This window comes from Sphingobacterium tabacisoli (assembly GCF_017908035.1).
Classification (GTDB): Bacteria; Bacteroidota; Bacteroidia; order Sphingobacteriales; family Sphingobacteriaceae; genus Sphingobacterium; species Sphingobacterium tabacisoli.
The window spans coordinates 1-115,343 of record NZ_JAEQMU010000001.1 but is presented as its reverse complement, the minus strand read 5'-3'; the positions used below and the strand labels follow the sequence as shown (position 1 = coordinate 115,343).

At 39.8% G+C, this 115,343-nt stretch carries 81 protein-coding genes (1 of these 81 running past the window's edge); 26 read left to right on the top strand and 55 right to left on the bottom strand.

Annotation, left to right across the window (positions count from 1 at the left end):
• The 3 genes from JKG64_RS00405 to JKG64_RS00395 form a co-directional block, all read right to left on the bottom strand.
• A protein-coding gene (locus tag JKG64_RS00405) for a sensor histidine kinase (RefSeq protein WP_133584398.1) crosses the window boundary here: on the bottom strand, positions 1-204 show its 5' end (the start). The gene continues 837 nt to the left of window position 1, outside the view; 204 of the gene's 1,041 nt are visible here — the first part of the coding sequence; the start codon lies at positions 202-204; its stop codon lies beyond the left edge, outside the window.
• Positions 205-251: 47 nt separating this feature from the next.
• Positions 252-1,307 (bottom strand): lysophospholipid acyltransferase family protein, encoded by a 1,056-nt coding sequence (locus tag JKG64_RS00400; RefSeq protein ID WP_133584397.1) that lies wholly within the window; start codon positions 1,305-1,307, stop codon positions 252-254.
• A 78-nt stretch (positions 1,308-1,385) separates the two neighbouring features.
• A complete protein-coding gene (locus tag JKG64_RS00395) occupies positions 1,386-1,556 on the bottom strand; it encodes a hypothetical protein (RefSeq protein WP_210352367.1) in 171 nt (56 codons plus the stop codon).
• A 305-nt stretch (positions 1,557-1,861) separates the two neighbouring features.
• On the opposite strand from JKG64_RS00395, the gene JKG64_RS00390 reads away from it, so the two are divergent.
• Entirely contained in the window at positions 1,862-2,896 is a 1,035-nt protein-coding gene (locus JKG64_RS00390) for a helix-turn-helix domain-containing protein (protein WP_133584396.1), read from the top strand.
• A gap of 90 nt (positions 2,897-2,986) precedes the next feature.
• Positions 2,987-3,385: a hypothetical protein gene (locus JKG64_RS00385; protein ID WP_133584395.1), complete on the top strand. Its 399-nt coding sequence runs from the start codon at positions 2,987-2,989 to the stop codon at positions 3,383-3,385.
• 65 nt (positions 3,386-3,450) lie between these two features.
• Here the strand turns inward: JKG64_RS00385 and JKG64_RS00380 are convergent, their stop codons facing one another.
• The 3 genes from JKG64_RS00380 to JKG64_RS00370 are packed head-to-tail and all read right to left on the bottom strand — an operon-like array spanning position 3,451 to position 8,674.
• Positions 3,451-4,809, bottom strand: a complete 1,359-nt coding sequence (locus tag JKG64_RS00380; protein ID WP_133584394.1) for a RagB/SusD family nutrient uptake outer membrane protein — start codon at positions 4,807-4,809, stop codon at positions 3,451-3,453.
• Between the two features lie 11 nt (positions 4,810-4,820).
• Positions 4,821-8,027: a SusC/RagA family TonB-linked outer membrane protein gene (locus JKG64_RS00375; RefSeq protein ID WP_133584393.1), complete on the bottom strand. Its 3,207-nt coding sequence runs from the start codon at positions 8,025-8,027 to the stop codon at positions 4,821-4,823.
• A 2-nt stretch (positions 8,028-8,029) separates the two neighbouring features.
• Complete coding sequence (locus tag JKG64_RS00370; protein WP_133584392.1) at positions 8,030-8,674, bottom strand: TlpA family protein disulfide reductase; 645 nt, start codon at positions 8,672-8,674, stop codon at positions 8,030-8,032.
• 694 nt (positions 8,675-9,368) lie between these two features.
• On the opposite strand from JKG64_RS00370, the gene JKG64_RS00365 reads away from it, so the two are divergent.
• On the top strand, positions 9,369-9,572 hold the full coding sequence (locus JKG64_RS00365; RefSeq protein ID WP_210352366.1) for a hypothetical protein: 204 nt from the start codon (positions 9,369-9,371) through the stop codon (positions 9,570-9,572).
• 27 nt (positions 9,573-9,599) lie between these two features.
• Positions 9,600-11,339 carry a GNAT family N-acetyltransferase gene (locus JKG64_RS00360; RefSeq protein WP_133584391.1) on the top strand — a complete coding sequence of 580 codons (1,740 nt, stop codon included), beginning with the start codon at positions 9,600-9,602 and terminating at the stop codon, positions 11,337-11,339.
• Positions 11,340-11,521: 182 nt separating this feature from the next.
• Here the strand turns inward: JKG64_RS00360 and JKG64_RS00355 are convergent, their stop codons facing one another.
• The 6 genes from JKG64_RS00355 to JKG64_RS00330 all read right to left on the bottom strand — a co-directional run bounded on the left by JKG64_RS00355 (position 11,522) and on the right by JKG64_RS00330 (position 16,800).
• Positions 11,522-12,451 carry an RpnC/YadD family protein gene (locus tag JKG64_RS00355; RefSeq protein WP_133584390.1) on the bottom strand — a complete coding sequence of 310 codons (930 nt, stop codon included), beginning with the start codon at positions 12,449-12,451 and terminating at the stop codon, positions 11,522-11,524.
• Between the two features lie 702 nt (positions 12,452-13,153).
• A complete protein-coding gene (locus JKG64_RS00350; protein ID WP_133584389.1) occupies positions 13,154-13,852 on the bottom strand; it encodes a hypothetical protein in 699 nt (232 codons plus the stop codon).
• Positions 13,853-13,854: 2 nt separating this feature from the next.
• Complete coding sequence (locus JKG64_RS00345) at positions 13,855-14,871, bottom strand: CobW family GTP-binding protein (RefSeq protein ID WP_133584388.1); 1,017 nt, start codon at positions 14,869-14,871, stop codon at positions 13,855-13,857.
• A gap of 43 nt (positions 14,872-14,914) precedes the next feature.
• Positions 14,915-15,325 (bottom strand): Fur family transcriptional regulator, encoded by a 411-nt coding sequence (locus JKG64_RS00340; RefSeq protein ID WP_133584387.1) that lies wholly within the window; start codon positions 15,323-15,325, stop codon positions 14,915-14,917.
• Positions 15,326-15,357: 32 nt separating this feature from the next.
• Complete coding sequence (locus JKG64_RS00335; RefSeq protein WP_133584386.1) at positions 15,358-16,554, bottom strand: GTP-binding protein; 1,197 nt, start codon at positions 16,552-16,554, stop codon at positions 15,358-15,360.
• A 24-nt stretch (positions 16,555-16,578) separates the two neighbouring features.
• Positions 16,579-16,800, bottom strand: coding sequence for a hypothetical protein (locus tag JKG64_RS00330; RefSeq protein WP_210352365.1), 222 nt, complete (start codon positions 16,798-16,800; stop codon positions 16,579-16,581).
• Positions 16,801-16,960: 160 nt separating this feature from the next.
• Here JKG64_RS00330 and JKG64_RS00325 point away from each other — a divergent pair, with 160 nt between their 5' ends.
• Positions 16,961-17,350: a hypothetical protein gene (locus JKG64_RS00325; RefSeq protein WP_133584384.1), complete on the top strand. Its 390-nt coding sequence runs from the start codon at positions 16,961-16,963 to the stop codon at positions 17,348-17,350.
• Positions 17,351-17,442: 92 nt separating this feature from the next.
• Complete coding sequence (locus JKG64_RS00320; protein WP_133584383.1) at positions 17,443-17,736, top strand: STAS-like domain-containing protein; 294 nt, start codon at positions 17,443-17,445, stop codon at positions 17,734-17,736.
• A gap of 111 nt (positions 17,737-17,847) precedes the next feature.
• Here the strand turns inward: JKG64_RS00320 and JKG64_RS00315 are convergent, their stop codons facing one another.
• Together JKG64_RS00315 and JKG64_RS00310 are read right to left on the bottom strand one after the other, a co-directional pair.
• Complete coding sequence (locus tag JKG64_RS00315; protein WP_210352364.1) at positions 17,848-18,075, bottom strand: AAA family ATPase; 228 nt, start codon at positions 18,073-18,075, stop codon at positions 17,848-17,850.
• A 93-nt stretch (positions 18,076-18,168) separates the two neighbouring features.
• Positions 18,169-19,971 (bottom strand): hypothetical protein, encoded by a 1,803-nt coding sequence (locus JKG64_RS00310; RefSeq protein WP_210352363.1) that lies wholly within the window; start codon positions 19,969-19,971, stop codon positions 18,169-18,171.
• Positions 19,972-20,206: 235 nt separating this feature from the next.
• Here JKG64_RS00310 and JKG64_RS00305 point away from each other — a divergent pair, with 235 nt between their 5' ends.
• Genes JKG64_RS00305 through JKG64_RS00285 form a run of 5 tightly spaced genes read left to right on the top strand, consistent with a single transcriptional unit; the run spans position 20,207 to position 24,169 of the window.
• Positions 20,207-20,530: a DUF4870 domain-containing protein gene (locus JKG64_RS00305; protein ID WP_210352362.1), complete on the top strand. Its 324-nt coding sequence runs from the start codon at positions 20,207-20,209 to the stop codon at positions 20,528-20,530.
• Between the two features lie 37 nt (positions 20,531-20,567).
• Complete coding sequence (locus JKG64_RS00300; RefSeq protein WP_210352361.1) at positions 20,568-21,845, top strand: TPM domain-containing protein; 1,278 nt, start codon at positions 20,568-20,570, stop codon at positions 21,843-21,845.
• Positions 21,846-21,857: 12 nt separating this feature from the next.
• Complete coding sequence (locus JKG64_RS00295) at positions 21,858-22,541, top strand: hypothetical protein (protein WP_210352360.1); 684 nt, start codon at positions 21,858-21,860, stop codon at positions 22,539-22,541.
• 1 nt (position 22,542) lies between these two features.
• Positions 22,543-23,097 carry a hypothetical protein gene (locus JKG64_RS00290; protein ID WP_210352359.1) on the top strand — a complete coding sequence of 185 codons (555 nt, stop codon included), beginning with the start codon at positions 22,543-22,545 and terminating at the stop codon, positions 23,095-23,097.
• Positions 23,098-23,110: 13 nt separating this feature from the next.
• Positions 23,111-24,169, top strand: coding sequence for a hypothetical protein (locus JKG64_RS00285; RefSeq protein ID WP_210352358.1), 1,059 nt, complete (start codon positions 23,111-23,113; stop codon positions 24,167-24,169).
• A gap of 688 nt (positions 24,170-24,857) precedes the next feature.
• Here JKG64_RS00285 and JKG64_RS00280 read toward each other — a convergent pair.
• The gene (locus tag JKG64_RS00280) at positions 24,858-27,968 is read right to left on the bottom strand and encodes a tetratricopeptide repeat protein (protein WP_210352357.1); all 3,111 of its coding nucleotides are present in this window, start codon (positions 27,966-27,968) and stop codon (positions 24,858-24,860) included.
• A gap of 327 nt (positions 27,969-28,295) precedes the next feature.
• Here JKG64_RS00280 and JKG64_RS00275 point away from each other — a divergent pair, with 327 nt between their 5' ends.
• A complete protein-coding gene (locus JKG64_RS00275; RefSeq protein WP_210352356.1) occupies positions 28,296-28,451 on the top strand; it encodes a hypothetical protein in 156 nt (51 codons plus the stop codon).
• Positions 28,452-28,538: 87 nt separating this feature from the next.
• Positions 28,539-28,910, top strand: a complete 372-nt coding sequence (locus JKG64_RS00270; protein WP_210352355.1) for a hypothetical protein — start codon at positions 28,539-28,541, stop codon at positions 28,908-28,910.
• Between the two features lie 238 nt (positions 28,911-29,148).
• On the opposite strand, the gene JKG64_RS00265 is transcribed toward JKG64_RS00270, so the two are convergent.
• The 11 genes from JKG64_RS00265 to JKG64_RS00215 form a co-directional block, all read right to left on the bottom strand.
• Positions 29,149-29,811, bottom strand: coding sequence for a DedA family protein (locus tag JKG64_RS00265; protein ID WP_210352354.1), 663 nt, complete (start codon positions 29,809-29,811; stop codon positions 29,149-29,151).
• 118 nt (positions 29,812-29,929) lie between these two features.
• Positions 29,930-30,526, bottom strand: a complete 597-nt coding sequence (locus tag JKG64_RS00260) for a class I SAM-dependent methyltransferase (protein ID WP_210352353.1) — start codon at positions 30,524-30,526, stop codon at positions 29,930-29,932.
• Positions 30,527-30,583: 57 nt separating this feature from the next.
• Positions 30,584-30,760 carry a hypothetical protein gene (locus tag JKG64_RS00255; RefSeq protein WP_210352352.1) on the bottom strand — a complete coding sequence of 59 codons (177 nt, stop codon included), beginning with the start codon at positions 30,758-30,760 and terminating at the stop codon, positions 30,584-30,586.
• 711 nt (positions 30,761-31,471) lie between these two features.
• Positions 31,472-32,410 (bottom strand): ornithine cyclodeaminase family protein, encoded by a 939-nt coding sequence (locus JKG64_RS00250; RefSeq protein WP_210352351.1) that lies wholly within the window; start codon positions 32,408-32,410, stop codon positions 31,472-31,474.
• A gap of 111 nt (positions 32,411-32,521) precedes the next feature.
• On the bottom strand, positions 32,522-34,438 hold the full coding sequence (locus JKG64_RS00245) for a DUF294 nucleotidyltransferase-like domain-containing protein (RefSeq protein WP_210352350.1): 1,917 nt from the start codon (positions 34,436-34,438) through the stop codon (positions 32,522-32,524).
• Positions 34,439-34,478: 40 nt separating this feature from the next.
• Entirely contained in the window at positions 34,479-35,090 is a 612-nt protein-coding gene (locus tag JKG64_RS00240; protein WP_210352349.1) for a 3'-5' exonuclease, read from the bottom strand.
• 110 nt (positions 35,091-35,200) lie between these two features.
• Positions 35,201-36,346 (bottom strand): aldose epimerase family protein, encoded by a 1,146-nt coding sequence (locus JKG64_RS00235; RefSeq protein WP_210352348.1) that lies wholly within the window; start codon positions 36,344-36,346, stop codon positions 35,201-35,203.
• A 103-nt stretch (positions 36,347-36,449) separates the two neighbouring features.
• Entirely contained in the window at positions 36,450-38,147 is a 1,698-nt protein-coding gene (locus JKG64_RS00230) for a sodium:solute symporter family transporter (RefSeq protein ID WP_210352347.1), read from the bottom strand.
• A 19-nt stretch (positions 38,148-38,166) separates the two neighbouring features.
• Entirely contained in the window at positions 38,167-39,666 is a 1,500-nt protein-coding gene (gene araA, locus JKG64_RS00225; RefSeq protein ID WP_210352346.1) for an L-arabinose isomerase, read from the bottom strand.
• Positions 39,667-39,707: 41 nt separating this feature from the next.
• Complete coding sequence (locus JKG64_RS00220) at positions 39,708-40,400, bottom strand: L-ribulose-5-phosphate 4-epimerase (protein ID WP_210352345.1); 693 nt, start codon at positions 40,398-40,400, stop codon at positions 39,708-39,710.
• Between the two features lie 11 nt (positions 40,401-40,411).
• On the bottom strand, positions 40,412-42,046 hold the full coding sequence (locus JKG64_RS00215) for a ribulokinase (protein ID WP_210352344.1): 1,635 nt from the start codon (positions 42,044-42,046) through the stop codon (positions 40,412-40,414).
• Positions 42,047-42,302: 256 nt separating this feature from the next.
• Between JKG64_RS00215 and JKG64_RS00210 the strand changes: the two genes are divergently transcribed.
• On the top strand, positions 42,303-43,007 hold the full coding sequence (locus JKG64_RS00210) for an NUDIX hydrolase (RefSeq protein WP_210352343.1): 705 nt from the start codon (positions 42,303-42,305) through the stop codon (positions 43,005-43,007).
• 63 nt (positions 43,008-43,070) lie between these two features.
• Here JKG64_RS00210 and JKG64_RS00205 read toward each other — a convergent pair whose 3' ends face one another.
• The 18 genes from JKG64_RS00205 to JKG64_RS00120 all read right to left on the bottom strand — a co-directional run bounded on the left by JKG64_RS00205 (position 43,071) and on the right by JKG64_RS00120 (position 79,973).
• Positions 43,071-44,459, bottom strand: a complete 1,389-nt coding sequence (locus JKG64_RS00205; protein WP_210352342.1) for a DUF6055 domain-containing protein — start codon at positions 44,457-44,459, stop codon at positions 43,071-43,073.
• Between the two features lie 60 nt (positions 44,460-44,519).
• Complete coding sequence (locus JKG64_RS00200) at positions 44,520-46,406, bottom strand: RagB/SusD family nutrient uptake outer membrane protein (protein WP_210352341.1); 1,887 nt, start codon at positions 46,404-46,406, stop codon at positions 44,520-44,522.
• Positions 46,407-46,434: 28 nt separating this feature from the next.
• Entirely contained in the window at positions 46,435-49,446 is a 3,012-nt protein-coding gene (locus JKG64_RS00195; protein WP_210352340.1) for a SusC/RagA family TonB-linked outer membrane protein, read from the bottom strand.
• 593 nt (positions 49,447-50,039) lie between these two features.
• A complete protein-coding gene (locus tag JKG64_RS00190) occupies positions 50,040-53,462 on the bottom strand; it encodes a family 43 glycosylhydrolase (RefSeq protein WP_210352339.1) in 3,423 nt (1,140 codons plus the stop codon).
• 187 nt (positions 53,463-53,649) lie between these two features.
• Entirely contained in the window at positions 53,650-55,302 is a 1,653-nt protein-coding gene (locus JKG64_RS00185) for a RagB/SusD family nutrient uptake outer membrane protein (RefSeq protein ID WP_210352338.1), read from the bottom strand.
• Positions 55,303-55,343: 41 nt separating this feature from the next.
• Positions 55,344-58,409, bottom strand: a complete 3,066-nt coding sequence (locus JKG64_RS00180) for a SusC/RagA family TonB-linked outer membrane protein (RefSeq protein ID WP_210352337.1) — start codon at positions 58,407-58,409, stop codon at positions 55,344-55,346.
• A 460-nt stretch (positions 58,410-58,869) separates the two neighbouring features.
• Positions 58,870-60,327, bottom strand: coding sequence for a RagB/SusD family nutrient uptake outer membrane protein (locus JKG64_RS00175; RefSeq protein WP_210352336.1), 1,458 nt, complete (start codon positions 60,325-60,327; stop codon positions 58,870-58,872).
• 21 nt (positions 60,328-60,348) lie between these two features.
• Positions 60,349-63,510, bottom strand: a complete 3,162-nt coding sequence (locus JKG64_RS00170) for a SusC/RagA family TonB-linked outer membrane protein (protein WP_210352335.1) — start codon at positions 63,508-63,510, stop codon at positions 60,349-60,351.
• A gap of 320 nt (positions 63,511-63,830) precedes the next feature.
• Positions 63,831-66,884, bottom strand: a complete 3,054-nt coding sequence (locus JKG64_RS00165) for a beta-L-arabinofuranosidase domain-containing protein (protein ID WP_246512443.1) — start codon at positions 66,882-66,884, stop codon at positions 63,831-63,833.
• Between the two features lie 132 nt (positions 66,885-67,016).
• Positions 67,017-68,543 carry a M61 family metallopeptidase gene (locus tag JKG64_RS00160; protein ID WP_210352333.1) on the bottom strand — a complete coding sequence of 509 codons (1,527 nt, stop codon included), beginning with the start codon at positions 68,541-68,543 and terminating at the stop codon, positions 67,017-67,019.
• Between the two features lie 85 nt (positions 68,544-68,628).
• On the bottom strand, positions 68,629-70,869 hold the full coding sequence (locus tag JKG64_RS00155; protein ID WP_210352332.1) for a S9 family peptidase: 2,241 nt from the start codon (positions 70,867-70,869) through the stop codon (positions 68,629-68,631).
• A 126-nt stretch (positions 70,870-70,995) separates the two neighbouring features.
• Positions 70,996-72,417: an APC family permease gene (locus tag JKG64_RS00150; RefSeq protein WP_210352331.1), complete on the bottom strand. Its 1,422-nt coding sequence runs from the start codon at positions 72,415-72,417 to the stop codon at positions 70,996-70,998.
• Between the two features lie 17 nt (positions 72,418-72,434).
• Positions 72,435-74,147, bottom strand: a complete 1,713-nt coding sequence (locus JKG64_RS00145; RefSeq protein ID WP_210352330.1) for a DUF885 family protein — start codon at positions 74,145-74,147, stop codon at positions 72,435-72,437.
• A gap of 75 nt (positions 74,148-74,222) precedes the next feature.
• Positions 74,223-75,482 (bottom strand): NAD(P)/FAD-dependent oxidoreductase, encoded by a 1,260-nt coding sequence (locus JKG64_RS00140; RefSeq protein ID WP_210352329.1) that lies wholly within the window; start codon positions 75,480-75,482, stop codon positions 74,223-74,225.
• Between the two features lie 20 nt (positions 75,483-75,502).
• A complete protein-coding gene (locus tag JKG64_RS00135) occupies positions 75,503-76,501 on the bottom strand; it encodes a 4-hydroxyproline epimerase (protein ID WP_210352328.1) in 999 nt (332 codons plus the stop codon).
• Positions 76,502-76,526: 25 nt separating this feature from the next.
• On the bottom strand, positions 76,527-78,011 hold the full coding sequence (locus JKG64_RS00130; protein WP_210352327.1) for an aldehyde dehydrogenase (NADP(+)): 1,485 nt from the start codon (positions 78,009-78,011) through the stop codon (positions 76,527-76,529).
• An 86-nt stretch (positions 78,012-78,097) separates the two neighbouring features.
• Positions 78,098-79,000: a dihydrodipicolinate synthase family protein gene (locus JKG64_RS00125; protein WP_210352326.1), complete on the bottom strand. Its 903-nt coding sequence runs from the start codon at positions 78,998-79,000 to the stop codon at positions 78,098-78,100.
• A gap of 112 nt (positions 79,001-79,112) precedes the next feature.
• Complete coding sequence (locus JKG64_RS00120; RefSeq protein WP_210352325.1) at positions 79,113-79,973, bottom strand: AraC family transcriptional regulator; 861 nt, start codon at positions 79,971-79,973, stop codon at positions 79,113-79,115.
• Between the two features lie 201 nt (positions 79,974-80,174).
• On the opposite strand from JKG64_RS00120, the gene JKG64_RS00115 reads away from it, so the two are divergent.
• Complete coding sequence (locus JKG64_RS00115; protein WP_210352324.1) at positions 80,175-82,904, top strand: DUF5695 domain-containing protein; 2,730 nt, start codon at positions 80,175-80,177, stop codon at positions 82,902-82,904.
• Between the two features lie 368 nt (positions 82,905-83,272).
• Here JKG64_RS00115 and JKG64_RS00110 read toward each other — a convergent pair whose 3' ends face one another.
• The 9 genes from JKG64_RS00110 to JKG64_RS00070 form a co-directional block, all read right to left on the bottom strand.
• A complete protein-coding gene (locus JKG64_RS00110; RefSeq protein ID WP_210352323.1) occupies positions 83,273-83,488 on the bottom strand; it encodes a nitroreductase family protein in 216 nt (71 codons plus the stop codon).
• Between the two features lie 188 nt (positions 83,489-83,676).
• The gene (locus JKG64_RS00105; RefSeq protein WP_210352322.1) at positions 83,677-84,981 is read right to left on the bottom strand and encodes a redoxin family protein; all 1,305 of its coding nucleotides are present in this window, start codon (positions 84,979-84,981) and stop codon (positions 83,677-83,679) included.
• 19 nt (positions 84,982-85,000) lie between these two features.
• Positions 85,001-86,275 (bottom strand): thioredoxin family protein, encoded by a 1,275-nt coding sequence (locus JKG64_RS00100; protein ID WP_210352321.1) that lies wholly within the window; start codon positions 86,273-86,275, stop codon positions 85,001-85,003.
• A complete protein-coding gene (locus JKG64_RS00095; RefSeq protein ID WP_210352320.1) occupies positions 86,276-87,751 on the bottom strand; it encodes a PKD-like family lipoprotein in 1,476 nt (491 codons plus the stop codon).
• A 17-nt stretch (positions 87,752-87,768) separates the two neighbouring features.
• Positions 87,769-88,533, bottom strand: coding sequence for a DUF4843 domain-containing protein (locus tag JKG64_RS00090; protein WP_210352319.1), 765 nt, complete (start codon positions 88,531-88,533; stop codon positions 87,769-87,771).
• A gap of 32 nt (positions 88,534-88,565) precedes the next feature.
• Positions 88,566-90,017: a RagB/SusD family nutrient uptake outer membrane protein gene (locus JKG64_RS00085; RefSeq protein ID WP_210352318.1), complete on the bottom strand. Its 1,452-nt coding sequence runs from the start codon at positions 90,015-90,017 to the stop codon at positions 88,566-88,568.
• 11 nt (positions 90,018-90,028) lie between these two features.
• Positions 90,029-93,343: a SusC/RagA family TonB-linked outer membrane protein gene (locus tag JKG64_RS00080; RefSeq protein ID WP_210352317.1), complete on the bottom strand. Its 3,315-nt coding sequence runs from the start codon at positions 93,341-93,343 to the stop codon at positions 90,029-90,031.
• Between the two features lie 53 nt (positions 93,344-93,396).
• Positions 93,397-94,386: a FecR family protein gene (locus JKG64_RS00075; RefSeq protein ID WP_210352316.1), complete on the bottom strand. Its 990-nt coding sequence runs from the start codon at positions 94,384-94,386 to the stop codon at positions 93,397-93,399.
• A gap of 134 nt (positions 94,387-94,520) precedes the next feature.
• Positions 94,521-95,099, bottom strand: a complete 579-nt coding sequence (locus tag JKG64_RS00070; protein WP_210352315.1) for an RNA polymerase sigma-70 factor — start codon at positions 95,097-95,099, stop codon at positions 94,521-94,523.
• A gap of 180 nt (positions 95,100-95,279) precedes the next feature.
• Between JKG64_RS00070 and JKG64_RS00065 the strand changes: the two genes are divergently transcribed.
• The 6 genes from JKG64_RS00065 to JKG64_RS00040 all read left to right on the top strand — a co-directional run bounded on the left by JKG64_RS00065 (position 95,280) and on the right by JKG64_RS00040 (position 104,522).
• Entirely contained in the window at positions 95,280-95,873 is a 594-nt protein-coding gene (locus JKG64_RS00065; RefSeq protein WP_021070485.1) for an RNA polymerase sigma factor, read from the top strand.
• A gap of 131 nt (positions 95,874-96,004) precedes the next feature.
• Positions 96,005-97,129, top strand: a complete 1,125-nt coding sequence (locus JKG64_RS00060; protein WP_210352314.1) for a FecR family protein — start codon at positions 96,005-96,007, stop codon at positions 97,127-97,129.
• Between the two features lie 242 nt (positions 97,130-97,371).
• The gene (locus tag JKG64_RS00055) at positions 97,372-100,866 is read left to right on the top strand and encodes a SusC/RagA family TonB-linked outer membrane protein (RefSeq protein ID WP_210352313.1); all 3,495 of its coding nucleotides are present in this window, start codon (positions 97,372-97,374) and stop codon (positions 100,864-100,866) included.
• Between the two features lie 4 nt (positions 100,867-100,870).
• Entirely contained in the window at positions 100,871-102,289 is a 1,419-nt protein-coding gene (locus JKG64_RS00050) for a RagB/SusD family nutrient uptake outer membrane protein (RefSeq protein WP_210352312.1), read from the top strand.
• Between the two features lie 10 nt (positions 102,290-102,299).
• Positions 102,300-103,412 carry a TlpA family protein disulfide reductase gene (locus JKG64_RS00045; RefSeq protein WP_210352311.1) on the top strand — a complete coding sequence of 371 codons (1,113 nt, stop codon included), beginning with the start codon at positions 102,300-102,302 and terminating at the stop codon, positions 103,410-103,412.
• Between the two features lie 720 nt (positions 103,413-104,132).
• The gene (locus JKG64_RS00040; RefSeq protein ID WP_210352310.1) at positions 104,133-104,522 is read left to right on the top strand and encodes a hypothetical protein; all 390 of its coding nucleotides are present in this window, start codon (positions 104,133-104,135) and stop codon (positions 104,520-104,522) included.
• Positions 104,523-104,900: 378 nt separating this feature from the next.
• Here the strand turns inward: JKG64_RS00040 and JKG64_RS00035 are convergent, their stop codons facing one another.
• A complete protein-coding gene (locus JKG64_RS00035) occupies positions 104,901-105,836 on the bottom strand; it encodes an Rpn family recombination-promoting nuclease/putative transposase (protein WP_210352309.1) in 936 nt (311 codons plus the stop codon).
• A 499-nt stretch (positions 105,837-106,335) separates the two neighbouring features.
• The gene (locus tag JKG64_RS00030) at positions 106,336-107,214 is read right to left on the bottom strand and encodes a hypothetical protein (protein ID WP_210352308.1); all 879 of its coding nucleotides are present in this window, start codon (positions 107,212-107,214) and stop codon (positions 106,336-106,338) included.
• Between the two features lie 360 nt (positions 107,215-107,574).
• Between JKG64_RS00030 and JKG64_RS23295 the strand changes: the two genes are divergently transcribed.
• From JKG64_RS23295 to JKG64_RS00005, 5 genes are all read left to right on the top strand, one after another.
• Complete coding sequence (locus JKG64_RS23295; RefSeq protein ID WP_210354279.1) at positions 107,575-107,742, top strand: N-acetyltransferase; 168 nt, start codon at positions 107,575-107,577, stop codon at positions 107,740-107,742.
• Positions 107,743-107,932: 190 nt separating this feature from the next.
• A complete protein-coding gene (locus JKG64_RS00020) occupies positions 107,933-108,523 on the top strand; it encodes an RNA polymerase sigma factor (RefSeq protein WP_210352307.1) in 591 nt (196 codons plus the stop codon).
• A gap of 92 nt (positions 108,524-108,615) precedes the next feature.
• Entirely contained in the window at positions 108,616-109,794 is a 1,179-nt protein-coding gene (locus JKG64_RS00015; RefSeq protein ID WP_210352306.1) for a FecR family protein, read from the top strand.
• Between the two features lie 138 nt (positions 109,795-109,932).
• Positions 109,933-113,583, top strand: coding sequence for a SusC/RagA family TonB-linked outer membrane protein (locus tag JKG64_RS00010; protein WP_210352305.1), 3,651 nt, complete (start codon positions 109,933-109,935; stop codon positions 113,581-113,583).
• Between the two features lie 37 nt (positions 113,584-113,620).
• Positions 113,621-115,000 carry a RagB/SusD family nutrient uptake outer membrane protein gene (locus JKG64_RS00005; RefSeq protein WP_210352304.1) on the top strand — a complete coding sequence of 460 codons (1,380 nt, stop codon included), beginning with the start codon at positions 113,621-113,623 and terminating at the stop codon, positions 114,998-115,000.
• The last annotated feature ends 343 nt before the right edge of the window (positions 115,001-115,343 follow it).

Here is a 115,343-nt window from a genome sequence, read left to right as displayed (position 1 = left end):
GATCCATTTTTTCATCATGACCAAGTACAGAATTAAAATACATCCGTTGAACGCCAGAAAAAACAAGCCGCAGGCTACTAATTGGTCTATGAATGTTTTCTCGGGTCTTACATGATGATTGATCAAGAGTACTAGTAAAAAGTATATCGGCCAACCCCATAATTGTATTTTGGCGTTTTCTTCCAAGAAGATTTTACTTTGCATAGGTAGCAACTTAAGTTTATCTTCCCAAAATACAAATTAAGTTGCATTTATCGAATTACAGTATGATCCGTATACCATTGCTGCGCTAAAGTTTCAAATTCCGCTTTGCTTATCGAAAAACATTTCATGTCCTTTTTTCGCAACACATAACAGTAATCCCCCATTTTAAAAATACCATACTTCGCTGAATCTTTAAAAGAGTCTGATTCCTGTGTATACCATACGCCCAATGCTAATTTCTCGTCGCCTCGCAGTACATGAATATGGCTCCATAGTGTCCATTGCTCGGGCGATCGGATGACGAAAGTTGCAAACCAACCAAAGAGTTTATTGAGGACTGCTGTAGCAAAGATCCTCCGATCCGTATTGGCTATTGAAAACATGGTAGGCAAAGTCTCTAACTGCACGGATTTGTTCTTTCTATGCGCTATCATTGGATATATCGGTAGCTGCAAGGTATGTGCGAGCTGGGCCACTCCGCGACCTACTGCGATATTCTGACCTAGAAACGATATGCTTTCTAAGGATGGGCTATCCTTGCCGACCACAGTCTCGAGTCCATCGGCAAATATGAGGATTTGAAATCCTTGCTTCGGCAAGCTATATAACTGGCGTAGAGCGGCGGGGCTATTGGCATCGAGTAGTACAAAACGACCTTCGGCACGTGCCTCTTCGAGCGCTTCGAGAAGTACCGCGTTACGCGTGGTCCAATCGTCCTTGACCGTTGCGGCGACCAGCAGGGCAAACGGGATTTTGGCTTTGACCATTAGATAGCAGATCAGTTGATAAGCCCCAAAATGAAAGGAAGCAATGATACCGGGCTGCACTATGAGTCGCTTTCTAAAATCGTTCCATCCCTGAATACGCCAAGGATATGTGCCTGCAAACAGCGTTACGTCCATTGCATTGAGCCATTGCTGCGTGCGTGCCCGACTAAAAATTTTCTTCTGTGTATTCAACTTCAACATAGGTAGAAAATGGCTTAAATTGGCGCTCATGAAAGTAAAGGTGCTTATCGTGTCGATATCCCATTTTATATTGTCGGACTCTAAATTGGTCTGGATGCGCTGTAGCTCCGCCCAATAATGGTGTTGTGGATCCATAATTTTAAATAAAAAAGTAAGGTTTAAGCAAATGCCGTGGGCGTAAAGAACGCCCCCACGGCAAATGCCTTCTATCTGTTATAGCAAATCCAACCCAGGCAATATGACATCACAGGGACTAGGTCGCCTTCCATTCTGAAAAATAGGTGTATTAATACCGGGTACCGGGTGCGCTTTGCGTCGTAAAGCCGATGCCAATACTTTTTTTGCAGGTTGTGTCTGCACAGCAATTTTGAGTGTTGTGTTCATAATATTGTTGTTTAGTAAAACCATACAAGGGGGCGCCCTACTTGTCTATGTATATCCAAACGTAAGCAGGTCTCTTCACAAATAAGAAAAAAACGATAGATAGGCCCTGACCAGGGATGAACGCGTTGATTGTGGCGATGAAAATTATTGTCACCCCCTGTTACGCTTAAAATCCTTAGCTAAATGATGCTAACGAAAGCAATCTCAAAACCAGATTCTATGATGTCACCCCTGTCTCTTGACAGGTATGGTACAAACCCTTTCTTTAGCCGATTTATTAATGCCACTCGTAAACCAACCAATTGATGAAAAAGACATTACATTACGAATTATCGGATTACTTTGGTGCGGCGGTAGCATCCAAGGCACTAAACCATCCACGCCCCAGGCTTTCGATCCGGCATGCAGACTGCTCCTATTTTGTAAATGGTGAAGCCGAAGCTATCGAGCAGGAGTTTGACGGCCACTATGGCTATCTGTATAGTCATGACCTCTGGCTAGAAGAACCCGTTTCATTTACCATACAGGTCGATATGGCCGACCTGCATGTACTCTACCTCATGGACGGACAGGAGGAAATCTATCTACTGGATGCCTTACAACATCCTATCTGCACGATAGCACCGGGGCGTGCCCGCTATCTGTATCTACCCGAGGAACGTTATTACCTGTCGGTACCGGAGAGCTACACCCAGCTATTTGGATTTTACTTTGACGGGCAGCTGTTCCGACAGGGCAACGAGCGGCCGTTTCGATTTCTGCATGCACTGATTGAGGCCTACCGAAGGGAAGCGACCGAACCCCAGTACAGCATCGATTTTCGGGTCGGGCCGCGGACAAAAGCGCGGATCCAATATCTACTGACCCATCTGGAGAGTGGGCAGCTCAATACCGAGCGGTTTGTATTGGACGGGCTGACGGAGCTGCTGCTGATCTCCAGGGATAAAGTGCTGGAAGAATACGAGATGAGCAGTGCAGGCAAACTGGTTGCAGAGAAAGTGCAGAAACTCCTCCAGCAATATGTAGCGCAAGAGGGGCAGGAATTCAGACTGAGCCAACTTGGCGAAGATCTACAACTGAGCATGTCGTATATCAAGCGCGCCTTTCTTGCGCAGTACAAGCAGTCGCTAAGCAGTTACAAGAATGATCTCTTATTGGAAAAATCGAAGCTGTTGCTTGCGCTTGGGACAAGCATCAGCGCGGTAGCTTATGACTGTGGTTACAATTCGCTAGGGGCTTTCTGCCATTTTTTCAAAAAGCAAACGGGTATCACGGCACAAGCCTATATACAAGGATTAGATGCTGACGAGGGGCTAACTAATCCATCGGCAGGTAGCTAGCCAAGCCACTCCGTGAGCAATGCCTGGACTACCTTTGGTCTATAATCTTCAAGGTGAAGGTTAAAGGGAATTTATTTTATAACAGATGTTATGACAAAAAACAAAACAGTGAAGACATTACTATTCACTTTAATGATGACTTTCATTGCCGTCGGCACGATTGCAATTGCGAAAGAAGTAATGAAAAAGGAAACCGTTAAGATAGAGGCTCCGGCAGCTACCGAAACACTCTATTTTGTAGGGACAAATCCACTAAATCCGGATCATTACAGTCCAAATCCGGACCCGAACAAGCCTTGTGGATTACCTCAGCAGACGATCTGCCAGATCGAGGCACCCGTAGATGCACTGGGCAGACCTATCATGACTGCTCCTGCGGGAAGCTCTACTGTGGGAGAAGAGATCCAGGAATCTCTGGCTTCATTAACGGATCCAGAAGCAGAAGAGCCTATTCTAAACACTACGGTTAAGGATTTTAGGCCAAATTAAAAAAAATGGACTGCCCGTATTCTTTATACATAGTATGCTGGCAGTCCATTAAACAAACAAACGAACTACCGCGGATTTTGCTCGTAATGCCCCATCTCTGTCGCTAAGTAAGGAATTAAGAACACATACCTAAGGCTATTAGGTTCCAGGGTATAAACCTTTAATTCCCCATCTATTTCCATCTCTCTATGGATTGTTGTCTCTAGACTCTTCGTTCTATTCAGACGTCTCAAATCCTGCCATCTCAATCCCCTACAGACCAATTGCTTCCTCCGTTCTTCAAGTGTCCTACGCAACAGGATATCGCTATCCAATATGGTCAAACTGTTAAAATAATCGGAATTATAACGATGCTGCAAAAGGGTATTTAAATACCTTAGTCCAGTCGGGGTATCCTCACGTCTTGCTGCACATTCGGCCTTGATCAGGTACATTTCATCCATGCCAATCCCTCCAAAATAGTCAGCCAGCTTGCCATGGTAATAACCGCGAAACTTCATCCCCTCTGCCCCAGCTGTGTAGTATAGATTCTTCCGCAGGTCATGCTCTTCATATAGGCTATACAAAGCAGGGTCTATGTAGGTATTTGGATTGTATATAAATTCTCCGGTCGATGCTGCCCGACCATAATATATCAACTCTATATTATCCGCTAATACAAATGGGTATAATCCGACACCACTGACCGTGTTATAATCCCAAAGCTCATCTTTCCGTTTCAACAGCTTATCTACCATTTCTTCGGCGGCAACAAAATCTTCTACAGTCAGATATGCGCGCGCCAACGCTCCATAACAGGCCAATTTTGCGGGCCTCGTGATGTATTCGGATTCTTCGGGCAGCAGTTCCAATGCCCGGTTGAGGTCTCCGAAGATCTGCCTATACGTTTCTTTCAAACTTGAGCGCCCAATCTTCACTTCGGACGACGAATCCATGCGCAACACTATGCCTAAGCCTTCGCCGGTATCGTGTATCGAAAAATGTGGGCAATAGATCTGTGCCAGATGAAAGAACATCCATCCCCGTAAGAACAACGCCTCTCCTTCGAGTTGATTCCGTAAACGCTGGTCACCACCTTTGATACGCTCTAATGCTTCCAATACGACATTTGCCAGGCTGATGGCTTTATAAGATGTAGTCCAACCGGCATCTATCCCCTGATCTTCCCAAATATAAATATCCTGAATCCGTTGCGTCATCTGTGCATATCCCTTATAGGTCATATAAAACTCGTCTGATGCCATAGCCAGCGTACTGGGGTATACATCATTAACGGCATTTTCATTATCCAGAATAGCCCGCAAATCCTTCAGTGTACTGGGATGCGCAAGGGTATTATCAGGTTTGGCATCCAGAAAATTTGCACAACTATATAGCCATACAGACAACCCAAGAACGGGTATTAATTTTATTATACTCTTCATTTCACCAGCTTTTAAAGATTAATATTTAAACCGACAGAATACCGTCTAGCAGATGGCAAATCGTAATAATCAGGATCCAACCCAAATCGATTAGCTCTCCAAAGGATACCGAGATTGTTTGCCTTTATATAGAAATTCACCTGTACCTGCTGACGAAACAGCCGTGCTTTTGCGGTATAGTCCAGACCAATGTCCTGTAGTCGCAAGAGTGCCCCGTCTAGAATATGAGGAGATGAATTACTATAAAACAGATCGCGATTTGTGCTGATGGGATATTCTAATGATGGAACATCGGTATGAAGCTCATCGCCAGACTTCTGCCAGCGTCTACTGTAGTCCTGATGGCCGATCCACGAGTTGAAAAGATCTTGATAATTGATCGTACTTTTTTGAAAGTAGTGCCCAAATTTGTAGGAAAGTAAGAATGAAAATCTTATTTTTTTCCAACTGATCTCCTGCATGAATGATCCATAATAAGGCGGTAGTGCGGTACCATGATATGCTAGATTCTGAATACTATCTTTGATCAAACTGCTATACTGCTTTGTTACTTCCCCATTCAGGTATCCTTGAGGATCCCCATTGGTAGGGTCAAGACCTGCGAACTTGTAGGAGAATACCGGATATATTTCCTTATCCAGCACTGGGTTGATCGACCGTCCTGCACGCTGCACATAGTTCTGCCCGTTAAAATTTGTCCCATAGAACTTTTTGACGACTGTGCGGCTGTACGAAAAGTTGGCACTGCTTCTACCTGACACATTACCTAGTGTATAACTACTGGTGAGTTTAACATCTATTCCTCTTCCTCTTAGTTCGGCCACATTGCGGGTAATAGTTGAATACCCCGTAGTAATATCCATTCTGTCATTGGACAGAAGATCGGTAGATTTCTTATCATAGGCCTCTATAGAGCCATTCAGCACATTGTTCCAAAGGCCAAAGTCTATCCCCATATTGATCGTCCGGACATCCTCCCATCGCAGCGTAGGATTAGATAGCACTCGGATTAGCGCTCTTGGTAACTGGGTGATAGCGGATGCTGCAGCAGTGGTATGTGCTATTATTGGCAGCGTATTCGCTACTCCTCCCGAATTGCCGCTGTGCCCATAAGTAGCCCTTGCACGTAGGTTTGTCAGCCATAGTTCGTTATGCAAAAAGGGCTCTTTGCTTAAGGTCCAGCTTGCTCCCGCAGACCATAGCGGATTCCATTTGTCATTGGTCTTGACTCCGAACAGGTTGGATGCATCTTTTCGTGCCGAAAAGCTGAAGCCGTAACGTTCTTTGTAGGTGTAGCCCATATTTCCGTAGAAGGAGACCATACGTCTCAAATACAGCGATTGGCCACCACTGTTTGGAATTCGGCTGTTGCCAGCCAGCCCATCGTATATGGGATAGGCATTGACCAGATCGACTACCTGGCTGGTCATCAGGTCTTCGTCGTATCCATAGACCGAAAAACCTTTACCCTTCGTATTATTTGCGAATACCTCAGCGCCTAATAGTCCCACCACCTCGTGATTGTCAAAAAGTGTCCTGCGGTAATTCGCCTGTGCCCGTAAGGAATGGCTTTGCATGTCAGTTATTGTCGAGTTTCTGATGGCCCCCATCGGCATAATATGCTTTACCTGAGCTCCATTTACTTGGGTAAATCGGTTAATCAGATTGCGGGTATAGAATGAATCTTTCCGGTAGAGCATTTCGGAATCACTGGACTCGTTCTCCATATTGTAATGCAGATTAAGCGCCAACCCTTCCAAGGGTCTGTAATCCATTAGAAACTGTGCATTGATATGCCTTCTGGCCACAGAAGACAACGAATTACCTATCTCATTTGCAGGATAGTACCCCCAATCCAACAAAGGCCTATCCGTAAGCCCCATTATATACTCCAGATTATAGCTATTTGCGATCGGTAGCGCATTACCGCTCCCATCACGAAAACGAGCATAAGGATATAGTGAAATCTTTCCCCCGCCTATGATATAACTATGGCTCATCAGATCGGCATAAGCCTCGCTATTGCCCTCATTAAAGGCTAGCCTAGCTTCCGCAGACAGTTTGGGATGAATATTTAACCCTGTAACGGTGCGTATATTGATCCTGTCATTTTTCATTCCCAACTTATCCCCTAGCTTTCTATCATAACCGATGGTGATGCGATTGGACATCCTCGATGAGCGGTTGCTGAAAGCAAGAAAATGCTGCTGTTCTATAGGTGCGCGGTAGAAGATATCCATCATTTCGCGGCGATAATCCGTAACGCGGGATTGCGCTACAAAACGGTCCACATCGGAGTGATCGACAGTTCCTACCTTCTCCTGGTACAGCATGTCTACATAAGGTGAGAATACCGTATTATTCCTGATTCGATCATTGCCGAAATAGGCGGCGTCATAATGCTTATTATTAAACAAAAACTGTTCGACCTCCATAAAATCCGAGGCCGACATATGGGGATAGTACATAAGATTTGGCTTGGCTGGGGAGTTCAGCGTCGAGCTGTATTCCAATGCTGCTTTATCAGCGCTTACGGCCTTCTTGGTCGTGATAACAATCACGCCATTGCCCGCCCGTGCACCCCATATCGACGAAGCCGCCGCATCCTTGAGAATAGTCACAGACTCTACATCATTTGGATTGATGTTGTTGATATCGCCTTGATAAGGGAAGTTATCTACGACAATAAGCGGTCCTGTCATGAACTGTGACAAGGTATTGATCCCCCGGATATTGATCTCGGCACTCCCACTACCTTTACGATTATCAAACTGTAAGCCCGGTACCAGTCCTTCTATACGCTCCAGCACATTGCTCCCTGTACGTGTATTGAACATTTTATTGTCGATATGCTCAAAACTGCCTGTCGAACGCTCTTTAGGAATGAACTGATACCCTGTACTGACCACTTCTACAGCATCGATCTGTGTCTTTGTGGAATACATGACCACACGGATGCTATTATCTGCTCCATCAAATCGCCTTGTCATCTGTTGGTAACCTATATGGCGAAAGACCAGGGTGCCGCGTGTTGAATTTGACAGAATCTCAAACTCACCTTGTTCATTGGTCTTGGCGAGCGACCCGTTATTGTCGGTATGGATCGATACACCTTCCAGACCGTTATCAAGCGTATCTACTACTTTTCCGCGCAGTATCGTTTGTGCATGTGCGCTGATACCGATCAGCACACATACTATAAATAGAAATATCTTCATAGTTATTTCTTTAAAAGGAAAGGTGGTACATATTCCCGATCCAAAAGATTACGGAAGGTATGAGTCTGCAAAACACCACTTTCATTAATCCAGAAATAGCTGGGAAAACAGTAATAAGAAAACATATTTTCCAAATAGGTGTCTTCAATAATGGAGATTAAACCGTGCATTCCAGCTTTTGCGAATCGTCCATTATTAATGTGCTTAACTAGCACATCATACTTCTCGCGAGTTTTCTTACTGTTGACCATAACCACAGCCAATTCATTAGGATACATTGCTTTAAAATGTTCGATTTCTTTTTGATGCAAAAGACAAGGTGCACATCCTGAAGACCAAAAATCCAATACTAACATTTTACCTTTATGTTCTTCTAGTGTACCGCGTATGGTATCGCCATTGATAAAAAACAGGTGTTCTTTCGCCCAGAATTCATCGGGTATACGCTGTCCGATGCGTAATGGCTGCACCTCATTAAGGCCTTTGTCCTCCTGCCCGAAAGCAGGAGAAACCAAAGACCAACTAAACAACACACAGAATATTATTAAACATGCTTTAGGCCATAGGCTGTAAGCAATATGCTTTATTACGTAGGCGCAGATTTGCACTTTAGGCAGTTCTTTTCCAGCCCCATTAAAATTCTTCATTTTTGGATTCATTATGTGTGACCTAATGAGGGCGGGTCAGAGCGTTACTTCTATCAATAACCAACCGTACCTAATCCTCGATCAGGCCACACATTTTTAAATAAAAAAAGTAAACTGATAAAGTCGTTTAGTGCAGAATTGGTTTATATAGGAATTTAGCGTTTTATAATTGGCACTCGACTCATAAAGCCACGAATAATGACTTCTATCCCTTTAGTACTAAGGAGGCTTAATAATGTTTTTTGCTCTTTGTTTTCTCATAACTTGTTTATGTTATGAGTCCCTAGGGGGTTAGAAGTTTACTATAGCGAGCTCCTATCCACCGTACAACAAGGTTCCGACGCCTTACAGAAACGGATTTACAATAGGAAGCCCATGAGCTATAGCTTGCACCAAAGGTACAAAAATATCTACACGGGCATTTTCCTACTGTCTCGTTCTGTTTCAAATTGTCGGAATTTGTTGTCGAGACTCTATTTAGTCAAATGCCTTGATTTTTATAAAAATCATTTCATAAAACAAACATAAACAAATATTTGCATTAATACAAATTTATTTCCATTCATCAGAGTACATTACCAATACCGAGATTAATGCCATTATGAGAAAACCGGTAAAAATTTCATCCATAGATCTATATATAATTAATACTGTCAGGGCCATTAGGAAAATTTTAAACATTAGTCAGCGGGAAGTGTCAAAAGCCATCAATAATTTAACGGACAATAATATATTGGGACCGATAGAGAGTCAGTACCATAAAGAAACCTATAACGATGAACAGCTGAATAAAATTGCTGACTATTACTCAAAAAAATCAAACAGAAATTATACTTTAAAAGATTTCTACCCCAAATCAGCCTTAAAGGAAGAGTTAGTTGACAAACTAATTATCTAATTCTTTAACTAACTTTGGTTAGAAGTTATGACTAAGCTAAAAGTATTTCAAATATCCCTTCCCGTCTATTCTGTGGATAAAGCCCTTATGTTTCGAAAATATCGAAAGAAAATTGGCTATTCTGCATATGAGTGTTCGTTCCTCATTGGAAAACACGATTTTTTTATACGAGATATAGAAAGCTTATTAGAAAAGTCTTGGTTTTCAACCGAGGATACAAACTATGTTTTATTAATATTTGAGGACGAGTTAGAGAATCTTTTTCCGACAATTGCTCACAATAACAACTATTCGGTAGTAGTAAAAAAATCTATAGGATTAAAGAGAAAGTTATTACTTGAAATAGATATGGAAATTTTAGGGATATCAGATTCCCATCGAAAATATTCAATTCAAGAAGAGGAAAAACATGTTGAATTACCTACTAGTCTTGAATTAGAAGACGAACAGACTTTGCGGGATTTTATTTTCACCCTATATCGTGAAGGCTTTTTCAATAATACAAAAACTGCACTAGAAATATTCGATGTATGTCGGGAAGAGGAAAATTTCGGGCGAAACTTTCATCCTCGCTACATGATTCGAGCCCTCGATTATTATACGAATAGGAAGTCAGGAAATCCTATTCTAAATAACAGCCGTACTAACTTATTTTCAAGAAGATTATTCTTTAAACCTGTGGACTTTGAAATCTCGGAATCATCAGGTCCTATTTCTAAAGTAGCAATTGATAAGGGTTTCCCCTCCTTTAGAAAAGCAGCAGAATGGGTTTCCAAACTAGATTATAGGCGTAATATTGATAAAGATAATGTACTATGTCTTTTTGAGGAACAATGTGGCACCTGCAGTACAAAACATGTATTATTGAAACGTCTAGCTGATGAAAATGGCAATGAAGAACTTCAATTGATGCTTGGTATATTCGCTATGAATGCTAAGAATACACCAGCCATAAAAGACACTCTTAAAAAATATAAGCTCAAATACATCCCGGAAGCTCATAATTACCTTCGGGCTTATAATTATATTTTAGACTGTACTGGTATTGGCATTAATGAAACCAAATTTGAACTTGACATAATTCAAGAGCTCGAAATCCAACCCGATCAGATTACCGACTTTAAGGTCAAGTACCACAAGGATTTTGTGGACAATTGGATTGAAGAGAATAAAATCTCCTACTCGCTCGATGAGTTGTGGAAGATACGAGAAGAGTGTATAAAAACGATTGTACTATCTAGGCTCGAGCTTAAAACAGAACGATTAATGCTTCGTCCGTTCAGAAAAGAAGACGGTGCAGCTATGTATGAATTGAATGACGACCCAGAAGTGTTGCAGTATACAGGCGATATACAGTTTGTCGATATGACAGCTACCGAGTGCTTTTTGGAAAATTACACTCAATATGAAGAATACGGTGTAGGCCGCATGATTGTGGTATTAAAATCGACGGGGGAAATCTTAGGATGGTGCGGATTGAAATATCATCCGGAGGAGGATGAGTATGACATCGGCTACCGCTTCTATAAAAGGCATTGGGGAAAAGGCTACGCTACAGAAAGCGCTAAAGCGATCATGGCGGATGGATTCGCCAGAATAGGCATGAAACAGATCTTAGGCAGGGCTCGCGTAGAGAATACCGCTTCTATCCACGTGTTCGACAAGTTAGGCATGGAATTCGTCAAAGACTACATGGAAGATGATTGCAAATGGGTATTGTATCAAATTAAGCAGCCCTCGCGGGACGCAAGGGCTACCTTTTTTTAAACCAATTATAAACCGCTAGCGCGGAGCCTTTTATGAATATATAAATATAACACTGTATACCACTATAATACAACACATAAGCAAGCACTCGCATCGCCGTAAAGGGAGCTGATAAAACAGCAATAGCCACCCAGTCGTACCGGATGGCTATCTTAATATGTTATTATATCGATGTATTCTAGCTAAAGCTTTTCGATCTCTTCAACGGTAAGCCCGGTACCTTTGGCGATATCGGCTAGAGGTAGCCCCATTTTTTTGAATTCTAGAGCTATTTCACGTTTCTCAGCTAATTTCTCAGCCTCAGCTTTCGCTCGTTCTTCAAGCTGAACCTTTTCTCTTTCCTGTCTTTTGATGGTCTCTATTACACCCATTTGAATTGTGCCTCCTGTCACTTGATAAATGTATTTGTCAAAGTTACTATTTAAATCCTTATCTCGTATAAAAAGAAAACTCTTTAAAAAAACTAAAAAGCTCATTATACGGTCTTTACTATATTTATTGGTCTCGATAAGCGCTCGAGCTATTGTACTACGCTCTTCGGCCAGTTCCTCTTCAGGCAGCTTGTTTTCATCCAAAGCTTTCTGACATGCCAATACAATATACGCAAATATATTGTCCATCGCAAGGAGCTCGGACTCCTGATGATCAAATATCTGATAGCTTAAGTAGCGAAACTCGAACGAAGTGCGGAATACTTTGTACCGGTATTCGTCGGACCGCCGCTGGCTACGACTACCAGTAAAAACAACAATAGTCTCTACAGGAACGCGATAACGATCCAGTATACGGTAGTGGTACTCAAATATACGGTGCGAGAACCGGTCGTCGCTACCGCCCTCGATCTCGGTATGGACCAAAATCCATTTCTCTCTACCGTCCTTCAAGAATACCTTCACTAAAAGATCAGCGATACGCTTGCCTTTCTTACGATCGCGGTCCGGAATAATCTCCAACAGCTCTTTGTCCATAAAAGTCAATCCTCGATCCAGATCGAAGATATCCTCTGCTTCTGCATACATAAAACGTAAAAAATCAGGAAAATTATCCTCGAAGATCGCTTTCAGAAGTTCATCGTTCTTCTTAGCAGGTTTTAATCGTTGTCCTGTATTCATAATTCTCTCTATTGGTTAATCACATAAAGATACAAATGCAAAATCATTAAAACTAAAATAATTAGCAAAAAAAATCAAAGATGGCAAACAGCAATTTAAATGATGGAAGAGAATTTACCGAAAGAAAAAACTAAACCATGAAAAGAGAGAATCTAAATAAATCCCCCTTAAAAGCGCCCTAATACGGGAAACAAACTAATTTTCGAAAAATAAACAAAAAACGATTGGACAGATCGGAATTTCTTCAGAAAACAAATAGATTTAACAAAATATTCGGAAGTATAATTTTCTGATTGCGATCTTGGATAGGCTACTTACATTTGTGTCAGAATATAAAGTCTGTAATTTTTTTAGTTGGTCATTTTTATTCAAAACTGGCCAACTTTATTTACTTTATGTTTCGAACAGTTTATTCAATTCGGGTTATTTTTGTTTAATTTAAAGCGTCTAAGGCGATTTGCTTAAGACGCTTTATACTGTATATTAGTGAAGCTAAGAATATCTGATTTTATTATTCATTATGGTTTTTAACGTTTAAAATCACTCCCCGTACTTCTAAGAAACGTGTTCATTGAAGTGTCCCTAAAGACGAATTTGAAAAGTGCAAGCTCCTACAAGGATGGTATTATGGCTTTTACAGTTTTACTCTTCTGGAGATTTTTTTTGGTGCCCATACCGTAATTTCTGATTACTGTGTATTTTCTATTTCGTTTTTTTAAAGCTTCCTTTTTGTTTGGTAACTCTTCCCAAACCATCAGTTAAAACCAACTGTAGGGAGTAATCACCAGCAGGGGCTTCTTTAATATCTACATGTTCGTGAAAATGTGCGGTTATCCGATCTTTCAGACTACTGCCTTGAAAATCATAGCTGCCCTTCCAGCCTGCCCCTTCAATATAAACATGCACTTTATTGATTTTCTTAGCAGCAGAAAGATCAGCGGCAAGATGGAGATCGTCCTGTCTGGCATTGAGCCCAATATCTAGGTCTGATATCCATGGAAAAGATGTATCTATACTTAGATCTATATCCACTATATCCTGAATGATGGATCCATCCGGTAGTTTTGCAAAAAGTCCGACTTTGTATTTGCCCGTATTAGCTGTGTCTGGGACCTCTATATTGGTTTCAACACTGTAAGGACTATGCGACAATAATAGATGAGACGGCACAGGCTTTAAATATGACCAATTGCCTCCATCGACTTGTTTGATCTGTATCCAGACGGAATCAGGTCTATCTTTACTGTTAATGTCTACTCGCAATGGTATTTGTTGACCGACAAAGAAGTGCATTTTCTCATTGTCCTTATTCCACTTCCATACAATATCTTGTTTCTGAGGACTGCAGCTGTTTAAAACCATCAAGAGTAGTGGAAAAATAAATTTTATCTGTATTTTCATTTCTAACTGACTTTGTCTATACTAATTATTAACAGTTCATTAAGGTACTCGTCCACCCTCAGTCCATCTATATCCTTTCCGATAAATACAAAGGTGTTTTGACGGGTTTCGTTTTCTTCCCAAACTCCTCCATAATCTACATCGATTCGAGATCCAACGGACTGAACAAATATTTTTCTTCTTTCTTCGCTCTTAAAAGCAATTCCTTTCATCCGATATATTTTATCTTGATGACTGGCTACAAGTCTGCTTAAGAAAAAGTAGAGGTGTATAAAATTAAACTCTTGGTCAAAAACATAGGTTTTGACAGTGATATCTTTATGTACCTTACCTACTGTATCTGAAATCAAGGGCACACTTTCAGCCTGACCAGTTGCTCTATTTACTAAGAAAAAAAAAGACTTCTGGGCGATATATCTGACTTTTTCAATTTCGTCAAAAGGAAATACACCTTTTGCCCGTTCTAGGAAAACTGAAGCCAATGGGTTAAGTTTTGCCAAGTTTTTTTTTAAGGACAGCACATAGTCAGGATGTACATACTCCGTCTTGTTGATCAAAATGACATCTGCTGCCGTGATCTGTCTCAGGACCTCGTCCCTTTCCTGTAATTGATCTTCTATCAATTCGGCATCCACCAGACAAACTGTTCTCTTTAATGGGAAAATTCTCTTAAAGACAGGATGGACTGTAAAGGGTTCTATGATCGTAGCAGGCAAGGCCAAGCCGGTACATTCAACAACCAATTCATCAAAATCTGAAGCCCTTTGGTTCAATTGATCAAGAGCGGCATAAAGATCACTATTGAGCGTGCAGCATAAACAGCCGTCCTGCAGTTCTATCAGTAGATCCTGATCCTGGTGAAGGATCTGACCGTCTACGTTAACCTGTCCTATTTCATTCTCAATGATAGCATACCGTTTGTCAGGGTTAGCAACCCTAAGCGCATTCAGATAAGTTGTCTTGCCTGCCCCCAGAAATCCTATAAGAACCGTTACTGGACGTATTGCCTGTTCCTGCATATTATTCAAGTTTTTAACTATAGCTACTGCAATAAAACCTAATCTAGGTTAACTCCTTATTTTTACAATCTTCACAGATTCCAGAAAAAAGAAGAACCGCTCTATCGACCTGGTATTTACCCAATTCATACTGATAAAAATCAGGCAGCGGACTGAGCTGGGCTATCATTCCACAACTGAGACATCGAAAAGAGGGACTTAAGGTCGTATTTTTAGCACAGTAAAAATACCTTATCGCGCCATCGGTATCCACGGTTCTTTCGAGTATGCCAGCCTCATAAAGTAGATTCAATATTCGATAGATGGTGACCCTATCCTGGACTTCCTCAAAATAATGCCGCATCTCTGTGGATGAGAACGACTGCTCTGAAGAAATCAAGATGTTCAGTACCTGTACCCGCAACCTTGTAGGTCTTATGTAATTTTCTTTCAATATTTCACTCGATCTTTCCATAGTCCTAGTTTTCACAAATCGATAACTAAGCTTTAAAGGTTTTTCGGAAATTCATCTTTCCACCACGTAAAACGCCAGTCATCGGCTTCATCTTCTGTCAGTAGGCAGGCCTCCAGTTCTGACATATACTTTTCTTTGTCCAGATCCTGACCGATGAAAACCAGTTCGTTCTTCCGATCTTCCCACTCTGGATGCCATCGCTTTAGCAGGTCACTACGTATGTCTGCATAACCTGGATATTGATAGCGCATGTCTTCGGGCATACTGCTCCACCATGATCCGGCATTCTCCAAGCGAACACTGCCGCCAGCCTGACTGAAACTGATAGCGGCGTCAGGACGGGAAGCTAGCCAGAATAGTCCCTTAGCGCGAATAACGTTATGAGGGTAATTTTCATGTAGATATTTACGCCATCTTTGCGGATGGAATGGCCTCTGCGAGCGAAACACAAAGGATGAAATACCATATTCTTCGGTCTCTGGTGTATGTTCTGTTTCCAGCTCTTTGATCCATCCCGCTGAAGAGGAGGCTTGATCAAAGTCGAATGCGCCCGTCCCGATAATATCTTTGGGGCGAACTTTACCAAATTGGGTCCGGATAGTTTTGGCGCCAGGATTCAGTTTGCGGATGGCTGCTTCCAGAATGCCCAATGTTTCCTCTGACACCAGATCGGATTTATTGAGAATGATCACATTGGCAAATTCGATCTGATCGGTGAGTAGATTGACAATGGTTCTACTGTCCAGACTATCATCTGTCAACTCCCTATCCACTAAGGTCTCCGCACTGCCAAAGTCATTGAAAAAATTGTAGCAGTCGACCACTGTCACCATCGTATCAATGTAACTAAAGGACGACAGGTCTATACCATTATTTTCATCCACATAACTAAATGTTTGTGCTACAGGAATGGGTTCGGAGATGCCGGTACTTTCGATCAATAGGTAGTCGAACCTATCTTCTTTAGCCAGTCGCTCCACTTCAACCATCAAATCTTCACGCAGTGTGCAGCAGATGCAGCCATTACTCATCTCGACCAATTTCTCTTCCGTACGTGAGAGTACCTGTTCGCGCTCTACGGTCTGTGCATCTATATTGACTTCGCTCATATCATTGACGATTACGGCTACCCGTAGATTTTCCTTATTATGGAGAACATGGTTTAACAACGTGGTCTTTCCTGCTCCCAAAAAGCCACTGAGTACGGTTACCGGTAATTTCTTCTTCATGATCTCTGCTTATTATTTTGTTATCTACTTTTGATATCGCTTTTCCTGAATGACGATCGATAGCCACTCTTTGATGTTCGAAAGATGTCCAGCACCATACAGCTTTACAAAACGCTGTGTTTCCGGCAGGTTATCATTCGTGTAAATAGAGAACCGCTTTTCTGCAAACTCCAACGTCAGTGGAATTCCGCATTTTTCTTCAATACAGTTCTTCCATTCTTCAAAACTCTTAGGTATCGCTTCCATATATATTTCTTTATTCAAAAATAAAAACATTTTACATCAAAAGCAACATTGTTGCAACAATAACTTTATTTATATACATTTAATATATCTTACATATTGTTAGATGAAGTATTAAATAACTGCCTTGACCATGCTAAGTCTAAAACCGGTGTAGTGGCTCATGCTCAATACATTAAAAAACAAAAACTCAATTAGATTGGCAATTTGTGATACAGGTATCGGGTTGACTAACTGTGTAAATAACTACTTGTTGTCTAAAGGTGAAGAGATTTGGGCGAGTGAAGACGCTATAGCCTGGGCTTTTACGCTGAAAAACACAACACAGTCACCCCCAAGAAACCGGGGACTGGGATTAAATAACCTATTGGATGAAACAAATTTTCATGAAGGTGAATTCAGGATGGTAACATATGACAAATGGATAATAAATAACCCAGGTGTCAGCTTTAAGATGAGAGATATTAAATGCTTCTTTGGCACAGCTATTGAAATAGAAATAATGATTGACAATCTAGAAAAACTGAAAATCAGTGACTTTGAATATTGTTAACTGACATATTCTTTACAGCAATCATACATCATGAATACAAAATAAATTTTTAAATTACCAAAATTTCGAATAACACTAATAAAAATATAATCATGAAAACATTACAAATCAACAATCTTGTAGATAATACAAGTACTAATGTAGCTGGATTTCAATTATATTCTATTTTGGAAAAATCCATCCATGTAAATGAAATAATTCAGATCGATCTAATAGGGTCTTTGGCTATTTCTTCTTCTTTCTTCAATTCGTCTTTTGGTGAATTAATTGAAAAACACGGATTCACGAGTGTGACTAAAAAACTAAAATTCAAAAATGTATCAACCGATCAGAAAAGATTGCTGAAATCATATTTTGACAGTTATAAGGAGCTAACTGCTCATTAATAGAAAACGCCTCACTTTATACAAATTGAGGCGTTTTTATTATCGTAGCTCTTCCGGTGGGCTGGCTTTTACGGCACTCGCTTGCTTTACACCTCTATCCATATCTACAACTTAATCCTGCATGGCTATTAAAAACTCGACATCATTGATAATAGGTGTAGCACCAAAACGACCTGACATATACCATTTATCCAGCGGGGTATTCAACCAAACACCTTCCATATCTGAACAACGGAATAACTCACTGGCTCCGTATTCATTCTTCTCGCTAAACCATACCTGATCACGGCGGAATAACTCACTGCTCAATTGACTGACATCGTGCGTAGTAAATATCAACTGCGCATTATTCTTATTGAGGATCGGATTACGAAAGATCTAAATCAAAAAATTTGGTAATCATGGGATGTAAGTTCTCCAAAAAGAAGCACCCTACCCCTCCAAAAAGCTTTCCAAATCATCCTCTTTGCCTAATCCGAACTTCTGTTTCAAACGATACTTGAACATACGAACACTATGCGGCTCTATGTGTAATGCCTGTGCAATTTGCTTTGTACTCATTTTTAGGTAGAGATAAGTACAATATTTCAGGTCAAGCGGTGTCAGTTTCTGAATAGCTTTTTCATTCATCCGGTTCAAGAAATCGGGGTGGAGCTCTTGTATCTGCATTTTGATATCTTCAAAATCGGTTTGTAAGAGCATCTCTTCCTTAATCAGTTTTTGGATATGTTTGGCTTCACCTCGCTCTATCTTATCCTGAATCTGCTTAAGCGTGTCATTTTTTCTATCGATGATCAGCGAATTTGCTAAAGCCTCTTTTTCCAACTGCTGTCGTCTTAAATCCAGTAACTCCTGCTCTGCTTTTAACCTGGCCCGTTCCTCTTTTTCCAATCTGAGCTGCATCGCAGCCTGCTGTGCCTGATCTTCTTTTTCCTGCGTCAATTGCTTTTCCCGTTCTATGGAATAGCGTAGACGGAAGTGATAAGATACGAACATAAATAGGAGCCCGAACAACAGCGCAACCGCAACTCCCCCGTAGAGATAATTTTGCCGCTTCCTAAAATTTTCACGTTCGGTCAAAAGTTCCAGTTCGCGGTCTTTTTTTTCTGTTTCATACTGCACCTCTAATTTCTGTGCATTGAAAAGTTGTTGTTCGTTGAACGATTTCTTTAAAAGATCTTCTGCCCTTTGCTGATAGGTCAATGCGGATCTAAAATCCTGCTTTTTCAAAGCAATATCTGCCAGATCCCGATTGATAGCGTATTCTAATCTGAAATAACTACCATTTGAGCTCATCAGCCGACTGAGTCCCTGCAAAAGATATTCTTCAGCCAGTTCCAAATCCCCTTTCTGCTTCGCAAAACCACTCTTGATACCAAAAATATTTCCCCATTTATCGGCAAAGGCATCGCTATCCAGCAATTTTTGCTCTGCAAGCCCTAGGTATTCAAATGCTTTCTGTTGCCGATAGGCCACTGATTCGGACGAATGTTCTAGATAGTAATTCGCCAGATTAATACAGGTGATCAGGTAGGTGTTAACACTTAATTTATCCGGTTGTTTTTCCAGTAAAGCAAAAGATCTATTCAGATAATGATAACTGCTATCCAAGAGATTCCGCTCCTTATTTTTTTTGTACCGGGCGAGATACATACTCGACAGACCATTGTTTACATTGGTCTGCAAATTAATATTGTTTGCTTTTATAGCGTAATAGCGGGCCTGACGGATATAATGTTCCATCTTTTCGCTGTCGTCCCACTTACTATAGGCTCCGTACAATAGATAATTTAGGTGGTATTGGGTAGAAAGATCCTCCTCATTCTTTTCTACGAGCTTCAGTGCATAGAGCGCATCCTGTACAACAGCATCAGGTAGATTGAGAGCATTGTTGAGAAATGCTTTAGCCCTATACGCCACTGCTAAAGATGTGTTCTTCTGTGATTGCTCCGCACTCTCCAAGCTTAAATCGCAGCTCCTTTTAGAAAGCAAAAGGCTATCCATTGCGGTATATATACTGCTTTGGTAGGCATACAAATAGGCTAGATCCGCAGGCGATGTCGTGGATTTAATACCGGCCTCTAAAATGCTGATCGCATCCTGCTTTTCATTTTGCAGCTGGAGCTGATCTAATTTATCCAGTATTTTTTGTGTATTGGGCTGGACATGCTGAGCACTGATTCTCTTACAGCACAACAGTATCAATGTAGCGAATAAAACATACTTAAACCTCATACAATTTCTATATACATACGCCTACAAAGTAATTAAAAAAAGGGATGACATCCGAATCCGATAACGCTAAACCCCTTCATTACATCAGCTTCAATCTACTGAAAATAAATCAATTAAAAACATGTATACACTTTGTATATACAGGCAAAAAAAATGTAGACGGTTTGTTAAGTCAAAGAGAACATCATTTCATAAGATTCTTCCGATGTTTGTTCAACACAACGCTTATAAAACTATGACTCCGAAAGTACAATCTATTTTAAGTTACCTTGGTATTTTATGGCTCGTTGCTTTTTTTGCAGGGAAAGAAGAGCGAAACGACCTCAGTATATATCATATGAAACAAGGACTGGGACTATTCATCATAGCAATTGTGTCCAATACCACGGCAGGAATTGCTCTGACACTAGTGCCCTCTCTCTCCTTTATTATTAGTGTGTTTGGTCTTGTTTTTTTTATTTTCATGATACTGGGTATAATCGCGGCCGCTAATGAAGTAAAGAAACCTTTGCCTCTAATCGGTAAATTATTTGAAGACACCTTTCATTTTATACGATAAAATAAGCATAGGGAATCCAATTAAAATAATCAACAAAATGCGTCATCTGATTCACCTACTACTGTATTGTTTTTTGCCAACGGTTTTATGCGGACAGACGGTTCCTGAGAAACAGCAGTTTGTCATCAAAAAAGTACGCATCATCGATTATGAAAACCTCTATACCCAAGACGAGATCATAAAGTTGGACCATATTGCAGACGATTGCTGGAAAAACGGCATAGCAGATATAGCCATCGTCACTATTGACGAACACCATACCGACAAAGCGCATTTCGACCAGTATGTTTCTAACCATCTGACAGGGTATGCGCAAGGATCATATGAGAAGAACAATGGAATAGTTATCGTTATATCCAAACAACTCCGTCAAATGCGCATCCAAAATGGTAAGGGTATAACGAAAATAATAAGCGATGACGACGCCAAAAAGATCATTGATGAACAGTTTGTGCCAAAATTCAGGGAAGGTAACTATTTTGAAGGCACATACAACGGTCTAAGTGCCATCATCAGTCATGTAAAAAAAGAAATGCAAGAATACAATTATACAGATGCATCATCCATTTTCCGGCCTTCGCTGTTTCAAAAGATCAGGAGATTCGTACTGGAAAACGGAGTACCACAGACGTTCCGTAATCTCGATAGCGATAATCCCTGCTACAATTTTACATCACTGGATGTATTCTTGGGGCCTTCAAAAAAAGATGCGTTTATTTCGAAAGATTTTTCGGAAACCGATTATTACGAAATGACCGTCCGTAACAGTGATGGCAAGCATTATCAGTTTATCTGCTTTGACGCCCAGGTGCCTGAACAGACCTTTTTAAAAAAGACTATGCATCCGGATAGGGTCTATTGGCTCGATCCCGGCGATAAATTAATTTCGCAGGATGTATGGCCTCTGCTCATGCAGATCGAAGATGAAATCAGGCAAAACGCAGCAGCAGGGGCTCCTAAAAATTTTACCGGTCATCGATGGATCCTTAAACAGGAATTTGACCACATGGAGCAAATCTATAAAGATATCGATACGCATGATACACTGGCCTTTGACAAAAACGACCTACTCATCAACGGTCACATGGCTGGAACATTTGAGATCGATGAAACAAAAAAGCTGTTGTCCCTAAGACTGGAAAAAACAAAACGACCTTCATTCGCAATTTTTAAAATGGAAGACCATTATTACTATCGTTTCTATTTCAATAAGACAGAACGGAAACTCTATCTGCTACCTCTGGACGAAAAAGAAGGTAATGATCTTATCTCGGTAGAGGGATGTACACTGGTCGGTGAAATTTTAGAACCATAAAAAAGAAATTATATGTTTTTTGTAATCAACAAAATAGAACAGGCATCTCATAAAACAGACCGGCTTCAAAATCCGAAAAACCCATCCAATCCGATGGTACTCGGCATCTACCGTACCGAGAGCCGTACGGCACTATTCCATGTCTATTCCAAAAAAGCCTATGGCGAATTTTGGGATGATACCGAACGTAAAAAGATTGCCAGCCGCGATTGGACATCTGAAATGAAGGGTTTTGCAAATCAGAAAGTAGCAGAAGCCCCAAAACCGCCGTTTATATTTAAGCTAACGATTGTAGGTTGGATTTTTGTAGCTTTAATGATCGCAACCATGGGTTTGATCATTTACCAGGAAACTAAGGCCCCCGCCCCCAAGTCGGCCGAATATATAGCCATGGAACAGGCTCCGGCTGTCGGAGATATCTATTTCGGCAGATATGAAGCATTCAAAGAATCGGGCGACCGGATTGCTTCAGGTATTGGTTTTGGTTGGTTTAAAGTAATCCAAGTCGAAGGCAACGTCTACCATATCGCCAGATCGGCCGAAATGAGCAAGACCCATAAACCCAAAGAAGAACTGAACAGTACCGACTTTGAGTCTGAGGGCACGCCAGCAAAGATCACCGAACAAGCTGGCTATATGATCAATATGAAAGCAGTGGATGGAAAGATGGAAATATACTTTACGGAAAAGAAATAACATGTCTACCAAGAAAATAATGAGTATCATCGCATGGGTTGTCATCGGAGTATTGGGGCTTTTTGCTTTTATCCTATACGCCACCATCAAGACAAAATCCACCGGTCTCAACCAATATGCACCGTACAACGAATGGGTAGGTAGGACGGTGACAATGGATAAGGAAACTGTATTGTTCAAAGAAAAAATCAGTATGAACGACAATGCCGCATATCCATATATTCTACTGGACAGCCGACATCCGCAATGGCAGTATGTAGAAGAACAGAAACGGATTGGAGATATAGAAGAGATAGCAACATTTCATGCCGGAACGGAGCTACGGTTGGAAAAAGCCATTCAGTACACAAATGGTGTATCAGGCTTCTCCTACCCCACAGTATTCGGGACAATAATTAGCAACGGAAAAGAATACAGGGTCGGTTACCAGTGGGGGAAGATGGATATCGGTAAGAGTTTTGACAAGGTAGAAAAGTGCTGGCAATTTCATCAGGCACCATGGCAGAAAGTACGAGATACCAGTTTTTATGCATTGCCAACGGCCAAATTTTGGTAAAAATTATACAGATATGAACAATACAATCTTCTCATCCTTTGTTCTGATCCTGTTATTAGCCTGTAACAAAGATAAAGACTACAAACAGGAACCGATGCCTCCATTACCTGTCGATATTCACATCGTGGGTTCGGTTCCGGAAAACAATCTACATAAACCCTATTACATCAAAAACGGAACAGCACAGGTTTTGCCCTATTGGGGTGGTACAGGGGCAATTGCCGATGATATTTTTGTATCAGAAAAGGATGTCTACATCGTAGGCAGATTGACAACAGGCACATCTACAATGAACTCGACAAGGAAACCGGTTTTATGGAAAAATGGTGTCTTAGAGGAGCTCAAAATCGCAGAGGGGGTTATTAGTGCCGATGCCATAGCAGTGTACGTAGCTAAAGGAAATGTCTACGCAGCAGGGTACCGTGCCGTACCGAAAAAGAAATCTATCGCCACGGTCTGGAAAAATGGTGCGGCACGCAATATAACCGACGGTACTAACGAAGCTAGATTGCAGGATGTCTTTGTATCCGGTACAGATATCTATGTAACCGGTTACGAAAAGAACGCAGCAGGAACACCTGTAGCCAAATACTGGAAAAATGGAAGTCCCGTAGAGCTGTCCGATGGACAGCATGTTTCTTATGCAATGAGCATATATGTGGACAAAGAAGATGTCTACGTCACGGGGTATGCCTACGAAGAGGGAGATTGCAATATCAAGCTCTGGAAAAATGGTCAGGCCACCAATCTAACTTCAGGCTCTGCAGTAGCTATGGGTAGAAAAGTATGGGTAGAAGACGGGGATGTCTATGTCGGGGGATACGAACAGATAGGAGATCGGTTCGCACCTTTTGCCTGGAAAAATGGCAGTCGTATGGACCTCAATTTTTCAGCTGAAGGCCATAGTCTGGCTTACGATGCCTCAATTGTCAAAGGCCACCTCTTTATCGTAGGTACACAGAAGATCAATGGTGCAAACCAATGTACACTGTGGCAGAATGGCATTCCGGTTGCTGCATCTGCGAATGTTCCTAACATCACTCCTTCCGGGCTTTTTGTGGTCGAGCAATAGGCGACATGAAGGTGGTAAATTATGTAGTTTAATGCTGTTGGTGGCTACCGTACCTGTATGTACCGGCTTTGTGTTGATTCTATGCTGGTATACACTGAGATGCCTCTATGCTATCGACTATCCTTTGTTGACATGGGCGGGATTATATTGCTATCTTCTCTTTTTGACAGGCTTGGTCGTTGCAGTGCTATTGCTCCCTGTGTTGTACATGCAAAAGGCAGCCCTCCCTATTTTCAGACAAAAAAAAGTTAAATTAAATTGCTAATATTCCAATACCTTATCAAGATCACCTTGTGGAACCAGTAATAGCACCTTTAAGCGTGCGCACCTCAGGTATAGCATGTGGATGAAGACTTATCGGTTTGAATCGTTTCGATTTTAGGCCGATTTGAATCTATAATTGATGACTGTGCTAATGGAACAGGTCGAAGACCCTCATGATAAAAAACTTCAGGATTTAGGTGTCTGTCATCCAGGCTTATAATAATATCCCTTTTGACAATAGCTCCATTATCGCTATACAGTGTCAGCTTATACTTTTTTCCCATAGAATGCTATCTTTTTAATTTAGATTATCCCCTTTTTATCAGTATTGATAGCAACAAAAATAATACATCCTATGTATTTCAAGTCAGTAAAAACAGCGCATTTATCTGTTAATAACGCGCGTATATCACCTTTCGGCACTCTATCGAGGTATTGATGCGGCTAATATATCAATATCCACTCCTTTGACCTGCTGCTGCGAGGGCGAGTAGCCAAAATGCTTCTTGTATACTTTAGCAAAATTAGCAGGATCTTCATAGCCAATAGCCCAGGCAACATCTGCAACACGAGCACCCGATTCGAGCATATCTTTTGCAGAATTCATCTTTATGATCCGGATAAACTCAGCTGGAGTCTTATCGATCAGCGCCTTTAATTTACGCGTGAGTTGACTAGAACTCAGACAGGCTACATTGGCTAGAAACTCCACATTCATCTGCTTACTGTCCTGATACGCATGAATAGCCCCAACTAGCTTTTCGATAAAATCTTTATCTTGTTGAGAGATACTTTTTTCTTCTCCCTCCAGTAACACACCGTTATCACTATCCTTGACCAGTAACGAAGCATAGTATGTTCTTAGCCTTTCTTTAGACGCTAGGCGATTATGCACCCTAAGCCTTAGCTCTGTTACAGAAAATGGTTTATAGATATAATCATCCGCACCGATATACAAGCCATGTTCCTTTTTCAACTGATCTTTGACTGCAGTAAGCAATAGCACCGGAATATGAGATGTAGCTTCTGATTCTTTAATGGACTGACAGAAGTCTAACCCGTCCATCCGAGGCATCTTGATATCACTTATTATCATATCGGGGAGCATCGCATTTGCTATTTCTAGCGCGACCTCGCCATCCGCAGCTTCTAAAAAGTGATAGGAATGCCCAAGTGACTCCTTTATAAAACCACGTATTTCCTCATGATCATCTACGAGCAAGATCACCGGACGATCGATAGTGCCGACAACGTTATTTCGTTTATACTGCACGTCTGTTGCCGATATCCGCGAAAGGGTTGAAACTACAGGAGTTATTTCGTTCTTCTCTTCGACAGAAATATTCCCTTCTGCCAACCAAACGTGAAATATCGTCTTACCATCAGTTTGGCTCTCCACCTCTACACCACCACCATGATAGGTCGCCAGTTCTTTCACTAAGGAAAGCCCTATACCAAACCCTTGATAAGAAGGCTCTCCTGGCAATTGATAGAATCGGTCAAAGATTTTGGGCAGGTATTCATCAGCAATACCATCTCCGGTATTGGATACCCAAATATTTAATAACGGGCTTTCAAAATCTAAACATACCTCAATTTTTCCCGCTTGCGGGGTATGTTTTAGCGCGTTCGAAAGCAAATTGTAGATGATAGCTATTACGGCCTGACGCGAATAGACAAAACGCTGATCCGAATACTGTTCAGCTTGTTTTGATAATTCACACTCAAGCTGAATGCCAAGCCTGTCAGCTTCGGACTCAAAACTTTCTACCTGCATCCTGACCAACTCAACAACTGGGCCTTGCTCATATTGGAGCTTATAATAGCTGTCATCCATTTTTGACAATTCCAGTAATTGGTCTACCAATTCCAATAAATTGGCGCTGTTCTTAGTGATTTCGGAATACCTTGATTTATCGTCTACATCCCCTTCGCCCGCCATTAATAATTCAACATGCCCATTTATGAGCGTTAATGGTGTACGAAATTCATGCGATATATTGGCTAAAAATCGGGATTTCATCTCTTGGTTGTCTATTGCGGCCTTCTTTTTCACTTTCTCTAAAGCAATTCTATGTTTCGAACGTGCCGAAAGATAGCGCCATGATACCACAGCAAAAATAAAAGCCAGTCCAGCAAAAGCCCAGGCAACGTTTCGTTGTCGCTGTCTATTTCTGGAAGTTTCAAGTGTTTTAGCAATCTGGTTTTCATATTCATACTTCAACACAATCTTTTCAGCATTCTGCTTTTCTATACTATCACGATATAGATAATACTTTTGCATATTTAGATAGGCGTCCCGAAAGTGACCCAATGCGCTATCTACCTCCGCTAGTACTTTATAAGAAATTAAGTAGGCGGATTTATCAATAGTACTGGCATTAAGCCTGATTGCAGACGCTATCCATATGCTTGCGAGATTGTATTTTTCCAAATCCCGGTATATACGGCCTATCCAATTTGCAACAGTCACCCTATTTGATATATTCTGCGTGACCATGGGTTTATCTACCATAGACAGAAACTTGGTTAATGCTCCTTTCTTGTCACCCAATTCATAATCTATTTCAGCGAGCTGTTTGTAGGGGGTAAAAAAGCTTAAACCTGAACTATCTACTGCTGCATATATCGCTATTGCTTGTTCGCAATAATACCTTGCCGCATCAAAATCCCGCTTCTTTCGTGCTACATTCCCAAGATTGGTATACGACAATGCTACCCCCGAGCGATTACCCTCCCTAATATAGGCTTCCAGCGAATTTCTATAAATATCTTCTGCTTTGTCGATATTGCTAATCTCCATATAAACATGCCCGATCAAATTACTTGTCCATATTATACCGTCGTTATTATCTATACTTCTATAGCGTTCTCTGGATTCGTAAAAAAGTGCGATGGCCTTACCAAAATTGGAGAATTCATAATGAATCAATCCCAGATTGGCACTTGTCCGTGCCATTCCCCAATAATTGTCTGTTTTTTTGTAAGCGTGATAAGCCTCATCCCAATGATCCAGCGCTTTTAGATAGTCGTCCTGATGATAATATAGGTGAGCGATATTATCTGCAGAATTCGCTACACCATAAGGATCTTTTTCTCTCCTCCGAATATCTAACGCCATCTGATGACTCGATAATGCTGCTTTTTGATCCTCTTTAGTCGTGTATATATGTCCCAGTTGGTCATAGGCTTCTGCCTCCGACAGTGGCACGTCCATCTTTCTGGCTAGCGCCAGCATTATGTTCAGGTTCTCCAGTGCCTTTTCTAGGTCGCCTTTTTCACGATACATATGAACAAAGTTTTCATAAGATTTTAAGAGACCAGACATATTTCCATCTCGCTGTGCCATTACTTTTGCTCTCGTAGTAATAGTTGCCGCGGAATCGTAACTGCGAATATGTACGTAGCGACGCGCAATTTCATTGAGCAACAAAACCTTATTGTGTGTATCTGCAGTGCTTCTTAATAAAATACGTAAAGAATCGATTTCTGAATGTTGCAGCTTCTGACCATAAGCTCCTTTATCAAGAGACATGACCATAAATATCAAGAACGAAATACTATAAAAGGGGTTTAAAAGAAACATCAAAATTTTTAAAAACAGAATATCTTTATATAGTGCTATCACACTACAATAGGGTCAAGTTATTGTTTTCATTTCGAATATCCCCTTTTATTGGGGGGGACAATTTGGGGACAAATGAATAAAAGTGGGTTTAAAGGTCCTTAACGGCAAATAAAACTTATTAGCTAGCGAACTATTCACGTCGCTAGGCGATCTCCTTATCTACACTGATTTATCAATTTCTAAACAATTTTATAACCTTAGATGAGTAAGTCTATCTAGTTAAAACCTGTTTCAATGAAAACATATATTATTTCTTTCTATGTGGTGCTTATTGGCGTAAGCGGTTGCAACCAATATAGTAATCGCCAGGAACAAAACGACAGGCATGCCGATACATTAGAAATCAAATCGGATCCGACGACTGCAGTTTCTGGCTTCAATCTCCATTAAGCACCTATCTCTACATCGGAAGTAGGCGAGTTTCCTTTCCTCTCCGCCCCCTCGGAATATCGACATGCGGGCGAGAAGACCAAATCGTTGGAAGAAAAGTACTTCTTTTACAACGACAGTCTAATCAGGAAAGTGAGTGGCCAATATTATTATACCGCAGTGTTTCAGGAGGGAGACGTTTTTGAAGACACCTATTTGGTCAATGAATACAAAAAGGAGATAGAGAGTGTTGGTGGTGTAGAGTTTTATTCAGGTGAACTAGCCGCTTCAGCATCCAAACTCTTGGACAAAGACCAGCCAGTGTACGTAAAAGACATGTACGATCCCCGTCCTTATAAATACATACAATTCCTCATCCGTACACCGGATGCGAATATATGGATTGAGCTTTGCCATGACCTCAATGCAAATCAGGTAGATCTGACCGTGGTGAAAGAAAAAGTTACGAACAAAACGTAAATTTAAACACGGAAAGGTATGGAAACTCTTATTGTCACTGTTTGCCCAATTTGACTTTGAAGGAACCCTGACTACGAAGATTACTATGGACGGGGGACCTAAGCCTGATCACAGAAAAAATCGATTATGAAAATGGAAATATAAAGGAGCAGCTGACAACGCTATACAAGACCATCCCGGCACAGGACATAGCCCGAATGCATACCATGAAAAGAAAATCAAAAAAGATAGACTTTACCTATCTGGCATCATTAACGGAAGTCTTTACTTTGCTTCTCCCAGTAATGGCTTTTAAAATGACAGGAGCAGTCGCTACTAGTACAATCCCCAAAATGACGAACTCTAGATTGCGTTGTACCCACGGGTTTTCGCCCAACAAATAACCTAAGGTCACTAAACTACCTGCCCATATAACCGCACCGAGGATATTGTAAATAACAAATTTCTTAAAGTCCATCTTTACTATACCAGCCACGATTGGTGCGAATGTACGCACGACCGGAATAAATCTGGCCAAAACAATTGCACTACCGCCTCGCTTTTTATAGAACTCCTGGGCTTTAACAATATAATGTCTTTTAAAAAACCAGGTATCTTTCATTGCCATTATCCGGCTACCAAAAGCCTTACCGCACCAATATCCCAAAAAATTGCCCAAAACGGCAGAAAGTGAGATGAGCAGGATCCAACTTAAAAGCGTAGGCAATTCAGCTTCTGGAGAAAGCGTCATATTGGATACAATCATTCCGGCGATAAAAAGGAGGGGATCTCCAGGAAGGAAGAACCCAATCATAATTCCTGTTTCGGCGAAGATAATAAACAGCAATAGATACAACCCTCCATGCGACACTATCCAGTCAGGATCGGACAGGTTATTTAAAAATTCAAAAAAAATATCCATGTTGTGATTTTATAGCCTTTGAGTAGACTTGCTTTAAGCGACTGCTAATTTACAAATAATGTCTATAGTAATAACTTATAAAAATTCATTCTTTGAATTAGCCGCGATGAATAATAAATCAGGCTTCCTTTCGCCAAAAGTTTAAAAAACCCTCGTAAGCTGTGTGTTCAAGATTGAAACTTGGTGGAATTTCATCCCAGCCACTCCAATAGGAAACCAATCTAGTGCCTACTGGGGCTTTATCAAGTTCATTGCGAAGGTGATTGGTATAGGAATAATAAAGATCCTTATCAGGAGTTACCAAATCATCTATCGGACAAAAGGTATCTAGATTTTCATAAAAAGAATTGTAAAAATAAAACGCATCATATTCGGAAAATAAAATCTGCTCCATATTACCGTGAATAAATTCAACATTCTGCACATTATACTTTACAGCTAGATCTTTCGAAATCTGGACGAGAGATTCTCTTTGTTCTACTCCGTAGAATTTACCTTTAGTACAGGAAGCACCGACAAGACAAAATTTACCAACACCTGAACCAATATCTAAAACTCTATCTTCCGGCCACTCAACCAAATATTGCGACGCAATCTTAGCGACATCTACAGGAGTCCAATGGCGCTGTGCTAATTCTTTAATCTCATCAGGATAAAGATCATTAAAACGTCCATCATCCACATCATAATCTGCTTGTAATAATTTAAAAATCATTCATCTTCATTTACAACATTAGAGAAATTTATACTAGAAATGGAACAACCATTCACACTAGAGCTCTTTTATAAAATGAAACTTACCCGATTGGGAGTTCTTTTCAACAAGTACCTTCCGATGGCTTTCATACTCGTAAATATACCAATCAGGATGTTCGGGATCTCCCGCCGGATAGATATTCAATGGGCATTCTTGGGTGTTGTCCGATAATTCAAGTGAGTTACCTTCCATAACAGATAATTAAATTGATAAACGCCAATCTACAAATTTATTTTTTGTACTCCAACCATTAAAGCTAAATGGGCACCGTCATTTTACAAAACGTGCTTAATCGAAAAGCTAGCCTTGGGCATACACAGATCGGGCTAAATTCTGATCTAAAGTGAACATATCCGTATTTTTCACCTGTAAATGCTTCATTTTTATAAGTTCTAACTTGAAAAGTATGGCGCCTTTTTCTGTCTGTAGTATTTTGACAAGTTTTATTCAGGCGAGGCCGGTATTTTCTTTATGTGGAAAAATTGGGAATACCATGACGACCATGGGATATCGGTGGCAAATGGCTTTTGTTGGTTGTAAGTTCGTTCTCATAATTTATAAAGTACCCTACTCGATCGATGAATTATGGAATATACGAGAAGAGTGTATAAAAGCGATTGTACGATCTAGACAGAAACTTAAACAGAATGATTAAAGCTAACGGATGATGAGTTTATTTAACAGCGAACAAGATATGCAGAGATGGATGAGTAATCGCTTCCAGCAAGGGGAAGATCTCGCTGAAATGACTATAAACTATACAGAATATAAATTGATATCAAACTGGAAACATTCCATGTATTGTTTCCAGTTGCTTAATTTTAAAATCCATATTTCATTTATTAAGAATCAAGACTTTAAAAATAGAATAAACCTAAGTGTATAATAAACTCATAATCAGCGTCACTCTAACTTTTCGTATACCAATAATGCTGCAGCAAGATCTTCTATAGCCAAACCTGCCGATTTAAATAGTGTCACTTCATTTTCATTGGATCTTCCCGGATGCCTTTCCAAACACAGGTCTACAATATCCGCTATAACAGATTTAGGATCTAACACACCTGTTTCTATAGGTATGGCGAGTTCACCAGTCTCATGCAATGCGCCTTCTCTCGAATCTACAAAGATTTGGCTTTTCAAAATAGTTAAATCGTCTGCCTCTCTCGTTTTAGGTGTATGTGAGCCTATTAAATCAAGGTGCGTTCCTGCCTTGATCCAGTCTCCATAAATAATCGGGTCTTGACTAAGCGTAGCACAAGAGATAACATCGGCCTCGCCAACAGCCTTTTTCAAATCCTCGACGACTGTAACATTTTCTATTCCCTCTATTTTCAAATATTGCTGCATCTGCTTGGCTTTTTCTTGATTTCTCGCCCATAGTAAAATCTGATCATACTCACGAACCACGGAATGAGCCTGAACCAAATGCTGAGCGACCTTACCGCTCCCAACAACTAATAAAGTAGAAGCATTTTTTCTTGCTAAATAGGACGCAGCCAGTGCCGAAGTGCAGGCAGTCCGACGAGAGGTCAATTCTGCGGCATCCATTTGAGCGATAGGCTTTCCTGTAACAGCATCTAATACTGTATAAAGTGCATGAATAGCCGGAAGATTCTTTGTGGAATTATTAGGGGCAACTACCACTTGCTTTATACCGATATAGCGATCATTCCATGATGGCATCAGTATTAGTGTATTCTCATGTCCTTCTGAATTTGTGTAAAAATGATGATGCCTAACTGGCTGCGTGAAAGAAGATCTAAATACTATTTTAAGTGCTTCAATGAGATGATCATAACAAAGCAAAGAAGCTATAGTCTTATTATCCATTGTTTTCATAGGTATATTATATTACTTATTTTTTAATGGTCATTGGAATACTCTTGTTTTCTGTGCTTCGCTAAGCGGGAGTATTTCATAGGTGTACAATTCCTTAGACAACAAGAAAAGCTAATTAAATAGCTCCTTAGTAAATTCAAGACGTATACGGGACTGGAAACCTTCAATCGTTTTGAAAATCATCTTTAGTGTCACCTGCTCTATTTTTGTCAATATGCTTATTTCTAAATAATTATTTGGCTCGACATTATCTCGAATTACTTGATTGGCCTGCTTGTGTAACCGCAAAGCCATAAGATAGTAATAAGAATGATTTAGCTCTTGGCACTCTTCTTCTGAGAATACGCCTAGGTCAGTAAGCGCCCGCAAGCGTTCGCCGGTATTAACCAAAAAGACACGATGTTTCAGAGCGTAAACACGTACCAAATCCACAATGGGAGTCATGGCCTTTTTTATATCCAGCACTTCACGCTTACCGATCTGCATCGTTCTAATATTCTTAAAAAACGGTGTTAAGGGCGGCTGATACTGTAATGCATTCTTGGCCATAAAGAAAAAAAGCTGTTCCATAGATTGTTTTAGCTGTTCATCAAGAAAACCGTATAGTTCATCCATGATGGATTTATCTCCATACACATAACGACAGTCAAAAAAAGTAGAAAACTTGATTCCAGATTCTGGCGCTGATTCCTGCATCCAGGACTCGTAATTTCTCTTCCAGTGAGACAATGAATGGGTCCATTTAGGGTTTTTAGCCATAAAGCCTCCGGTACAAAAGCTAAATCCAACATAATTCAACTGCTCTGAAACCATACCTGCCAATTGTAAAAAATACTTCCTAACTTCTTCTCTATGCTCATTAGCTTTATCTTCATAAATAATAGCATTGTCTTGATCTGTTTTGAGTGTTTGTTCCTTCCTGCCTTCGCTTCCTAATACCATGAATACAAATTTTGCCGGAGGGTCTCCTATTTCATGGATCACTCTGTCAATGATTTTGATCAAAATAGTATCCGCAATAGTTGTAATAATCTGATTTACAATCTGCGCATTCACGCCTCTTCCCAACAATTGCTTAATCATCTGCGGCACATTATCCCATTTACCTTTTATTTCTTCTAATGACAAGGCTAATTTTACGGACTGAATATAAACTAATGGAGATTGGGCCTGTTCGCTCAAAAGTCGATTTCGGCTTATTATTCCTTCTAATCTTCCTTTATTATCGACCAACAAGTAACGTGTTTTGGTACTAAACATCATCAATATAGCCTCGTATACATAGGCTTGATTACTGATAACGACAATAGGCGTATCCATCACTTCCCGTGCCGTGATCATAGTATTGCCATCCTGCTGTGCAACCACTTTATCACGAAGCGTAATGTCTGTGATAAATCCTACCGCAGTATTATCCGCATTACGTACAATAATACAGCTTCTCTTTTGTTCTGACATCATCTTTGCGACTTGCCAAACTGGTGTATCCTCGCCGCAATATAAAATGTCCAACGCATCGATACTTTCTATTTTTCGAGAGTAAAGCTGTTCTGAAGCGATATAACTTTGTTCAAAAGAAGCTGGAGTTTTGCTAAAATGGGCAAAATCTTCATTTGCCATCCGACGGCCATACTCGGATGTAAAATACTGAAAAAAAGCTTCATTGGAATCGCAGAGCGCAGTAAAATATTTACGCTTCAAGGAAAGAACGATAGTGCCCTTTGTCGCTATCACTGTGCGTAGCGATTTCTTTCTATTCAGCAGTATAGAGACACCTCCGTAACAAAACGTTGGCCCATGAAACTCAGGCAGTCGCCGGTTGTGGGAACTATCATAAAAAAATGATTCATATCCACCCTCCACAATCACGTCGATACCTTTCATTTTAGTCTCTTCCTGCCGGTAGATCAATGTGTCCTTTTTGTAGCATTCTTCAACAAAAAGTTCGGCTAAATCCGACAATGCCACCGAAGACAATAAGCTAAAAGGAAGGACACTTTTTAAAAATTCTACTCTATTTTCTTCCATAACATATTAATAAATAAGCCACTATTCTCACTAGAAAAGTTTACTTCTTATGTAATTGTTTTAAAATAGTTTGCTCCGTAATAAATCCGCTACCCAAAAGTTCAAAAAAACAAGCTGCTGTAGCCTGCGCATCCGCAAGAGCATCATGATGATGCTGTATTTTCTTATAAAAAAGTATGGCGTAAAGCTCATCAAGGCGAAAATATCGATCCTGTATACTTCCTGCTAGACTTCGAGTCGCCTCCATTGTACAAAACACAGGTGCTAGATCTATATCATACTTGATATCAGCACGTTCTAATTCGACTTTAATAATCTGCAAATCAAAAGCCTTACAGTGGCATACAATCAAAGGCTTATAACGTTGGATATCATCTACCAAACCGCGCATCACTTCTTTTCTGGAAAATCCGTTGAGCTGTCTAAAGTAGTCTTCAATCCCGTGTATTTTTAAGGCACATTTTGAACTGCTAAAATCCTTCTCGTTAACATAGTAATTAGTTCGCTTTATTTCCTTTCTATTCTCATCGCAGATTAGCCAAGACAACTGTACAAGATAAGGCAATCTGCCCTCCTCGTCCGAGCTGAAATCTTTATCCAAGATCTTGTCCGACGTTTCAGTATCTAGAAACATATAATATGCTAATTTCATCTCCACCTGCTGTACAGTGATATTTCCTTTTCTATAAAAAATTTGGCCATCATATCACTTGACAGAGACAAGAATATGATGACCAGAAACGCATAACCCTTATAACCGTATTATTTTACAGAGAACCTATACTCTGTTTTAGTACGATATATATCTCCTGGATTCACAACAGTAGAAGGAAAAGAAGAATGGTTTGGACCGTCAGGGTAATGCTGCGTCTCTAAACAAAATGCAGAACGAAATGGATATGACTTACCTCCTTTACCTTTTGCATCATCCTTTGTCATGAAATTACCGCTGTAAAACTGTAGTCCAGGTTCGGTGGTTACTACGGACATTTCTATTCCAGTCTTTGGAGAATAGACTTTAGCAACTTCTTTAAAGCCATCACTTTTATTCAACTGAAAATTATGATCATATCCTTTCCCGACACGCAGCTGCTTATCAGCTTGATCAATATCTTTTCCAATCAACTTAGATTTAGTAAAGTCAAAAGCCGTACCTTTGACGCTTAGAGACTGGCCTGTTGGAATCAGATTATCATTCACCTCTGTGATACTATTTGCATCAATCCATAACTCATGATCGAGAATAGTCGAATCTCCAGCACCATTGAGATTAAAATAACCGTGACTGGTTAAATTCAGCACCGTCTTCTTATCTGTTTCAGCCTGATAATCAACGAGCAATCCTCCTTCTGGATTAACAGAATAGGTCACCTGGATATCCACATTGCCCGAGTATCCTGCCTCACCATCCGGAGATCTATAAAAGAATGTGATCGATGTAGATGACGTATCTTTAACCTCCCATACTTTATCATAGAGGCCATTTTTACCTCCGTGCAATGAATTCTGTCCGTCATTCTTCTCCAATTGATAACTTGTACCATCGATAGTGAACGTGGCATTTCCGATGCGATTGCCATATCTCCCTACTACTGCTCCATAGAAGTTAGACGCATTATCTTTAAATTCCTTTGCCGAATCATATCCCAAGATAACATCCACAGGCTCTCCCACTCTATCCGGCACATTCAATGAAACCAATCTCGCGCCATAATTTGTAAGTGATACCTGTATTTTGTCATTTTTAATCTGATACAAACGAACGACCTGTCCATCTATCTCTCCATCAAAACTAGGCACAGACAGTACGGCATCTGAAGAATTATCTTTTGCTTTATGCGTGCTATTACTACAAGCGTATCCTAATGCTATTGCAATTAAACATACCGTTACTAACTTTCTATTCATATATTTCATATGTATATAATTATTTCATGATCCGCCAGCTGGCGGATCGATTTGTTTTTTTAATGATCATCCGCCAGCTGACGAACTCATGGGTGTTTGTGCATTACCAGAATTTCACATAAAGTGCACCAACTACTAAAATCGTAATCACAATTAATACTAAGATTGAAGGTTCGACCTTAAACATTTTTTTATCCAACTCTAATGCTTTAGGGTTTACCTTTGGTCCGGCCAGGCTCACAACAATCATCGCGATCATGGTGAACAAAAATGCTAATCCCATACAAATCTGAAATGGTATTTCGTATCCTCCTTGTGCATTCGGGTAAGCGGTATAAAGCCAAGTCTCGTTACCAAACCAGGCCGGTGCATAATTATTAAACAAAACAGACATCAAGAACCCAGTCAAAAGCCCAGTTATCGCTGCTGCGCCAGTCGTACGTTTCCAAAACATACCCAACAAGAACATGGCAAATACCCCTGGAGAAATGAAACCGGTGTATTTCTGAATAAAAGTAAAACCACCAGCACTACCTATCCCAAGCAAATCATCCCATGTAAAGAATAACGAAACAAGAATAGAAAGAACAATGGTGATTTTACCTACACGGATTAGCTTTTTATCAGAAGCTTGCTTATCCATATAACGATGGTAAATGTCCATTGTAAAGATAGTCGCTATACTATTTGCCTTTCCAGCTAAAGAAGCTACGATTGCTGCCGTTAATGCTGCTAACGAAAGCCCCTTCATTCCATTTGGTAAAAATCCCAAAATAGCAGAATATGCGTTGTCAGGATTAAAATTACCTCCAGGAGCCATCTCCGATTGTAATGCTCCATTTTTATAAAGTACATATGCTGCAATACCCGGCAACATAACAATAACGGGCATCAAAATCTTTAAGAAACCAGCAAACAAAATACCAGTTCTAGCGGTTTTAAGATCAGCACCCAACGCGCGTTGCGTAATATACTGATTACATCCCCAATAGTTAAGATTCACGATCCAGATACCAGCAAGATACATTCCTATTCCGGGTAACATGAGATACTTATTGATTTCTTCTTGTGTACTATTCTCGGTTGGCTTATCTACAATCAGCTCAAAATGTTTAGGAGAGTCTTTTACCAGTTGAGTAAATCCGGCTAAAGCGTCTTTACCAAGTCCGAAATGTTCAGATACTAATGTTAATGCAACATAGGTCGTTGCCAGCCCTCCAATTATTAAAACAACCACCTGAATCACATCTGTAAAACCAATCACACGCATACCTCCGAGCGTAATAATAATAGAGAATACAGCCAATGCAACCATTATTATGTGAAAATACGCTCCCCCACCAAGATTTGATATTGCAATAGATCCGAGGTAAAGAATAGAAGTAAGATTAATAAAAACGTATAAAAAGAGCCAGAAAACAGCCATAATAAGAGCTGTAGTCTCGTTGTACCGTTGTTTAAGAAACTGCGGCATCGTGAATATCTTATTTTTCAGATAAACTGGTATAAACCATACAGCGACAATAATCAAGGCAATAGCTGCTATCCATTCATAAGCGGCAACAGCTATCCCGACGGTAAATCCATTACCACTCATCCCTATAAATTGCTCGGCAGAAATATTGGATGCAATCAGCGATGCACCTATAGCCCACCAGGTCAATGTTCCTTCCGCCAGAAAATAATCATTACTGCTTTCAGATTTCTTTTTGTGTTTATAATAGATCCAAAGACCGTAACCGGCTACCAAAATAAAATAGACTACAAAGATCAGATAGTCGATTGTCGAGAACTTTTCCATGATTTAAGAATTATAGTGATCAGGATTGCAATTTATAAGATATCTCGCTCCATTTCAATTCTTTTTCGAATTGATCTATCTTCGTTTTCTCATCAATAAGCACAAACTCTAAATCAGCAATTCGTGCGAAATCTTGTAAGTATTCTGTCGTAAGATTTTGACTATACACGGTATGATGAGCTCCTCCTGCATAAATCCAAGCTGAACATGCTGTCTTCATATCGGGCTGTGGCTTCCATAATACACGAGCTACAGGTAAATTAGGCAATTCCTGTTCAACATCAACACCTTCTACGGTATTAACAACCAATCTAAAGCGATCGCCCATATCTACCAAAGCGGCATTCAATGATGGTCCACCTTTTGCATTGAATACTAAACGTGCCGGATCGGACTTGCCGCCTATACCCAACGGATGGACTTCCAACCGCGGTCTATCCACCGCCAGAGATGCATCAACCTCCAACATATGCGAACCCAATACCATCGGGTTTTGTGGATCGAAGTGGTAGGTATAATCTTCCATAAATGCATTAGCACCTTCGTACCCTGTAGCCATTACCTTACAAGCTCGTACGATAGCTGGAGTTTTCCAGTCGCCCTCTCCTGCAAATCCATACCCCTCTGCCATCAAACGCTGTACGGCCAGACCTGGCAACTGAGGCATACCGTGCAAATCTTCAAACGTATCTGTAAATCCTTTATAGCCACCTTTTTCCAGGAAAGACTTCAACCCTAACTCAATTTTTGCAGCGTCATATACCTGCTGTCGATTCTTTCCACCTGCTTGGACATCATCCGATAGATCATATTCTGATTCATACACCGCCAATAGATTTTTGACGGCTTCATCAGAAATTGTATCAATTTCGGCAACAAGGTCTCCGATACCATGTGTATTAACAGCAAATCCAAATCTAATCTCCGCCTCAACCTTATCCCCTTCTGTAACAGCTACATATCGCATATTATCTCCAAAACGAACAAACTTCGCTCCTTGCCAATCGTGCCATGCTGCTGCTGCCCTCGACCAGACATTGATACGTTCGATCACTTCTTCATCTTTCCAATGTCCAGTCACGACTTTACGTCCAATACGCATCCGAGATACAATAAAGCCAAATTCGCGGTCACCATGTGCACTTTGGTTTAAGTTCATAAAGTCCATATCCATCGATGTCCAAGGAATGTCCTGATTATATTGCGTATGCAAATGCAATAAAGGCTTTTTTAAGATCTGTAATCCTCTGATCCACATCTTGGCTGGTGAGAATGTATGCATCCAGGTAATCAGTCCTATACAATTCTCATCCGTATTGGCTGCTGCAATGGTCTGATAAATCTCCTCTGTATTTTTAACAATAGGCTTAAATACAACCTGAACTGTAATTTTTGCATGTGCATCAAGATAAGCGCTTATTTCTTTGGCGTGTTCTGCGACCTTTCTTAATGTTTCTGCTCCGTATAAATCCTGGCTCCCAGTGATGAACCAAACTTCAAAATTTTTCAATGTAGACATTTTTTCTATTTATAGTTTTCTAATCGTTCTGTTCTTTAATCTTATTGTCCGTAGTAGGCATTATTACCATGCTTGCGATCATAATGTTTCTTTATTAACGATTCCTTCATTCGTTTGATATCGGGGTTTATCTGTTCCGACAAAAGTGCCATCTTTGCTACGTACTCCAATACTGCGGCGTTGTAAACAGCCTTTTGCCCATTCTTACCCCAAGTAAAAGGGGCATGATTTCCTACTAAAACCATTTCAATCGCTCTATAGTCCAGATTATTCTCTTCAAAGTGGTTAATAATCTGGTAACCTGTCTGATGTTCATAATTGCCTGCAATCATTTCATCAGCCATTGGAGGTGCACAGGGAATATCAACCGTCAGGTGATCGGCATGTGTAGTTCCATATATTGGAATGTCTCGGTTACTCTGTGCCCAAGCTGTACCATATGCCGAGTGCGTATGTACAATGGAACCGATCTCATTCCATTCCTTGTACAGAACAGCATGAGTCTTGGTATCCGATGATGGTCGAAGATCTCCTTCGATAACATTAGCATCGAAATCAACGATGACCATATCCTCCGCCTTAAGGAGATCATATGAAACTCCACTTGGTTTAATTGCAAAAACCTGTTTTTCTCGATCGACGACAGAAACATTCCCAAATGTAAAAAGTACCAGTCCTAACTTTGGCAATTCCATATTGGCTTCATATGCCTCTTGCTTTATTTTTGCGTACATACCTTTTGTGATTATAAATCATTCTCCAATAACTCAGCTCTATTTTTATAGCAGTCATAGCGCTTAGCATAAACAGATACGCGGTGTTGATTGGGCTTATAAATTGTATCAAATCCTTGTCCCATACCACTCATAGCGTCCTCTATCGAGGGGTAAACACCTCCTACTACGGATGCAAACATAGCTGCTCCTAAAGCACATGTCTGCTCCGACCGGTGTATTTTAATTGGCATATTCAGTATATCAGCCAACATTTGCATTACGAATGGTGACTTTTTAGCGACACCTCCCAAACCTATAACGCCACGAATATCAACCCCTTGATCGACAAAACAATCTGCAATCTTTTTTGCCCCAAAACAGGTTGACTCCACGACCGCCCGATACAGCAATACTGCATCCGTCGAAATATTGACATCGAAAAAAGCAGCCTTAAGATTTTGATTTGCATAAGGAGTTCTTCTTCCATTAAGCCAATCAATGGCAATAGGATGGTTTACTTCCGGTTCGATTACTGCCGCTTGTTCACTCAACTTTACAATTATCCGCTGTTCGGCTTCGGCGATGAGGTTAGCATCATCAAAAAGATTTTTAACAGGCCACATCAATATATTCTTAAACCACGCATAGGCGTCACCAAATGCAGATTGACCAGCCTCTAGACCTACCATCCCAGGAACAACAGAGCCATTCACCTGTCCGCATATGCCTTTTACTTCTATATCAAAATCACCTGGAGCGACCATAATATCGCAGGTAGAAGTTCCCATCACTTTACTTAAATAAAACGGCTCTATCTGTCCACCCACAGCTCCCATATGCGCATCAAAAGCGCCTACACCGATTTTTACGTCTGTGTTTAAGTCCAAACGATCTGCCCAACTCGCAGACAATGATCCAACAGTAGTATCCGCAGCAAAAGCTTCTTTTCCTAGGCGATCAACCTCTCCAGCAAGTAAAGGATCTAGGCCATTGAAAAATCCGTCAGGAGGATATCCTCCAAATTCCTCCGCCCAAAGCCCTTTATGCCCAGCAGCACAGACACTTCTTTTAAGCTGAGTGACGTCGTTACCGCCAGTTAATAAAAATGGAATCCAGTCGCAGTGTTCGACCCAGGTATATGCTGCATTTCTTACTTGCTCATCGATACGATAGATTCGAAGAATCTTAGACCAAAACCATTCTGAGGAGTAAACTCCTCCAACATACTTTAGATAATCGATCTCCTGAAGAGCAGCATACGCATTAATCTCGCTAGCTTCGTTTACTGCGGTATGATCTTTCCATAGGATAAACATCGCATTTGGGTTTTCTCCAAACTCACTTTTTAATGCCAGAGGTGTACCCGATTTATCTACAGCTACTGGCGTAGACCCAGTAGTATCAACTGATATCCCAACGACATTAGCAGCTTCTTTTTTTCCTATCTTAGCTACACATTCTTGAATGGTCTTTTCTAACCCTTCGATATAATCTAACGGATGCTGTCTAAATTGATTTAAAGAAGGATTGGAATACAACCCTTTCTTCCACCTTGGATAGTTAAAAACCGAAGAAGCTAGCTCTTCCCCATTTGAAGTATCTACAATAATGGACCTTACTGAATCTGTGCCATAATCAACACCTATCACATACTTTTTATTCATTTGACAAACTATGGTTTATAATAAAAAAAACACATCATGACGAAACCATTGGAGAACAATTTTGAGCTTCAAAATGATATAGTGTCAAAGTAACAGTTATTTAATAGAAAATAAAACTTATGTTAATTATCAACCATAAAATGCTAAAATAGTAACATCCACTACACTCAACAATGACTACCTTTAATAATTATATCATGTGTAGCTTACACCAAATTGATGTAGATATAGGGATAAAACAAATCTGAAAAGCGAAATGAATTTTTACAAAAATGAACCCAAAGTATTGCTCGCAGTCGACTGCATAATTTTTGGCTTCAATGGCGAATCTTTAGAAGTACTATTAATCAAAAGGGGCTTCGAACCCGAAATCAATAAGTGGAGTTTGATGGGAGGTTTTGTTCAACCGAATGAAAGTCCTTATGACGCTGCGACACGTATTCTAAAAAAACTAACAGGACTACAAAACCTGTATATGGAAGAAAGTGGTGTATTTGGGCTCCCTGAGCGTGAAAGCAACGGAAGAGTTATTAGCATCACCTATTTTGCGCTTATAGATATTAATAAATACAGGCAGACTATTACCAAAGAGTATGAAGCAAGATGGTTTCCTTTGGATGAATACCCAAATCTCATCTTCGATCACAATAAGATGATCGAAACAGCCCAACATAAACTCAAGATGAAGGCAGCGCTCTATCCTATCCTCTTTGAGCTTTTACCAGAAAAATTCACTATTCCTCAGATTTTCTTTTTATATGAAAGTGTTTATAACACCACAGTGGACAAACGCAACTTTAGCCGAAAATTACTAGCGTCAGGTTTATTGCATAAATTGGATGAAAAAGATAAAGAAAGCTCTAAAAAAGGTGCCTATTATTACGAACTAAACAAAGATGTCTATAAAGAAAAAATAATGTCTTTTTTACGCTACCTTCCTAGCTGGTCTATAGACAATTAAGCCTTTAAATAAAACGAGTCCTTATCGTACGATAAGGACTCGTTTTATTTAAAGGAAGAAAATTTACAACATACTTTTATCCACAGAGGCACCTCTTAACTTTATAGCATAAGGCCATTGTTCATCATTAGATTCATCACCATCCACTAAGTGCACTTTATGTTCTTTTGGTGCTCCAGAAACAACCAACCAGAGATATTTCGTATCCTTCGGAACAACAAATTCAATCTTTCCCTGCTTCTCCGATCCCACATTACTGTAGAAACATGTTCCTTCTGCAGTTGATGCCACGAAACCATAACGCCAACCAGCATTATCTAAATCAATTGCACGATACCCATCAGCACCAACTAATCCTCGAAAATCTAACTCAAGAATACCTCCATCAGAAAACCCATCTAATTTGATTCCATTGTACCCGTAATTTTGAGGGGCATGGGTTGAAGCAATTTTGTACCACCCACCCTCGGCGGACTCCAATTTAGTGAAATGCTGATTGGCGTAAGGTCGCATCACGTACGCTATCCGATCCAGATCCCACGTCATAAATCTTCTATATCCATCAAACATCTCATCATTAAAAGCGCTTTGTTCCATGTTGGTCAAGCGTTTGTAGGTTTTTACCGGATCTTCTCCTATACCCGATTCACGCCAGAGTCGGCCTGCAAAATCTGGACCTTGTTTCATAGACCAGTACTCCAATACCTGTGCTGCATGATACATATTGGTTTCATGCAAAAAAGCATAATGCGTTTTTTGCATGAAACTGTTTAAGTGGTAGTTCTCAAAAGTCAACCATTCAGGATACACCTGCCATAACATATATTGGGCGGTCATTTCAAAAATGGAATGCCCTTTACTTCCTTCTAAAGGAGTAGAATACGCCCAATTTCCATCGCATTTTGCTAAGTATTGAAAACAGTGGGCCATCTCATGTGCTACCGCTCCATAAGGTGAGTATTGCAAGCGTAATGAAGATGCCCACATTACACCAACAGAGTCAGCTGCCCCGCCTCCGAACGCGGTACCTTCATCTCCTCCGATCACAAAAAAGAGTAGCTTGTATTTGTCTGACAAAGAATTTCCTTTCTTTACCATTTGTGTGACATCTCTATAATGGGCATAAAAGCGATCACATTCATTCAAAATAATAACTGGATCAAATCTTTTAGACTCCAATTCATGGTGCTTAGGATCATCCCCATACTCTTTTGCCCAAAAAATAGCTACATCAGCAGATTCGACTTTACGATGGTGACTAAACTCGCTGTTTTTGTCGTTATAATCGTTACCATCAGGAACACGATATATTTCTTGCGGGAGATAAAGTTTTTTTGCGTTAGACTCAACAGGACTTACATTAGTATCATCCGCTTTAATACCATTCGCTTTACAACAAATCGCAAATTGATACAAGATCAATATCATTAGTACAAGTAATTCTCTTTTCATTTTTTTCTTCTATATCATTTATCTATCTTACTCTATCAGGATGAATAATGCATAAGACCATTACCATCCAAAATTTTGCACCAATTCTATATTTTTATCCATCTCTGAAATCGGAATAGGCATGAGGTAATGTCTATCTAAAAATACTCTTTTTTGAAAAGCTACGCGTTTGTAAAACACAGCCGCTCCCGCCTCTTCGCCATTCACATCCAATCCAGTAGCCGAAAGTTCACTGGCAGTGGGTCTAGCGTTTAGTCCATGAACAGATCCGTTAAAGTATTGGGTACCTAGCATCCATCTCCTTACATCCCAAAATCGGTGTCCCTCAAAAGCAAATTCCACTCTTTTTTCATTCTGAACCCGCTTCCTGAAACCATCCTTTATGTTATCTTCAGGAATAACCGGCAAGTCAGGCATATCTACACGTTTTCTCACAGCATTTATTGCTGAAAACGCATCGGCGTTAGGACCATCATGGTATTCGTTTAGAGCTTCAGCATAAGCTAAATAAAACTCTGCTAATCTAAAAATAGGATAATTCCGCTTCGCATCTGGAGAAGTATACCAATTTTGAATATCTACTGTTGGATCACACCATTTTTTGATGGTGTACCCCGTTATGGATGTAGTCCCTCCACCCTGCATTGGCCATCCATTTGATCCGTAAGCTTTTCCATTGCCCCACCACGCAAGTTTTATAGCTCTGGTATTACGACTCTGTACCCAAAAACTGTTGTGAAAACCTATACTTGCATAAAACCGAGGATCTCTATCTTTGTACATATTTGACATATCAGTCATCCACACCCAATTTGTAGTTCCGTCAATTGCCCATATCCATTCGGAGACAGTTCCGTCTTCCTTGTAACCTGAATTTGGATGATTAATTGGATAACCCGTTTTTGTTTCATAACTATCGATCAACTCTTGTGTAGGGCTAAATTTGCTCCACCCTAGAAAAGATCCACCATAAGGCAAATGATTTTGTTCTATAAACTTTGTATTAGGCAGGTTATAAGGCAAAATAACTTCTTCCCAATCCCTCGAATAAAACAACTTTGCATAACCATTGATTGGATCGTTAGTTAGGGGCTTATAAAGCTTATAATCCAAATCCAAAACTTTTTTTGCAGCATCAGCTGCTCTCTTCCATTTTTCGCGATCGTAAGATTGCGGGAATAAAAGCTTCCCATCTTTGTTTTTTACGTTAGCATACATCGCATTGCCATTAAAAAGAGGGCTAGCGGCATATAACAGAGTTTTAGCTGACAAGGCTAACGCTGCCCCTCTATTAATCCGGCCCAGATCTCCATCAGGATGTTTCAATAATAACTTTGGTGCAATATCTTCGCATTCTGAAACGATAAAATCGACTACCTCTTCTACCGAATTCCTCGCCACATTCCATGTCGACTTATCCGAATACTCTATAGACTGGGTAATGATTGGAATAGCCCCATACCGCTTAAACAATTCAAAATGATAAATTGCTCGCAAAAATCTAGCTTCGGCGATATAGTGTGGAATACGAGCAGTATACTGCTGTGACTGATCCGGAGGAATAGGAACACTTTCTATTTTCTCTAAAAAGATATTCGCTTTCCGAATATCCTGATATCTCGACTCCCACTCACCAAAAGGATTATCTGCTGCATTCCAAGCACCCAAATTATACTTTTCCGAAGGAGATCCTGCATACCAGTGGTGATAAGATTCATCAGAGGCAGGGCTTGTCTCGCTGATCGTATTACCATTTTCATGGAGCTCATTTGGCAGTCGCGTATATAAATGTGCTAAAACCGTATTTGCGCTATTTATATCAGTCCAAATCTTATCTTCAGTCACTAATTCTGCTGGTACCACATCCAGAAATTTGCTACAGCTAGCAAGTAAAAGGATTGTCACTAAATTTAAAATACCTATAATCTTATTGATATATGTTTTCATCGCTTAAATTCTTTATAATTAATACAAATTAAAAACCTAAACTAAGTCCAAAATTCATTACCCTTTGCTGTGGGTAATTTCTAGAATCGTTCGGAATTTCTGGATCAAATATTTTCAGTTTATCCCAAGTAAGTAAATTGATCCCTGTAGCAAACAACCTTAAGCTTCGAATATTATATTTATTGAGCCAAGACGAAGGAACTGAATAACCTATTTCTGCATTTTTTAATCGTAAATAATCTCTCGAAGTTACCCAAAACGAAGAAATTTGATTGTTATTAACATTGTTGGAAGAAGAAAGTCTTGGATATTTAGCATTAGGATTATCTATAGTCCAATAGTTATCTTTTACATCAGCTAATACACCAACATCGCCAGAAAATGGCCATACAACATCACCTGTGAGCCAAACATTTCCTCCAAAACCACCTTGAAGAAGAATACTAATATCAAAATTTTTATAATTCACTCCCATCGCAAAACCCAAAATCTTTGTAGGGATTGACTCTTTTCCGAAATACGCACGATCCAACTCATTAATAACCCCATCACCATTCATATCCTTATATTTAATATCACCAGGTATGATACGTCCATATGAAGTTTGATCAGCACTTTTATCAATATCTTCTTGAGATTGAAACAAACCTTCTGCTATTAATCCATATTGATCATTCACGCTTCTTCCTGTTTGTCTTCTATACTCTCGTCCAATATAAGAAGCCTCATCCATCTCCAAAATCTTATTTTTTGCATAAGAAAAATTCCCTTTGAGAAAATACCCCATCTCTCCGATACGACTTCTATACTGCAACTCTAGTTCAAAGCCTTTGTTTTCAACTACACCTAAATTCAATAAAGGTAAACTAGTCAATCCCACTGTTGAAGGCATTGTTCCGGGTGCAGCCAAGATATTACTACGCTTTTCATAAAACACATCTCCTGTCATTGTCAATTTGTTTTCAAATACTCCCAAGTCTAGTCCAAGATTATATTTCCAAGCCTTTTCCCAAGTGACAATAGGATTTCCATACTGCCCCTCAGTAGCTCCGCCATACCATACGCCATTGTAATCTTTACCAAATTGATAACCAGCAGCCCCCTGCTCCCAAGTGCTTTGATACAAAAAGCGGCGTCCACCAATTTGATCGTTTCCTACCAAACCAGCTGACCCCCTAATTTTCAATAAATTAAAGGAAGACAAATAGTTTTTTGCAAAACTCTCTTCTGACATCACCCAAGCTAACGATAAGGAAGGGAATAATGCATAACGTTGTCCTTCTGGAAAATTTTCCGAACCATTATAGCCAAAATTTACTTCTGAAAAATAGCGATCTAATAAACCATAAGTAAGTCGTCCTACCAGGCCATTATATTTCATTGGTAATCCACCGATTGCATTTCCCGAGCCTACTTGATCAAAAAAACTCTGTTGAGTATACAACAACATACCAGTTACCTCATGTTTCTCCGAAAATTTTCTGTTGTAATTTAACGATGCTTCTAGCAGAGTTCTTCTACTCTGGTTTGCTGACACATCATAAGACAATGTATTCGTTCCTTCAAAAATACGTCGATAGACTCCCTTTGAAAGATCTGTTTCATTTTCATCTGCGATCGTCCATTGATAATTCCATACATTTTTATTACGTACGACATTTCGATATCCACTTACATCAAAAGATACCCTTGCCCGAGCACTTAATCCCTCAGTAATAAATGGCATATTAAAATTAAATCCTGCTGTAGATTGAAAATTATTCCAAAAATTGCGCTGATATCCTCGAGCCGTCATCTGCCCATAAGGGCTGTGCGCTTTAGAATCTAAGTGCGGTATCGAACCATCAGGGTTTGTCAATGGATATAACCATGGAGGAGTCGATTGTAGCATTCCAAAAATACTTCCAGCGCTAACATTCGGGTAATTATTGTCACGTATTATTGTTCCAATATTTAATTCAACTTTCAGATTTTTTGTGACATCCAAGTCGACATTAGATCTAAAGTTATAACGATTTGATGCGGCTTGGATGTCATAGTCTTTTACACGATCTTCAAACTTATATAGCCCATTCTGCTTCAGCCATGACAATGAGACAAAATACCGCGCACGTTCTGTACCACCCCCTACATTTAAATTTGCCTGGTTCATACTTGAGTTATCTTTCAACATTGTCTCTACCCAGTTTACATTAGGATAGAGGTATTCATATGCAGGTTTGGTACGATCACGAAATTTATTAAGATATTCATCTGTATATTGCGCATAATTTAGTCCATCATTAATTAGCCCTTCCCTAAACAAAGTTAGTGCGTCATACGAATCTAAATACTGTGGCAATCTTGTCGGAGTCTGGATTCCAGACTGTGCCGTAAAAGTAATATTTGGCTTTTGCGCAGCACCTCTCCTAGTCGTCACTAATACAACGCCATTAGCGCCTCTAACTCCATATACAGCTGTAGAAGATGCATCCTTTAGAATAGAAATACTTTCCACTTCATTTGCATCAAGACTAGAAAAGGATCTCTCAACACCATCAACAAGGATCAACGGACTTGTACTACCCGTAAAAGTTGCCATACCACGAATCCAAAGCTGGGCTCCATCGTAGCCAGGCTCACCGCTATTCTGTAAGGTAATTAATCCAGGTAAACGGCCTGCCAATGCATTACTTAAATTCGCTACTGGACTTTGTTGTAGTTCCTTTGTTCCAATTGAAGCAATCGCTCCTGTTACGCTAACTTTCTTCTGCTGTCCATAGCCAACGACAACTACCTGATCTATATCTTCGGATGAATTTACAAGATTAATCTCTAAACGGCTTTGATCAATCAACGGGATGGTATCATTTCTAAAACCAACAGCCGATATTATCAAACGATCGCCAGCGTTATACTGGAAATTAAAGGAACCATCTTTCAAACTTAAAAATTTCATTTTTTCCATCTCAAGTAACATGGTCGCTCCATGTATAGGTAACTGATTACCATCTCGCACTACTCCAGACAACTGGCTTTTTTGTTGTGCACTTGAACTCATGCACCATATTAGAAGTGAAAAAATCACAAAATATTTCATAAATTTCAGGGTTATTTTAACAAATAATTAGTTAATAAAAAATGTGGGGAAAGGAATTCAAAATTTAACAAGAAATACAACATCTTCAGTAAATTTCCTATATAGATTAAAATATTAAATAATAAGTAAATTAATCACATCAACCACTTCTATTAAAATAGATTTTTCTTCTGGACAACTGAGTAGATGCCACCTGATTATACAATTGGGCAATCAACTTCATAGATGATGAGTATAAAGTCGCTCTTTCCATAGTCCTCTCCATAGTATCACACCTCCCCCCTGTAAGTTGTCTATCAAATGAAAATAAAACGATGGTAAACAAAGGATCCTCGTTCTTCATAATTCACTGTTTAAGTATTAGTTATAAATTGATAGAATAAAATTACTTGACTTAAATTGGTAAATTCAATCAAAAATTAACCAATGCCAACTAAATTATAACCAAAATAGAATACGGCTGGATAGAATCAGTAATCCTTGAAAGCAAAGAGGGCAGATAAAGTTCACTTTATCTGCCCTCTTTAAAAAGCATGTGCTTATTTCAAATTGTGTTATTTAGAAAAAAGGCTGTTGTTTAGGAAAAACTTTACGTCCGAAAAATTACCATAACCTTCTTGATTATTTGTAGCAATCTGATAAAGACCTACTTTCAGTTTTTTATTCATCAAGTCTTCACGCTTAAAGGGTGTATTTGGTAAATCTTCCCACTTCTTACCATCTACAGACGAGCGAATAAAAAAATACGCACCCACCTTCTGTACTTGGATATAGGGGTCAAAATTGAGACCACTTCCCGTGTTGCCTTCTTGATGCCTATGCCCCACACTCCGCGCCAAATTACCTAAATTCCAACCAGTCAAAATCGTATTGTTAATATAAGAACCAGTTATCGCTGGATCTTGAATCATAATACCGGACTCGCTTGACGAACGTGTCTGTGTAGACAAACCGACCACATCATCCACTTTCACCTGCAATGTAAAATCTCCAGAGAGCTCTTTATAGACAAATGGAGGCAACAACTCCGCGTCCTCCCACTTCGTATGCTTAGATCCTATTGTCCATACAGCATCGCTTAGTTCGATATTGGTTTTCGTACTGTCCAAGTTCGGACTAGTCTCAAAAGCATCCCAAAATGGGATCTTGACTGTCGGCAAAGCAAACCTATCCACAGATTGCACCCCGGGCAAAACCATTGGCTTATGCGTCGGTAAGACAACAGATAGGGTTTCGCTGACGTTACCAAACTCATCCTTAACAATTACTTGAACAGCTTTGTCAGTTTGACCTTCACTAAACAAATAGTAGGATTTATCGATCCATCCAGAACTCGAGGTTCCAGAAGAAAACAAATATGACAATCCGTCCTTACTATCCGCTAATTGAACGAATACATCGGTGTCGTTGACGTACCGTGGCGCAATGGATATCGTAGGTTTATATCCGTCCAATACGCCCTTCGACATTGATTGCCAGATATGGTATCTTCCTAAAGCTTCGGTAGCAGATAAAGCTCCTCGGTAAGCATTAAAGAAATGAATAGCTGATTTAACCTCGACCAAATTGTCTTTTATAGCAAAAATATTTTTCAACTTACTAACTTTAGTCAGTTGGCCATTGATATACAAAACATTATTATCCTTATTATGAATCAAGATATAATGATTCCACTGCTTACCATCAAATAAATCAAAATCCAATGTATAAGCTTCGCTTTTTAATATCGTTTGGAGCTTAGGGTCGGCAATCTTCTCCATTTCCAATGCCGTACGCTTGCCAAAAATTTTGACGGTAGCATCCGCCAACCGAATTGTCTCTCCCGTATCAGAACCGTGATTCTTCAGTACATGTACAGCGCCTAAATCCAAATCATCTGTTTGTATTGCAAAGAAAGATGACTGCGACGCTTGCTGCATATACAATGCTGAAATTTCTTCGCTTGACAAGCCTTTATTATAAAGCTGTAGATCGGCCAGATAACCTGAGAAATTGTTATCAAAAGCGTCTGAAGCACCGATCACAAAGGAATCAGCCGTCCTAACAAACAACATCCTATTTTCCTCTCTTTGCAGTACATTGTCCACAAATAGACGTTCTATATATCCATCAAAAGAAATAACAACATGATGCCATTGATCAGCTGACGGCGCCTGCTTAAACCCTAGATCTGGCCAAGATCCATGCACAACAGCTCCCCGTTGCGGATCATTACCTACGCCAAAGACCGCCTTTGTAAGATCTTGCCCTCCTTTGGACCAAGCCAAAACATCTTCAAATCGGCCAACAGTCGGATTGTTCACCCACATAGACACCGTATAGGGGCTATTACCTTCCAGCGACTGTGGGACGGCAAATGTAGAACGAAATGCTGTAGCTCCATTAAAGAAAAAGGCCTTTCTTCCTTGGTAGTTTTTGACCAAAACCGTTTGCTCCGATTTGATTTTGTCACCTAATATTCCTTTATTTTCGATGATCGAAAGGCGCTGTCCTTCTTGGTATCCACCGGCATCCAAATGCAACAGATTTCCAAAAGTTCTAGTGATTTCAGGCATAGTTTGCGGATCCGACCAAATGGTCTCCTGTTTCATCCGTGTACCATATACCATCATGTTCCATACGCCACGAGGTAGTCCTTTTAGCTGTGTATTCAAGATATTCAAGCGAACATAACGAGCCTTTACTTGACCATGTTCGAGAATTGGGCTTCCCCAACGATTATTTTCAGACCGATCTACAAACAAAGTCCAATTGTGTCCATCTAATGATGTCTCTACCGTATACTGATAAGCATATGTTGGATACTCAAACTGGATAGATACTGTTTGCACGTCCTGAGCCTGACCTAGATCCACACTCATCCATGCCGACTGATGGTTTTCTTCAGCACGCCAAAGCGTACCATTATTCTGATCTACTGCAAAAGAAGGTCTAAAATCCTCATTGTAATAAGACGAAGCTTTTACAGGTTTGCCCAGGGCCAAGTCTTCAGGCCCTTTACCCTTAATCAGATCCTGTATACCTTTGTGTGTAGGTTTGACCTTTTCGATATTACCATCGGCGGTAAAAAACAATTCATCAACAGCTACCTGTCTATGGAATCCTCCGCCCGAATGGGGATTATTATGTCGATGGTAGACAATGAAAAAACGTCCGTCCTCTTCCAAAATGCTATGATGTCCAGGGCCATGTATTGAACCATCTTCATTAGTCACCAAAATTGGATTTTCATCAGGATACTCGAATGGCCCCATTGGTCCTGTTGTACTCTTTACATATTGCACTCGATAAGTATGATCTTCACAATGTCCAGAAGAATACATCATATAATATACGTTATTCCTCTTAAACATAATAGGTGCTTCGAAAAACTCTTTCGCCACCGTATTAGGGATAAGATCTATCTTCTCAAAACTCTTCATATCCTTATTTAATAGGCCAACTGCACAACCATGATCCGGATAGATCCCCCATGTTCCCCAAAACATATAAATTCGTCCATCATCATCGGTAAACGATTGCGCATCCAATGTAATCACACCTGGGATTAGATAGTTAGGAATAACTGATTTTCCTTCAGGGGCTATCGAGACCCATGGACCAACAGGCGTATCCGATACTGCTCCAAATATTTCCACAGGTTGACTGTAATACAGATAATACCGTCCGTCATACCCTTGTGTCATATCAGGAGCCCAGTACCAATGTGTATTAGGCCAATTCATAGGTTGTATTGTCCAGTTAAGAAAGTCTTTTGAAGTCCAGACTTGAGAAGGTCCTGCCCCCCACCCAGTGCCGTCCGTAGTTGCATAAATATAATAGGTATCACCTATTTTTTTTATTGTAGGGTCAGCAAAATAACCAGGTAATATAGGATTTAATAGTTTGGGATGTTGATGCGCTTTAAGCACCTGTGCTTCTGTCTTAAAAATAGACAAACAACCGCTCAGTAAAACGATAAAAATATGCTTTCTCATAAAATCTTGATATCAATTTGCAAAATACCTTTACTCGTTCAAAGTCACACTACACATTTTAACGAATAACAACCAAATATTAACGTTAACTGACAGACTTAACGCTAAAACGGAATTTTAGTGATAAAAAATGAGGGGTGTATTTACAAGTAAATACACCCCTCATTGCTTAAAAACACCTATCTACTTAATTATAATAAGGATCATTAACATCCTTCAAAAGTAAACTATTCCTATTCACCTCAGTTCTTGCAATCGGGAACAAATAATATGCTTCAATAAAAGTTCTATTTCTAACAAGTTTGGGCTGATAAGTAAAGCTACCGTCTCCATTCTTCGTGATATTTACTCCCATCAAAGGCTTATTTTCAGTCTGCATAGCAATTTTCCATCTACGGACATCATACAGTCGATGGCTTTCAAAACAAAGCTCCACCTGCCTTTCGCCTCTGATTCTACTTTTCAAAGCAGATCCAGATTCGGTAATCGCAGGCATCTTCACACTTTCACGATTTCTTGTTTTATTGACATACTCTCTAGCTAGACCGTCTTGATCAAGTTCTGCCAATGCCTCTGCATAATTTAAATATAACTCGGCCAATCTAAAAATAATCCAATTTTGATTACTTCCTTCGGATCCAAATCGAATACTTTCACTCATATACTTGCGCCAATTATACCCCGTTTCTGTTGCATTCCAACCTTGATCTCCTTTTTGCGAATCCTTTCCTCCGTCAAAAGTCTCAACCGTCGTACCTCTAAAAGTTGCTCCATTATACAATATATTTGCGTAAAATCTTGGATCGCGATTGATGTAAGGGTTTTGTGCATCATAACCTGAAGTTGGATCCGTTGGCAATTTTCCATTCTTCAATTCAAATGCATCAACCATAGTCTGTGATGGCGTATATACACTCCATCCCCCATAACTGTTAGGTTGACACACAATATCCATTCCACCTCCCGGTACATTACTAAAGTTATAATCAAACAAAACCTCTATGTTTCTTTTATCGGTAAAAACCTTTTTATAGTCTAAGTTTTGATAAAGTCCATATCCGTTACTCTCCGCAAAATCAATAGCTTCTTTACTTGCTAAAGCCGATGCAGTCCATTTTTCGCGATTGTTAGAAGGATTATGAAGCGCACTTGCGGCATAAAGAAGCGCGCGCGACTTTAAAGCATAAGCCGCTGTCGAAGTTGCTCTTCCGATACTCTTTGTATTATCTTTATAACTGGTAGGAAGCATTTCTATAGCCTTTTCGATATCTTTAAGGATAAACGCGATTCCTTCATCAAAAGTATTTCGCGAAATTTCGAATGAGCCATCATTTAAATCATATACTTTATCTACAATAGGCACTCCTCCATAATGTCTTATCAAGTCAAAGTAAGCATAAGCTCTCAAAAAATGAGCTTCCCCTATTAATCTATTCTTTTGAGCTATCGCAACTTCTCCTACAGAAGGTACGTCATTGATCCGGCTGAAAAAGATATTCAAATTTCTGATTTCCTGATAATTCAATTCCCAAAAATTGTATACGGGATTATCGGGTCCCATTTGTCCTAACTCTAATGCACGTTCATTTCCATAGGAGTGTTTCGAATTACCTTCATCACTCGCCCCAGACATAAAATATGCTTTTTGTACGCCTTGTGCTTCAGGAAAAGGGAGCAGTGTATAACGACTATTTATAAATGCTTCTACAAGATTTAAATCTTGCCACACATCGGCATCAGAATAAGAATCTAATGGCTTCTTCTCCAGAAAATCTTTTTCACAGGACAACTGCAAAAAGCTACATCCTGTAATTAACAATATTGAAAATATTTTGTTCATGATAATTTCTTATTTGGTGTACAACTATTAGTCCTAGTCCATTAAAGGGTTAAATTCACGCCTAATGTGTATATTCTGGTTTGAGGATAGTAGGCTCCTGTATACGATTCCGTTTCTGGATCGTAATGCTTTACTTTATCAAAACTGAACATATTAAAACCATTTAAGTACAATCTCAAATTACTAACCCCTACCTTCGACAATTTTTCTCCAGAAAAAGTATAACCTACTTCTACATTCTTCAGCTTAAAGAATGACATATCCTGAAGCCAAAAATCGGATGCTCTATTATTTATATCATAAGTTCTATCGAAAGCGCCTGGATATTTTGCATTTGGATTATCCGCTGTCCAGCGATCCTCATACAACCACGTCGGCGGAATAAATTCACCATTATTCGCTTGTGGCAAGATCATCTGTTTAGCCTTAGCTTGTCCTTGCCACAACATACTAAAACTAAAATTCTTGTAACTTCCCCCCATACGCAAACCATAAACTAGCAAAGGTGTTGGAGATTCATAAATACGTTCTTGATCATTTGCATTGATTACACCGTCATTATTTATATCTCTATATTTTATGTCACCCACCTTCGTTCCCGGAAGTTTGACTGCCGTGTTATCTAATTCTTCTTGTGTCCTAAATATACCGTCTGTACGGTATACCAACCATGACCCCAATTGGTATCCTTGTATTTTTTGCCATTCCAAAACGTTAGGTGACTCATCAATAAAGACGACCTTACTCCATGTACGGGTCATGTTACCATTAACAAAATAATTAAAGTTATTTACTTTTCCCTTGGTACCTAAAGTAAATTCGATTCCCTTTCTATCGACTCTTCCTATATTTTCATCGGGCAACATAAGTCCGGTTGTATGAGGCACTGATGCATTTCGCTTTGCAAGAAGGTGATCTCTTTTTGCCCAAAAGTATTCTGCGCTAAAGTCTAACTTACCTCCAAAAAAAGATCCTTCCAGGGCGACATTTTTCATTTCTTCGACTTCCCATGTGACATTTGGATTGGGCGCTACGCCTGGCATTAACCCCGGTGCATAACCCGGATTTTCTCCATCCCCCAAATAATAACGATTATGATCTGCCGCTACGGTATAGCGTGTCAAAAATTGGTATTGGTTAATCCGATCGTTGCCCAACCTACTGATAGAGCCCCTTAGTTTGAGTTCATTTACAAACGAAAAATTATCCTTGATAAAGCGTTCTTCTCCGATTCTCCATCCAACAGATAAGCCTGGAAAATTACCATATTGTCTTCCCGGAGGAAAATTGAACGAACCATCACGACGAAATACAAATTCTGCAAGATACTTATCTGCATAGGCGTAATTAACCCGGCCGAAGAAATTACGCCTCGAATTCTGATCCGCAACACTACCGTTTCCTTGACGGGTTACGTCATAGAAAAAGGCAAATAACTGATCGATCTGACTACTTACTAAACCATCTCTATTTGCAGAAATACGTTCGTTATAGTACTCACTTTGCTCTGCTGCTGCAAAAGCACCAATATCATGAAGACCAAACTGTCTAGCATAGTTCAAACGTATGTGATAAGTCTTTAAAGAATTATCACCAGCGTGTTGGTAGATGCTTGGATCAGCCAACAACAATCCTCTTACATTATTATAGGTATCTGTAGCACTACTATATCGATACAAATCAAAGGGCTTCGTAAAAGTTTTTTCTTTATTGAACGTAAAATCAAATGCTGCAAATCCTTGTAGCGAGAGTCCTTCTGTGATATATGGTAGCTTTAACTCTGCATTTATCATAGTCTGCAAACTACTCGTCCCTCTTTTGGTATATCCATTATATCCCTGTGCCAGCTGTAATGGATTTGGCCCTTCAATACCAGCCATCGGAAGTCCGTTAGGATAAAAAGGCGCAAGTCCAGGATAAGACCCCAACATAGATAAGAAGATTCCCTCTGAAGGTGTTCTATCGACCGCCGTTGGTGAATAATTACGATCTTCCTTACGACCGACAAGATCCACACTTAACTTAAAATTATCCGTTATTTGTGCGTCAATGTTAGACCTTAAATTGTATTGATTATAATTTGTTGCACTTTTTCTAAAAAAAGCATCTTGATAAAGGTAACCGCCAGACACAAAATATTTCAGGTTATCAGCTCCACCTGAGACAGAGAGAGAATGTTGAGTTTGAGGGGTCAACGGCTTTAGCACTTCACTGTACCAATCTGTACTCGGATAGCTAATGGGATCCGATCCATCCCTAAACTTTTCAATCTGTTCAGGACTATAGGTTACGTTACCTTGCCCCTGTCTGATATCCTTTTCATTTCTAAACAATGCATATTCATATGCATTTACCAAACGAGGGACCCGAGTAGGCTGTGATAATCCAAATGACCCGGCATAATCGATTGTTGGCTTACCTATACGTCCCCTTTTTGTGGTAACAAGTATCACACCATTTGCCGCTTGTGCACCATAAATCGCAGCAGAAGCATCCTTTAATACAGTAATACTTTCTATATCATTGGAGTTCAAGCGTTCAAAACCACCTCTATTTGCAACCCCATCAATGACGATTAAGGGCGCCTTGTTTCCTGTGGTACCTGATCCACGAACTAGAATAGAAGAACCATCAGACCCCGGCTCTCCACTTCTGTTATTGACAACTAGACCAGGCATTCTACCAGCCAGGGAGTTAGCAATATTGGGTGATTTACTTTGTGTAATTTCATCCGCCCCGATCTGTGTTACAGAACCTGTTAAGGTAACTTTCTTTTGCGTGCCATAACCAACGACTACGACTTCATCTACAATATTAGAAGCTTCTTCTAGTCTAATTTGAATGTCGGTCTGTAAATTTATAGAGATTTCTTTTGCTTTATAGTTGACACTGGAAACCACTAAGACCTCTGGAGCACTATACGACAATGTAAACTCTCCTTTATTATTGGTAGAAGTACTACTTCCAGAATGCTTTAATTTAACAGAGGCTCCAGCAATAGGTTCTCCGGTACTACTTAAAACTTCTCCACGCAATGCTTTGCTCTGTTGCGCATGTCCTAATGTACTAAATAGCACTAGACAGCATCCAATCAAAAATTTCATCATTTGATATACTATGTTTACAATCTTTTAGGTTCATTACATGCTATTAGTCAGCGAAAAATTCGATTTAATAACATCCTCATTACACAAACCTAAGATATTTGGCTGGGTAATCAGAACCGTATTTTAACAAAAAGCACTCACATTTTAATATCAAAAAAAGATATTTCTTCACATGTTATTAAGTCATTTTTTGTCGATTGATATTGCTTACAATCAAAATTTAGTGTAGATAATCCTTTAGGTATCTTGTCTTTTGCCTTATGATTTACCTAGCGGTATATTTAATACATTAGAGGGAATTTCGAATAGGATTGCATATTTAATGAGGAACAGATTTGAGATAAGCCCTATCGATAGGATCGCTGATAACCCCATTCGGAGAGATTATCAGCGGATTCCTTTCTTAAAAGTCGGTAAAAAAATCACCTATTATAAACCCATATTATCCGTTCTTTATACCTTAAGGTTTAAAAACAGGCTCTTGACCAGGATGAGGATTCTGAACCAACAATCTGTTATTTACAACCTCCTTCTCTGGAATCATCATAATTAATTTATTAGACAAAGCTGGTATACTCAGTTCTTGATAGTGGCCTTGTGCTAGTGTCTTTTCGACCCCGGTTTTAAGTCTTAACATATCAAACCATTCTATCCCCTCTCCCCACATTTCCTTACGTCTCTCGAGCAAAATTGCCTCAATGAGCATTTCCTGAGCTGTAGTGGTAGTGATGGATGCATCTCTTTCACTTTGCACAAGATTAAGGACCTGAAGAGCCTCTGTCACTTTCCCTTGTCTTGCTGCAGCTTCAGCTTCGACAAGATACATTTCCGCTGCACGCAAATCATACAGATGTCCATAAGGCGGCTGACTCTTAAGTTCACGGAATTTTGTAGCGGCATACTTAGTTGGATATAACGGATTTGGAATAACCAACAGTCTTGGATCATCTTTCATCACAACTTCAACAAAATAATTTGAAGGTAATATCTGCTCACTCTGCCAAGGTGCATTATTCTGACCAAAGTCAAACCAACAAGCAGGCGAATCGTACCACCAATAGTCTTGTGCCCCTTGCTCATACCCCAATACCCATTCTTTATTCAAGGAGGAAAAACCAGCTCCATACTCGGTCATCGACATGAGGCTATATGTTGTTCTTATCTCTCTAGCATATTTTTCTGCTTGTTCCCAATTTTCCATTGTCAAATAGACCTGCGCTAACAAAAAATTGACAACATCTATATTATAATAATTTCGATTATTGGATCTATCATAGTTTTTAAGAAGATGCTCTGCATCGCCCAGATCCTGTAAAATACGCTTATAAACTTCCTCGACTGTAGCCCTTTCTTTAGGTTCTAAATCTTCTTTTAACTGCAGAGGAACCCCAAGCTTACCTTTTGCAACACTGTAAGTGTGCTGATAAAGACGAACCAAGTTAAAATAATTGCGCGCACGTAGAGCCAAGGCTTGTCCCTTAATAGCATCTTTCTCCGACTGTACTCCTGCAGCCTGATCTATATTCCCGATAATAATGTTGGTATTTAGAATCACTTTATAAGCTGTTCCCCATATTACTGACGTCACAGCACCTGCTGGGTCATAGCGTTGATTATTATAAGTATAAAAGTTCCAATTATTTCCCACTTGCTCTTGATTCACCATCATATCGGTCCCCGTTACAGTTGATAAGATTTTTATTCCTGAGGGACTTGATATAGGAGGGTTATTATTCCCATCCCTCATCATACGATAAGTACCCTTTAAGAGAATCCCTAATCCTGTTACACTTTCCAGCACTTCGCGATCGGTCAGATCAGAAGTTGGATTCTCCGTCAAAAATTTATCACAACTCACACTAGATAAAACAAAAATGGCCAGTAATAAGCGTGTTGTTATTTCTCTAATATTTTTCATATTCTATGTTTTTTACTTGATTTAGAAAGACACGTTCAATCCTATAGTGTAACTACGCAAAGCAGGTACGCCCGAAGAAGCATCAACTACGCCCATCAAGGTTCCCAAATTACTGTCATAGCCAAAATTTTCCGGATCAGTACCTCTCTTTTTAGCACTTCCAAATGTCAATAAGTTGTCTCCTCTAAAAAACATCCGTAAAGAAGAGATATGCAACCTATCACTTAATGAAGATGGAACAGTATACCCTAGCATAACATTTCTCAATCGGACAAAATCATTCTTGAAAACATATTGATCACTATATCTAGCATTTGAAAATGCATTAAATGTTTCATAAGTATATATCTTTGCTACATCTGTCTGATCACCTGGATTTTGCCAGCGTCTATCCAAGTTATCGTATACTGCAAAATTTTCGCGTAACACATTACTCTCGGAAAAGTTGTAATCATACATTTTACCTCCAAAGCTATAGTATAACATGAAAGACAAATCCAGCCCTTTATATCTAAATTGGTTTTCCAAAGCACCGAACACTTTCGGTAATACTGACCCCTGGTGAATGCGCTGCTTATCAACATTCACTTCATCGTAGGTTTCCGTCTTTTCCTGTCCTATAATATTTCCCTTTCCATCAAATTCATACTTCCACCATTGATTGTGACCATTATCTGGATTAACCCCTGCAAATGAAGGTGCAAAGAGATCATACCGAGATCCCCCCTCACGCCATTTAAATATGCCTATGCCTAGATTAAACTGTTCCTCTTTACTCGGCAGGCTGGTAATTTGATTTTTATAAGTTGTTGCGTTTAAGGAAACTCTCCAGCTAAAATTAGCATTTTTCACTGCTTGGTAGTTTAAGTCAAATTCCCAACCTCTATTTCGTATATCTCCTATATTTTCTATTATATTTTCCATTCCTAAACTTGGCGCCAAAGGTCTACCTAAAAGTAAGTCCTTAGATTTTCTAGAAAAGTATTCTACACTACCGGAAAGCTTATTAAACAAGGTAAAATCAACTCCAAAATTAGACTGTACATTAGCCTCCCATTTGATTTTCTCATTTTTAAGTTTACTTAATACCACACCAGCAGTCCCCGCATAACCATAAGGACTATACAATGCCTGATAACCGTAGTAACTATTTATACGATCATTCCCGACTTCACCATAGCTTGCTTTCAACTTCAAATTCTGTAACCAGTCTTGTGTATTTTCCATAAATGATTCTTTGGATACCAGCCATGCTCCTCCAAGAGAGAAAAATTTCCCCCAGCGATAATCAGGAGACCATCGAGAAGAACCGTCTGCACGAACACTTCCCGAAACAAAATAGCGATCATCATAATCATACTCTGCTTTTCCAAAAAAACTAGCTAAACCATATTTACTAAAATTTGATGTAGCAGTTGGATCATTGGCAGCCAATGTTATTTCTTGAAAATAAGGAACAGCCAAACCATGTCTAGTCGCACCTGCACCAGAAGTTGTGTACGAATAGACTTCTTGACCCGCCAATACATTCATGTGATGTCCACCACTAAATACCTTGTCAAAAGTCAACACATTATTAACCGTGTGCGAATACGTCCGATATGCATTCCGCTGTACATACCCCTCAGATGGCAGTAATTGATTCTCTCTTTCAGGACTCTTCCACATGCTGTAACTATTATTGATCAACTGAAAAGAATAAGTTGTCTTAAGAGACAAACCTTCAAAAAATCTAATATTGACAGATGAAACCGTTTGTAAATTATCCCGCTGATCATTTTTAGCTTCAGTCAATGCGCCTAGTGTACTCCATCTCGGCCACCAAGCCCTTCCGTTCGTAATTCCTTCATCAAGATGAGGTTTTCCAGTAAAAGAGCTTGTCGAATAACCTCCAGCAGCATAATCCCATAGGTAGGCAGAGTATTCACTTGGCATGGTACGAAATACGCGTGCATCAAAACCTCCATTTTTATCGATCGTGTTCATATACATCATAGAGTTATCCATCGTCAGCCAGTTATTTACTTTTGAAGTCAATGCTATTCTTCCGTTGAATCGCTTAAAATTATCGGCCTGATGTATCCCTTTATCATTCAAATAAGAGAATGATGTATAAATCTGATTATTATCTCCCATTGCGCCACTTAAATCAACTCCATAATCTTGCTTTAATCTATAATCAAAGGCTTCATCAAAAAGATCAAAATCCCAAAGTCGTTTCGCCTCAGGCTTAAGCTTGCCATCCAGTCCTATCGGATAATCCATATTCCAGCCCGATCTAAAATTTCTCGTTGTACCATCAGGGAGTTCCAGTGGGGTCGTATTCCAAAATACCGAAGGCACCCTGTTGCTCGCATATTCGCGGGCTTCTTGATCACTTTTATTCTGGAAATCAACAGCATCATTATACAATCCTTCCCAAGCTAACTCCCACTGCTTCGTAGGATTCACTTTCTGTGGAAATTTAACTGCAAAATCATTGATAGTCCAACCGCCTCTCGCATTGACACGAGTCTGGCCTCGACTACCTCTTTTTGTGGTAATCATTATTACCCCATTGGCTGCTCTCGAACCATAGAGGGAAGTTGCGGCAGCGTCTTTCATTACAGTTACCGATTCAATATCCGAAGGTGAAAAAGAGTTCAGATCTACATCAGAAGGCACTCCATCCACAATATACAAAGGACTTGTTTCAGCGCCTAATGAGCCTATTCCCCGTATAGTAATATTAGGTGCAGCTCCCGGCCTACCAGAACTGTTTACAACTTGTACACCAGCAGAAAGTCCCTGTAACCCCTGGGCGACATTAGAGGTGTTTACATTTTCCAACGCCTTGGAATCGATTACTGTCGCAGATCCTGTAAAAGCTGTTTTTCGTGTCACCCCGTAGGCCGTTTGAATATATACCTCATCAATTACCTTCTCGGTTCTATTTAGGACAATGATGACTGTAGATTTATCCGACACCGCCTCTTCGGCCGTCGTAAAACCAACAGCTGACACAACCAAAACAGCATTATTTAATGGAACAGTCAACTCAAACCTCCCCTCTTCGTTTGTTGCCGAAGACATGTTAGTACCTTTTAAGCGAATAGTTGCACCCGAAATCAGCTTACCATCATCTGAACGGACTGTCCCCCTCAATTCCCTATTTTGTCCGTACAGTATTGTACTGACTACCATAAGAAAATTTATAATTAAAAATTGTCTCCACTTTATCATGACTTATCAATTAGTTACAATTAGCTCTATATATAAATGAAAATAGAACTCTAAATTAACAGAAAAGTAACAAGTCCTTAACACCAATATTAACTAATACCAACCATATTATAACAATATACCTGATTTACAAAACTGCAGTTTCGCATACCTATCTATAGCTGTTTTTACCCGACGAACATAATTCTATTAGAATCAAATACACAAGAATCTTCCTAAACAAAAAGATAGGCGCCTTACCTCAGTAAAGCGCCTATCAATAGCATTCCAAATCAAGCTAATTACTTTAATGTCACATCTAAATAAACCGAATGACGGCCATAAGTATCATAGAATGGCTTAAAATCTACTCCATCGATCGTAAACTTAAGTTGTTCCGGATCCCCTTGTATGGAGTTACCTATATTCTTTGCATCGAGAGTCACCTTACGCCATTCTTTTCGCGCTTCCGGTTCTTGCGCTGCCAATAAAATAGGTCCGTAAAAAAGGCTCGCTATATTCTGTTGATCCATAACCGGATCCAGATGAAACTGGAACGGCATTTTGAGATCAATGGTATCACCACTTTTCCAATTTCGGCTCAATTTCAAATAGCTTCCCGGTTTGGCTTGTACTTTTTGATCCTTACCATTTATTTTTACAAAAAAACCTTTAGTTGCCCAACTGGGTACACGAACATGGACATCAAACTGACCTTCACCTTTAATAGTCAATTGTGTCTGATCCTGTTTTGGAAAACTGGTACGCTGCTCTACTACGACATTGCGTTCTCCCCACTCCAGCGTTGAAGGAATATATAAATTCACATAGAGAGCCTTATTATCTTTACTCTTAAAATATATTGAATTCTGCAGTTTAGTACTGCTCTCGATAGCTGTACCATTACAACACGTAAACCCAGTCATATTCGGATTACCAAATTGCTTCATTGCACCGGGGCCTAGTGGCACATGATAGGTATTAGCAGGAGTATTCTCCGCAACAGAAGCCAAAATATGATTATACAATCCACGTTCGTAGTAATCCATATACTCTCCCCTCTGGTCAAAAAGGAACAGATTGCTTGTCAGCTTTAACATGTTATAGGTTGCACAAGTTTCATTTTGTCCTCCTGCTGCAAAACCATTTTGATATAAACTGGCTGGCTGTGCCGTAAACACCTCTGCATTCGCTGGATTGCGCGCTCCCGCTACACCGCCAATACTATACATATAATCGTTAACCGCTTTATACCAAAAATTATCTGCAACCTTATAGTATTCTGGCAATTGTGACACATTGTACATTTCAATGCTTCCAACTATTTGTGGAATGTGTTGATTCGCATGCAATCCACGAAAAGTATCTACATTTTTTGCCAATCCATGTGCATGTTCAGCGTTACCAAAAAACATATCAATGTTGTCAAATAGTTGAGCCGTTTTCAAATAATGTTCTTTATTGGTGATTCGATAAAGATGAGCCATAGTTTCATTCATTCCCCCGAACTCGCCCGCTATATACGTATTCCAAACCTTGATTAGGGTTTCTTTTGGTAATTGGTTTAAGCGATTGTACACCCAATCACCCATTCCTACAGCGACATCAAGTGCCTTTTGATTACCGCTTACTTCATAAATATCAATCAATCCAGCTAATATTTTATGCAAGGTATAATAAGGTGCCCAGACCTGGTTCTTCTGTCCACCGTACTTAGCTCCATGTTCAAGCATAATAAACTGATCCGGAGGATACGCACTAATATAACCGACACCCCAATTCCAATAATCTGTACGGATTCCTTCAGCACTTAAATCAGAGTCATACTCCGTCTTTCCCGGTCCATAAGGAACCGCTGTCGGATCGGCCACATAAGGCTCCCCATCCGATTTAGGTTTACCGGATAATTGGGACAAGCTATATAAGGTACTGACCATATAGTCCATTTTTTGACCAAAATTGTCCTGAAGCGCCTTATCATAGCCCGTACTGGCATATGCCTGAGCTATAGCTGTCAGATAATGGCCTGTAGCATGCCCTCTCAATTTTGTATCTTGACTATCCCATACGCCCAAAGGCTTTGTTCCGTCCGGCTGTGATTGCCCAAAAGCATCCCGAAACATATACAAAAAGGAGTTAGGATCCGTTGTTGCCAATGTCTGGATAAATTTATCCCGATTCTCTATAAATTTGGTTTCTTCATTAAGCAGGTCTGCATCTAGCGATACTTTATTCAGATCAAATGCTTCAAGTAAAGCATTAGGAGCATTGCTTTTGCCACCTCCTTTTATAGTGACTATAGCCTTAGCTCGTAGAGCTGTGCCAGGCACAATACCTAAGACTTCATAACGGCCAGCTGATAATACCGTACTATTGTCATCGGGGGCAGGCCATAAAACGCGTACTTTTGGACCTTTTAACCCATCTTTATACGTCCCTTCTACAAAACTTGGCAGTCGTGGTAATTCACCAATACTTGTTGACACTTCTACATCAGAGACTTTTAACAAGAATGCGTTATACAACTGCGCTTGAGTCATTGGAAAACTAGGCAGTTCGCCTTCAGAAGGTCGGACATTTACAGTACGCTGATTTCCTCCTTGCGGATTATTAAAGACCCCACTGACCTGATTCGGTGTTAACGGAATACGATATATACGAAAATCTCTTACCAGTGCGTCCAAATTTGGATCATTTACAAGCAGAGACTTTCCCACATAGAGTTTGTTTCTATTATTGCCTTCACGACCGAATACCTCGACGAGTTCTTTTGGAATGTCTCGACCTTGGCCCACCCGCTTGTTGTCTACATAGGTCGTGATTGATTTTTCGGGTATATCAATTACAATAGCTAAGTGCACCCATTTATTTAATTCCACCGCAGGAGATACCGCCCCAATTACCCCCTTTGTTCCGCCAGTTATCATTGCTTGATAGCCTTTTTGCTTCGCCGTACCAACAGGAGCTGCAAAAAAGTGGCTATTCACATTCTTTCCAAAATCAAACAAGCGCTGTCCTTGGTTATTTGAGCGCAAATAAACCCATCCAGATATACTAAGAGACTCCATATCCGTCAATGCCTCTTCTGGGATCACTACAAAATCATTCGTACTTCCCGAAAGAGATAACACCTTTCCAAATCTAGCATCCTCAACGAATTTAGCTTCAGCACCATGAGACGCATGAAGATTATTTCTAGACCAATCTTTTAAATCACCATTAAACACATATCGTGCTATTAAGCCTGTTTCACCAATGCCATCTAGTATCTGATCTCCGCTTTGCGCATGAGCAATAGTAAAAACTTCTGCAATACACATCACAGATAAAAAAACACGTATAAGTATCCTGTACATCTTCATATAGTATATAATTATTCGTTACAATCAGCATAAAATTAGGAAGAATATAGCTCCCTTAATAGGTCAATTTTAGCTAAAACCCCCTGTATATTAACAAAAGCTCTCCTTATCATACCCCGAATCAATTTACATTGTTCTACCACTAAGGCTTTTCCAAATTTTTTGCTGTACAACAGTATTATCTTCAATAGGTCGAAGATTTACTTTTATAGATCCATCGCTACCTACCGATCGTTCAAAACAGACACCTATTTTCGAAAAATATTTTGGATAATCGATATCATTGGTATTATATAGGTAAGAAAATATTTCGTCTAGTTTTACTCCCGCAATCTCTTCACACAGTAATTGGACCTCTTTGCTAGTCACTCCACGTTGCTTTTCCTTATAATACACCTTATACAGAGCACACATTACATCATCCAATGACTTCATATTCGAAGTAGCAGATCTAATGGTCATATCCAACAGCATACCTATAATAGGGCCTTTCTCATAATAAGAAATAGTTTCCCCCCTCCTTCCAAATGGGCCATCCTCCCAAGTACATAGACTAGATTCTGCTAAGCTTTGCTTTTTTCTTCCCGGATTCATTTCGTAATTAGCAATTATTTGCTCCCATTTGTACCAGAACTCCTCGCTTGTAATCAGACCAGACCGACTCAATAGTATTCCTTCATAATAAACCGTTAGTCCCTCACTCAGCCAAAGTCCATCCGTACGATTGACTCCACTATAATCAAAGGGGCCAAGTTCAAGCGGCCGGATCCGCTTCACATTATAATGATGAAAATACTCATGTGCAATAAAACTTAGTGTGCGCAAGCGAGACGACCGTTCGTCCATCCCTTCTCCTGTAAAAGCTATAGCTGTCGAATTAAGTTGCTCTATACCACCATTACCTTCACCAAGCCCTATAAAGGTATAATCTTCATAAGGAATATCGTCAAAAATAGCCGTAACTATCTGCACAATACTTTTCAAATCCCGCATTAATGCAGCACCATCAAAATCCTTCATCCCATAACCTAAAAAACGATGCTCTTTTCCACCAACCCTAAAACTTGGCAGCTCTTTAAGCGTTCCTAACAACATCGGAGAATCGTATAAAACATCAAAATTATCAGCTAACAACGAATTTTCAGACAAGCGGGGTAATCCTGTGGCTATATGAGGCCAAAATTTATTTTCAGCTATTGACACAATTACTGGATTTTCTAATTTCCCTATCAAATACATAAAAACCCCTGTAGGCCGGATAAAGGCTCTGCTTGTATCCATATATGGATTTGCAACAAATGATTTATCTGCTTTGATCTTATAATACACATGCACTGTAGCAGCACTATCTACCGCTACACGCCAACTATTCTGTGTCGTCTTCTGCCATTGCAGTGCACGCCCTTTATCATCGGTCGCTCGAAAATCGCTCACCTGTTTTCCAAAATCTAATACTTGGTAATAACCAGGCGTCCATGCAGGAATACCTAAATCTAGTATCGCATTAGGGGTTTCCATCGGCACTGTCATCTTAATTTCAAAAACATGTGCAGCTGCCTTCTCTAGCCCCACATAAAAGGACACCGTATCTACAGCGGCCTTTAGGCTATTGCACAACAGAAGAAAAGGAACAAGAAAAAATTGAATTTTCATAGGTGTATTACTTGCTTTTTAACGAGTCTGTTCCAATCGGCAGACTCATGTGTGTGTCCTAACTAAGCAGGAGCATATCAGACCATCAATATGCGTCCCATGCCGGAGGAGTTACCCCCAATAGATGCTTAACAAAAAAATCACGCCGTTTCCTTTCTCCAAAATCTCCTCCTGAAGCATGCCCCATACCTGGGACCATAATGAACTCATGATCCTTCCCATGTTTCATCAATTGATTGACCAACTGATAAGTTGAAGCAGGATCAACATTATCGTCAAGTTCACCCACGATAAGCATCAATTTTCCTTCTAGACGATACGCATTCTCCGTATTCGAACACGCCGCATATTCAGGCCCTATGGGCCAGCCCATCCATTGTTCATTCCACCATATCTTATCCATACGATTGTCGTGGCAGCCGCAAGAAGAAACTGCAACTTTATAAAATTCTGGATGAAACAAAACCGCCCCCGTCGACGATTGTCCCCCAGCAGAAGTACCATAGATCCCCACTCGTTCAATATCCATATAAGGATACTTTTGCGCAGCCGCTTTCATCCATAAGATTCGATCTGGAAATCCAGCATCTTTCAGATTTTTCCAAGCGACATCCTGAAATGCTTTAGATCGATTAGACGTTCCCATACCGTCAATCTGTACCACAATAAAGCCCAATTCGGCTAGCTCATACATTCCGGATGGATTTGCAGAAAAACTTTTAGGAACAAAAGAACTATGCGGTCCTGCATAGATATATTCAATAACAGGGTACTTCTTTTGCGGATCGAAATTTCTTGGTCGTACAATGAGTCCCCATATATCAGTCTTACCATCCCTCGCTATCGATGTAAATACCTCCGGAGCTTTCCAACCTGTCGCTTCCAAATCGGAAATATCAGCATTCTCCAGTACCATTACAACACTTCCATCAACAGTATTACGCAGCACTGATTTGGGTGCTTGGTCCGCCAGAGAAAAAACATCTACAAACAAACTATAATCACCATTAAAAGTAGCTTGATGATTAGCGGCCTCTCCTGTCAATTCCTTCAAATTCTTTCCATTAAACCCAACAGAATAATATCCGATCAGATACGGATCTACTCCTTTTTTCACTCCGCTGGCCTCAAAATAAATCTTTTTACTCTTTTCATCCACATGTACCACCTTCCGTACCACCCATTCACCCTTTGTAATCTGATTCTTCAACAGACCAGTTTTGCTGTCAAAACGATAGAGATGATTCCATCCGTCCCGCTCCGATGCCCATATTATTTCTGAGGTATTCTTCAGGTCATTTCTATACTTTTTACCACTATAATCTATAAATGTTGGACTTACCTCTGCTATAATGGTTTTCGTTTTTCCATCGATAGCACTTAATTCCATGATTGAATAACGCTGATGACCTCGTTGGTTATATTCAAACGTGATTCCACTATTATCGGTACGCCATTCTATGTTAGACAACGAAAACTGATTATAGACTTCAGACGGATCTACCTGAAATACCTTTCCTTCTTCCAGCAAAATCACCACAGGATAATACTGAGATAATGCATCCCCAGGCTTTGGATAATCTCTAGTCTGCAGTTTCGGCTGTAGTTGATCTAATGGCGAAGATTCCAACAAAGTCAACTGCCTGACCTCAGCTTTGCGTACTTTCGATAGGGCTAACTTTTTAGAATCACTAGACCACTGAATACGGGCTACATAATATTCACCGGGGTTTCCATCGAAAGTTAACTGTCGCTCACTCTTTGTATCACCCTTTTTAGTCACATACACATTGTGATTTTTAATATATGCAGTATACATTTTGTCCGGAGAATCAACAGGATCACCTTTGCTATCATCCCATCGAGCTCCCCAATACCCTCCTCCTCTACGCTCCGAATCGCTGTTGACAGCTTTCAATTTCGTCAGCTTTTGTTCCTTTACGTTCCATCTCCAACTATACCCTTGCTCTAAAAATTCGATTTCATGGGCATTTACGACCTTTAAACCTCTCCCGGAGAAACTCTTCAGCTTTATTTCTATCTCTAGCACTTCCGACAATTGCCGTTCAATATTTTCAATATTGGTTTCCGTCTTATGCTTAGACAGTGCATCGATGAGATAGAGAAGGCGCTTGCCATCCTTCTTGTGCAACGTATAGGCAAAGCTATCACCAGCTTCCGACCATTGTATTTGTTGAGGTACCTGATATACCATTCCAAATATATTGCGAATATCTTTAGATCGTTTGTAATCGTCAATCGTTCCCTGTCCCATCACAGACAATTGGTAAAAAGACAACAAAACAGCTATTAGTTTAATTTTCATAAGTATATAATTATTTAATAAGCTCGCAAGCTCGGTTTGCTTTTTCAACTTCTATACGTCAGCTCGCATATCCAAACCGACTATAACAATCTTACACAGTGACATTTTCTCTCTCCAATTTACTACCTACGCTCGACTGTGCCTGTACTTCACAAAGTAGTATAGAGGAATCCCCAAAAGCGTTATAATAATCCCTGGCCAGGTAAACTGTGGCTTATAAATCACCAACAAAATGATAAAAGACAATCCCATAACAATGTACAAAGCAGGCACTAGTGGATACCCAAAAGCTTTGTAAGGTCTTGGTATATCAGGTCTTTTCTTACGTAAGAGAAAAATACCGATAATACAAAGCACATAAAAAATAACAACCACACAAGTGATCATATCCAGCAGATCCCCATACTTTCCGGTCAGGCACCAAGCCGAAGCAACAGCCCCCTGCAGCCATAAAGCATACCCCGGAACAGCGTTTCTATTCAGCGTTCCAGTTTTCTTAAAGAACAACCCATCTGTGGCCATAGAATAATAAATACGTGCCCCCGCTAGAATCAAACCATTGTTACAGCCAAAAGTGCTTATCATAATCATAATAGCTAGTATAGTGATACCAAAAGGACCAAAAATCTCCTGAGCTACAACCATAGCAACTCGATCCTTAGGCGCACTAGCCATCTCCTCTATAGTCAAGACCCCAGTATACATTAGATTAGTTAAGATATAAATCACCGTAACCAAAATCGTCCCTAATGCTAGACTCAATCCTATATTTCGTTGTGGATTTTTGATTTCTCCTGCAACCGCAGATGAAGAGTGCCAAGAATCACTGCTGAACAATGCTCCGACCAATGCAGCGGACATTGCTCCCAGAGCGCTAAACAAGGTATAGTCCACCGTAGATCCATCGCCATTCAACCGATGTAAATTCCACATTTTGTCAGCAGCCCAGTTCTGACTCCAGATCTCTAGATCAAAAGCTGCAAATCCGAAGAAGATCAATAAGATCAAACTCAATATTTTGATCAAAGTCAAAATAGTTTGCAATGTTTTACCATTCTGAACCCCCCTCGTGTTAATATAAGTCAATACTAGAATTACAGCAATAGCCAGTACCTGAGCAGAAGAAATCTCATAACTACCCAAAGTTAACAGATAAACATCTTCATCCAACAAGGGAAAAAGATAAGCTGTAAATTTGGAAAAGGCGACCCCTACAGCAGCTATTGTTGCAGTCTGTATAACCGCAAAAAAAGTCCATCCAAAGGTAAAACTTACTACTGGACCATAAGCCTCTTTAAGGTAGACATACTGTCCTCCAGCTTTAGGAAACATAGCACTCAACTCGCCATAGCTCAATGCAGCAGCCATGGTCATAAACCCACAGATCAACCATACTACCATTAGCCAACCAGCAGATCCTGTATTTCGGGCTATGTCAGATGACACTATAAATATTCCCGAGCCAATCATACTTCCGGCCACGAGCATCGTCGCGTCTAGCAAGCTCAATGATTTTTTAAATTCCTGGATTCCATTTTTTTGTATCATAATTTAGGAATAAACAGTTAATCAAAATTATAGAACTTCCATGTAGTCTGATGTTCAGCTTTTAACTGCTGATCCGTCATAATGGCCCTTAACATCTCCATGGGCATATAGTTTTCCTTGATCACACGATCATGAAATTCCTTATAAGACATTTTGTTTACTCCTACCAATTCATCGCTGATACTCAGCAACTGTAATCCTCCTATCATATAAGCTAATTGGTACAGTGGGTCATATGCGCCTTCAAATGATCGCTTGACTTCTCCGTGTGCATTGGCTGGTTCATGACCGACTTGATCGACTAAGTAATCGATACACTGCTGCGGAGTCCATTCTCCTAAATGGAATTTAATACTGAATGTGATACGCGCACAACGATGCATTCTCCAAAACAACATTCCTATACGTTCTTCTGGTGTCTTTGCAAAGCCCATTCTATACATTAATAATTCCCAGTACAAGGTCCAGCCTTCTGTCCAGAATGGGGTATTAAAATTTTGTTCACGATAAGGCTTATGTCTTTTATTCATAAAGTACTGCAAATGATGCCCTGGATTCAACTCATGCGCTACAGTACCGAGCGAAAAATGTGGATTATTCCCCCTCATACTCATCATCTTTTGATCATAAGTCATCGTATTTGTCGGATACGATATACTAATCTCTCGTCCTCCTGTAAAAAAAGGATTGACCAACTGTCTTTCCGGTGTCATCATGATCATTCCCCAAGTTTCATCCGCCAATGGTGGAATATCCATCAATTCATGATTCTTGATAAAATTCTGAGCTCTGTCGTATAATTCATTAATAAGGTCTGGTTGCTTACCTTCAGGCACATAGGTGTTCTTCACTTTCTCTTGAGCAGCTTTCCAATCATCGCCAAATCCCATCTCCCGAGATGCCTTAAGTAATTCTGCTACACACCACGCCCATTCCTTATCCGCGATACGCAAGAGCTCGTCTGCATTATAAGCAATCATCTCTTCTTTCAGTTTTTTGTTAAGGGCTTCTCTACCAATAGGCTGCCCACCGATGTAACTCCCGTCCTCAAAGATCTTCCAGTCACTTTTAGCTTGGAGTGCAGCCTTATATGCCGTCAATTTCTCATCCAGAGCCTCATATGATTGAGGCACCCACCACGTAAACGAAGGATCATAACCATTATAAAAATCGAATGAACTTTCTAAACGTTTTTGCAAAGACTCGACTATCCCCGTCAAATAGCCAACATCATTTACGTTAATAGATGATCTACTATGTAGATTGTGGATCTCCTTTTCAACAGATTCCTTTACCTTCTCTAAATCCGTTGCAATCTGCTTCCCATCCACAGAGGTGCCGCGTCTTCGCTTTTGTTCAAACTCAAGGATATTGGTTGCAAAAGGAATATATTGTTCGAGACGATGGTAAGTCTGCAGGCTTTCATTCAACTCATCCTGATGCCGCTTTATTTTTTGATTCAAAAGAATATAATCAACCTGTCCATTTGTATTCAGGCGCTTGTAATCAATTTTTTTCAATTTAGCCAGATAATCATTATCAACAGCTATCAATCGACCAATCTGCTCCGGAGAAGGAGCTGCCTGTTGGAATCCCCAACCTTTAGGCATCGGTCCGTAAAAATAATTTACAGCCTGTAGATCATTTCTATATTGAATGATATAAGGCTCTATAGGGGTTGTGTGTTCGTACAGATCCATGTCTTGTGCGTTCGTAATTATAGCAGTCATGCAAAGCATGCTAGTACCAATAAATCGCTTTACTTTTGGCCTTTTATTTCTCATAATTTAAGTTTACATCTAGCTTTAATAAAACCGATCTGGAGTGAAGCCCTGGATATCGGTTTCGGTAGGTCTACCGGACAAAATAGCGGCAATAGACTTTCCATAGGCGGGTCCTAAACTAAGTCCCATCATCCCTCCACCACCAGCAATACTTACATTTATATATTTTGAAGCACGTCCGAGATACGGCAGACCATCAGGCGAACATGGTCGGTAACCGTACCAAATATCCTGTGGATAATCAACTTTTAGATCTGGAAAGTATTTTGGAATAGATTCAACAATCCCCCTTACCCGATTTTCATAAATTCTATCATTGGCTGGTCCGAGTTCCATCGTACCACTGAAACGAATCTGATTATTCATTGGGGTGACCGCCACTCTTGCTTCTAGCAACAAAGCGGCGTGTGTCATCGATGTATCTTCCTGTGGATTGTACATAAAAGAATATCCCTTCCCTGGCATCAGAGGTAATTTCAGTCCCAATTTGGAAGCTAATACCGGTAATGATGCTCCCCCCGTCACAACAATCTCATCCGCACCAAAGCAACCTTTAGTCGTTTGAATTTCCGTGACTTTCTTACCTGAAAAGCCAAACTCCGTTACTTCAGTCTGATAATTAAACTGGACACCATGCTTTGTCAGGTATTCGGTTAATACTTTCATGAGCTTTGGTGGGTACATAATACCATCGCATTTGTACAATATTCCACCCAATGTATCCATCCGAAGATTAGGCTCCAGCTCCTGAATCCCCGCCCTATCATAGACTTCGATATCTAAGCCCAGTTTTAACGCCTTTTCAGCCAACTCGACTTCTTCATGCTGTACCTCTTCGGATTTATAGAGCATCATTATTCCATTCTGTCTTAGCTCAAAATCAAAACCATCTTCTTCAGCCCATACATCATATGCTCTACTACTTGCTAAATTCAAGTCTCTGATCGCCTCTGCATTTTTATTAACATGCTTTTCATTGGCATGTCTTAAGAACTTAAGCCCCCAGTCGATCAGTGAAAGATTTAACGATGGCCGTACATAAAAGGGACTTTTACTATCCAACATCCACTTTACACCTTGCGCCACAATGCCTGGTGCAGCCAATGGTGTAAAATGACTAGGAACAATCATTCCTGCATTTCCGTAGGAACAATTATCCATACCATCCCCTTTTTCTAGAACACAGACTTCCCATCCATCCTTTAACAGATAATAAGCCGTTGATAAACCTGCGATGCCGGCTCCTATGACCGCCACCCTTCCTTTATTACGTGTTGACACTTTTTCTTTTTATTAATTAATTACATCACCTGAAAGCCCTCTTTGTAGGGATCTTCATCATCAATTATGATTTGATTGTATCCTGTGATCCTAGCCCAACCTTCTACAGAAGGTATGATCGCGACTCCTCCTCCAATAGTTGCTTCCTCTTCAACACGACCGATAAACTGTGAACCAATATAGCTTTCATGAATAAACTCTTCTCCTTTTTTCAATTTTCCTTTCGCATACCACTGTGCCATACGAGCGGAAGTGCCAGTTCCACAGGGAGATCTATCTAGCGCATTTTCACCCACCAACACGGCATTTCGTCCTGTCGAATTACTTTTGGACGGCTTTCCTGTCCATTGGATATGGCTCAACCCATGAATGTTCTCATCTTCGGGATGCACAAATTCATATTTCTCGTTCAGCAGACTACGGATTAGCTTTCCGTAATGGATCAATTGGCTTGCAGAGAAAACACTGATATCTTTAAAATTCCTTTGTGGATCAATAATCGCATAAAAATTACCACCGTAAGCGACATCCGCGACAATTTCTCCCAAGTCAGGACAATCTACAGTCAATGCCTCCTTATAAAGGAACGACTTTACATTGGTCAACTTCACAGTTTTAACCTTTTCTCCTTCTTGCACATAATCTATCAAGACCAGACCAGCCGGTGTCTCCAGTCTCAATCTGCCCGGCACCTTTGGAATCACCAACCCCTCTTCAATAGCAATGGTCACAGTACCTATTGTACCATGACCACACATGGGTAGACATCCACTAGTTTCGATATAAAGTACCCCCGTATCATTATTCGGATCTATCGCGGGATACAAAATACTGCCACTCATCATATCATGTCCTCGAGGTTCAAACATCAAACCTTTACGTATCCAGTCATATTCTTCCATGAAATGCAAGCGACGTTCCATCATGGATTTCCCTTTCAGCACGGGCCCCCCACCAGCGACCAATCGTACCGGACACCCACAAGTATGTGAGTCAACACAAAAAAAAGTTTTCTTCATCGTTATATATCAATACAAATTCTACTTAAACACGTCCTACTGTAAGTACATTATCTACCATACGAGTAATACCTAAAAGATTTTCATTCTTTAGTTCCTCTGGCAAAAAGGCGTTCGGCCAATTCTGAAATGCCAAAGGTCTGACAAATCGCTTTACAGCGTCAGGTCCTACCGATGTAAACCTTGGATCAGTACACGACGGAAACGGTCCTCCATGCTGCATGGCATATACCACTTCAACCCCTGTCGGCATACCATTAAACAGAAGTCGTCCTGCCTTATCTTTTAATACATGTATGGTATCCCCATGTTCTACTATATCCTGAGATTGTGCAGCCACCGTAATGGTCAATTGACCTTTGAGTTGTTGGGCAATAGCAAACACCTGCTCATAATCATCCGCTTCGACCAATATCCCAAAAGGCCCAAACACCTCTTCACTCAACACCTTATTTTTCAAAAAATTAACAGCGGAAGTATGAACAATGATAGGCGCTCCTTGTCCCTCATCAGCTGCTATAGCTGATTCTGTCAATACTGCCACAGCACCTTGATCCTGTAGCATTTTTTTATTTTTTTCAAAATGAGAATAAATACCACTATTCAGCATCGTAGCTGGTTCTATCTTCACTATTTCAGCTTCGAGAGCGCGCTTAAAGCGTTCTAGCCCTGTCCCTTTCACCGCAATAAAAACTCCTGGGTTCGTACAAAACTGCCCAACGCCCAATGTAAGTGAAGACGCATATTCTTTAGCCAAAGACTCCGCGCTTTCATTCAATAAATGCGTAAAAGCAAATACAGGATTGACACTTCCCATTTCTGCAAAAACTGGAATAGGTTCTTCCCGTTGATTAGCAATATCAAACAACGATTTACCACCATAATAAGAGCCCGTAAACCCAATTGCTTTGATAGAAGGATGGGCAGCCAGATAAGCTCCTATTTTCAAGTCTGTACCATCTACGTTATTACCTAATATATGGCTGAATATTCCATTAGGCCAACCAAATCGAGCAACCACTTCCGTAATTGTCCGTGCCATAATAGTAGACGTTTTGGTATGTCCCGAATGACCTTTTACAAGGACTGGGCATCCGGCTCCGATAGCACTGGCGGTATCACCTCCTGCTGTAGAGAATGCAAATGGAAAATTACTCGCACCAAAAACCAATACAGGGCCTATTCCTATATTATATTTCCGAATATCGCTCTTGCCTTTTTCCGGTTCTGACAAATCGATCCGAGCTTCAGTATACAGGCCAGATGCTACCGCGTTAGCATAGCTACGCCATTGATTTACTGTTCTTGCTTTCTCTCCTGCAAGACGTCCCATCGGCAATGCGGTCTCTTCATGCGCTGCATCTAACAATTCCTGCCCGATAGCTTCGATCTCATCGGCTACCGCATGCATAAATTTAGCTCGGTCTGCGACTGTCGTGGACTTTAAAAACTGAAAAGCCTCTGCTGCTAAATGCGCACATTCTTCTAAAAATATCTTTGGTTGGTTCATTCTTTTCGGCTTTATTTCACTTAAAACGAATTATAGGCGAAAGGCATACACCAATCGCCTATTGCATATAACATTTATAGGATGTTCTAATCTAATTTTGGACGACTTGCGATACCGTCTGCGATAACTTTATTTATCCTCTCTGCTTCTTCTCCAACTAGTGGAAGCCTTGGAGCACGCAAATATGGTGTACTTATACCTTCTGCCGTTGCTGCCAACTTGATATACTGTATCAGTTTCGGATGAATATCCAATTCCAACAATGGCATAAACCATCGATATAATTCTAATGCTTTAGCAAACTCTCCATTTTTAACATGGTTGTACATTGCTACGGTCTCTTTAGGGAAGGCATCCACTAAACCAAAGACCCAACCATCGGCACCAACGGCCAATGCCTCTAGCGATATCGTATCGACTCCAGCTAGTATCTTATAACGGTCCCTAAATCTATTTTTCATCCTGGTGATATTCGTAAGATCCCTCGTCGACTCTTTGACAGCCTTGATTGTTGGGCATAACTGCAATTCTTCAAACATAGCTAGCGACACGAATACGGGATAATCTACGGGATTATTGTAAATCAAAATCGGTAGATCTGTTGCATTAGCTACAGCTTTAAAATATTCAACAGCTTCTCTATCGTCAGCTTTGTAACGCATAGGAGGCAGTAACATCAAACCATCCGCACCTAACTGCTTCGCTTTAACAGCAAAATTGACTGCATTTTTTGTCGTGTTCTCTGCAATGTTTAATATCACTGGAACACGGCCATTAACCACCTTAATCGTAAATGTCAACAGTTCAAACTTTTCATCCATTTCTAGAACTGCGGCATCCCCTAGAGAACCGGCAATAATAATACCATGCACACCTGCTTTAATCTGTGCCTCCGTATTCTTTGCAAACATCTCAAAGTCAATATCGCCATTTTCCTTAAAAGGTGTCAACACCGCTGGATAAACCCCTTCCCAATTTAATTCAATCATAGTTTTTGTTTAATTACTTAGATATACAATTTCGTTTTATCAAAGAAACCAACTAAATAATGACTTAACTAATCAACTTTTAATAATTACTTATTGGATATTAACATTTCATCTATCTGTAAAGAGAATTTTGATAATTAGTGAGATACGTTTTAGGAGATACCCCCAAAACCGTCCGAAAGACACGATTAAAATTGGTAATACTATTAAATCCCGAATTGTATGCTACAATAGAGATACTGTCCTCCTCTTTACCAGACAACATCCTGCAAGCTTCCCGTACGCGCAATTCGTTCAGATAAGCTACAAAAGTCTTACCTGTACTTTTTTTGAAATATCTACAGAAAGCCTGCGGAGTAAGATTGGCTTTTTCTGCGATCTCGCCCAAGCTGATATTCTCTTTGTAATTATCCTCCAAAAACTTACACAAAGATGAAATTCGTAAAGAGCCTCCTAAACCAAATTCAACAGTAGAAACACCCGACAGTGGCTTAAGCTGAGCCGAAATCTTATTCAATGATTTCAGAAGATAGAAAAAATTAACTAATTGATCCAACCGGTCGGATTTTTTCAGAATTTCTATTCGACGTCTGATATGGGTAAGATCATTAGCAGGGACTTTAAATCCACGTCCGCTTTTAGCAACAAAATCAAGCAAGACACTCAACTCTGGCATGTTCAATATATTGGACAATGCCCCCTTAAGATTAAAGAAAACCGAAACACTTTTAACCAATCCCCCTAAGCGACCTTTGAATACATGTGCCTGATTCGATCCTAGCAAAAAAATATCTCCTTTTTCAAATTCGTGTACATTATCATCTACCAGTAACTGCCCTGCACCTTCCATAATCCAGATTAACTGATATTCTTCATGCCGGTGCATATAAGGATAAAACTTTTCTAAAACATCTTCCTGTATAAAAACTGACCTATCCTTAGGGACAGGGACACGGTATTGGATGGGCTTCATAGTAAATTAGTTTATAATAAATGTCAATTATACATTAAATCTATGGTTTCAAATTTTATAAAACAAATATTTTGAAGAATTATGTTAAAAACTGGCTACTGTATGTTAAATTATGTTCAAAAAAAAACCACACAATAAGCCATATTTGTAACTGTTAAATAGATTAATAGTACCATCCATTAATTTTTAAATCTCATCAGAATGAATCTAAAAAAAAGTTGTTATCTCCTTTTTACATTACTATATGTACATGTTACGCCAGAAGTACATGCTCAACAGAATGAGCATCCTGTATGGCAAGCGGTCAAAAAGCAACCTGCTACATTAGGAATTGATAAGGGGCAAAAAAGCTTCGACCTGAACAAATTGAAAATAAAGGTTCTCAATTCTTCACAAACTTTATCGGCATTTCAAAAAGCAGTTGGAGACCAGAATTTTGACTACACACCTGTAGAAATGCTCTCCAAACGCGACCGCAACAACTTTTTTCATATTGGAGACATCACAATGAGTCTCCGAAGTGCTGGCGAAACCTCTTGGACCAATTATTCATCAGCAACAGACAGAAAGGATGTCATCACATTAACACCATCGACACAATCACTATCTTCTGCAGATCTTACCCCAACACTAGGCAACATACCCTTAAAAATTGTTCGCAACTGGCAGAATATCGACGGAGATTTAGTGTTAAGCTTTCAGGTCACCAATCCTACAGACAAAGTTATAGAAATCGGTTCATTAGGCATTCCACTACCTTTCAACAACAATATGGACTGGAAGAACCTCGATCAGGCACATGCACAGAATGTCTTTTTTGACCCTTATATCGGCAAAGATGCTGGGTACATGCAGGTCAACCATCTTCATGGCAGAGAATCTAGCTTACTCGTATTACCTCACGAAAATGCAGGTTTCGAAGCTTACAACCCCTTAAATAGCGATCCCACTCCAAGAAGTATTACCTTTGAAGGATTTCACGAGTGGATGATCCATAGCAAAGCACATGCAGAAACAGATTGGAAAGGTGTCGAGCAGTGGAATACACCTACATCGACCTTATTACAGCCCAAAGAATCAAAAACATTCGCATTAAAATTTGTACTTGCTGAAGGCATAAAACAGATTGAAAGCGAACTATTAAAGAACAACAGACCTGTTGCTGTAGGTGCACCAGGGTATGTAGTTCCCATGGACAATCCCGTCAAGTTGTTTATAAAACATGACAAATCCATCAAGAACATAGCCATATACCCTGACGGCGCATTAACTATTACCAAACTTAAATCAACTCCCGATAAATGGAATCAATATGAAGTAAAAGGTAATCAGTGGGGACGTGCGAGGCTTACAGTCACTTATCAAGACGGTCTACAACAAACCATCCACTACAAAGTCATCAAATCAGAAGTTGACGTAATAAATGACCTAGGAAATTTCTTAACGACTACGCAATGGTATGAAAACAATGATGATTTATTCGGCAGGTCTCCATCCGTTATTTCATACGATTATGAAGAGCAAAAACAAATCACCCAAGAACAGCGTGCATGGTATGCAGGTCTTAGTGACGAGGCAGGAGCAGCAAGTTGGCTCGCAGCAATTATGAAACAGGTACTTCAGCCCAATGCGCACGAGATTGCAAAATTAAAACGCTTTGTCAATGAGACTATGTATGGTCGCATTCAGCACAAAGAGGGTGACAAGCAATATGGTGTAGTCAAGAGCTTATTCTACTACGAACCAGACTCTCTTCCTACTGGAACCTACGATACGACCATCAATTGGAATACGTGGTCGGCATGGAAGAAAAAAGAAGCAGACGATATTGGACGTTCATACAATTACCCGCATGTAGCAGCTGCTCATTGGGTGATGTACCGTCTTGCCCGCAATTACAACAATTTTGTCCAAGAAGAAACCTGGGATACTTATTTAGATCGTGCTTTCCATACCAGTATCGCTATGGTTGAGAAAGCCCCTTATTATGCTCAATTTGGTCAGATGGAAGGCAGCATCTTTCTCATCATTCTTCAGGATCTACGCAGAGAGGGACTTGTCGCACAGGCCGATCAACTAGAAGCTGTCATGCGAAAACGTGCTGAACATTGGAAAAGTCTTAATTATCCTTTTGGCAGTGAAATGCCTTGGGATTCTACCGGTCAGGAAGAAGTATACGTATGGTCTCGCTTTTTCGGATTTGACGATAAAGCACAGGTAACCCTAAATGCTATCCTTGCATACATGCCAACTGTACCACATTGGGGTTACAACGGTAGTGCACGTCGCTATTGGGACTTTGTATACGGTGGCAAACTATCACGTATCGAACGCCAGTTACACCATTACGGCTCAGCACTAAATGCCATCCCTGTACTTACAGAATATCGGGACAACCCTAACGACTTTTACCTGCTTCGCATAGGACACGCCGGTATGATGGGAGCTCTGGCCAACGTAACACAAGAGGGTTTTGGCCCTGGCGCATTCCATTCGTACCCGTCGACCCTAGCCAATGATGGTATCTCTGGAGACTATGGCACTGGATTTTACGGATATGCGGTCAATTCAGGAACCTATATTATTGAGCATCCTGAATTCGGCTGGTTAGCATTCAGTGGAAACCTTAAAGAAAGTAAAAAAACAATAGATGTAGCTATTACAACAGCTTCCAAAGGACGTATATTCCTAGCCAAAGAAAACCTATGGGCCACTACAGATGCAGGCGAAATTGATTCTTTGGTATACAAAAAAAACGATCGCAGTGTCACATTACACCTTAGCACACAACATCAGAATAATACGCCGAATACCCTACTGGTTATTAACCCAGAGAGTAACTATGAAATAAAAGGTATGCGAAAAGATAAGCTGGGTAGATATCAGATTCCAAATTCTACAAAGACGATTACGTTAACAAAATCGAAATGATAGGTATTGTACTCTTTAAAACTGAGAGCCACTCCTTAAATTTAGAGGACACCTCTTTAAGCTTTTCGTCAAAAAAATAAACTTTCGTTAGGTTTTATAAGGACGCAATCATCAATCTGATTGCGTCCTTTCTTTTGGTCTATCGCGGGTTCTGCACTATACCCCTTAAGTCAAGCAATCCTTCTGGTATTGGAAGATTAAATCTAGGATCATTAGGCTGAAGGTATCGTACCGTCTTCAGCATACCGCTCAAGAGTTATCGCTCTACCCTCGTTATTTAACCGCTTAACATCTCCCCATCTCAGACCTCGGAATAAAGCTCCCTCCTACGTTCTTGTAAAATAAAATCTAATAAATATAACTGTTGGCTATAAAACAATCTTAATCTTATCACTATATCGGATAGGAGGTTCAGGGCTTTCTGTTGGATATCCGAGTGCCATATTGATTGCTACCTCATAATCCTTAGGTATGTTAAGCAAATCCAAAATATCTGCGTTTTCCGGCCTATTCAATATCGGTACGACAGTTCCCAACGGACAGGTTGCCAACCCCATAGCATGGGCACAATAAAGGCACCGCATAATTATCATTTATATATTGACAGACTTTATTTCTGCAGGGCCTGTTTTCTACATGACCTTCACCATCACAGGGTGTTAATGTCTTTCGATCATTAACACCCTGCAATGATTCATCTAGTTTTTGTAAAAACAAAAGCAACTGATCCATAAAAACATACTTTTCGATAAAAAAGGGAAGATCTTATTTATTATTGTCGTGCATGGTCCATCAAGATTCTAAATTGCTCTTCGGAGGGGAATTCTCCCTTAAGTATTTTTGTTGCTAGCTCATTCATCGCTTCTAACCGATTTTCTGGTAAACCGTCCCGTCTACCTGCTGCAATAGACATATTTAAAATCTGTAGCGCATTATCTCGCTCACCCTTTTCCCAAAACATTCCGACAAGTTTATATAGGTAAATAAACTCCATCTGGCTCATTTTGAAAAAATGATCGGCGGTTTCAAAAAGCTCTTTAGTCACGTCGCCTGTATTGTCTTCAATAGGATAATAGGGACTTATGGCCAGCATAGCCAAAAGTGGATTTGAAACGGTACTTTTAAGCCTAACACGCTGTATGAAATCGGCAAGATTCTTACCATCCCCCTCTAGTGCATATATTTTATAACCCTCTGAAACAATATCTAAAAGAGCTGTATTATTGGTCAGTAAACCACGGTCAATATCATGCTCGATAAGGGCCTTTAACGTGAGGCTATCATTGCCTTCCTGCAATGTCTGGTAAAGGCGGTAAGCTACAGCTGAACTCAATGTCCGCTCATGCTCGGACATTAATAACTGAACAGCCTCATCATAATGACCAGTGTGAAGCATAACAGTACTTTTGACCACCAAAGCCTCCGTATTATTAGGTTCTTTTAAAAGAATGCTATCTAAAATAGATGTAGCCTTTGTATATTCTTTAGAACGTATTAACGTTCTGACTTCGACGATAGGATCTCCGTGTAAGGAAGCCCCCATTTGAGCTGGATTAAAGGATCTATTGATTAAACTCTCTACAACCTCCTTGGTCAGTTCATTCGGATGGGGCATCCAAATAACCTTATTCTCCTGGATAACAATCGTGTGCGGTAGCGCCCGGATCTGACCAGGGATAAGCCACTCCTTTGAAAAAGCCCCACTAGATCCACCTGCATAAGCTACGCGATAGGACATCCCGTCCCCTTTTGATTTAAGGAAAGTCTCTACTTTTCTCAGATCATTTTCCATAGCACTCTGCCCTACAATAACAACTTTATCTCCATATTCTTTGTGCAGCTCATTCATATGTGGAATAGCTGCAATACAAGGACCACACCATGTAGCCCAACACTCAATGATATAGGTCTTATCTTTGTCAAAACTGGTGACGGGTGTACCCTGTAACCAAGTGACCTCCGGGTAACGATCAACTTCGGATCCTATTCCAAAAGTGGGCTTTTGAACTGTATTTTGTGCCTGAAGCATTGTAATCCAGGTCGTAAATAGAACGAGTAAAATTTTCTTTGTTTGCATAGTTAACTAGTTTTTTTGATCATATATCAGTGGGTAGCCAAAGAATCTCTCCTTTCTCTATCCGAACCAACATCTGCTTCAAATCTTCTTGATCTCTAATGGGGGATTTTTGTATGGCAAGATTCATGAAATGCAATGCTTCTTGGCGGTTACCCAATCTGTAATTAAGAAGCCCTCGAACGACTAGTGCCGATATATCTAAGTGGGCTGGAACTGTGTCCAACCAAGACATTGCAGTCGATAGAGAAGAAGAATCACCACAATGATAAAACACCTGGTAAGCGTAACCTAATAGCTCGTTCGAATCAATACCAGACCTTAAGTTGCTATGATGCCGCTCAACATCATGAACAAAAGCTAAAAACTGTCGCTGGCTCAGATAATAGTCTATTCTCGCTTTGGCCAATAATTCAAAGGAATATTTTTGATATTTCTTTTCGATTAATCTATCTACACGATCCACTGAGGAAGAGCCGCTAGATTGCTTATAAAGGCCTATAATTTCATTGGTAATTAGGCTTTTGACCTTTCTTTCTATATTAAGATAAGCGCTTTGATCCTTTGAATTTTCTGACATAACGTAATCCCACAAATAGGGAAAAACTGGATCCGCTGTTGTATCAATAAACGGTATAGAATATGTCAACTCCTGTAAGGAATTGCGTTCTACCGGTGTAGATCTCTGCCAAAATATCCTGAATAAACTGTCTGCACGATCCATTTCATAGGCATCCCGTGCAGCATGGAACGCGCTAACATAATCTCCCTGTGTTACACCTTGCTTTTTTAGTTTATGAAGCAACGTATAGTATTGTTGTGATGGCTCTAAAGCATTTTTGGCTATTCGCAAAAATTCAGGGACAGCTACTGCACCGACGCTCCGATGAACTAATTCACCATTCGGATCAAAGAAAAGGAATGTCGGATAACTTCGAATCTGGTACAGATGTATCATCTCTCGTGCATCTGCATACCAGGTACGAACAGCTTCGGAATCATTTTTGGTAGAGTCCATCTGAATTTTGACTGCAATAAAATGTGTATTGATATAGTCGCCAACTTCTGGTTTGGAAAAGACTTCAGAAGTCATCAGCCGGCAAGGATGACACCATGTGGTGTAACAATCTACTAAGATCATTTTGTTTTCTGATTTTGCCTTTTGAATTACTTCTTTCCAGTCTTTGGCTTTAATAAAGTCTACACCCTGACTTTGGGCATAGGTTTTGGTCTGCATCAAAACGAAAAAAATGAGCCATAATTTGTTAAATAACGCTGCTTTCATATTATTCCTCATCTAATTTATTTTGGATCCCATAGCCTCAATTTTTCCGAAACCTGTCCAGACCTTCACTATTTCGGTAAGATCTCCTGATACTTCATTCATACGAATTAAATAAAGCTTGCCCTCTTTGGTCAATTCATTCCAAGTGGCTACGAAAAGGAATTGATTTGATGGTTTATAAATCTCCATAGCAGTAATCACTTCCTGCCCAGGAGAAATAAATCCAGCATCTCCAAAAATAGCAGTAGTACCTTTAACCATATCCACCTGAATCTTTCTGATAGTCTGTCCATCGCTATAAAGTGCAAATGAATTTAAATTACCTACGCTAAATAGATCTGCCTCCCTTATATTCGGTGCGCTACTGACATCTACGTTGGCCAAGGCACCGTTGTCTTCGTTTAGAATCATTAGGTACCTTCTGTCCGTCTCTACTTTATCGGTAAATATTCCCCAAGAGCTCAACACGAGCTCTTCATAATAATCAGAGACAATGGGGTACCCCTGCCCTCCAAGTAACATTTTTCGTCCTGTATTTTCAGGATTAAAAAGGGATAAATCGCCCTTTTTAGTAAAAGGACGCCCTACTATCGATCCCTCGCTCATCAAGATGTAACGACCATTCAACTGATCATAAAAAAAGTCGTTATAAGAACCTGCTATTAGATAAGGAGCGGCTTCATATCCTTTGCTATCCAGGGAGATAATCTTGCTATTAAAAAAATTGCCGCTTCCACGGTACACATCGGTACCATTGACAAAAGCTTTGCCATTATTAATATACGACTTAGCATCCTTTACAAAGGGAGCATCTGATGCATTGAAAAAAAACTGATTAAAATGTCTGTTTATTTTAAAGTTAGATGCGCCGACAGCGAGCATATCATCGGTCGTTAAAAGTATGATTTCGCTATTTTTCCGTTGGATCTGGCGTGCTGTACCCGAAAGGTTTTCTAAATTGCGAGTATATAAAAGGTCCCGATATACTAATTCGGGCACATTACTGCCGGAGATAAAAGTGTTGGAGCTCACTAAGCTCAGATCGAGAATGCCGTCTTTGTTTTCGAAGACTAACCAACCTGAAGGTACCGCATCCTGTTCCTGCACTGTGAGATTGTATACGGCCAATGCCGTAATGCCATTCTTAGGTTCTTTGACCTGAAGTTCGATAAAGTACGAACCTGGTGCATTAGCTATAATCTCTTCTAATTTGTCTGCGGTAGATAGGGTGTCAATAACGCCTCTTCCTGAAGCTAAATAGATGCGCCAGAGGAAAGACAGGGTGCTGTGATCTCCTTCGAAAGTAATTTTGGGCGCTAATGCTAATGTAGCATTCTGCTCGACACTAACTCGACCTACACCGGTAGTATCGATTGAAAAAGCAGGTAGTTCTATATAATTGTAGTTTCCGTTATCCTTTTTACACCTTGAAAACAATATAGTCCCGGCTAAAAGTAAAAAGCATATATAACATGTAGTTTTTTTCATAATTCGTCGGTTATCAATTAAAAAATCGGGAATTCGACGATGTCTCCATTTTCATCACGTAATGGGGCATCTGGGTGCGCTTGGTTATAGGTATTCAACCATTCCAAACATTTATTGTAGATATAATACCATCGATCTGAAACAGCCATAACATCATCATATGTCGTGATACCCGTGGCATCTATAATAATCTGATGCTTGGTTTTACTATACTCTCCTAGACAGAAATACAACGCAGCGTAAGGAAAGTCGTCCCAAGCTGCTGGCTTGGTGAGTTGTGATGTCCAACGTAAGGTAAAACGTGGACCAGAGGTGGGCTGACCTACAATCTCTAATTTCGGTCCTGGGATGAAATTTTCATTAACACTCACATCCATGACCAGGGTTGCGCTGGCGGATTCAGTACGCGCACTACGTTTAATCCTAATAGGGACGATGGCCGAAAGGGAATTTGCCGGTATAATGAAGTTTTTTTCGATTTCGTATTCGTCCGATTGTGCATCTGAAAGCTGCGGATTTACAGAAAGTACAAATTGTCTATCCTTATCTACCGGCGCACCAATAGCACGCACGTGCAACTTGATAAGGGTGTCTGTGACATCCGAATTTAAAACTCCAAAGGAAAAAATCAGAGAATCTCCCACAGCACCTTGTTTAGCATCTCCACTGATGCTTAAGGCTGTAGCTCCATTGAAAAATGGATCCTGTTCATTTTTTTTACATCCAAAGAAGATGAATAGTGATAGGAAAAATGAACTAATTATTAATTTACATCTATACATAATAAAGAAGTATTAAAATATCAATAATAGGACTAACGTCCATATTCAACTTCATTGAGCGGAAGAGGAAGTGTATAATGATTTATATCATAACTACCTGTAAATCCTGGAACAAGGGTTTTATTCAACCGTTTGTTATAAAAGAACAGTTGCCCCTCCGAAGCCATTTCTTTACGATACTCCATTGCTATTTCAGAAGCAATCTGTTCGGGCGTGAGTGTTGACGCTAGACGTCTGCTAACACCGCGCGCAATTCTTACTTTTTCTAAATATGCAACTGCCTGCGCATTGTCTATACCTATCAACGATTCAGCAGCTATATAATACAATTCAGGAATGCGTATCAGCGGCATTCTATTGGCGTAACTGGGGTTCGTCTGTGTGGTCTGATATAATTTACCCAGATAGATATTGTTCAGCACTGACCTAATCAAATAGGATCTACGGATATCTGCTGCAGACTCTGCTGGAGGATAAATGGCATTTAAAGTACCCTGTGTGATGGCTAGAGGCCGGTCATTATGGGCTTGATCCGTAATATAGCCTTCGATATTATCCAGCTTTTTATTCTGCAACAATCCGAAAATGTATTCGGTAGTAAACGTTCGATCTATATTATTGGCTGTGCCTGTAAGTTGACTATTCTGAACCCAGGGAAATTTATCGACAACTTGAATGACCCGCTCTGCTGCGCGGAGTGCGCCTGCTTTGTCTCCATTCCATAAACGTACCCTGGCTTCTAGTGCTTGGACCGCATAGTAGTTAAAACGTAATTTCCTATTAGTGAGATAACCGTTGTCATCATCTACCGTGACCGATCTTCCTGTCACTAAAGGGTCGTCCTTCAGTAATGCACCGGCTTGCTCCAAATCACCTAGTATTAAAGAGATAACATCAGAATAGCTTGCACGTGGTGTTACTTGGTTTTTATAGATAGTTACGTATGGAATAGTCTTATTCTGCTCACTACCTACCCCTAATGAAGGCGCAAAAAGACGTAACATATCAAAATGGATAAATGCACGTAACCCCAATGCTTCACCTTTAATGATATTGTAATTGTCTCCTTGGAAGATATTCTTATCGGCTTCTTCCAACTTCTGTAGCAGTAAATTAAGGTTGGTAATTGCATTGTAGCTATTGCCCCAAATATTATCAACCAAAGTACGTACAGCGACATCGGTATAATTTCCCTTTTCAGCTCGCTGGTAGGTCTGGTCCAATGCTGGCTCTAATGATAGATCATAATACTGACCAAGCACATCGACCAACCCAAAATTGATCTCTCGCCCGTACAATGCTGGATCTCCCATTTTGATATATACACCTGCTAACAATTCTTTAAATCCTGATTCTTTGGAAAAGAAAACATCTTCTTCTACTTGAGTCTGAGGCTTTACATCAATCCATTTGGTACATGAAAAAAGTACAAACGGAGTAAACACTAGGAAAATAAGACGTCTATATGTATTAATTTTTTTCATAATTTTATTTACTAAAACATGGTCTGAAGGGTGAATGAATAAGCACGTGCAAAAGGATATGCCGTACCGCGCTCTATACGCATGGATGATGCCACAAACACGTTATTACTGTTTAATCCAACGCGGAGACGACTTAAACCAATAGCCCGCACGGACTGTAAGCGATCAAGCTCATAAGACAAACCGATCGATGTCATCGTGAGCTCATTGAGCTTTTCGACAAACCTTGTCGTGGGCTGGGTCTGCTCTGTATTGGCAATATCTTTAAAAAAGGTAACATCACCTGGAGAACGCCAACGATCCAATAACACACGTCGATCGACATTCTGCAATACATTGGCATTCTCCACTTTATCAACCAGGGTCTGATTATACATTTTGCCTCCAAAACGATACCCCAAACCTACATTAAACTGCCAGCCCTGTAAACGTAAATCCAATCCTATATTGCCATAGTACTTCGGCAAACTATTACCGGCCGCAATCTGATCCGATGCTGACCAAACATATGTCTGTGCACCATCTTTGGTAAGATATAACTCTCTACCTGTAGAGGGATCGATACCTAAAGATTGTACAGCCCAAATAGTATTTAGGGATTGTCCTTCTACATAGCGCACGACAGGTATATTGCTTATCCCTTCATCCTGCTTTTCATTGAATGTTTCTAACCCATTGGATATTTCAACCAATGTGTTTTTGTTATTGGCAAAAGTGACATACATATTTAAATAATTACCATTCTGAACGTTACGATAAATACGTTGATTTACTCTTACTTCAAGTCCGGTATTCTTTACTTTCCCCAAATTGGCCTTATAAGAGTTAAATCCCGCAGACGGAGGAAGACTTACATCAGACAGAAGACCATCGGTATCGCTTTGATAATAATCCACAGTCATTGACGTACGTTCTTGGAAGAGCTTTAGGTCCAGGCCTATATTTAGGTCCTTCTTTCTCTGCCACCGCAAATCTGGATTGGCCAACGCGATTACAAAAGCGCCATTATTAACTAAATAGGAATTGTCTTGATAATAATTAAATGTTGTGAGACTCAGAAAGGAGTTAAAATTTTGGGAGCCCGTGTATCCCAATGATCCGCGCAATTTCAACTCGTCAAACAATTCCAATTTCTTCACAAAAGCTTCTTTATGGAGATTCCATCCTAAACCTGTAGACCAAAATTTTCCTACACGCTCGTTTGCTCCAAACTGAGATGAGGCTGTAAGGCGATAGGAAAAGTCGGCAAGAAAGCGATCATCAAAAGAATAGTTGGCGGAAACAAACCCGCCCATATCCCGAACAAGACTCTCGCTACCGGTTAGTTTTGACCCTTCTTGATATTGTAATCCTAATGAAGGAAAGTTGAGGTTTTCATTCATGAATCCTTCAACAATGTAACCTAGATTTGTATTACTATTACTACTGAGATCCCAACCGGCATTCCCAGTTATGTAATGCCTCCCTAACTGTTTGAGATAACTGACATTGATATTGCCCAGAAGGTCCAACAGTTTACCATTTCCTTTTGCATAGCTTCCTTTTCGTGTTGCTTCTGTATAATTAGCAAAGTCTGTATGATCTGCAGGCAAAAATCGGTCACTTTCGTTGGTCTGCTTGGTTATACTGAATCGACCATTCACACGTAAATCTTGCATCACACGCCAGTCGACACTAAAGTTGTTGGTGATATCCGTATACTGGGTAAAATCTTTGGTTCCGATCTGTCCATTCCAAAGTGGATTATATACCCGTATGCTTTCTGTTGAAGAGCCAAGTTCTCCTGGATAAGAATTAGCAATTTTCTGCAATTGCCCTCGATTATCGAAAGGCGTGACATAAGGATTTAACTTTGCAAAGTTTGAAAACTCTCCATAGGGTGAATTCGTGGATTTGTTTTGATTGATAGTAAGCAAATTATTAAATCCAAAATTCTTGTAGCGATAACTTAATGTGATAGCGCCTCCTCCTACTGTCCTCCCTGAACCTTTCATAGCACCGGTTACCTTGTTATACAGGAGATCTACACCGTACTGAAAATAGTCATCTCCGCCGTCTAATCGAATAGAGTGACGCTGTCCGACCCCATTCTGAACAGGCTGGGCAAGCCAATCGGTATCCACACCACGCTCTACAGCGCGAAGATTTTCATTGTAGGTTTTTGATAAACGTAACTGCTGTATTGGATCTGTAGCAGTATAAACTCCAGCTAAGCGCTCTACCTCCAATTTCTCTCTGGCATTGACCAAATTATAACTACTTAAATCTGGAGCTTCTAATGTAATGTTATTATTGTAAGAGATGTTCAGTTTTCCTTGCTTAGGTTTGAGTGTCTCTATGACGACAACACCATTTGCAGCACGCGAACCATATATCGCTTTGGAAGCTGCATCCTTCAACACTGTGATGCGGCTCACTCGATAGATATCGAGGTCTACTACTTTTTGTAAAGTGGTCTCGAAACCATCCAAAATAAATAGAGGTAGATTTGGGTTGGTCCGGTATTCTCCAGACAAATCAGGAAGGCCAGTCTGGCCTCTCAATTGTATATCAGGCAATTGATTAGGATCTGACCCTGCAGCAAAATTGGGCATTAATTGAAAGGACGGGTCCAAGTTGCTGAGACTCTTAATCACATTCTGATTTCCAACTTTCAGAATTTCTTCCTGGGTGAATGAAGATGTCGCCCCCGTAAAACTTTCCTTTTTGCGAGAGAAGATACCATTCACAACAACTTCCTCAATATCCTTCGCTTTGGAAATAAGAGTAACAGCTATACTATTTCTATCTCCAATCTTCGCTTCATAGTCTTCGTATCCGACATAGGTAAATCTAAGTACAGGGCTATCTCCTTCAATTACTAAAGTAAAAAAACCTTGGGTATCGGTGACTGTATTGCTATCCGGCCCTTTTGCATCTTTGAGCTGAACGGAGACACCTGTCAAAGGTTTCTTGTCTTCGTCTGTAACATAGCCATGGACTACCCGCCCTTGCTGACTTTGTCTTTTAGCACTGACAGATATCAGGTTCTTACCGAAAGACTGGAACGTGAGGCCCTCCCTGGTTAGGGTCTCAGTTAACACTTCTTGGATGGGTCTATTGAGGTCACCGCTAAAAACAACGACATGATCACTGATACTTTTATCATAAACAAAACGATAACTTGTTTCCTGTTCAATCTTTTTCAGCAACTGTTCTACTGTAACTCGCTGCCCCACCGCCTGGCTTTGAAGGGTTGAGGCCAAAACATCCCTAGGTATACCTATTGAGACAAAATAAGCCAAAGCAAATTGAACCAATGCCTTTTTAGCAAATATTCTATGCATGTAATCAATAATTAAGGTAAGTATATATTTATAAGTTAGTTTTAAGTGTCTTTTTAGTAAATGACTATTTTATTACCTTCTTTTTTGGTCTTAAAGGTCTTTACATATTTTAGGGATTCTAAAATATTATCTAAAGAGTCGTCTTCGAAAGTTGCTGTAAACTGGTATTCTAGTATCTCTGTCAAACGTACATCAAACTTAACGTCAAATGCACGCTCAAGATCTTTTAAGATGGTCTCGCCTTTGGCGTTTTGGAATACAAGACGTTTTTGCATCCAGGCTACTTCTCCAATAATTGTATTACTGGTCTCCATGATAGGAACCATATTTTTCACCTTACTTTCAGATAAGAGCTGATTTCTATCCATTACAAATTTTTGTAATGGTTTTAACAGAACCTGTCTTTTATGTGTCTCCTTATCTAAAATCTCAAGGGAGCCACTAATCAAACTTGTTTCTGAAACCTCACCAACATAGTTTTTGAGGTTAAAGGTAGTTCCTAGCACGCGTATGTTATAACTGACTCCCTCAATAACAAAAGGATGAAGCGGATCATGCTTTACGTCGAAATATCCCTCACCGACCAACTTGACAGTTCTATTAACCTGACCATATTCTTTATCGTAAACAAGCTGACTACCAGCATTAAGAATTACCTTGGTGCCATCTGGCAATATAACGATTCGCTTTTCCTTATTCATCGTCTGCTGCTTGACCAAATCAGTGATATCCGAGGATAAAGAGACAACATCGTTGGATCTGGGGGAAGAAAAGTCAAATTTGAATAAAAGAGCTCCTAATCCCAGAAAAACAAGTAAACAGGCGGCAGCTGCATATCTCCAATATGGATAACTTTTGACGGAAGGGATCTCAATCGACTCTTTTAAGGCAAAACGAATCTCTGCTTTGCGTTGATAGTCAACTTGGAGATGACTCCCTTCATTTAAAGAGGAATAATAGTTTTCTAATAGAGATAGTTCTTCTATAGTAATAATTCCTATCTCATATTTTTCAATGAGTTCTATCAGCTTTTGTGAATCCACGGTTTATGATTTTTTAACATTAGTATAACATAGGGTAGAAAATCCCCTACTCCAACCTGAACTTATTTTAAAATAAATTTGTTCTTGTTATAATGCGAAGAAAAGACAGTACAGACTCGTACAAAATGCAAGTACTATTCTGAGAAGAAAAGTATGAAGAGAACTCTAGCTGAAATATTTAGAATCTTGACAGCCTTCGTAATATGGTTTTCTACAGTTTTTGTGCTAATCCCAAGTTTATCAGCTATTTCTTTGTGCGATAGTCTGTCTATACGGCTCAGTACGAATACTTCTTTACATTTTTCGGGCAATTCATCTAATTTGAAATAAAGAAATTTAAGAGCTTCCTTATTCTCTAACAGTTGGTGTGGTGTGAGCTCATTTGTCTGTTGCAAATGCTCACCAAAACGGGCTAGCCCTTCATCCCTATTGAGCGACGTCTTTATCTGTTGAAACACTTTATATTTGACAATAGTGTGCAAATAAGTGCTCAGCGAATGGGTAAGAACAAGATTAGCCCGTTTCTCCCAGATATAGCTAAAGGTGTCCTGCAATAAATCTTCAACAATGAATTTATCATAAAGACCTTTTGAAGCATAAAAAAAAAGCTTATCGTAATAACGGTCATAAATTTCTAACAGAGCCTGCTGGCTACCATCACGCAGCTCAGCTAAAAGGTTCAGGTCAGACTTTATGCTCTTTTCTCTACTCACGGACAGAAAGATTTAGAAGTTATGATGCCAACAAAGATACACAAAGATATAATATCAGTCTATAATGACAATACAGATGTGATTTTCAAACGCTACAAGACATAAAATAGATTACAGACTCGGTACATCTATTTAGACAATAAATTTTTCCTAATTTTATCGGCTGACATATTTAACTTAATGAATAGCTACAAACAACTTTCAGATCAACAACTTGTAATTCTTCTTAAAAAAGAGGACAGACTTGCATTTGCTGAAATTTATGAGCGCTATGCCATAGTACTGTACTATAAAGTAAATCAGATATTACGGGATGAAGATGCCTCCAAGGACGTGATCCAAGATCTGTTTACTTTTATCTGGGAAAGATCGGATAATCTGGATGAGAATCAAAATCTTTCAGGTTATTTATATATTGCTTCTCGAAGTCGTGTCCTCAATCTTATACAAAAAGGTAAAACGAAAAGTGACTATCTATCGGAAATTGGTAAATTCAGTGAGATCGTAGCCAACGAAACCCTCGAAAAACTAGATGAAAAGGAACTTTTAAGACTGGTTACGAATGAGATAGATAAACTTCCAACTAAGATGCGAGAAGTATTTCAACTGAGCAGGATTGAAGATCTGTCCCATCGCGAAATAGCTCAAAAGCTGGGCATCAGTGAGACTACTGTTAAAAAACAGGTACAAAATGCGCTAAAAATACTTAAGCAACGACTTTCTATGTATAGTTCTTACGGACTATTACTTTTAGTTTTTTTGAGAGGGCATTAACAACCTCTAAAACAATACTATTAAGTTATCGTTAAGAAAAAAACATTTTTTTTTAATTTTCATCTACTCCCAACCTTCTTCTCATTTGTATTATAACTATCTAGGTGAATACTAACCAGTCAAAAGATACAATGAAAAGGAAAATAGGAAAGAAGCTTTTAAAAAAGTATCTCTCGGGAAAATCTTCTGAGAAGGAAAACCGTATCATCGAGGATTGGTATGCCTACCGGACTATCGTTGCATCTGAAGACTATGGAACAGAAGACTATGCACGCATTAAATCGGAAATATGGGAGGCTTTAGAAAGTAAATCACTGCGATCAGGTACTTCTAGATTTAAATGGTTGCCTTACGCGGCTGCTCTAATCCTTACACTGACTTTTGCTGGAATGTACCTATACCGTACATCATCTAAGATTTATTCTGTACAAAACTATAGCGGAACTCCCATAAATCCAGGAAAAGCAGGCGCCACACTCACATTGTCAGATGGTACTAGAATTGATTTAAGTGAAGCCAATGTCGGTCAGCTTACAACAGAATCCGGGGTTATTGTCTCAAAATCGGCAGAGGGGTCTTTAGTCTATCGCTTCGAAAAACCTAGTCGCGAAAGTGCTAATACAAAAAATACATTGTCCACGGCAAAAGGCGAGACTTATCAATTGGTACTACCTGACGGATCTAAAATCTGGCTGAATTCTGCATCGTCTATATCATTCTCTTCTACTATAGGGCACGGTAGTATCCGCAAGGTTTCTCTTGAAGGAGAGGGATACTTTGAGATCGCAAAATCAAAAATCCCATTTGTGGTAGAGACTGCTTCACAAAAAGTAGAAGTACTTGGAACTCATTTTAATATTGAAGCGTATAAAAGTGGAGAAGCTGTGGTCAAAACGACCCTCATTGAAGGTCGTGTGAAAGTACTCTCCAACGGCGAGTCATCCATACTTTCACCAGGTCAACAGGCTGTTAGCAAAACAGGGCGTTTAAGTATACACGAGGAAGATTTAGAAACTGTGCTTGCGTGGAAGAATGGTTTCTTCAAATTTGACGGCAACCTGGTTGATGTAATGGAAACCTTAAGTCGCTGGTATGATGTAAAGGTGGATTATCGAGCTGATGTTCCCAAAGAATTAAGTTTATGGGGATATGTATCGAGATCAAATGATCTTGTCTCAATTCTAAGTCAATTGGAACGCACGAACAAAATAAGGTTTGAAATTCAAGGACGAAAAGTAACCGTATTGCCTCATTAATAATCAAGAATAATATGAATAATTAAACTTATTTCAAGAAAGGTCGGATAGCAAAAAAACCGTAAAGTGTGCTACCACTTTACGGCAAATCGGGGTCAACGTAAGCTATCAGATTATTCACATGCTCTGCTAAACAATCTAAAAAAACACTAATCATTAAACCCAAAAACAAAAGTATGGAAAAAAATGCTTTAATGCACCTATGGCGGTATATGTCACGACCACCAAAAATGTTATTAATTATGAAGTTAATATTCTTATTCTTAACCACACTGTTCGTACACAGTTATGCAAGCTCTTATGGCCAGAACGTCAGTATTACCGAAAGAAATGTTACCCTGGAAACTGTCGTTAAAAAACTGCGGCAGCAAACAGGCTACGATTTCCTATTGGATAAAGAAGTGCTACAAGGAGACAAGAAAATAGACCTTAGCTTAAAAAGCGTAAGTCTGGAACAAGCACTCGAGCGCTTATCCAAAGAACATAATTTACAATATACCATCAAAGGAAAATCGGTAGTCATTACAAAAGGGAAATCCAGTGCAATCGTACCATCTTCCAACAACACTGTCCAACAAGGACTGGCGGGGCTGGTAATTGATGAAAAAGGAACTCCTCTTATCGGTGCTACCGTAAAGGTGAAAGGGAGCACTCTAGCATCCGTTACAGATAATAAGGGTTTTTTTCGCTTTGAAAGACTGGAAATCGGTGATATTCTGGAAATAACTTATGTTGGATATAAAATAAATGAAACTGCTGTCACAAGCGGCCAACTGGCGCAGAAGGAGTATTTGATAATACACATGAAGCCACTAATGGAAAACCTAGAGGAAATCACCATTGTAAACACAGGCTATCAGAAAATAAGCAGAGAAAACGTAACTGGATCGGTGACCACTATAGGTAGCAAAGAACTTAGCAGAAGAAACGCCGTAAATATCATGGAAAATCTTGAAGGAGTGGTACCTGGTCTGGTGCAGTATCAGGGAAAAGCCAGCATACGGGGTGTAAGCACACTAGATGCAAATGCAAATATATTGATCGTTGTCGATGGACTTCCTATTGAAGGATCTATCAGCGACCTGAATCCTTACGATGTGGAGAGTATAAGCGTACTGAAGGATGCAGCGGCCGCTGCGATCTATGGTGCCCGAGCTTCTAATGGGGTCATTGTAGTCACAACTAAAAATGCTCAGGAAAAAGGAAAAACCATTGTAGAAGCTGCCGCAAACCTGACTTTAACACAAAAACCTGATTATAGCTACAATAACTATATGACCCCCAGTCAACAAGTAGAATGGGAAAGTAATTATTATAAGTGGTGGTTTTCGGGAGGTAACGGCTCTGTTGCCAATCCCATAAATCAATTGGAAAGCGATATAAACACAGGTAATCCTATATCGCCTATACGGTATAGTTATTACCAGTTCACCAAAAATGAAATTTCACAAACACAGTTGGACGCTATTTTAGACAGCTACAGACAAAATGATTTTGCTAAAGAATACCGGGAGCATGCTTTATTAACGGGAATTGGGCAACAGTATAACCTGGCTTTGCGTACCAACAGTGGACGAACACAAAATAATTTAGTCATCAACTATACTTCCAATAATCAAGGCATTATCAATGCTTTTGATAAGCAGATCAATCTTCATTATAAAGGTACGTATACACCTGATAAATGGCTTGATATCAATTATGGAGTAAATAGCGTAATTGGTAAAAACAAAATACATAATAACCAATTTGCAACTACTCCATTTAATGTGCCGTCATACTATAGATTATTAAACGATGATGGTAGCCGGGCATATTACACTACAAATAGATTTAACGCATACAACAATATATTTGAAACTATTCCGGGACTGTATTCGGCAGAATTTAATCATCTAGATGAACTGGAACGTGACTTTAAGAACACCTCCTCCCTTCATACTCGTTACTATGTAAACATGGATATCAGACCTATACAAGGACTTATATTGAGTCCTATGTTTCAGTATGAAGATATTCGAACGGATATGTCGGGCTATTCGGAAGCGGAAAGTTATACAATGCGCTGGCTACAGAATGTATACACTAAAACTGACGGAACCTATGCTGCAATGCTGCCTAAAGGAGGTAAACTGAATACCTCAGCGCTAAGAAGTCCTAACTACACCGCTCGTATGCAAGCTAATTATGATCGTAGCCTAGAGGATCACCGGATTATAGGTTTAGCAGGTTTTGAGATACGCCAGACTCGTAATTATGGCCAACATGGAATTTTGTTGGGATATGATGACCAGCTTCAGACTCAATTTACAAACAATGTGAACTTTAATGACCTTTTCAATAGAAACATGGGGACATTCTGGAATATGAACTACCCAACAAGACAATACCATTTCTTTGAAGAACTATCTACTATGGGATTAGAGCGAGACGAAATGCATCGATTTGCCTCAGGTTATGCTAATCTGACCTATAGCTTCAAACAGAAATATAATCTATTTGGATCTCTGCGCAAGGATTATGCAGACCTTTTTGGTGGAGACGAGCGTTATCGAGGAAAACCCCTTTGGTCGATGGGGGCTTCTTGGGTCGTATCCAATGAAGATTTTATAAAGGCTCACACTTGGATTAACTATTTAAAGCTTAGAACATCTTACGGTTTAACAGGGAATATTAAAAATGTAACAGCGCGCTTAGCCGCGACCTCGGGAACGAATAATCTGACACAACTTCCGAACGCTACAGTATCAAACCCACCTAATGATCAATTGCGCTGGGAAAAAACGGCAACAACAAATGTAGGTGTTGATTTTTCAACATTTGACAACCGTCTAAAAGGGACACTAGACTGGTACCATCGGAAGGGAACAGATCTATTTGCTGTAAAAAGAATGGATCCCTCAGAAGGTTTCAATTCAATGATTATTAACAATGCAAGCATGGTAAACAAAGGGCTCGAATTCAGTCTTAGTTATGATTGGATGAGATCAGAAAGCTTATTTAGATGGACGTCTCAGCTCACCGGTGCATGGAATAAAAACAAAATAACCGAAGTGGATGAATTGACCAGAAATCCAATTACATTGGCCGGAGGAGGTTCTTACAAAGTTGGATATCCGGTAAACTCAATATTTTCTTTCCGCTTTGCAGGATTGGATGATATGGGTATGGCCCAGTGGTTTAATACAGCTGGTATTCCTACAAAAACAACCCTCGGGCCTACAGAGGCTGAAGCTATCGTATACTCGGGTAGTGAAGACCCTAAAGTCAATATCGGCTTTAACAACGATTTTTCATACAAAGGCTTTGATATTGGTATATATGCGATATATTATGGAGGGCATCATTTTAGAGCTAGACCTGTACCACTACCCTACCAAATGCCTAACTACGGTTCGTTGCCATCCTATCTATTGGAAAGTTGGTCGCCTACTAATAAAGATACAGATGTACCAGGAAGTGGCGAATTTTATCAAATCCCTCCTACTAACCAATACTATTATTCGGACAATCTGGTTCGTAAGGCCGATTTTATCAAAATCAGAAATATTGTATTTGGTTATACCGTACCACAACAGATAAGTTCGAAAGTAAGAGCTAATAACTTAAGGATACGTCTCCAACTTAATAATCCAAAATCAATATGGATAAAACAGAACGACGTACATATAGATCCGGAAACAGGTAGCGCACCTATTCCGACTTCGTTTGTATTTGGTCTTAACGCTAATTTTTAAAAAAATGAAAACAAGATTATATATATATATTTTATGTAGCATACTGCTACTAAGTACAGTTATCAGTTGTGCAAAATATACGGACTTTGTACCAAAGGGTCAGAACCTATTGGATCGAGTAGAGGATCTTGACCAATTGCTCAACGTGCAGTATTCTGGAAGTACTTTTAATATGAATCGTCTTTCACTGATAGCAAATGATATGTATCTTCTGGCATACAATGTTCCAAATGTTATATCATCGAATGTGGTTACTATGGACAAGGTATTGCTCACCTATGATGAAACTGCTGATCGGGCAGCGCTAACCCCTACCGATGGCCGTTATGATGGTCTTTACAAAAACATCGCCATGGTCGCTAATATTGTATTGACTAATGCGAATAGTGCAAAAGGTGATCAAAAATTATTAGCCCAACTGAAAGCTGAAGCTTATGTGTTAAGGGCATTCATGCACTTCCTTTTGGTCAATATGTATGCTAAGGCCTATGATCCAAGTACTGCAGCCACGGATGGTGGCATCCCTTATGTCAAAGACATAAACTTTGAAGAGGTTAATACTAAAAATACCGTAAAGGAGGTATATGATAATCTGTTGGAAGATGTAGAGACTGCCTTGGCACTAAATACGTTGCCTGATCATCCCAAGAACAGTATGCGAGTAGGCAAAGGATTTGCTTATGCGGTGAAGGCCAAAATACTGCTATCTATGCGCAACTACAGTGAAGCGCTCATAGCCACGAATGAAGCACTAAAGTATAATAGTACTTTAGAAGATCATAGACCCTTATTAGCTGAGCCTGTACTAGAGAAAAGAACTTTAACCCGCTCTGGCTTAAAAGCTCCAGACAACCTATTTTATGCCTTTTCGAATGCCTTTGACCCTTCAATACTTACACCCACCTATGAAATTCTCAGTGACTATTACGAGCCTGGAAATATTATTAAAGATAGAACTAACGTTTACAATTATCAGTTCGGATTTCTATACGTAGGTCTCCAAAATATTCCTGCTTGGATAGCTCAGCTATATGAGTCTAACAGTGCGGGATTGACTGTTTCAGATCTAGTTATGATGAAATCTGAGTGTCTGATAAGGACAAATAAGATAGCTGAGGGTATGGCAGAAATTGAAAAAATCCGCGTACGACGCATTGATCCCGCAGTCTATGTACACCTCTCTGCAAGTGACGAAGTACAAGCTATGGCTCATCTAAAAAAGGTATCCAGGATTGAGTTCCTATTCACCTGGAGAAATTTTGTCAACATAAAAAGATGGAACAGTGAAGGTACATATGCTGAAACTATTCGAAGGACAATTAATGGAAAGACGTATACATTATCTCCCAAATCCCCATTATGGATTTTACCATTCCCGCAGAGCGCGACTCAATTTAATGAAACACTTACCCAGAATTATTAAAACAAAAAAAATGACAAATAAAATAATGCTTTTAATAGTGTCAATCTGCACACTATTTTTAAATACCACTTTTGGCCAAAACAATGGTAAACTAGGTGTCGGTGATATCGCTCCTGAAATCCGCTTTTCAAAGTGGTTAAAAGGTCCTCAATTTAATACCTTTGATCCCCAGCAGATCTATGTTATGGAGTTCTGGGCAACATGGTGTGGCCCCTGTAAGCAAGCTATGCCCCATTTAACCGAGCTTCAGAAACAGTATGAAGGAAAAGCCACATTTGTAGGAGTAAACGTATGGGAGAAGATTTCTAAGGGAGAAAGCTATGAAACGGTCGTGCCTAACGTAGAGAAATTTGTTAGAGGCAACGACACGAATATGGGCTATACTGTATTCGTCGATAATGGCGAGCAGCATATGGGCAATAATTGGCTAAAAGCAGCTGGACAGAATGGTATACCGGCAAGCTTTATTATAAAAGATAACCGCATAGTTTGGTTAGGACATCCAAATGGATTAGACGCAATCCTACCAAAAGTACTTGACGGTAGCTTTGACGAAAAAGCATTTAAAGCGGAAGCTGATAAAAATGCTCAAAAAGAACGAGAATATATGGAAGCAAGGATGGCCTTATTTAATCCAATACAAGAAGCTCTATTGGCAAAAGATCATAAAAAAGCCTTTGCTCTAATGGATAAATTAACGAGCGAAAAACCAGAGTATAAAAAGATGATGGATATTACCAAATTCAAAACTCTTCTGACAGAAATTGATGAGAGACAAGCTGTGGATTTTGCTAAAGAAGCTTTAGTTGCCGATCCGTCAATCTCCTCACTCTTATTGGCTGAAATCTACAAAGTAGACGGACTATCGAATGAAACATACATTTGGTTAGCAGACAACTTTCCTGATAAAGATAAAATAACTAATCCTCTTGTCGCTGACGCCATTGCTACCTGCTATGCCAAAGGTGGTAATTTTGAGAAAGCTATTATCAGTCAGAAAAAAGCATTGGAGATCGCTGAAAAAGCACTCAAAGAAGGTACTATGGTCGGCACTGTTATGGATTACACGGTGCAAGAGTATAAAGATAAAATTGCTCTTTATAAAAAAGGCGAACTTAAATGATCCGTTATGTAGTTGACTGGAAAAGCGGAAAATAATCGTCTACCTTTTTAGTTATTCAAATGCGAAGTCTAACTGGACTTCGCATTTCTAGTTTTATATAATTTGTGAAGCCCGTAGATACTTTAAAATGAAATTGAGCTAGCACGATCCTCGAAACCCTAATTTGCTATGACAGTGTTTTTTGCTTCTAATGCATTAAGATCCCCTTAATAATATCAAAAAGTACATGTAAAGCATACTTAGATGAGTGATTAAAAAAGAAGGAAAGCAACAGCACTTTTCATTGCATTAAACTCTTCAACGGTAAGTCCGGTACCCTTAGCAATATTTGGCGAGCAAAGTAAAGCCACTCTTACGGAAAGCAATTGGGTAGCACCAGAATCGGTCGAAATAATATCATTTAACGCCCTTATATCGCTTGGTCCTCCATGCGATATAGGTAATACATCGCGGATAGATTTGCGGAAATTATTCTAAACTAAAACCTGTACCTTTTGCCAACCGGGAGACTTTTTATATTTTAATCTTATAATATTGGCATTTTTAATATTTATGTATCTTTAAAAAATGAACCAAGAGAAAAAGAAACTTTTAGATCTAATTCATGAGGAAATAATTGAGAGCTACAAACTTAAATTTGCCCCATCTGAAATGGGAACTGATATCGTGACATTATAGAGTGCGTAAGTTTTTGTAGGATTTATATTTCAAAAAATTAAGATGAGTTACTACCAAGAAGAGGAAGATCACAGATCATCCGCAAAATTTTATGGGTTATTATTTAAAATAGCTTTTAACATTGCTATCATAATCATATTGTATAAATTATTATATACCCCCAATTATCCCGAAGAGCTAAGAAACTCTTCGGCACTGTACATAATGCCAATAATTGGAACAGTGGGTACATACTTTTATTTAACCTATTGGTTTGGGTGGAAAAATAGTTTATACATTGTAGGTGTAGCAGGATTTTCTATTGGTTTGATGGCTTTGACGAGTTTTGAAACATTATCGACACTTTATGGGCTAGGCTTGTTAATAGCCTTAGGTTATGGTGCTTACTTATTGGTAAAAATGATTGTTCAAGCTTTTGTCAAAAGGCGCTAACAAAACTCTTATCTCCCTCTATTATAAGTTGTAATAAGCATTTTCTAATATCCTATGCTGGTGAGTCTCCATGCAGATGACTCTTTTCAAAGAGAGGTTTTTCCGAATTCAATTCCTGATTCTATTTAAATACTTACAATCTAAGGACACACACTCAACACAAAATAGCCCTCGCTAGGACACAAGGGCTATACCAAACCAATTTTAAACCGCTAGCGCGGGACCTTTTTATGAATATTTAAATATAACACTTCTATCATTATAACACAACACCTGAGCAAGCACTCGCATCGCCCTAACGGGAGCTGATAAAACAGCAATAGCCACCCAGTCGTACCGGATGGCTATCTTAATCTGTTATATATGTATGTATTCTAGCTAAAGCTTTTCGATCTCTTCAACAGTTAATCCAAGAATCTCGGAGATCATCTTGACCTCAAATCCATTCTTCAACATCTTAATAGCAGACTCAATAGCTTTTTTATGCTCGCCTTCAGCCAAACCTTCTGCTCGACCTTCTGCTCGACCCTCAGCCTTACCCTTGGCATGGCCAGAGCGTAAGGCAGAATTAAAAACGCTTTCCGCATCCCGTCTTTGTTTTAAACTTGCTTCGTATGACATCAGATCCTCCTCTTTTAATTTTCCTATCTCTCCTATAGCAAAGATACGACCAAATATCCGTTTGTCCAAAAATGAAGGTAGCTTATCCATGGTACTCAGATGCTTAAGAAGATAGAGCCATTGATCCATTATCGTCTCTAATTCCTCTGGCTGCTTATTAAAAACAGGAAGGGAGACCATCTTATACCCTAGCTTGTCATAAAAAACCTCATGGGTATGCTTATCACATAACGCAACATCATAAAAATAGGGGCGATCGGTCTCGCGGGACAGCGCAACATTCGCCCCTCCATTCATATCGAATTCCAGAATACCCACAAAGTAGACTTCCGGCAAATGATAATCATTCCCTTTCTTCCCTTTGGCAAGCTGCTTATTAATCAACCGCGAGGTATAGAACACAGCACGGTCTTTAAAAAACTCCTGGAATAATTGTTGAAATTCGACTATAAAAATTTCACCATCACTACCTATGCAGTGTAAATCAAAAACAACGCGACGCATATCTTCCTGATCACCATCATGCTCTACGGTCTTATACTTGAGATCAGCAATTACTTTTTCACCTTCAAACAGACTGTTAAGAAATTCGATCAATAAGATCTTATTTTCTTCCCGGCCAAAATAAAACTTCATCCCAAAGTCGGTTCGTGGATCGACATACTTACCCAGATGCTTCTTTGATTTAGTCATATCGTTTAATCATTGGTTATTAAACAAATATACAAACATAAAATCGTTAAAACTAAAATAATTAGCAACTAAAATCAAAAATGGCAAATAACAATCTAAAGGATAGAAGAGAATTTACCGAAAGAAAAAACTAAACCATGAAAAGAGAGAATCTAAATAAATCCCCCTTAAAAGCCCCCTAATACGGGAAACAAACTAATTTTCGAAAAATAAATAAAAAACGATTTGACAGATCGGAATTTCTTCAGAAAACAAATAGATTTAACAAAATATTCGGAAGTATAATTTTCTGACTGCGATCTAGGATAGGCTACTTACATTTGTGTCAGAATATAAAGTCTGTAATTTTTTTAGTTGGTCATTTTTAGTCAAATTGGCCAACTTTATTTCCTTTATGTTTCGAACAGTTTATTCAATTCGGGTTATTTTTGTTTAATTTAAAGCGTCTAAGGCTATCTGCCAAATACGCTTTATACTGTATCTTGAAGCTAAACTCCTATCAAAAAACTGAAATCGCACTCTTGGTGGCAGGAATAACACTATAACTTGTAAATACTAAATCCGGCATGTGATACGTATCACACCTGTCGCCCACTAACTGACTAATCCAGGCGTCATCCTGTCTATCTACCAGTGTCGTGAGGAATACGGCACCTTGTAGCTGTGTGGTTTGCATTTTAATCGAACCCAAAATATTAGAGGCCGACACCGGACCAATATTGAGGCCCAGCTGAGTCCTGAAACAAGAAATAATCTTGGTGATCTCACAATTGCCAATCTCCTGATAAAGGTCGGCAGGGATATTTACATAAGAGGAGACTAGTTCATTCGTTGTATACCCTAGCTTAATATCTTGCGACTTAGCGTCGAAATATTTCTTAGCAGCGGCAAGCAAACCGTCATTGAGCCGACTACTGACAAAGGCATCGACCTGGATACCGTGAAAAAGAAGTTGATGATATGCTTCCTGAAAGGTCATGCTGCAATGCACCTCTTCCATTATGTCTTCCCACTCTGACTCGGAATGCTGACGCAGATGGTCTTTCAAGAGGAAGCTATCTAATGCGTTAATTTCATTATCCCTAGAAAGCCGATCTAAAAGTGCATCTAAGGAACACTTCATAAACTCATCGCCTTGGAAATATTGTGGCAGGCGGGTCGGTAATATTAAAGATTGGGCGTGTTTTAGCATATAAAGCACTATTCGATCGTTGACCTGACCGGTAATGCCTGCATTTTCCTGCTTGACATACAGTACTCCTTCACGTCCATTATAATTGTAGTTGATGACAAAAATCGGTGTATTAAAAGTAATATCGTGCAAGTAAGGAACTGAAAAGTGATCATGATATTCGGAAGTCTGTGCTTTGAAACGCATTGCAATTTATCTAAGGGTTATGAAATAGCTACATAACAAATATCTTAACCAGCTGATAAAAAGAAAAGCAGTAACGAAACATTCAAAAAAAATATCTTGATATCTGTGATAGCGCTATAAAACACGGGTAAAAATGCTATTATTCAAGCAATTGTCCGCAAATTATTCGGAATGGTAGAAACGTTACCCTAGCCATTTTTTAATTGACCAAGACGAAACTTCTAAAAGGCACTTCTGTATCGAAATGTCTCCCTAAATAAATTACCATTTTGATCATGCCTACATTATCGAACTGAATAAGATGGCTATTGGTCTCCTAAAAATTGAGCGCAGGATGTGTGAGATAGAGATAACAAAGGCATTGGTAGGTTTATATTAAAAAATATAATCCAAGAAGCAACTTTATCAAATAAAACAGTATCACTAAGTGTCTTAAAATCCAATACAGCACAAGATTTGTACTTAAATATGGGCTTTAAAATAGTCGCTGAGGAAGAATCGTCTTACTTAATGAAATATTATTCTTAAATTTAAGAGATTCCTGTTGGCTCTTCAACATTTGAAATGTCCAAGAATTCTTTTTAGAGGGGGAATAGAATCTATCAGAATAAGGCAAAACCAATATAATAGTCAGCAGGAATGCAGTCATCTCATCTTCAATCTGCTTGCTATTTTGCTAAAGATTTCATTATTTAGCAACAATTTCTCAAAAGTATCCATGAGCATAAGTGCTAATCCTAAAGATAATGATATGCTTCTACGCTTTCAAAGCGGAGATGTCGTGGCACTGGAATACTTTATCAATAAGCATCAACGTGAGATGCTTTTTTTTGCTAAGAACATATTGAATAACCTAGAGGTAGCCGAAGAAATCATTGATGACAGCTTTCTAAAAACATGGAATCAACGAGAGAAACTAAGCAGCGCTTCTGAACTGAAGTCTTATCTGTATGTGGTCATACGAAATGCGTGTCTGGACTACTTAAAATCACCCAAAAACCGTCCTTCAGATATAAGTATAAATGACGAGCTTCTTATTTTGGCACCCGAGACCATTGAATCACATCTTATTTATACAGAGCTCCTCAACGCTATCTATGAGGAGGTCTGTAAATTACCCGAAAAACAAAAACAAGTATTCTTGCTCAGTTATTTTGATGGACTAACGACCGATGAAATCATGGAACGGCTATCCATATCGGCAAACGCGGTTTTTATCCATAAGCACGAGGCGACGAAAGCAATAAGGGCGCTATTCAAGAAGACCAATCCTTTTTTCTACCTTCTACTTTTCGCTAGTTTCCATTAGATTACTTTTTTTATTTTTTTTTCCAAAGATTTACCAAACACTTCTCGTTTTACTATTAAGACGACACCAATTGACTATCAATACGAATCAAGATGGAGCTAGATAGAAATGAAATTATTACGATTTTGCAGCAATATTTAAACAATGAGCTGGATGAACAGGGTAGACTAAAGTTAGAAAAATGGACAAATAGTTCGGAGGCTAATAAAAATATACTGCGAAAAATCGATGATGCTAACCAACTGCGAGAAGATCTTGAAAGTTTTCACAGTATACCTGTTGATATCGCTCGTACGTTAAAGCATATACAAAACGAGTCGCCGATACTAACTGCCGCAGAAGAAAATAGACCTATCAAAACGATTGGTTACTGGCTACCCTATGTAGCGGCAATTCTTCTTGTGATAGGTGGTGGAATAGGCACATGGATATATACTAAGCAAAACAGGACTGAACAAAGTCATGTAAGCGATATAAAACCAGCACAGGGTGAAGCCTACATCTTACTGGCTGATGGCAGCCGCATAGATCTTAACGAATCTAAAAGTGGAATTGTAGTCAATAAAGATGGAATCGTGTATACCGATGGATCGTCGGTGAGCGGTGAAACGGTGGAACCCGCTCAACTATTGTTATTACAGACTTCTCGTGGCGGCACTTATCAAATCGTATTATCGGATGGGACCAAAGTATGGTTAAATGCTTCTTCCAGCCTGCGATATCCTACGGTATTTGATAGTAACAGCCGTATGGTACAATTAAAAGGCGAAGCCTATTTTGAAGTGAGCCCGAACAAACAAAAGCCCTTTATTGTAAAAACTACCGATAATACTAAAGTGGAAGTACTGGGCACGCATTTTAATATAAACAACTATGCCAATGAAAAAACAATCAATACGACACTCATAGAAGGTAGTGTGCGCGTGCAACATAACAATAAACTAGCCGTACTAAAACCCGGTATGCAGGCTCGCATTGACCCAAACAAATCCAGTGGAGAAATAGCCATCTTACATGGAGAAAATATCGATCAGGTACTGGCTTGGAAAAAAGGGGTATTTAACTTTGACGGATCTGGCATAGAAGAAATCATGAAACAGCTCGAACGCTGGTATGATATCGAGGTGAACTATGCAGGCAACATACCACAGACGCGATTCTTTGGTGAAATAAGCCGCGAAGAAAGTCTCTCTGATATATTGAATGCCTTAAAGGAATCGGGTATTCGCTTCAAATTAAAAGAAAGGAGGTTAACGATATTAAGTAATTAACACCATATAAAAGAACAAATTCGACTAACAATTACGAGTCGACGATATACAAAAAAACCGGAAATGCAGCAACATTCCCGGTGAAAATTGGTCGACAAAAATGTGCAACATTTTAATTAACCTAATTAGTACAAAAATATGCAAAAAATAATTAATGCACACGAGCAAAAATCTCGATGCAAAAAGTTCAATGGCTGGACATCAGACGCTTTAAAGTGGATGGGAACATTACTTTTAGTGATCTCCTTATTTCCGGTTATGGGGCAAAAAATTACGCTTTCAACGAAAAAACTAGCGATGAAAGATGTATTTGCTGCTATCAAAAAGCAAACCGATTATTCTGTTTTCGGCAATTTAGATTTATTAGAAAAGGCTAAACCGGTAAGCATCGATGCCAAAAACATGCAACTTGATCAGTTTTTATCCTTAGTCGTAAAAGATCAACCATTTACGTATCGTATCGGAAACAAAACCATCTTTCTTTCGGAAAAAAATGCACCGCAAAAGAGCGAGGAAATCAAAAAGATATCGACACGGGATTCCTTAAAAATAACTGGTAGTATTGTAGACTCTCTTGGCAAGCCTCTGCCGGGAGCTAGCATCATGGTCCGAAATGCAAACAAATCTACAAAATCTGACCAAAATGGGAGCTTTCGTATAAACGTGGGTGAGGAAGATGTTTTACTCATTTCATATATCGGCTATCGCTCCCAACAGATACCTATCAACAAGCAAATAATGTCGAATGCGGCCGTAACTGTACGTCTTTTTCCCGACCTAAATAACGTGGATGAGGTATACGTGTCTGTCAATACGGGGTATCAAAGTATTGCGAGAGAACGAATTGCTGGATCCATTTCAAAACCTGACATGGATATCTATAACGACCGGGTCGGGACGATGAATGTGATTCAGCGGCTCGATGGTCTAATCCCCGGGCTCACGGTCAATAACGCGCCGGGCGGGGATCAATTTCAAGTTAGGGGTCTTTCGACTGTAGGCAGTACCATCAACATCGGTGGATTTGGAGTATCTACAACGAGCAGATCTCCGCTTTTTGTCGTGGATGGTGTCCCGTATGAAGATATCAGCTTGATAAACCCGAATGACGTACTGGAAGTAAACGTGCTGAAAGATGCTACCGCAGCATCCATATGGGGTACCCGCGCAGCGAACGGGGTAATTGTGATATCAACCAAACAAGGTCAGAAAGGTAGTGGAAAGTTAAAATTAGAATATAGCAACTTTTTGCGGATACAGACTAGGCCAGACTTAAGTTACCTACCTACCCTTGATAGCAGATCCTATATACAGGCTGCCCGGGAAAGCTTTGACGCAACGATCGTGCCTTGGACAAATATAAACGCTGGCACAACCCCCATAGTGGCTCCGCATGAACTGGCACTTTATGATCTGAGCCGGGGACTTGCGACTCAACAACAGGTCAACCAACGATTGGATAGTCTATCGCAACTCTCCAACAGTGCACAGATTTCTGATTTGTTCTTTCGAAATAATATTGTCAACAACCATTCGATAGCAGCCAGTGGTGCTACCGATAAATATGCTTTTTATGGCTCTTTGAATTATACCGGAAATAGAGGTATCGGCAATAGGCCGGATAACGCCAGTGATATATTTAAACTTAACCTCAGACAGGATTTCAAATTTGGTTCTAAAGTCAATCTTTACCTCGTAACGGATGTGACTAATAATATGGGGAGAAGTAATCCTTGGACAAATTTTGATTCTCGGTTTACGCCATACCAATTGTTTCAGGATGTCAATGGAAATAACATAGATATCTCTTGGCGTCAGCTCACGGATCAACTCCGTAATACAGCAGAATCCAGAGGAAAAACCGATCTAAGCTATGTTCCGCTAGATGAACCAGAATTTGGCTACACACGCACCAATGGTCTAGCGGTAAGGATAAACACAGGACTAAAAGTAGACCTGTACAAAGGATTAAGTTTTGAAGGTACGTATAGCTATACCAAAGGCAAAAATGAATCTCGGCAATTTGAGGATCAAAAGGCTTTTGATGTAAGAAAGGAAATCTTAAGCTACGCTGTATTCAATCCTTCTACGAATGCTGTAACTTATCATATGCCTCGTAACGGCGGGCGGTTGCGTACCTCTAATACCAGTAGAGAAGATTATACGCTGAGAAATCAGTTCGTATTTAACAAGAACTGGTCGGGTAGACAACATCAAATCACAGTACTGGCAGGAAATGAGATACAGTCACAAAGTACGGATAATGTCTTTGAACTGATCCGGGGCTTTGACGATAATCTAAATACGGTACAGATGGTGGACTATAAAACACTTTCATCTAGTACACTCCAAGGAATAATATATCCGACAACAGGCGGATTAGCTTTCTACTCACCTGATATTTATTCCGTACAAAATCTAGATGCTCGGCTAATATCCTTCTATTCTACGCTAACGTATATGCTATTTGAGAAATATGGCGTTAATGCGAGCTGGCGGATTGATCAATCGAATCTGTTTGGAAAAGATAAATCGGCTCAAAATAAGCCTGTGTATAGTATAGGGGGCGTATGGAATATTAAAAAAGAAAGTTTTGCCCATGAAATTGATTGGATGAATGAATTACGCTTACGAGCGACCTATGGTATCACGGGAAACTCGCCATCGCCAGGTACAGCTGCTTCAAAGGATATTTTACTAGCGCGTGTTCCCTCTGGATATACAGTACCTAATGGAAATATATACACCATCAATAGTCCAGCAAACAGAAGGTTGACCTGGGAACTCACCAAGAACACGAATTTTGGAATCGATTTTGGATTGCTTAACAATCGAATCACAGGATCCCTAGATGCTTATTGGAAAAAGACGGATGGATTACTTGACTTGATGTTGCTTAATCCTTTTGCAGCGGCGGTATCCCCTACCATCCTGGGCAATGCTGGAGAAATTAAAAACCGCGGTTTAGAGCTTTCGTTAACGACCAACAACATACAGCGCGGCAAATTTAACTGGAGGACAACCCTCAATGGTGCTTATAATACGAATCGCGTAACCCAGTCCTATAATGCCAATAGTATAACAACCGGAGCTCGAAAAGTCAGTGAACGAAACGTGCAAGGCTACTCCGCCTACGCTATTTTTGCCTACAATTACGTTGGTCTTGATGACCTGGGAGATCCTTTGATCCAATTGAGTGATGGTAGCACAACCAAAAAGCCAAATGTGTCTAAACCGGAAGACATCCTGTACTCGGGTACAACCCAACCCAAATGGTCTGGTGGTTTTAATAATAGTTTTCGATACGATGGCTGGAGATTACAAATCAATATGGTATTTAATGCCGGTCATGTGATGCGTAGAGATGTGAATAACAGATATACGACAGTCAATGCATATCAAAATAATTTTCATAGTGATTTTGCTGATCGCTGGAAGGCGGCAGGTGACGAGTTAACGACTGTTGTACCCTCTTTCGTAGGTAATACAAGTCTCAACAGTTCACGTCGTAGTACCTTTTATTATATGCTAGGTCATACAAATGTTCTGGATGCATCCTTTGTGAAGATCCGAGATCTAACACTCAGTTATAACCTCCCTCAGGAGCTGCTAGCGCCGCTACATATCAGTGATCTTCGTCTATTTGGTCAAGTGGGCAACATCATGCTCTGGAAAGCAAATAAACACGGTATAGATCCTGAATTTCAAGGCTTAGGAACTTTTGGGGGTACGCGGACGCTTCGTACCGGACAAAATACAATTTCTTTTGGGGCTAACCTTTCATTTTAACCGTTGAACTATGACTCTCTTAAATAAATTTGGCTTAATGTTGTTATTAACAACGCTCTTGACCTCCTGTGGAAAAGACTTCTTAGAAGTTGCTCCAAAAGGGAGCTTAATAGCCAGTAAAACCTTTGAGTATGAAAATATGCTCTATACTTCTCAATCCATCGGATTTGACATCCCGCTATTGGTGTTAGGCGATGATGTGTCGACGCTATCTACCTATTTTAATGCGACCAATTTACGATTCCAGCGCTTGTTTCGGTGGGAAGCGGATGTCTACGAGCAGGAACAAAGTGCCTCTGAACTGCAGGATCCGATAAAGAACATCTACCTCTATAATAAAATAATCAATGAGGTGATGAGTTCTGAAGAAGGATCGATGGCCTATAAACGAAGTATCCAAGCTGAAGCAATCGCTTCTCGAGCTTATTTTAACATGATGCTGGTCAATTATTACGGCAAGCCTTACAATCCAGAAACAGCTGCGACCGACCTCGGGATACCGCTTATCACTATAGCTGATGTGACACAAAACAATTTTACAAGGGCTACAGTCAAAGAGGTATACGAATCGATTATAGCAGACCTTAAATCTTCTATACCGGATATGCCTATAAATGTACCGCATAGACTTCGTATGTGCCGTGCAGCTGCAGAACTCACTCTGGCCAAAATCTATTGGTTTATGGCGGATTATAAAAGTGCGCTGGAGTGGATAAAAACAGCAAAAGAACACTTGCCGACAAGTTTCGAAGTGGGGCTATATGATTTTAACCAGACCTATACGAACCCTAATTGGTCAGTAGGATCAGGATTTAATAATATACAGGACGTGATGGTTCGGATAAGTATATCGCAATGGATACTGAACGGAAATGAAATCTTATTAGCACCTTGGGTAAACGAATTGTACAAACCAAATGATATGCGCTTAAAATCTTTTACAAATGTTCCGTATCAAGGAACGGGAACATTTCCGGTAACAGGAATGAAACGCAGAAAAGGTCCCACAGGCGCACAAGTAGCCCACGGTGTCACGATGCCTGACGTAACACTCATGCAAGCAGAATGTGAAGCACGCCTAGACCTGACAGATGAAGCGCGTACCACACTCGTGAATTTTAGAAAAATGCGCATGCCCGAGGCTGATGCTGTTGTGAATGCTGTATCTAAAGATGACTTGATAAGATTTGTAATTGAAGAGCGTGTACGGGAATTTGCTCTATATGGACATCGCTGGCTTGATATGCGAAGATTATCGAATGATCCGCTATTCAAGAATACGACCTATACACATATCACGTACGATGGTCAAAATGGCGCTATTATGGAATCACATACCTTAGATCCTTTAAGATTGACCCTACGTCTGCCTCGGGGAGTTATTGATGCAAATCCTGGGATGCCCAATAACCCCTAACTAAAGCCCGGAAGCTGATATTATCATCATTAGTTTTCGAATAGGGACTGTCCAAAAAGGTCAAAATTCTCGTCTTTTCGAGAGCTTGTACCGATTGTCTCCGACGAGCTCTTTACGTCGGAGACAATCGGTAAAGAATGACGAAGCAATCTGTATTTTAAGACAATTAGATTGCCACACCGTCGTTCCTCAGACTCGCTATGACGACTATTGGTTACTTTTTAGATTCTGTGTTAATATACAAGTCAATTTTATATTTTTTTGTAATTTTAGGTTTTAGGCGGTCTTGTACCAGCCTGTTTAGGGTAGCCCTCGTTGGCTGCCCTAATTTGTATCTACCTTA

Excerpts from the sequence above, each read along its gene's own strand:
- JKG64_RS00400 (WP_133584397.1), bottom strand. The coding sequence starts at position 1,307 with ATGGATCCACAACACCATTATTGGGCGGAGCTACAGCGCATCCAGACC.
- JKG64_RS00395 (WP_210352367.1), bottom strand. The coding sequence starts at position 1,556 with ATGAACACAACACTCAAAATTGCTGTGCAGACACAACCTGCAAAAAAA.
- JKG64_RS00390 (WP_133584396.1), top strand. The coding sequence starts at position 1,862 with ATGAAAAAGACATTACATTACGAATTATCGGATTACTTTGGTGCGGCG.
- JKG64_RS00385 (WP_133584395.1), top strand. The coding sequence starts at position 2,987 with ATGACAAAAAACAAAACAGTGAAGACATTACTATTCACTTTAATGATG.
- JKG64_RS00380 (WP_133584394.1), bottom strand. The coding sequence starts at position 4,809 with ATGAAGAGTATAATAAAATTAATACCCGTTCTTGGGTTGTCTGTATGG.
- JKG64_RS00375 (WP_133584393.1), bottom strand. The coding sequence starts at position 8,027 with ATGAAGATATTTCTATTTATAGTATGTGTGCTGATCGGTATCAGCGCA.
- JKG64_RS00370 (WP_133584392.1), bottom strand. The coding sequence starts at position 8,674 with ATGAAGAATTTTAATGGGGCTGGAAAAGAACTGCCTAAAGTGCAAATC.
- JKG64_RS00360 (WP_133584391.1), top strand. The coding sequence starts at position 9,600 with ATGACTAAGCTAAAAGTATTTCAAATATCCCTTCCCGTCTATTCTGTG.
- JKG64_RS00355 (WP_133584390.1), bottom strand. The coding sequence starts at position 12,451 with ATGAATACAGGACAACGATTAAAACCTGCTAAGAAGAACGATGAACTT.
- JKG64_RS00350 (WP_133584389.1), bottom strand. The coding sequence starts at position 13,852 with ATGAAAATACAGATAAAATTTATTTTTCCACTACTCTTGATGGTTTTA.
- JKG64_RS00345 (WP_133584388.1), bottom strand. The coding sequence starts at position 14,871 with ATGCAGGAACAGGCAATACGTCCAGTAACGGTTCTTATAGGATTTCTG.
- JKG64_RS00340 (WP_133584387.1), bottom strand. The coding sequence starts at position 15,325 with ATGGAAAGATCGAGTGAAATATTGAAAGAAAATTACATAAGACCTACA.
- JKG64_RS00335 (WP_133584386.1), bottom strand. The coding sequence starts at position 16,554 with ATGAAGAAGAAATTACCGGTAACCGTACTCAGTGGCTTTTTGGGAGCA.
- JKG64_RS00330 (WP_210352365.1), bottom strand. The coding sequence starts at position 16,800 with ATGGAAGCGATACCTAAGAGTTTTGAAGAATGGAAGAACTGTATTGAA.
- JKG64_RS00325 (WP_133584384.1), top strand. The coding sequence starts at position 16,961 with ATGCTCAATACATTAAAAAACAAAAACTCAATTAGATTGGCAATTTGT.
- JKG64_RS00320 (WP_133584383.1), top strand. The coding sequence starts at position 17,443 with ATGAAAACATTACAAATCAACAATCTTGTAGATAATACAAGTACTAAT.
- JKG64_RS00310 (WP_210352363.1), bottom strand. The coding sequence starts at position 19,971 with ATGAGGTTTAAGTATGTTTTATTCGCTACATTGATACTGTTGTGCTGT.
- JKG64_RS00305 (WP_210352362.1), top strand. The coding sequence starts at position 20,207 with ATGACTCCGAAAGTACAATCTATTTTAAGTTACCTTGGTATTTTATGG.
- JKG64_RS00300 (WP_210352361.1), top strand. The coding sequence starts at position 20,568 with ATGCGTCATCTGATTCACCTACTACTGTATTGTTTTTTGCCAACGGTT.
- JKG64_RS00295 (WP_210352360.1), top strand. The coding sequence starts at position 21,858 with ATGTTTTTTGTAATCAACAAAATAGAACAGGCATCTCATAAAACAGAC.
- JKG64_RS00290 (WP_210352359.1), top strand. The coding sequence starts at position 22,543 with ATGTCTACCAAGAAAATAATGAGTATCATCGCATGGGTTGTCATCGGA.
- JKG64_RS00285 (WP_210352358.1), top strand. The coding sequence starts at position 23,111 with ATGAACAATACAATCTTCTCATCCTTTGTTCTGATCCTGTTATTAGCC.
- JKG64_RS00280 (WP_210352357.1), bottom strand. The coding sequence starts at position 27,968 with ATGTCTCTTGATAAAGGAGCTTATGGTCAGAAGCTGCAACATTCAGAA.
- JKG64_RS00275 (WP_210352356.1), top strand. The coding sequence starts at position 28,296 with ATGAAAACATATATTATTTCTTTCTATGTGGTGCTTATTGGCGTAAGC.
- JKG64_RS00265 (WP_210352354.1), bottom strand. The coding sequence starts at position 29,811 with ATGGATATTTTTTTTGAATTTTTAAATAACCTGTCCGATCCTGACTGG.
- JKG64_RS00260 (WP_210352353.1), bottom strand. The coding sequence starts at position 30,526 with ATGATTTTTAAATTATTACAAGCAGATTATGATGTGGATGATGGACGT.
- JKG64_RS00255 (WP_210352352.1), bottom strand. The coding sequence starts at position 30,760 with ATGGAAGGTAACTCACTTGAATTATCGGACAACACCCAAGAATGCCCA.
- JKG64_RS00250 (WP_210352351.1), bottom strand. The coding sequence starts at position 32,410 with ATGAAAACAATGGATAATAAGACTATAGCTTCTTTGCTTTGTTATGAT.
- JKG64_RS00245 (WP_210352350.1), bottom strand. The coding sequence starts at position 34,438 with ATGGAAGAAAATAGAGTAGAATTTTTAAAAAGTGTCCTTCCTTTTAGC.
- JKG64_RS00240 (WP_210352349.1), bottom strand. The coding sequence starts at position 35,090 with ATGAAATTAGCATATTATATGTTTCTAGATACTGAAACGTCGGACAAG.
- JKG64_RS00235 (WP_210352348.1), bottom strand. The coding sequence starts at position 36,346 with ATGAATAGAAAGTTAGTAACGGTATGTTTAATTGCAATAGCATTAGGA.
- JKG64_RS00230 (WP_210352347.1), bottom strand. The coding sequence starts at position 38,147 with ATGGAAAAGTTCTCGACAATCGACTATCTGATCTTTGTAGTCTATTTT.
- araA (WP_210352346.1), bottom strand. The coding sequence starts at position 39,666 with ATGTCTACATTGAAAAATTTTGAAGTTTGGTTCATCACTGGGAGCCAG.
- JKG64_RS00220 (WP_210352345.1), bottom strand. The coding sequence starts at position 40,400 with ATGTACGCAAAAATAAAGCAAGAGGCATATGAAGCCAATATGGAATTG.
- JKG64_RS00215 (WP_210352344.1), bottom strand. The coding sequence starts at position 42,046 with ATGAATAAAAAGTATGTGATAGGTGTTGATTATGGCACAGATTCAGTA.
- JKG64_RS00210 (WP_210352343.1), top strand. The coding sequence starts at position 42,303 with ATGAATTTTTACAAAAATGAACCCAAAGTATTGCTCGCAGTCGACTGC.
- JKG64_RS00205 (WP_210352342.1), bottom strand. The coding sequence starts at position 44,459 with ATGAAAAGAGAATTACTTGTACTAATGATATTGATCTTGTATCAATTT.
- JKG64_RS00200 (WP_210352341.1), bottom strand. The coding sequence starts at position 46,406 with ATGAAAACATATATCAATAAGATTATAGGTATTTTAAATTTAGTGACA.
- JKG64_RS00195 (WP_210352340.1), bottom strand. The coding sequence starts at position 49,446 with ATGAGTTCAAGTGCACAACAAAAAAGCCAGTTGTCTGGAGTAGTGCGA.
- JKG64_RS00190 (WP_210352339.1), bottom strand. The coding sequence starts at position 53,462 with ATGAGAAAGCATATTTTTATCGTTTTACTGAGCGGTTGTTTGTCTATT.
- JKG64_RS00185 (WP_210352338.1), bottom strand. The coding sequence starts at position 55,302 with ATGAACAAAATATTTTCAATATTGTTAATTACAGGATGTAGCTTTTTG.
- JKG64_RS00180 (WP_210352337.1), bottom strand. The coding sequence starts at position 58,409 with ATGATGAAATTTTTGATTGGATGCTGTCTAGTGCTATTTAGTACATTA.
- JKG64_RS00175 (WP_210352336.1), bottom strand. The coding sequence starts at position 60,327 with ATGAAAAATATTAGAGAAATAACAACACGCTTATTACTGGCCATTTTT.
- JKG64_RS00170 (WP_210352335.1), bottom strand. The coding sequence starts at position 63,510 with ATGGTAGTCAGTACAATACTGTACGGACAAAATAGGGAATTGAGGGGG.
- JKG64_RS00165 (WP_246512443.1), bottom strand. The coding sequence starts at position 66,884 with ATGTACAGGATACTTATACGTGTTTTTTTATCTGTGATGTGTATTGCA.
- JKG64_RS00160 (WP_210352333.1), bottom strand. The coding sequence starts at position 68,543 with ATGAAAATTCAATTTTTTCTTGTTCCTTTTCTTCTGTTGTGCAATAGC.
- JKG64_RS00155 (WP_210352332.1), bottom strand. The coding sequence starts at position 70,869 with ATGAAAATTAAACTAATAGCTGTTTTGTTGTCTTTTTACCAATTGTCT.
- JKG64_RS00150 (WP_210352331.1), bottom strand. The coding sequence starts at position 72,417 with ATGATACAAAAAAATGGAATCCAGGAATTTAAAAAATCATTGAGCTTG.
- JKG64_RS00145 (WP_210352330.1), bottom strand. The coding sequence starts at position 74,147 with ATGACTGCTATAATTACGAACGCACAAGACATGGATCTGTACGAACAC.
- JKG64_RS00135 (WP_210352328.1), bottom strand. The coding sequence starts at position 76,501 with ATGAAGAAAACTTTTTTTTGTGTTGACTCACATACTTGTGGGTGTCCG.
- JKG64_RS00130 (WP_210352327.1), bottom strand. The coding sequence starts at position 78,011 with ATGAACCAACCAAAGATATTTTTAGAAGAATGTGCGCATTTAGCAGCA.
- JKG64_RS00125 (WP_210352326.1), bottom strand. The coding sequence starts at position 79,000 with ATGATTGAATTAAATTGGGAAGGGGTTTATCCAGCGGTGTTGACACCT.
- JKG64_RS00120 (WP_210352325.1), bottom strand. The coding sequence starts at position 79,973 with ATGAAGCCCATCCAATACCGTGTCCCTGTCCCTAAGGATAGGTCAGTT.
- JKG64_RS00115 (WP_210352324.1), top strand. The coding sequence starts at position 80,175 with ATGAATCTAAAAAAAAGTTGTTATCTCCTTTTTACATTACTATATGTA.
- JKG64_RS00110 (WP_210352323.1), bottom strand. The coding sequence starts at position 83,488 with ATGCGGTGCCTTTATTGTGCCCATGCTATGGGGTTGGCAACCTGTCCG.
- JKG64_RS00105 (WP_210352322.1), bottom strand. The coding sequence starts at position 84,981 with ATGCAAACAAAGAAAATTTTACTCGTTCTATTTACGACCTGGATTACA.
- JKG64_RS00100 (WP_210352321.1), bottom strand. The coding sequence starts at position 86,275 with ATGAGGAATAATATGAAAGCAGCGTTATTTAACAAATTATGGCTCATT.
- JKG64_RS00095 (WP_210352320.1), bottom strand. The coding sequence starts at position 87,751 with ATGAAAAAAACTACATGTTATATATGCTTTTTACTTTTAGCCGGGACT.
- JKG64_RS00090 (WP_210352319.1), bottom strand. The coding sequence starts at position 88,533 with ATGTATAGATGTAAATTAATAATTAGTTCATTTTTCCTATCACTATTC.
- JKG64_RS00085 (WP_210352318.1), bottom strand. The coding sequence starts at position 90,017 with ATGAAAAAAATTAATACATATAGACGTCTTATTTTCCTAGTGTTTACT.
- JKG64_RS00080 (WP_210352317.1), bottom strand. The coding sequence starts at position 93,343 with ATGCATAGAATATTTGCTAAAAAGGCATTGGTTCAATTTGCTTTGGCT.
- JKG64_RS00065 (WP_021070485.1), top strand. The coding sequence starts at position 95,280 with ATGAATAGCTACAAACAACTTTCAGATCAACAACTTGTAATTCTTCTT.
- JKG64_RS00060 (WP_210352314.1), top strand. The coding sequence starts at position 96,005 with ATGAAAAGGAAAATAGGAAAGAAGCTTTTAAAAAAGTATCTCTCGGGA.
- JKG64_RS00055 (WP_210352313.1), top strand. The coding sequence starts at position 97,372 with ATGAAGTTAATATTCTTATTCTTAACCACACTGTTCGTACACAGTTAT.
- JKG64_RS00050 (WP_210352312.1), top strand. The coding sequence starts at position 100,871 with ATGAAAACAAGATTATATATATATATTTTATGTAGCATACTGCTACTA.
- JKG64_RS00045 (WP_210352311.1), top strand. The coding sequence starts at position 102,300 with ATGACAAATAAAATAATGCTTTTAATAGTGTCAATCTGCACACTATTT.
- JKG64_RS00040 (WP_210352310.1), top strand. The coding sequence starts at position 104,133 with ATGAGTTACTACCAAGAAGAGGAAGATCACAGATCATCCGCAAAATTT.
- JKG64_RS00035 (WP_210352309.1), bottom strand. The coding sequence starts at position 105,836 with ATGACTAAATCAAAGAAGCATCTGGGTAAGTATGTCGATCCACGAACC.
- JKG64_RS00030 (WP_210352308.1), bottom strand. The coding sequence starts at position 107,214 with ATGCGTTTCAAAGCACAGACTTCCGAATATCATGATCACTTTTCAGTT.
- JKG64_RS00020 (WP_210352307.1), top strand. The coding sequence starts at position 107,933 with ATGAGCATAAGTGCTAATCCTAAAGATAATGATATGCTTCTACGCTTT.
- JKG64_RS00015 (WP_210352306.1), top strand. The coding sequence starts at position 108,616 with ATGGAGCTAGATAGAAATGAAATTATTACGATTTTGCAGCAATATTTA.
- JKG64_RS00010 (WP_210352305.1), top strand. The coding sequence starts at position 109,933 with ATGCAAAAAATAATTAATGCACACGAGCAAAAATCTCGATGCAAAAAG.
- JKG64_RS00005 (WP_210352304.1), top strand. The coding sequence starts at position 113,621 with ATGTTGTTATTAACAACGCTCTTGACCTCCTGTGGAAAAGACTTCTTA.